Source organism: Arachidicoccus sp. BS20 (genome assembly GCF_001659705.1).
Lineage (GTDB): Bacteria > Bacteroidota > Bacteroidia > Chitinophagales > Chitinophagaceae > Arachidicoccus.
The window spans coordinates 807400-922742 of record NZ_CP015971.1 but is presented as its reverse complement, the minus strand read 5'-3'; the positions used below and the strand labels follow the sequence as shown (position 1 = coordinate 922742).

General features: G+C 39.9%; 98 protein-coding genes, 1 other RNA gene, 1 pseudogene and 1 riboswitch (2 of these 101 only partly in view). Of the genes and pseudogenes, 54 read left to right on the top strand and 46 right to left on the bottom strand.

Going from position 1 to position 115343, the window contains the following annotated elements:
* Positions 1 to 516, top strand: partial view of a multidrug effflux MFS transporter gene (locus A9P82_RS04235; RefSeq protein ID WP_066204479.1) — the end only. It extends 711 nt beyond the left edge of the window; only the last 516 of its 1227 coding nucleotides appear in the window; the start codon falls outside the window, past its left edge; it ends in the stop codon at positions 514 to 516.
* Positions 517 to 605: 89 nt separating this feature from the next.
* Here the strand turns inward: A9P82_RS04235 and A9P82_RS04230 are convergent, their stop codons facing one another.
* Together A9P82_RS04230 and A9P82_RS04225 are read right to left on the bottom strand one after the other, a co-directional pair.
* On the bottom strand, positions 606 to 1361 hold the full coding sequence (locus tag A9P82_RS04230) for a DUF4197 domain-containing protein (RefSeq protein WP_066204476.1): 756 nt from the start codon (positions 1359 to 1361) through the stop codon (positions 606 to 608).
* A 133-nt stretch (positions 1362 to 1494) separates the two neighbouring features.
* Entirely contained in the window at positions 1495 to 3402 is a 1908-nt protein-coding gene (locus tag A9P82_RS04225; RefSeq protein WP_066204473.1) for a dipeptidyl-peptidase 5, read from the bottom strand.
* 118 nt (positions 3403 to 3520) lie between these two features.
* On the opposite strand from A9P82_RS04225, the gene A9P82_RS04220 reads away from it, so the two are divergent.
* The 8 genes from A9P82_RS04220 (at position 3521) to A9P82_RS04185 (ending at position 12986) form a co-directional block, all read left to right on the top strand.
* Positions 3521 to 4243, top strand: a complete 723-nt coding sequence (locus tag A9P82_RS04220; protein ID WP_066204471.1) for a hypothetical protein — start codon at positions 3521 to 3523, stop codon at positions 4241 to 4243.
* A 92-nt stretch (positions 4244 to 4335) separates the two neighbouring features.
* Positions 4336 to 4680 carry a hypothetical protein gene (locus A9P82_RS04215; protein ID WP_156522596.1) on the top strand — a complete coding sequence of 115 codons (345 nt, stop codon included), beginning with the start codon at positions 4336 to 4338 and terminating at the stop codon, positions 4678 to 4680.
* A 175-nt stretch (positions 4681 to 4855) separates the two neighbouring features.
* Positions 4856 to 5716 carry a FixH family protein gene (locus tag A9P82_RS04210; protein WP_082915217.1) on the top strand — a complete coding sequence of 287 codons (861 nt, stop codon included), beginning with the start codon at positions 4856 to 4858 and terminating at the stop codon, positions 5714 to 5716.
* A gap of 15 nt (positions 5717 to 5731) precedes the next feature.
* Positions 5732 to 7810 (top strand): TonB-dependent receptor, encoded by a 2079-nt coding sequence (locus A9P82_RS04205; RefSeq protein WP_082915216.1) that lies wholly within the window; start codon positions 5732 to 5734, stop codon positions 7808 to 7810.
* Positions 7811 to 7827: 17 nt separating this feature from the next.
* On the top strand, positions 7828 to 10119 hold the full coding sequence (locus tag A9P82_RS04200; protein WP_066204465.1) for a TonB-dependent receptor: 2292 nt from the start codon (positions 7828 to 7830) through the stop codon (positions 10117 to 10119).
* A gap of 65 nt (positions 10120 to 10184) precedes the next feature.
* A complete protein-coding gene (locus A9P82_RS04195) occupies positions 10185 to 11636 on the top strand; it encodes a PepSY domain-containing protein (RefSeq protein ID WP_066204463.1) in 1452 nt (483 codons plus the stop codon).
* A 16-nt stretch (positions 11637 to 11652) separates the two neighbouring features.
* Complete coding sequence (locus A9P82_RS04190) at positions 11653 to 11961, top strand: YHS domain-containing protein (RefSeq protein WP_066204462.1); 309 nt, start codon at positions 11653 to 11655, stop codon at positions 11959 to 11961.
* Between the two features lie 62 nt (positions 11962 to 12023).
* Entirely contained in the window at positions 12024 to 12986 is a 963-nt protein-coding gene (locus A9P82_RS04185) for a bifunctional helix-turn-helix transcriptional regulator/GNAT family N-acetyltransferase (protein ID WP_197492235.1), read from the top strand.
* A gap of 17 nt (positions 12987 to 13003) precedes the next feature.
* On the opposite strand, the gene A9P82_RS04180 is transcribed toward A9P82_RS04185, so the two are convergent.
* From A9P82_RS04180 to A9P82_RS04165, 4 genes are all read right to left on the bottom strand, one after another.
* Positions 13004 to 14050 carry an ABC transporter permease gene (locus tag A9P82_RS04180; RefSeq protein WP_066204457.1) on the bottom strand — a complete coding sequence of 349 codons (1047 nt, stop codon included), beginning with the start codon at positions 14048 to 14050 and terminating at the stop codon, positions 13004 to 13006.
* Between the two features lie 3 nt (positions 14051 to 14053).
* Complete coding sequence (gene gmk / locus A9P82_RS04175) at positions 14054 to 14617, bottom strand: guanylate kinase (protein ID WP_066204456.1); 564 nt, start codon at positions 14615 to 14617, stop codon at positions 14054 to 14056.
* 83 nt (positions 14618 to 14700) lie between these two features.
* Entirely contained in the window at positions 14701 to 15288 is a 588-nt protein-coding gene (locus tag A9P82_RS04170; RefSeq protein ID WP_066204455.1) for a nitroreductase family protein, read from the bottom strand.
* Positions 15289 to 15426: 138 nt separating this feature from the next.
* Positions 15427 to 17832: an outer membrane beta-barrel protein gene (locus tag A9P82_RS04165; RefSeq protein ID WP_066204453.1), complete on the bottom strand. Its 2406-nt coding sequence runs from the start codon at positions 17830 to 17832 to the stop codon at positions 15427 to 15429.
* A gap of 256 nt (positions 17833 to 18088) precedes the next feature.
* On the opposite strand from A9P82_RS04165, the gene A9P82_RS04160 reads away from it, so the two are divergent.
* Positions 18089 to 20671: a TonB-dependent receptor gene (locus A9P82_RS04160; RefSeq protein ID WP_066209579.1), complete on the top strand. Its 2583-nt coding sequence runs from the start codon at positions 18089 to 18091 to the stop codon at positions 20669 to 20671.
* A gap of 72 nt (positions 20672 to 20743) precedes the next feature.
* On the top strand, positions 20744 to 22285 hold the full coding sequence (locus A9P82_RS04155; RefSeq protein ID WP_066204451.1) for a PepSY-associated TM helix domain-containing protein: 1542 nt from the start codon (positions 20744 to 20746) through the stop codon (positions 22283 to 22285).
* Between the two features lie 23 nt (positions 22286 to 22308).
* Here the strand turns inward: A9P82_RS04155 and A9P82_RS04150 are convergent, their stop codons facing one another.
* Together A9P82_RS04150 and A9P82_RS04145 are read right to left on the bottom strand one after the other, a co-directional pair.
* Positions 22309 to 22854 carry a DUF1697 domain-containing protein gene (locus A9P82_RS04150; RefSeq protein ID WP_066204448.1) on the bottom strand — a complete coding sequence of 182 codons (546 nt, stop codon included), beginning with the start codon at positions 22852 to 22854 and terminating at the stop codon, positions 22309 to 22311.
* 83 nt (positions 22855 to 22937) lie between these two features.
* Positions 22938 to 24608 (bottom strand): amino acid permease, encoded by a 1671-nt coding sequence (locus tag A9P82_RS04145; protein WP_066204446.1) that lies wholly within the window; start codon positions 24606 to 24608, stop codon positions 22938 to 22940.
* A 203-nt stretch (positions 24609 to 24811) separates the two neighbouring features.
* On the opposite strand from A9P82_RS04145, the gene A9P82_RS04140 reads away from it, so the two are divergent.
* The gene (locus A9P82_RS04140; protein WP_066204444.1) at positions 24812 to 26056 is read left to right on the top strand and encodes a dicarboxylate/amino acid:cation symporter; all 1245 of its coding nucleotides are present in this window, start codon (positions 24812 to 24814) and stop codon (positions 26054 to 26056) included.
* Between the two features lie 264 nt (positions 26057 to 26320).
* On the top strand, positions 26321 to 28807 hold the full coding sequence (priA, locus tag A9P82_RS04135; protein ID WP_066204442.1) for a replication restart helicase PriA: 2487 nt from the start codon (positions 26321 to 26323) through the stop codon (positions 28805 to 28807).
* Positions 28808 to 28830: 23 nt separating this feature from the next.
* On the opposite strand, the gene A9P82_RS04130 is transcribed toward priA, so the two are convergent.
* Positions 28831 to 29202, bottom strand: coding sequence for a hypothetical protein (locus tag A9P82_RS04130; protein ID WP_156522595.1), 372 nt, complete (start codon positions 29200 to 29202; stop codon positions 28831 to 28833).
* Between the two features lie 86 nt (positions 29203 to 29288).
* Here A9P82_RS04130 and A9P82_RS04125 point away from each other — a divergent pair, with 86 nt between their 5' ends.
* Positions 29289 to 29678: a hypothetical protein gene (locus tag A9P82_RS04125; protein ID WP_082915215.1), complete on the top strand. Its 390-nt coding sequence runs from the start codon at positions 29289 to 29291 to the stop codon at positions 29676 to 29678.
* A gap of 32 nt (positions 29679 to 29710) precedes the next feature.
* Here the strand turns inward: A9P82_RS04125 and aat are convergent, their stop codons facing one another.
* The 4 genes from aat to ribD all read right to left on the bottom strand — a co-directional run bounded on the left by aat (position 29711) and on the right by ribD (position 32608).
* Positions 29711 to 30355 carry a leucyl/phenylalanyl-tRNA--protein transferase gene (gene aat, locus A9P82_RS04120; protein WP_066209574.1) on the bottom strand — a complete coding sequence of 215 codons (645 nt, stop codon included), beginning with the start codon at positions 30353 to 30355 and terminating at the stop codon, positions 29711 to 29713.
* 23 nt (positions 30356 to 30378) lie between these two features.
* Positions 30379 to 30693 (bottom strand): ATP-dependent Clp protease adaptor ClpS, encoded by a 315-nt coding sequence (locus A9P82_RS04115; protein ID WP_066204438.1) that lies wholly within the window; start codon positions 30691 to 30693, stop codon positions 30379 to 30381.
* A 117-nt stretch (positions 30694 to 30810) separates the two neighbouring features.
* Positions 30811 to 31416, bottom strand: a complete 606-nt coding sequence (locus tag A9P82_RS04110; protein WP_066204437.1) for an IMPACT family protein — start codon at positions 31414 to 31416, stop codon at positions 30811 to 30813.
* 142 nt (positions 31417 to 31558) lie between these two features.
* Positions 31559 to 32608, bottom strand: a complete 1050-nt coding sequence (gene ribD, locus A9P82_RS04105) for a bifunctional diaminohydroxyphosphoribosylaminopyrimidine deaminase/5-amino-6-(5-phosphoribosylamino)uracil reductase RibD (RefSeq protein ID WP_231891203.1) — start codon at positions 32606 to 32608, stop codon at positions 31559 to 31561.
* Positions 32609 to 32785: 177 nt separating this feature from the next.
* Here ribD and A9P82_RS04100 point away from each other — a divergent pair, with 177 nt between their 5' ends.
* From A9P82_RS04100 to A9P82_RS04085, 4 genes are all read left to right on the top strand, one after another.
* Positions 32786 to 33130: a hypothetical protein gene (locus tag A9P82_RS04100; RefSeq protein ID WP_066204436.1), complete on the top strand. Its 345-nt coding sequence runs from the start codon at positions 32786 to 32788 to the stop codon at positions 33128 to 33130.
* 27 nt (positions 33131 to 33157) lie between these two features.
* A complete protein-coding gene (locus tag A9P82_RS04095) occupies positions 33158 to 33580 on the top strand; it encodes an SH3 domain-containing protein (protein WP_066204434.1) in 423 nt (140 codons plus the stop codon).
* 149 nt (positions 33581 to 33729) lie between these two features.
* Positions 33730 to 34902: an MFS transporter gene (locus A9P82_RS04090; protein WP_066204432.1), complete on the top strand. Its 1173-nt coding sequence runs from the start codon at positions 33730 to 33732 to the stop codon at positions 34900 to 34902.
* Positions 34903 to 35108: 206 nt separating this feature from the next.
* The gene (locus A9P82_RS04085) at positions 35109 to 36524 is read left to right on the top strand and encodes an aldehyde dehydrogenase family protein (RefSeq protein WP_066204431.1); all 1416 of its coding nucleotides are present in this window, start codon (positions 35109 to 35111) and stop codon (positions 36522 to 36524) included.
* A 51-nt stretch (positions 36525 to 36575) separates the two neighbouring features.
* Here A9P82_RS04085 and A9P82_RS04080 read toward each other — a convergent pair whose 3' ends face one another.
* On the bottom strand, positions 36576 to 36941 hold the full coding sequence (locus A9P82_RS04080) for a winged helix-turn-helix transcriptional regulator (protein WP_066204429.1): 366 nt from the start codon (positions 36939 to 36941) through the stop codon (positions 36576 to 36578).
* Positions 36942 to 37017: 76 nt separating this feature from the next.
* Here A9P82_RS04080 and A9P82_RS04075 point away from each other — a divergent pair, with 76 nt between their 5' ends.
* From A9P82_RS04075 to A9P82_RS04055, 5 genes are read left to right on the top strand one after another with little or no spacing between them, the layout of a single operon-like run.
* The gene (locus A9P82_RS04075; protein ID WP_066204426.1) at positions 37018 to 37848 is read left to right on the top strand and encodes an SDR family oxidoreductase; all 831 of its coding nucleotides are present in this window, start codon (positions 37018 to 37020) and stop codon (positions 37846 to 37848) included.
* A 54-nt stretch (positions 37849 to 37902) separates the two neighbouring features.
* Positions 37903 to 38859, top strand: a complete 957-nt coding sequence (locus A9P82_RS04070; protein WP_082915214.1) for an alpha/beta hydrolase — start codon at positions 37903 to 37905, stop codon at positions 38857 to 38859.
* Positions 38860 to 38879: 20 nt separating this feature from the next.
* The gene (locus tag A9P82_RS04065; RefSeq protein ID WP_066204425.1) at positions 38880 to 39713 is read left to right on the top strand and encodes an SDR family oxidoreductase; all 834 of its coding nucleotides are present in this window, start codon (positions 38880 to 38882) and stop codon (positions 39711 to 39713) included.
* Positions 39714 to 39753: 40 nt separating this feature from the next.
* Positions 39754 to 40254, top strand: coding sequence for a nuclear transport factor 2 family protein (locus tag A9P82_RS04060; RefSeq protein WP_197492234.1), 501 nt, complete (start codon positions 39754 to 39756; stop codon positions 40252 to 40254).
* Between the two features lie 12 nt (positions 40255 to 40266).
* Positions 40267 to 41067 carry a helix-turn-helix domain-containing protein gene (locus A9P82_RS04055; protein WP_066204423.1) on the top strand — a complete coding sequence of 267 codons (801 nt, stop codon included), beginning with the start codon at positions 40267 to 40269 and terminating at the stop codon, positions 41065 to 41067.
* A 48-nt stretch (positions 41068 to 41115) separates the two neighbouring features.
* Here A9P82_RS04055 and A9P82_RS04050 read toward each other — a convergent pair whose 3' ends face one another.
* From A9P82_RS04050 to A9P82_RS04035, 4 genes are all read right to left on the bottom strand, one after another.
* Positions 41116 to 42030, bottom strand: coding sequence for a helix-turn-helix domain-containing protein (locus A9P82_RS04050; RefSeq protein ID WP_066204421.1), 915 nt, complete (start codon positions 42028 to 42030; stop codon positions 41116 to 41118).
* A 64-nt stretch (positions 42031 to 42094) separates the two neighbouring features.
* Positions 42095 to 42892 carry an SDR family oxidoreductase gene (locus A9P82_RS04045; protein ID WP_066204416.1) on the bottom strand — a complete coding sequence of 266 codons (798 nt, stop codon included), beginning with the start codon at positions 42890 to 42892 and terminating at the stop codon, positions 42095 to 42097.
* Between the two features lie 104 nt (positions 42893 to 42996).
* A complete protein-coding gene (locus tag A9P82_RS04040) occupies positions 42997 to 43914 on the bottom strand; it encodes a helix-turn-helix domain-containing protein (RefSeq protein WP_066204415.1) in 918 nt (305 codons plus the stop codon).
* 136 nt (positions 43915 to 44050) lie between these two features.
* Positions 44051 to 45049, bottom strand: a complete 999-nt coding sequence (locus A9P82_RS04035) for an SDR family oxidoreductase (RefSeq protein ID WP_231891202.1) — start codon at positions 45047 to 45049, stop codon at positions 44051 to 44053.
* Positions 45050 to 45083: 34 nt separating this feature from the next.
* Here A9P82_RS04035 and A9P82_RS04030 point away from each other — a divergent pair, with 34 nt between their 5' ends.
* The 3 genes from A9P82_RS04030 (at position 45084) to A9P82_RS04020 (ending at position 47379) form a co-directional block, all read left to right on the top strand.
* Positions 45084 to 46007 carry a helix-turn-helix domain-containing protein gene (locus tag A9P82_RS04030; RefSeq protein ID WP_156522594.1) on the top strand — a complete coding sequence of 308 codons (924 nt, stop codon included), beginning with the start codon at positions 45084 to 45086 and terminating at the stop codon, positions 46005 to 46007.
* A gap of 97 nt (positions 46008 to 46104) precedes the next feature.
* Positions 46105 to 46482, top strand: coding sequence for a GxxExxY protein (locus tag A9P82_RS04025; protein ID WP_066204413.1), 378 nt, complete (start codon positions 46105 to 46107; stop codon positions 46480 to 46482).
* 135 nt (positions 46483 to 46617) lie between these two features.
* Complete coding sequence (locus A9P82_RS04020) at positions 46618 to 47379, top strand: SDR family NAD(P)-dependent oxidoreductase (protein ID WP_066204411.1); 762 nt, start codon at positions 46618 to 46620, stop codon at positions 47377 to 47379.
* An 81-nt stretch (positions 47380 to 47460) separates the two neighbouring features.
* On the opposite strand, the gene A9P82_RS04015 is transcribed toward A9P82_RS04020, so the two are convergent.
* The 6 genes from A9P82_RS04015 to porV all read right to left on the bottom strand — a co-directional run bounded on the left by A9P82_RS04015 (position 47461) and on the right by porV (position 53291).
* Positions 47461 to 48435 (bottom strand): deoxyhypusine synthase family protein, encoded by a 975-nt coding sequence (locus A9P82_RS04015; protein ID WP_066204407.1) that lies wholly within the window; start codon positions 48433 to 48435, stop codon positions 47461 to 47463.
* A 92-nt stretch (positions 48436 to 48527) separates the two neighbouring features.
* The gene (locus tag A9P82_RS04010) at positions 48528 to 50066 is read right to left on the bottom strand and encodes a murein hydrolase activator EnvC family protein (protein WP_066204406.1); all 1539 of its coding nucleotides are present in this window, start codon (positions 50064 to 50066) and stop codon (positions 48528 to 48530) included.
* 49 nt (positions 50067 to 50115) lie between these two features.
* Complete coding sequence (locus tag A9P82_RS04005) at positions 50116 to 50958, bottom strand: DUF4292 domain-containing protein (protein WP_066204404.1); 843 nt, start codon at positions 50956 to 50958, stop codon at positions 50116 to 50118.
* Positions 50959 to 51061: 103 nt separating this feature from the next.
* Positions 51062 to 51505, bottom strand: a complete 444-nt coding sequence (gene dut, locus A9P82_RS04000; protein ID WP_066204402.1) for a dUTP diphosphatase — start codon at positions 51503 to 51505, stop codon at positions 51062 to 51064.
* Positions 51506 to 51596: 91 nt separating this feature from the next.
* A complete protein-coding gene (gene ispF, locus A9P82_RS03995; RefSeq protein WP_066204401.1) occupies positions 51597 to 52076 on the bottom strand; it encodes a 2-C-methyl-D-erythritol 2,4-cyclodiphosphate synthase in 480 nt (159 codons plus the stop codon).
* 63 nt (positions 52077 to 52139) lie between these two features.
* Positions 52140 to 53291 carry a type IX secretion system outer membrane channel protein PorV gene (porV, locus tag A9P82_RS03990; protein ID WP_066204400.1) on the bottom strand — a complete coding sequence of 384 codons (1152 nt, stop codon included), beginning with the start codon at positions 53289 to 53291 and terminating at the stop codon, positions 52140 to 52142.
* A 148-nt stretch (positions 53292 to 53439) separates the two neighbouring features.
* Between porV and A9P82_RS03985 the strand changes: the two genes are divergently transcribed.
* From A9P82_RS03985 to A9P82_RS03970, 4 genes are all read left to right on the top strand, one after another.
* Positions 53440 to 54483: a quinone-dependent dihydroorotate dehydrogenase gene (locus A9P82_RS03985; protein WP_066204398.1), complete on the top strand. Its 1044-nt coding sequence runs from the start codon at positions 53440 to 53442 to the stop codon at positions 54481 to 54483.
* A 69-nt stretch (positions 54484 to 54552) separates the two neighbouring features.
* Positions 54553 to 55746 carry a carbamoyl phosphate synthase preATP-grasp domain-containing protein gene (locus A9P82_RS03980; protein WP_082915213.1) on the top strand — a complete coding sequence of 398 codons (1194 nt, stop codon included), beginning with the start codon at positions 54553 to 54555 and terminating at the stop codon, positions 55744 to 55746.
* 449 nt (positions 55747 to 56195) lie between these two features.
* Complete coding sequence (locus A9P82_RS03975) at positions 56196 to 58976, top strand: outer membrane beta-barrel family protein (RefSeq protein ID WP_066204397.1); 2781 nt, start codon at positions 56196 to 56198, stop codon at positions 58974 to 58976.
* A 23-nt stretch (positions 58977 to 58999) separates the two neighbouring features.
* Positions 59000 to 59794, top strand: a complete 795-nt coding sequence (locus tag A9P82_RS03970; protein WP_066204396.1) for a GLPGLI family protein — start codon at positions 59000 to 59002, stop codon at positions 59792 to 59794.
* A 3-nt stretch (positions 59795 to 59797) separates the two neighbouring features.
* Here A9P82_RS03970 and A9P82_RS03965 read toward each other — a convergent pair whose 3' ends face one another.
* A complete protein-coding gene (locus tag A9P82_RS03965; RefSeq protein ID WP_082915212.1) occupies positions 59798 to 61666 on the bottom strand; it encodes a BamA/TamA family outer membrane protein in 1869 nt (622 codons plus the stop codon).
* Positions 61667 to 62077: 411 nt separating this feature from the next.
* Between A9P82_RS03965 and A9P82_RS03960 the strand changes: the two genes are divergently transcribed.
* A complete protein-coding gene (locus A9P82_RS03960; protein ID WP_066204394.1) occupies positions 62078 to 62803 on the top strand; it encodes a hypothetical protein in 726 nt (241 codons plus the stop codon).
* A 498-nt stretch (positions 62804 to 63301) separates the two neighbouring features.
* Here A9P82_RS03960 and A9P82_RS03955 read toward each other — a convergent pair whose 3' ends face one another.
* On the bottom strand, positions 63302 to 64384 hold the full coding sequence (locus tag A9P82_RS03955; protein ID WP_066204392.1) for an Mrp/NBP35 family ATP-binding protein: 1083 nt from the start codon (positions 64382 to 64384) through the stop codon (positions 63302 to 63304).
* Between the two features lie 154 nt (positions 64385 to 64538).
* On the opposite strand from A9P82_RS03955, the gene A9P82_RS03950 reads away from it, so the two are divergent.
* On the top strand, positions 64539 to 65165 hold the full coding sequence (locus A9P82_RS03950) for a carboxypeptidase-like regulatory domain-containing protein (RefSeq protein WP_082915211.1): 627 nt from the start codon (positions 64539 to 64541) through the stop codon (positions 65163 to 65165).
* 58 nt (positions 65166 to 65223) lie between these two features.
* Here A9P82_RS03950 and A9P82_RS03945 read toward each other — a convergent pair whose 3' ends face one another.
* Positions 65224 to 66213 (bottom strand): aspartate-semialdehyde dehydrogenase, encoded by a 990-nt coding sequence (locus A9P82_RS03945; protein WP_066204388.1) that lies wholly within the window; start codon positions 66211 to 66213, stop codon positions 65224 to 65226.
* Positions 66214 to 66601: 388 nt separating this feature from the next.
* On the opposite strand from A9P82_RS03945, the gene A9P82_RS03940 reads away from it, so the two are divergent.
* From A9P82_RS03940 to A9P82_RS03915, 6 genes are all read left to right on the top strand, one after another.
* Positions 66602 to 67258 (top strand): tetratricopeptide repeat protein, encoded by a 657-nt coding sequence (locus tag A9P82_RS03940; RefSeq protein WP_066204386.1) that lies wholly within the window; start codon positions 66602 to 66604, stop codon positions 67256 to 67258.
* Positions 67259 to 67595: 337 nt separating this feature from the next.
* Entirely contained in the window at positions 67596 to 68453 is an 858-nt protein-coding gene (locus A9P82_RS03935) for a sigma-70 family RNA polymerase sigma factor (RefSeq protein WP_066204385.1), read from the top strand.
* 105 nt (positions 68454 to 68558) lie between these two features.
* Positions 68559 to 69482 (top strand): aspartate carbamoyltransferase catalytic subunit, encoded by a 924-nt coding sequence (locus tag A9P82_RS03930; RefSeq protein WP_066204384.1) that lies wholly within the window; start codon positions 68559 to 68561, stop codon positions 69480 to 69482.
* 81 nt (positions 69483 to 69563) lie between these two features.
* Positions 69564 to 70034, top strand: coding sequence for a pantetheine-phosphate adenylyltransferase (gene coaD, locus A9P82_RS03925; RefSeq protein WP_066204383.1), 471 nt, complete (start codon positions 69564 to 69566; stop codon positions 70032 to 70034).
* 8 nt (positions 70035 to 70042) lie between these two features.
* Positions 70043 to 70241, top strand: a riboswitch (cobalamin riboswitch).
* Positions 70242 to 70349: 108 nt separating this feature from the next.
* A complete protein-coding gene (locus A9P82_RS03920; RefSeq protein ID WP_066204382.1) occupies positions 70350 to 72329 on the top strand; it encodes a TonB-dependent receptor in 1980 nt (659 codons plus the stop codon).
* 46 nt (positions 72330 to 72375) lie between these two features.
* Positions 72376 to 73470: a DUF5074 domain-containing protein gene (locus A9P82_RS03915; RefSeq protein WP_156522593.1), complete on the top strand. Its 1095-nt coding sequence runs from the start codon at positions 72376 to 72378 to the stop codon at positions 73468 to 73470.
* 41 nt (positions 73471 to 73511) lie between these two features.
* Here A9P82_RS03915 and A9P82_RS03910 read toward each other — a convergent pair whose 3' ends face one another.
* Positions 73512 to 74225, bottom strand: a complete 714-nt coding sequence (locus A9P82_RS03910) for a C40 family peptidase (RefSeq protein WP_082915210.1) — start codon at positions 74223 to 74225, stop codon at positions 73512 to 73514.
* A 315-nt stretch (positions 74226 to 74540) separates the two neighbouring features.
* Here A9P82_RS03910 and gltB point away from each other — a divergent pair, with 315 nt between their 5' ends.
* The 4 genes from gltB to A9P82_RS03890 all read left to right on the top strand — a co-directional run bounded on the left by gltB (position 74541) and on the right by A9P82_RS03890 (position 82457).
* A complete protein-coding gene (gene gltB, locus A9P82_RS03905) occupies positions 74541 to 79067 on the top strand; it encodes a glutamate synthase large subunit (protein WP_066204377.1) in 4527 nt (1508 codons plus the stop codon).
* A 41-nt stretch (positions 79068 to 79108) separates the two neighbouring features.
* Positions 79109 to 79456 carry a hypothetical protein gene (locus A9P82_RS03900; protein ID WP_066204375.1) on the top strand — a complete coding sequence of 116 codons (348 nt, stop codon included), beginning with the start codon at positions 79109 to 79111 and terminating at the stop codon, positions 79454 to 79456.
* Between the two features lie 37 nt (positions 79457 to 79493).
* Positions 79494 to 80996, top strand: a complete 1503-nt coding sequence (locus A9P82_RS03895; protein WP_066204373.1) for a glutamate synthase subunit beta — start codon at positions 79494 to 79496, stop codon at positions 80994 to 80996.
* A gap of 111 nt (positions 80997 to 81107) precedes the next feature.
* Positions 81108 to 82457, top strand: coding sequence for a M20/M25/M40 family metallo-hydrolase (locus A9P82_RS03890; protein WP_066204370.1), 1350 nt, complete (start codon positions 81108 to 81110; stop codon positions 82455 to 82457).
* Positions 82458 to 82461: 4 nt separating this feature from the next.
* On the opposite strand, the gene A9P82_RS03885 is transcribed toward A9P82_RS03890, so the two are convergent.
* On the bottom strand, positions 82462 to 83850 hold the full coding sequence (locus A9P82_RS03885) for a sialate O-acetylesterase (protein WP_066204368.1): 1389 nt from the start codon (positions 83848 to 83850) through the stop codon (positions 82462 to 82464).
* A gap of 94 nt (positions 83851 to 83944) precedes the next feature.
* Positions 83945 to 85828, bottom strand: coding sequence for a 30S ribosomal protein S1 (gene rpsA / locus A9P82_RS03880; RefSeq protein WP_066204366.1), 1884 nt, complete (start codon positions 85826 to 85828; stop codon positions 83945 to 83947).
* Between the two features lie 201 nt (positions 85829 to 86029).
* Between rpsA and A9P82_RS03870 the strand changes: the two genes are divergently transcribed.
* From A9P82_RS03870 to ssrA, 3 genes are all read left to right on the top strand, one after another.
* Complete coding sequence (locus A9P82_RS03870) at positions 86030 to 87943, top strand: CocE/NonD family hydrolase (RefSeq protein ID WP_231891201.1); 1914 nt, start codon at positions 86030 to 86032, stop codon at positions 87941 to 87943.
* 45 nt (positions 87944 to 87988) lie between these two features.
* Positions 87989 to 89113: a CofH family radical SAM protein gene (locus A9P82_RS03865; protein ID WP_066204358.1), complete on the top strand. Its 1125-nt coding sequence runs from the start codon at positions 87989 to 87991 to the stop codon at positions 89111 to 89113.
* A gap of 97 nt (positions 89114 to 89210) precedes the next feature.
* Positions 89211 to 89588, top strand: a transfer-messenger RNA (tmRNA) gene (gene ssrA, locus A9P82_RS03860).
* Between the two features lie 27 nt (positions 89589 to 89615).
* Here the strand turns inward: ssrA and A9P82_RS03855 are convergent.
* From A9P82_RS03855 to A9P82_RS03845, 3 genes are all read right to left on the bottom strand, one after another.
* Complete coding sequence (locus tag A9P82_RS03855) at positions 89616 to 90953, bottom strand: hypothetical protein (RefSeq protein ID WP_066204356.1); 1338 nt, start codon at positions 90951 to 90953, stop codon at positions 89616 to 89618.
* Positions 90954 to 91094: 141 nt separating this feature from the next.
* Positions 91095 to 92210, bottom strand: coding sequence for a M42 family metallopeptidase (locus A9P82_RS03850; protein ID WP_066204354.1), 1116 nt, complete (start codon positions 92208 to 92210; stop codon positions 91095 to 91097).
* 50 nt (positions 92211 to 92260) lie between these two features.
* Positions 92261 to 93220, bottom strand: coding sequence for a UbiA prenyltransferase family protein (locus A9P82_RS03845; RefSeq protein ID WP_066204350.1), 960 nt, complete (start codon positions 93218 to 93220; stop codon positions 92261 to 92263).
* Here A9P82_RS03845 and A9P82_RS03840 point away from each other — a divergent pair.
* The 5 genes from A9P82_RS03840 to A9P82_RS03820 all read left to right on the top strand — a co-directional run bounded on the left by A9P82_RS03840 (position 93200) and on the right by A9P82_RS03820 (position 100277).
* Positions 93200 to 94312: a LuxE/PaaK family acyltransferase gene (locus tag A9P82_RS03840; RefSeq protein WP_082915208.1), complete on the top strand. Its 1113-nt coding sequence runs from the start codon at positions 93200 to 93202 to the stop codon at positions 94310 to 94312. The two genes, A9P82_RS03845 and A9P82_RS03840, sit on opposite strands and share 21 nt — an antisense overlap.
* 108 nt (positions 94313 to 94420) lie before the next feature.
* The gene (locus A9P82_RS03835; protein WP_066204344.1) at positions 94421 to 95083 is read left to right on the top strand and encodes a porin family protein; all 663 of its coding nucleotides are present in this window, start codon (positions 94421 to 94423) and stop codon (positions 95081 to 95083) included.
* A gap of 119 nt (positions 95084 to 95202) precedes the next feature.
* Positions 95203 to 98022, top strand: a complete 2820-nt coding sequence (gene uvrA / locus A9P82_RS03830; RefSeq protein WP_066204342.1) for an excinuclease ABC subunit UvrA — start codon at positions 95203 to 95205, stop codon at positions 98020 to 98022.
* A 243-nt stretch (positions 98023 to 98265) separates the two neighbouring features.
* Entirely contained in the window at positions 98266 to 98784 is a 519-nt protein-coding gene (locus A9P82_RS03825) for a thioredoxin family protein (protein WP_066204340.1), read from the top strand.
* An 89-nt stretch (positions 98785 to 98873) separates the two neighbouring features.
* Positions 98874 to 100277: an MBL fold metallo-hydrolase gene (locus A9P82_RS03820; RefSeq protein ID WP_066204338.1), complete on the top strand. Its 1404-nt coding sequence runs from the start codon at positions 98874 to 98876 to the stop codon at positions 100275 to 100277.
* 100 nt (positions 100278 to 100377) lie between these two features.
* Here the strand turns inward: A9P82_RS03820 and A9P82_RS03815 are convergent, their stop codons facing one another.
* The 5 genes from A9P82_RS03815 to A9P82_RS03795 form a co-directional block, all read right to left on the bottom strand.
* Entirely contained in the window at positions 100378 to 100938 is a 561-nt protein-coding gene (locus A9P82_RS03815; RefSeq protein ID WP_066209556.1) for a cysteine hydrolase family protein, read from the bottom strand.
* A gap of 149 nt (positions 100939 to 101087) precedes the next feature.
* On the bottom strand, positions 101088 to 102359 hold the full coding sequence (locus A9P82_RS03810; RefSeq protein WP_066204336.1) for an MFS transporter: 1272 nt from the start codon (positions 102357 to 102359) through the stop codon (positions 101088 to 101090).
* Positions 102360 to 102369: 10 nt separating this feature from the next.
* Positions 102370 to 102684: a hypothetical protein gene (locus A9P82_RS03805; RefSeq protein WP_066204332.1), complete on the bottom strand. Its 315-nt coding sequence runs from the start codon at positions 102682 to 102684 to the stop codon at positions 102370 to 102372.
* Positions 102685 to 102755: 71 nt separating this feature from the next.
* A complete protein-coding gene (locus A9P82_RS03800; RefSeq protein WP_066204330.1) occupies positions 102756 to 103373 on the bottom strand; it encodes a TetR/AcrR family transcriptional regulator in 618 nt (205 codons plus the stop codon).
* A gap of 74 nt (positions 103374 to 103447) precedes the next feature.
* Complete coding sequence (locus A9P82_RS03795) at positions 103448 to 103825, bottom strand: hypothetical protein (protein ID WP_066204328.1); 378 nt, start codon at positions 103823 to 103825, stop codon at positions 103448 to 103450.
* Between the two features lie 168 nt (positions 103826 to 103993).
* On the opposite strand from A9P82_RS03795, the gene A9P82_RS03790 reads away from it, so the two are divergent.
* Positions 103994 to 104398: a single-stranded DNA-binding protein gene (locus tag A9P82_RS03790; protein WP_066204325.1), complete on the top strand. Its 405-nt coding sequence runs from the start codon at positions 103994 to 103996 to the stop codon at positions 104396 to 104398.
* Between the two features lie 53 nt (positions 104399 to 104451).
* Here A9P82_RS03790 and A9P82_RS03785 read toward each other — a convergent pair whose 3' ends face one another.
* The gene (locus tag A9P82_RS03785; RefSeq protein ID WP_066204323.1) at positions 104452 to 105444 is read right to left on the bottom strand and encodes an aldo/keto reductase; all 993 of its coding nucleotides are present in this window, start codon (positions 105442 to 105444) and stop codon (positions 104452 to 104454) included.
* 134 nt (positions 105445 to 105578) lie between these two features.
* Positions 105579 to 106424 (bottom strand): aldo/keto reductase, encoded by an 846-nt coding sequence (locus A9P82_RS03780; RefSeq protein WP_066204319.1) that lies wholly within the window; start codon positions 106422 to 106424, stop codon positions 105579 to 105581.
* A gap of 181 nt (positions 106425 to 106605) precedes the next feature.
* Here A9P82_RS03780 and A9P82_RS03775 point away from each other — a divergent pair, with 181 nt between their 5' ends.
* Positions 106606 to 107472 carry a helix-turn-helix domain-containing protein gene (locus tag A9P82_RS03775; protein WP_066204318.1) on the top strand — a complete coding sequence of 289 codons (867 nt, stop codon included), beginning with the start codon at positions 106606 to 106608 and terminating at the stop codon, positions 107470 to 107472.
* Between the two features lie 101 nt (positions 107473 to 107573).
* The gene (locus tag A9P82_RS03770) at positions 107574 to 108293 is read left to right on the top strand and encodes an FAD-binding oxidoreductase (protein ID WP_066204317.1); all 720 of its coding nucleotides are present in this window, start codon (positions 107574 to 107576) and stop codon (positions 108291 to 108293) included.
* 99 nt (positions 108294 to 108392) lie between these two features.
* Here the strand turns inward: A9P82_RS03770 and A9P82_RS15835 are convergent.
* The 3 genes and pseudogenes from A9P82_RS15835 to A9P82_RS03755 form a co-directional block, all read right to left on the bottom strand.
* Positions 108393 to 108689 (bottom strand): annotated as a pseudogene (locus A9P82_RS15835) (helix-turn-helix domain-containing protein); the annotation flags it as partial.
* A 618-nt stretch (positions 108690 to 109307) separates the two neighbouring features.
* Positions 109308 to 110141: an oxidoreductase gene (locus A9P82_RS03760; protein WP_066204314.1), complete on the bottom strand. Its 834-nt coding sequence runs from the start codon at positions 110139 to 110141 to the stop codon at positions 109308 to 109310.
* 90 nt (positions 110142 to 110231) lie between these two features.
* Positions 110232 to 110975: a glucose 1-dehydrogenase gene (locus A9P82_RS03755; protein ID WP_066204312.1), complete on the bottom strand. Its 744-nt coding sequence runs from the start codon at positions 110973 to 110975 to the stop codon at positions 110232 to 110234.
* Between the two features lie 79 nt (positions 110976 to 111054).
* Here A9P82_RS03755 and A9P82_RS03750 point away from each other — a divergent pair, with 79 nt between their 5' ends.
* Entirely contained in the window at positions 111055 to 111441 is a 387-nt protein-coding gene (locus A9P82_RS03750) for a winged helix-turn-helix transcriptional regulator (RefSeq protein ID WP_066204309.1), read from the top strand.
* 87 nt (positions 111442 to 111528) lie between these two features.
* On the opposite strand, the gene A9P82_RS03745 is transcribed toward A9P82_RS03750, so the two are convergent.
* The 3 genes from A9P82_RS03745 to A9P82_RS03735 form a co-directional block, all read right to left on the bottom strand.
* Entirely contained in the window at positions 111529 to 112323 is a 795-nt protein-coding gene (locus tag A9P82_RS03745; RefSeq protein WP_066204307.1) for an SDR family NAD(P)-dependent oxidoreductase, read from the bottom strand.
* A 137-nt stretch (positions 112324 to 112460) separates the two neighbouring features.
* Positions 112461 to 114944: a hypothetical protein gene (locus tag A9P82_RS03740; RefSeq protein WP_066204305.1), complete on the bottom strand. Its 2484-nt coding sequence runs from the start codon at positions 114942 to 114944 to the stop codon at positions 112461 to 112463.
* Positions 114907 to 115343 carry the final stretch of a hypothetical protein gene (locus A9P82_RS03735; protein WP_156522592.1) on the bottom strand. The gene runs 712 nt beyond the window's last position, so the window shows 437 of its 1149 coding nt (coding positions 713-1149); its start codon lies beyond the right edge, outside the window; it ends in the stop codon at positions 114907 to 114909. Before A9P82_RS03735 ends, A9P82_RS03740 begins: the two co-directional genes overlap by 38 nt.

The following is a 115343-nucleotide window of genomic DNA, read 5'->3' as shown; positions in this document are numbered from 1 at the left end:
TTTATGAAGATATATCATTTAAGCAAAACCGGCTATGGCTGGGCATTTGCGGGGTTGTCGGTTGCTTTTATCGGTTCGAGCCAGGTAAATAGTTGGATGCTGAAATGGTTTCACAGTAAGCAGATTGTTGTGGTTTCATTAATTTGTCAAGCTATTTTTACGATTGTTTTTTTAGTATTTGCAATCAATGGTTGGTTGAATTTGGGATTGTTCATTACATTCATTGCGCTATTCCTGATTTGCCTGGGACTAATCAATCCAAATGCCGCGGCACTTACCATTGCGCCTTTCAGCAAAAACGCGGGCAGCGCATCGGCATTAATGGGCGCGCTGCAAATGGGATTAGGAACTGTTGCTTCCATTGTTGTAAGCCTGTTCGCGGAAGAGTCCATTTTGCCGATTCCCTTGATTATGGCTTGCGCATCTGTAATCAGTTTGGCATGTCTGTTCATCGGGCTAAGATTTATCAAAGAAGAAGTTGAGGATTCCGGCGAAGGTGTTTTTGCAGGACACTGATAAAGGCGGAGAAACTGCAAATATGAAATAAAAACGGTACACCCAAGATGTACCGTTTTCTATGATTAAATCACGATAGTTTCGGCGGGTTATTTTCCGCCTCCAAAAACCGATTTTAAAATACTGGTTGTTTGTGCGGCAGGGTTGGTTCTTATATCTTTTTCTTGTTTGCCAATCTGGTCGAACAGCGCATCTACAGCTTTTCCTGCTACATAGTTCGACAAATCGGGATTTGCTTTTTTCACAAGTGGGATAGCATTGTATTTACTTACAACCTGTGAATATGCCGATATACTTCCGTTTTTATCCAGCTCTGCCTGAATGGAAGGCGTGAAGGCTTTGACCAGCGTATCATGTGTTTTGTTTCTGAAGTAGTTGGTTATTGAATTGTCTCCGCCATTGACAAGCCCGATAGCATCTGTTAATGTCATTTGTTTAATGGCATCCGTAAAAATAGGTTTTGCAAATGCCACCGCCGATTCAGCCGCACGATTCATCCTGTATTCCGCAGAATCGGCAACGCTTCCCATATTCAGTTTCCGGAGCACGCCATCGGCTGTATGCAAGGGTTCGGGCAATAAAATTTTATAAGCACTCTGCCAAAAAGCGTTTGGCTTGTTAAGCGCGGTAACGCTGTTTATCAGGCTTGTGGATAATAAATCTTTTACGCCGGAACCTGCTTGCGATTCGGTCAGGTTGCTGTTGCCGGCAGATGTTTTACTTTTAGAGGATGAAGTAACTTTTTGTCCGGCAGATTTTAATAAAGAGCCTATGCTCTGTGCGTCAGATGTTTGAACGATTGCAATTCCTAATAGGCATGACGATAATAAAATAATCTTTTTCATCTGTTTATATTTTAATTGTTTTTAATGGTCAGATGGAATGCCTTGAAATAATTATCGTTTTGGGTATTACGATGGCTTATGGGCATTTCATGTATGTGTTTTTCTATTGTTTTTAATAATTTATGTTTATATACTACAATGTTTCTTTCAGCCAACTGAAAAATTCCCTTTGCCATGTCAAAGCGTTTTGCGGTTTCAGCACCCAATGGTTTTCGTCGGGGAAATATAATAGCTTGCTTTTAATGCCTTTGAGTTGCGCTGCTTTGAATGCGCTCAATCCTTGTTCTTCCGGCACGCGGTAATCAATGCCGCCTTGCACAATCATAATCGGTGTGTTCCATTTATCTACAAAATTACTTGGCGATTGCTCAAAAGAATGTTGTGCAACTTTGTTCGATTTGTCCCAGTAATTGCCGCCTTTTTCCCAATTCTCAAACCACATTTCATCGGTTGTTCCATACATACTTCTGAAATCGAAAATGCCGTCATGTGCGATGAACGTTTTAAAGCGCCCATCATGTTTTCCTTCCAATTCATAAACAGAATATCCGCCGAAACTCGCGCCAATACAGCCTCTGCGCGAAGTGTCCACAAAAGGCTCTTTGGAAAAATCGTCAATCGCATCGAGATAATCCTGAATTACATGACCGCCCCAGTCTTTGCTCACAGCTTCGTTCCATTTTGTACCAAAGCCCGGCATTCCGCGACGCGAAGGAATAACAACAACGTATCCTTGCGAAGCAATCAACTGGAAATTCCAACGGAAAGAATAAAACTGTGTTGTGGGCGATTGCGGTCCACCCTGACAATATAACAATGTCGGATATTTTTTATGCGGGTCAAAGTTTGGTGGATAAACAATCCATTCGAGCATCTTGTGATTGTCGGAAGTCGTGATAAATTTTCTTTCCGATTTTACCGATGCAATATTTTTATACGCTTCATCATTTACGTGCGTGAGTTGTGTGAGAGCGCCGGTTTTAATATTCAGTTTATAAATTTCCGCAGCGTGAGAAATATCTTCTTTTGATACAATCAAATCATCGCCGACTTGCGCTACGATTGAGCTTATATCAAAATCGCCCTTTGAGATTTGCGTAATGCGCGGAAGCATTTTTGTTAAGCCAATATCATTCACGCTGAACACTTGTAAAGTGCCGTCAACCGGCGCGACGAAGAACAACGTTTTATCATCATTTCCCCAAATAAAAGATTCAACATTTATTTGGTCATTGAAGCCTGTGAGATTTACAGTTGCACCTTTTGTGGATACAACCAAATCGTTTTTGTCGGCTTCATAACCATCTGTTTTCATTTGCAGCCAAGCCATTTTTACTTGCTTGTTGAAGGCGGGCGCAACATCGTAACCTTTGTTGCTTTCAGTTAAATTTTTTGTTTCGCCTGAGGCAATGTCATATTCGAAAATATCGGTGTTGGTGCTGATAGCATAATCCGTCCCGAATTTTTTCTTAGTAACGTAAATAATTTTTTTACTGTCCGGCGACCAGATAAAATCCTCATCGCCGCCGTAAGGTTGTTGCGGACAAAAGTATGGTTCGCCTTGCATAATGTCTTTCTTTTCGCCTGTATTACCGTTTTCGTAAGGTGCAAAAAATACGTGGCTGAAACTTCCGTCAAACCATTTGTCCCAATGACGGTAATTCAAAGAAGTATAAATTTTTGCGGAAGACTGAGCCAAATCTGCATATTTGTCTTTTCCCAAAACTGTATCAAGTTTTACTTCTTCACTGCTGAGAATATATTTTCTGTCGGGAGAAATTCTGTTGTTGTCCAAAACATCATCTGTCTTCTCAAGCTCAGTGGCGTCGCCGCCTTCCAACGAAATTGAATATATTTTTGAATCCATTTTATTTTCCGAAATATTCGGTGTGGACACTTTGTATATCAGAGATTTTTTGTCTTTTGAAATGCCGAGTGCGCTTACGCGTCCCAGTTTTAATAATGTTTCCGGTGTAAGATTTTGTTGAGCGTTTGCTTGTAGCATAGTGAATGCGGCTATGGTAAATAATAGTTTTTTCATCCGTCAATTGATTTGAAACAAATGTAAAACAATGACGTAAATAATGTATTTTTAACAATCACAAATTGTAGGATAAAAAATTAGTAGCAATATTTGTAGTTAATTCAAACATCTTTATTTGAAATCCTGTTTATTCATTATCATCTTTTGTTGTATTGCTTGCGGCATTCGTGCGCAGGTGGTCGTACATGGTCATGTGTACGGCGGCGTTAATAAAAATTCGCCTATTGATTCCATTCAGGTAAGCACATCGTCGGGCAACGTTACCTACACCGATATTCATGGTATTTATATGATTGCAGCCAAGCAGGCGAATGATACATTGCATATATCGTTTCAGGGAAGAGAAATAATCCGTTACCCGGTTTCCTTCATTACCAATACCGATAAGTTTGATATTTATTTGAACAATCCCGGGTTTTACGACAGCACGTATGCCAATGAACTGCCGCAGGTGCAGGTGCGTGCGAGAAACTATCACAACGATTCTTTGCTGAACAGGGAAAAGTATGCAGGCGTTTTTGATTATACCAAACCGAAGTTTAACCCGATGTCTCCTATAACTTCAGTTGTAAATTTGTTCAATAAGCCCTATCAGCACCGGCAGCAGCGTTACAGGAAGTTTGCAGAGACAAGTGAGAAAGCCGGTTATGTGAATTCGCGTTGGACGCGTAGTCTGGTAGCAAAATATACAGGCATTCAGGATGATGATGAATTGACAAAGTTTATGAAAGCGTATGAGCCTACTTATGACACGTTGGTTATTATGAATGAATTAGACCTTGACCAATACATTGTCGATAGCTACAAAAAATACAAAGAGAAGCAAGAGAAAAAATAATTGTTTTATTCTTTGAATCGTAAGTCTCACGCACTACCTTTGCAGCACGAAACTTTTCGGCATTGCTTAAAAATACAGTTGCAATATTTCTTATGCTGACATTCTTCTGTCAGGCGTTCAACAGGGTTGTGGTGTATGCGACTTTTTATGCCAATCAAAATTATATAGAACATAACCTCTGCGAAAACCGCGATAAGCCTTGGATGCATTGTAATGGTCATTGCCAGCTGAATAAAAAATTAGCAGATGACGATAAGCAAAATACGCAAAGCCCTGCACAAAGAGCTGCCAATGAAATGAGCGTATTGTTTTTTGCTCCCGTTGTGTTTCAGCCGGTAATTTTTTATGAAAAAAAGGCTACTCCTTTAAACGGATATTATACACCTATTGCTCCGCAAACCTTTACTACGTCCGCATTTCATCCACCTGCTGTATAAATAAATTTCAGCATTTTATTATTACACTTTTTCTGAATGAATAAGCGGGTTCGTGTGTGCAAAACAGCGCAGTTTAATCACGCTTTATTATTCTCCTTTATTGAAAATGATAGGTAAGCCTCTTGCATCATAATTGATGTAGGAAAGGACATACCTGTAACAAAATTTATTTATCATGTTAAAGTATATTAAGGTCTTAATATTCTCTGTTATTGTATTGTCTTTTGCCGCTTGTTCCAAGAGTGATGTTACGGATAATTCAAAGCCGACAGACCCAGCTGCGGATTATAGTAAAATGGCAAGCTATGTATTATCGGGTACATCCATTCGGGTGGACGTTTATCGGCAATATGATTCATTATTTGTCGGCTATAATCCTCTGTATTTCAAACTTACGGATACGGCTTCCGGGCAATTGGTCAACAATGCTTCCCTCATGCTAAATCCCACTATGAATATGGGTGCGATGATGCATGGTTGCCCGATAGACCAGCCTGAATATATCGACAGTCTCCGCTTGTATAAAGCGGGCATTTCATTCCTGATGAGTTCCGATGCAGCGATGGATATGAATGAAAGTATGGATATGAGCGTGGGGTGGACGCTCCCGACAAACATAAGTCTGAATGGAAATACATATAAGGATACTTTGCCTGTTACAGTAAAAGATATGGGAGTAGGCAAAGAGTTTATACAGTCGACATTGGGCAGCGACGGCAATACTTATTATTTGGTACTGGTACATCCGTGGCAAAAAGAGCAAGCCGTGGGAATGAACGATTTGGAAGTTGCGGTTTACAGGAAAGACGGCATGTTTGATTTTCCTGCAGTGGACGGCTTAACGCTTTCTTTTGTTCCTACCATGCCTTCCATGGGACACAGCTCGCCCAATAATATAGCTCCAGTAAGCATCGGCAACGGCCATTACAAAGGTAAAGTAAATTTTACTATGACAGGAGACTGGCAACTTGATTTTACCATTAAGAACGGAAGCAATACGCTTGCCAATGGTGTAGATATCGATTTGTTTTTTTAAGTCAATCCCGATGTTATGTTTAAGAAATTAATAGCGGCAATTTGTATCTTATTGCCGATGTGTTTAGCTGCACAACAAGTTAAAAAGAACGATACAATTCAGGGTGGCTTTCTCCAAACGGTAATCATCAATAATAGCGGTAAGAATGCCAACTTTCACGGTATGCGCTACGATGGACAGGCAAGAACGGAACGTTTGCTGGAAAACATTCCGGGCGTTAGTCTCATCAGCCGGGGCAATTTTGCGCAGGAGCCTGTGTTGCGTGGCATGAGCAACGGGCAAATCAATATTACCATTGACGGTATGCACATATTCGGCGCTTGTACCGACCGCATGGACCCCATAACGTCTTACATAGAACCAAATAATATGAAAGCGGTACAGGTTTCGGGCGGACCCGAATTTGGCGCCGGGGGAGCCACCATTGGCGGTAGTATGAACTTTAATTTGCGCAATGCACAAACAGATACGGTTCATTCGTGGAAAGGCGCTGTGGGAACGGGTTTTGAAACTAATGCTTCCGCCCGCCAGTTTTTGAGCAATCTGCAATACAGTAGCCGACGCCTTGCATTTTCAGTTGATGGCATATACAGAAAAGCCGGTAATTATAGCCCCGGCGGAAATAAGACCAAAAATATTGAACGGTACGGTAAATGGACGGCGGCGAACGGATTTTCTGTAGATAAGAAAGGTAGGATAAACTTTTCCCAGTACGAAAAATGGAATCTTCATGCCAATGCGTTGTACAGGCTTAGCAGGCACCAATCATTAAGTGCGGACTATTTACAGGACGAGGGAACAAATATCGGTTATCCTGCATTGACGATGGATGTTGCTTTTGCACGAACCAAGATGGCGAGCATTACACATGAATACCGCAACAACGATAAGGCTTTATATTATTGGCAAACCAAAGTTTATTATAACGATGTAAACCATGCCATGGACGATACTAAACGTCCGAAGGAAGAAGTATCCATGCACATGGATATGCCCGGACATTCCAAAACAGGCGGCGCATATTCGCAAATGTATTGGCAAATATCGGCAAATCAGTTAGTGCGCATAAAAGCCGAAGCGTATTACAATCGCTGGCATGCGAGCATGACGATGTATCCGAACGACGGCGGCAATATTATGTACATGCTTACTATTCCCGATGCACAGCGAACAGTTGTTGGAGTTGATGCTGTAGATGAGATACATATAGGAGATGGCTGGCAACTAATGCCCGGCATTCACGGAGAATACAACCGTTCTTCTATTTATTCTGCAGAAGGAAAAGCAACCCTCACATCTATTTATACAGGTAATCCCGATAGAACAACAGGATTATACAACGCCTATCTTCAGTTGAATTATCATGCTGTATCGCCATTTAGTTTCGGTATAAAATTGGCACGGGGCATGCGTGCGCCAACCTTGAAGGAAGCGTATGCTTTTTATTTATTTGACAGAGTTGACGGCTACGACTACCTGGGAAATCCGACTATTAAGAAAGAGGAATCCTATAACACTGAGTTTAGTATCGGTTATGCCGAAAGAGGGTTTACAGCAACTTTGAAAGGCTTCGGGTATTTCTTTCATAATTATATCGCAGGCTTTGTGCAGTCAGGGTTTTCGCCGATGACTTCAGGTGCGAACGGTGTGAAACAATACGGTAATATTTCATCCGCACATATTATTGGGGCAACGCTGCTTGCAGACTGGAACATCTCTAAAAGAATCTTATTTAACAGCAATACTACCTGGCAGAAAGGCAGGGATAAGAATAAAAATTATCTGCCGATGATGCCGCCATTGAAATCGGCAAATACATTCCGCTACAACACGCATGGTTGGCGGCTTTTTGTAGAAGGGATTGGGGCGGCAGCGCAAAACAAAGTAAGTAGTTTCTATGGCGAAACACACACGCCGGGCTTTTTAATAGCAGATGCCGGTGCGGATAAAACCATTGATTTTAACGGGCAGCAAATCATTCTTGGATTGACGTGCAACAATATTTTCAACAAATATTATTACGAGCATTTAGACGTAATCAAATTGCCGCGCGAAGGAAGGAATTTTATCATGCACGTTACTTATAATTTTTAAAATCCAATAATTTATTTATGCGATATAAATCTTTTTTATTGTTTCTTCTTTTGTTACCGGCTTCAATATTATTTGCACAAACTTCCGTTACAGGAAAAATATACGATGCCGTAAGCAAAGAAGCCGTCGGCGGCGTCACAGTTTCAGACAATACACATTCCGTAATGTCCGATGCTTCGGGTAAATTTAGTATTCGTACAAAAGATACTGCTCTGAAAATAAGCTGTACGGGCTATGCAACTACAATAATTAAACTCGCTGAAATGCGTGCAGATATTGCGTTACAACCTGTAACTAATAAATTAGGCGAAGTAGTTGTAAGCGCCAATCGTACGGTTGAAAAAAGAACCGAAGCGCCTATTGCCATTTCGGTTATCGGTAAGCAAACTATTGAAGATACAAAGGCGCAGCGACTGGACTTTTTACTGAATAAAGTAAGCGGCGTAAACATGGTTAACCTCGGCAATGAGCAGCACGAGATGAGCATTCGCCAGCCGATGACAACGAATAATCTTTTCCTGTACCTCGAAGACGGTATTCCGTTGCGTACGTCAGCCGTATTTAATCATAATGCGTTGATTGAAATGAATATGACCGCTGCAAAAAGCATTGAAGTTATCAAGGGTCCATCGTCTGCCTTATACGGCGCGGAGGCTATTGCAGGAACGGTAAATCTTATAACGCAGGCGCCGCCTGCATTTGCGAGCGGTTATGTAAGTGCGCAAATGAATAATCACGGCTATAAAAGAGCCGATGCGCAGGTTGGTTTTACACAGGGAAAAATCGGTTTTATCGCAAGCGGTTATTATGCCAATCAGAACAACGGAATTATTCAGTACAGCGATTTTCATAAATCGGCAAGCACGTACCGGCTGGATTATCACATTGACAGTAACACCACTTGGACAAACAGTGTAACGTATGTAGATTATTTCAGCGATATGTACGGCTCGCTGGACAGCGCGCATTTTGCGCAAAAAAATTATGCTGCACAAAAATTTTTCACATACAGAAAAGTATATGCTTTCAGAGGGCGTTCAACAATTTCGCATAAGTGGAACGACCACAGCACAACTACGGCAACATTTATGTACCGCAACAATTCCGTGATTCAAAACCCTGCATATCAAATTGCATCGTACCACGTTGGCGGTGTTACTGCAAATCCTGTTTCCAACGATACGGCAACAGGCAATATTAATGATAATGCTTTTCATTCTTACGGTTTGTTTTTGCAGCATGTGCAACAGTTTAAATTTCTGAAAAGCAAGCTGATTGTGGGTTCCGTCGCAGAAGTATCGCCACAGCAGTTTAATGAGAATTTTATCTGGGTAAAAAAAGAAAACGGGAATTATGTGAGTTATACAAATCCCGATTCTTTGCTGGCAAATTTTAAAACGCTCGTTACCAATGCAGCCGCTTACGCCGATTATGATTTTACGGTGGCAAGAGGATTGAGAATTTCCACAGCCTTGCGTTACGATGCATTTGAATATTCGTTTGTGAATTTTCTCACAGGTTCAAAGGTTACGGGCGGTCCGTCGAGTGTAACCAATTATCACAAGCTCGCGCCTAAAGTCGGGTTTACTTACAATATAAACGGCATCGGTTTTTACGGCAATTTCAGTCAGGGTTATGTGCCACCGCAAATCACGGATGTGTTTGGTAAAGTAAACAGCACTTATTTAAAACCGCAAAATTTTACCAACTATGAAATAGGCGGATGGCTTTCATTAATACAAAATAAAATCTACATAGACTGGAGCGCGTATCTGATGAACGGCAAAGATGAAATCATTTCCGTAAGAATGCCCGACGGTACTTCGCAATCGCAAAACGCAGGACAGACACGGCACAAAGGCTTGGAGTACGGCATCACTTATACGCCGACAAGCGATTGGATGTTGCGTTTTTCAGGCACAAGCGCCAAACACAGTTTTGTGAATTACGTTGCAAGCGGCGTTGATTATAATGGCGAACAAATGAGTACCGCGCCCAACTTTTTCGGTAATGCGGAAGTGGAGTATAAGCCGCATTATGTAAAGGGTTTCCGCATTGGTGCGGAATGGCAGCACGTAGGAAAATATTTTGAAGATAATTTAAACACGCATACATACAACGGTTACAATGTGCTGAACCTGAGAGTTGGTTATTCGCGCAAACATTACGAAGTATGGATAAATGCGTTGAATGTGTTGAACGAATATTACTCCGTAATATCAACGTATAGCGCAAGTTCAGGCTACAATTATCAGTTGGGCGACCCGCGTGCATTTACGTTTGGTGTGTCTTATAAATTCGGAAAATAAACTATAAACCTAACCACAGAGCGCGCAAAAATCTCTGTGTTCTCTGTGGTTAAAAACAATTTACTATGCTCCGCAAAAATATTTATAACCGACATAGAAAGCTTAGTATCATCATTGCGTTTCCTGTATTACTTTGGGCAATAAGCGGTTTTATTCATCCGATTATGACGAATATAAGACCGCGCATTGCGACACAGCAATCGCCGCAAATAATCATTGACTCAAATTCTTTGAAACTTCCGTTGGACGTGGTTTTGAAAGAAAATAGTATTGATAGTTTTTTCAATTGCAGAATAATAGAACTGGGCAATCAATTTTATTATCAGGTAAAAAAAAGTGCAGATGAAATACCAAATTATTTTTCTGCAACAGACGGAAAAGAATTGGAAAACGGCGACGAATTGTATGCTGAATATTTGGCAAACCATTTTGTCTCAAAAGAGAAATTAAATGTGCAGGCAATAAATTTTGTAACAGGTTTTACGAGCGATTACAATCGTATCAATAAGCTGTTGCCTGTTTATCGTGTACGTTTTAAACGCGATGATGGAATCACTGTTTATGTGGATACGCAACAAAGCCGTTTTTCTTATGCCACAAACAGTATGAGAAGTTTTTTAACGCGGGTATTTACATTACTGCATACATGGAGTTGGCTTGGCAATCTGACATTGTTGAAAGTAATAATAATGACATTGTTGATGTTGCTGACATTTGTAAACAGTATCATCGGCATCTATATTTTCTTTACGACAAAATCAAGAAATCCTAACGGCAATGAAACGCTGAAACGAAGGCGTAATCATCGTTTTACGGCTATATTTGCTTCTTTATTTACATTGTTGTTTTCGTTCAGCGGCGGTGTGCATATTCTTTCGCAGTTGCAAAAGGATGATGCAGGGAAACTCATTTTATCACAAAATATTTTGCAAAGTGAAAGCAATGTTGATTTTGCAAAAGTTCAGCAATTAATCCATCAAGCGGTTCATGATTTTTCTTTCGTAAAAATGAACGGACAATTATATCTGCGTGCTGTGGTTTTAAATAAAGATAAAAACAACGGAAAAGATTTGATGAAGCAGATGCGTGTGGATGAACCGAAAATATTTTTCGTCAATTTATCTGACTATACTTTGTTGCAAAACGGCGAAGAATTATATGCAGATTATCTGGCAAATACTTATTTGAAAAATAATATGAAACCTTCCGAAACCATTGCTATTACATCATTTGACGATGATTATGATTTTGCGGATAAAGTATTGCCCGTGTGGAGAGTAAAATGTGGCAATCAAACCGTGTTTGTGGAAACATCCACGGCAAAGCTGAGGAAGAAAATTAATCCGGTCGGCAAGTTTGATGATTATTCGTTCGCATTTTTTCATAAGCATGAGTTTATGATGTTCGCAGGCAAAACTGCAAAAGACATCAGCACGATGTTCTGGGTGGCGGCTCAAATCGTAATGATTGTTTTCGGGTTAATTTTGTATTTCAAAAGGAAAAAGAAATCTTCTTAATCAAAATAAATTACAAATGAAAAAGTTAGTTTCAATCGTGGCAATCTCTGCAAGCCTTGTGATTGCTGCATCTTGCAACAATTCATCTTCAACAAAAATAGAAGATGTTGCAGCCACAAAAAAGGCAATGCCGGCGAAAAAGGATTCGGCAAAATATACATTAAGTATGGTGGACAATAAAAAAGATTTTGTATGCAGGATGCCTTTAACTGCGGGCATTGGCGATACGGTTCATTACAAAGGAAAAGTGTATGGCTTTTGCTCCAAAGGTTGCAAAGAATCCTTTTTGGAAGACCCTGAAAGCTATTTGAAGGAGAAATTGTAGTATTTGCTGATAAGGTACCTTATTAATTATTTTAAATTTTTGTTCTTATATAATAGTTGCTTTTGGCAACTATTATGTATCTTTGTGGCATGAGAGAAAAAATTAAGCAAATCAGACTTTTTAACCGCTTTTATACAGCACACTTAGGAATATTAAATCATCATATATTAGAAAGCGAATATTCTTTATCTGAGGTACGCGTGTTATATGAAATTGGCGAGCGGTGTTCAATCACGGCGCAGGAATTAGGTGATTTATTAAAGTTGGATAAAGGTTATCTAAGTCGAATAGTGAAGTTATTCATAAAGAATAAAATTATTATAAAGTCTTCTTCAAAGGAGGATAGGCGCGTTCATAACATTAAGCTGACAGCCACAGGAGAAAAGCTGTTGAAAAGTTTACAAGATAAATCGGACAAACAAGTTAATAATTTTATTGGCAAATTATCATTCGAAGAGAGTGAAATGTTGGTGGGTTCAATGAAGACAATCAAGAGTATGCTGTCCGACAATTACGATAATAAATTGCTTGCTCAGAATGTTGTTTACAGAGATATATTAATGCCAGGAGATATTGGCTATCTTATTTATCTGCATGGAAAATTATATGCGCAAGAATCAGGTTACTCGCAGGAATTTGAAGGCTATGTAGTCAAGACTTTTTACGATTTTCTCGAACATTATTCTTCCGATAAAGATAAGGTTTGGCTTGCGGTATACAATGGTCAAATAGTAGGTTGTATAGCTATTTTGGGTAAATCAATCAAGCTTGCGCAGTTAAGATGGTTCTTGGTTCATCCGGTTTTTAGAGGAACGGGCATCGGAAGCAAATTGTTGGATACAGCTTTATCTTATTGCAAAACAAGGAAATATAAAAGCGTGTATTTATTAACGACAGACGTGCAGCAAAGGGCAATAAGTATGTACAAAAAGGCGGGATTTGTTCCTGTGGAATCAATCGAAGTCCATCAATGGGGGAAAGTGTTGCATGAAGAAAAATACGAATTAAAATTAGGCACAGCCTAATTTTCTTTTACCAAACGTTATTTAATCCTTATCCTCGGGTCAATGATGCCATAAAGCACATCGGCAAGAATATTTACGGCTACAAAAAATGCCGCAGTAATCAGTACGCTGCCCATTACAACGGGGAAGTCAAGATTATCCAAAGCATCAACAGTTGTCTTGCCGATGCCTTTCCAGTTGAAAATATATTCGACAAAAAATGCACCTGCAAGCAGCTCGGCAAACCAGCCTGTAACTGCAGTCATTACAGGGTTCAGCGCGTTTGGCAATGCGTGTTTCCACACAACGGCATTTTTACTCAGACCTTTTGCAAAAGCCGTGCGTATGTAATCTTTGTTCAGCACATCGAGCATAGTGCTTCGTGTAAGTTGCACAATAATTGCCAACGGACGAATGCCTAAAGTAATTGCCGGAAGAATTAAATTTTGCAGCGCTAAATGTTTCCCGTTAATCGCATCGTATTCGTACAGGCTGCCTGTCATGTACAAGCCGGTATATTTATGCAGCACAAAGCCAAACAAATAAGCAACGATAATTCCGATGAAAAATGAAGGAGCTGAAATGCCCAACACGCTTGCAAAAACAGAAGAAGTATCAAGCCAAGTTCCTTTTTTGATTGCCGATAGAATTCCCAAAGGAATACCCAAAACAATCGCAACAACAATTGCTGCAAACGCAAGTATAATTGTTCCCGGAAGCGCGTCCATCAATACTTCGGACACTTGTTGTTTTGTCTGATAAGAGCGGCGCAGGTAAGGAATTTTAATACCGATTTTTTCTTTACCGCCAATAAAAAAGCCTTTTAATTGTTTATCATTAATTTCCTGTTGCGTGTTGACGGAAACAGGAGAGACGTCGTTTAGATACAATACAAATTGCTTCCATTTTGGTTGGTCGAGCGCGAGTTCTTTGCGTACATTTTGAATGGTTGCGCTATCGCCGCTTTGTCCGAGAACCAATCGCGCCGGGTCGCCGAAACCTTGAAATAAAAAAAACACAAGCACCACTACGCCTATTAAAACGAGTATGCCGTAAGCAATTCTTTTTATAAGGAAGTTCAGCATTTATTACTTTTTTAAAAACGATTGAATGGTTTCTTCTGTTTCCATACAAGCTCGTTTCAATTCATCATTCACGATAATTTTGTCAAAATGGTTTTTGAACGATAATTCGTATGATGCTTTATTAATGCGGGTTTCGATGCTTTCTTTTGTATCTGTATTCCGGCTTTCCAGTCTTTGGCGCAGCGCATCAATTGATGGCGGCTCAATGAAAATGGAAAGGCAATTACTGCCAAATTGCTTCTGCACATGAATTGCGCCTTTCACATCAATGTCGAGCATAGGAGTTTTACCTTCGTGCCAGATTCTTTCGAGTTCAGATTTTAATGTGCCGTAATATTTCCCTTCATACACCATTTCCCATTCGATGAATTTATTTTGTTCAATCTTTTCCTGAAATTCTTCGGCAGACATAAAATAATAATCTACACCATTTTGCTCTTTGCCGCGCGGTGCACGTGTCGCAGCGGAAATTGAAAATGCAAGGTTTGGATGTTTGCTTAGCAAATAATGCGCTATGGAACTTTTACCTGCGCCCGATGGCGCTGTGATGATGATGAGTTTGTTCATTATTTATTACACGAATTTATTTAAACAATAGAACGCAAATTGTTTATGACGATTATGATAATCCATCCAAGCACTCGTTCTGATTAACTTCTATACCACATTACTTTTTCTTCCATTGAAACCAGTCTCTTGCCCGCAGGTTTCGGTTGGTCGGTGTAGCCAAGATACAAAATTCCGAGCATCGTATCTTCTTCGCGTAAGTTCAGATATTGTTTCATCGAAGGTTTTAAAATTTGTCCTCCGGTACTCCACAATGCAGCAATATCAAGACTTTCAGCGCCCAATAAAATATTTTGTACGGCGCAGGCTGTTGCACAAATTTCTTCCAGTTCCGGAATATTCGGGTTTTCGCCGCGCTTTGAAAATACAGCGATAATATGCGAAACTGAATCGCCTTGTGTTTTTAATTTATCATACGTTGCTTGTATGAATTTTTCTTCAGGTGTGTTTTGTTTATAGAGATTTGCATGGTCTTCGCAAAAGCGTTTTACGCCGTCGCCATGCATTACAACGAAGCGCCAGGGTTCTGTGAAAGCGTGCGTGGGCGCCCAGTTTGCGAGATTTAATAATTGTTCGATTACTGCATTATCAATTTTCTTTCCGTTAAAAATTTGCGGTTTTGTACTGCGCCTTTCGGTAATTGTTTTTGAGATGATTTCAAAATTTGTCATGTGTCTTTTTGAGTATTTACGGCTGCAAAGATAATGACAACGAATCTCTTCACGTCATTATAACATTTAACCACATAGAAACATAGAAGGCAGTCCCATTTCCTGCAAATCATTAAATCCTTTAAATCATGGTTCAGACTATTTCAGCCTGCTTTGTTCGTCTGCGTTGCTGCTTTCGATTTTGTGTGATTTGAAAGTTTTTCCCAAATCGAAATTGTACACAATGCCGAGCGTAAATTTTTGCCATTGGTTTTGATTTCGGAAACGTAAATTGAAATCGGTGTAATAAAATGTGCCGCTTACGTTTTCGTTTTTCCCGCCGAAAATATCGTCGGCAGAGGCTTTCACTGTTAAGCGTTGATTGAGAAATTTCTTCTGCAAAGCAATACTCGTTCTGGTTATATGATTGATGACGGCATTGCCTTCAATAATTTTATTTAGATAAAACGTGTGCCAGCTTGCGGTAAAATCTTTTCCTAAATTAAACTGTGCGGTTGTTGAAAGTGTGATTAAATTTTCAGAGATATTATAAGCGTCCGGCGCATTCAAATGTTGATAATCATATTCCGCATAATTACCCATTGTCCACCATTTTGTAATCTTTACGGGAATGTATGCATTCAACATCCATTTGGTTGAGGTGCCTGCATTTTGAGGTTGTTGCGTCATTTGGTTGGGACTTCCCGCTACAGGATGAATACCGTTTGTGATTACATCCGTTGCGTGGAAATAATTGGCGACAAATGTGTATTTATTTTTTAAAGTATAATCCAGTTCATACGAATTATCGTATTCCGGCTGCAAATATGGATTGCCGCGACCTGTGGTATAATTATCGACATACACAACGTGCGGATTCAAATCGTCAAACGACGGACGGCTCAAACGGCGCGTGTAAATAAAGGTCAGACTTTCATCGCCCGCTTTGTTCAACGTTCTTCTCAAAAATACGGACGGAAACAAACCGAAATAATTCTTTCCGTTTTTTGCGTAAGAAGTATCGTGCAGCTCGCCGGTGTAATTGGTATTCTCGCCGCGCAAACCAGCCTGCACATCTGTGTTCAAAATTCTTCCCTGATATTTTATATATCCGGCAATAATGTGTTCTTTATAATCGTAAATAAAATTTTGCGGAATATTGTCCAGCCATTCACTTCCATACGGACTTTGATATTGGAACGCAGCTTCATTGTCGATGCTTGTGGCACTTAGTTTTGCGCCAAAACTCAAGCTGTTTGCGGTGTTGAATACTTTTAGATATTTAGCGTCAGCGGTAAAGATATTTGCTGTGGACGGCGTAAAATTCCGGTAAGCTGTGTCGGTCGAAACACCGTTTGCAATGGTTGTATTGGTAACGTTGTTGTTTACTTTATTTGAGTTATGCGTATAATCGGAGAGGAGCGTAAACGCAGAGCCGAGTGTATCGGTTTTTATGTGATAATTCAAACCGACATCATTGTATTTCCCGGTAAAACTATTCGGAAACAATCCTTTGGAAACGCTGTTGTTATCGGGGTTTTCGGGATAATTTACATTGCTTTCTGCTTTGAAATTTTCTTTATGATTGTTGAAAGTGCCTGTGTAATCAATCGCCAGATATTGCTTACCTGTAATGTCGTAAGTTAAGCCTGTGCGAATGCTGTTGCTTGCATCGTATTTAATCGCGTTGTCGGTCGCCGTGTAAATTCCATTGTTGGTAAAGCTGCGTTCCTGCGATAAATCCTGATAAAATTTTTCATGGTCATAATCATAATTTGCAAACAATCCCACTTTGCCGCTTTTGAAATTCAGTTGCACACCATCGCTCGTTCCCGGGTATCTTTTGCCTTGAATAAAATTGCCGTAAACACTGCCGTTCAAGCCCGCTTGCGTTTGGCGTTTTAAAATAATATTAATGATGCCGCCCGCGCCTTCGGCTTCATATTCTGCCGGCGGATGTGCCATTAATTCAATCGATTTTATATTGTCGCTGCGCAATGAATTAAGATAATTTACAAGTCCTTGTCCGGAAAGTTGCAGCATTTTTCCGTTTACCATAATCTTTGAAATGGCAACGCCGTTCAGCATAATTTGATTGTTGAAAATTACAACTCCGGGCGCAAGACCAATGGTTTCCATAGAAGATTTCCCTGTTGCCAACGGATTATTTTCCACATTCATTACCAACCGGTCAATCTTTCTTTCAATCACAGGTTTTTGTGCGGAAACGGTTACGTCGTGTAAATTATTTTCCGATTTTTTCATCGTCAGATTAATCTCTTGCGATGCATCGTTTACGACAATCGTATCTCTTGTTTCTGCGTAACCTACTGCAGTTGTACGCAAAATAAATTTGCCTTTTTCTTGTATTTCCAAAACATAATTCCCCGATGAATCGGCAATTTTCGCAGAAACAGCTTTGTGTAACGAGTCGTTTTTTAACAACGCAACAAAAGCATACGCAACAGGTTTTCCGGTAGTGCCTGTGATTTTTCCTTTGACAACGTTTTGTGAAAAGGTAGTTGATGTAAACAGCGTAAAACCGAATAGCAATAGATATTTCATGTGACAGATGATGATTTATATAAAAGACGCAAATCAGGAAAAAATGTTACAGTTTTTTTCAAATCTCAATTCTTTCTTGCGCAAATATTCATTTTGTACCTAATAGCAAAAAGCGCTTTTCGGTAAACGGTTGTATTTGTTATATGAATGGTAAAAAATAAAAATTCCCGATTTCGTAAATGGTTTTTCCCGATTTCGTAAATGCTTTTATTTGAATCGTTTCAATTTTGCCGGCGAATTAACACATCAAAGTATTATGAAACATTTTACACGTTTATCTCTATTTACATTTATTTTATTCTTGTGCCGCACTGTTGCGTTTGCCGATGATAATCACGGCGGTATGGTTAAAGGAAAAATTACTACGTCAGACGGAAAGCCTGCTGCATATATTTCGGTAAGTATTGAACAAGCCAAGCGCGGAAGCATAACGGATGATGACGGAAATTACAGTATTAAAAATATTCCTGCCGGACATTGGACGCTAAAAGTAAATGCCGTAGGCGTTGCACCCATTGAAAAAGTAATAGATATTGTGGAAGGAGAAACGTTAAATGCGGATTTTGTAATTAGTGAGACGGCGCAGCAATTGCAGGAAGTGATAGTGAATGCAAACAGAAATAAAGCAGCTTCACAGTCGAGTGATTATGTTGCAAAGCTGCCATTGAGTTCTACGGAAAATTCACAGGTATATACGGTAATTCCAAAAGAATTATTGGCACGGCAATTAACGTTCAATGTATCCGATGCGTTGAAAAATGCAGCAGGTGTTACCCAACTTTGGGAAGCAGTTGGTCGTGCAGGCATTGGCGGCGCTTATTATTCACTGCGCGGATTTGGAACACAGGTTAAAGCGAGAAATGGTATGGTTTCTAATGCAAATACGGAAATTGATGCAAGCAGCATTGAAAACGTAGAAGTGATTAAAGGACCATCGGCAACATTGTTCGGAAACAATATTACTTCTTACGGCGGATTAATAAATGTTGTAACTAAAAAACCTTATAAAACATTTGGCGGCGAACTTACGTATGCCGGCGGGTCATACGGATTGAACCGTCTTAGCTTTGATGTGAATACGCCTTTGGACCAAGATGGAGATGTACTTTTCAGAATAAATGGTTCTTATAACAAACAAAATACTTTTCAGGATTTCGGGTTTAACAAAAGATATTTTGTAGCGCCGAGTTTATCTTATAAAGTGAACGACAAACTTTCCTTTAATTTTGATGCACAAATCATGTCTGCGACCAACGCAGGCGGTTCTACCATTACTTATTTCCTTCCTCCGAGCCAGTTAAAATCTACTATTGAAGGCTTGTTGCTAAGCGGCATAAAAGACCAAAGTGTTGTAGATCAAATTATGGCTGCTTATCCTAAAAATATGGAGGAAGCTTACGGAACAGACAGAGCCGATAAACTGAATCTTGATTATAAGCGCGCGTTTTATACCAATGATATTAAAAACACGATGTCCGAAGCTGATTTTTACGGACAAATGAATTACAAAATTTCAAGCGATTGGACTTCACAAACAAATGTGTCCATCAATACCAATAGTTCCGAAGGTTATATGCCGTTCTTTTATTTGATTCCGAATCTCGTTCCAAATATTCTTACAAGCGCGGCGGCAGGCGCGCCAAGCTTCGGGCAAGGTGGAGCAGATTATTTAGCTCGTATGGTTTGGAAACCCGTAGGAAGCCAAACTATTGCTGAAGCACAACAAAACTTTATAGGCGATTTCCAGATTGGCTCGTTGAGAAACCGTTTCGTGGGTGGCATTGATTATTACATGAACAATTATAACATGAACTATATCAATCCTACGGGAAATATTTTTGGTATTCCTTATCAGGATGCGTTTGATGTAGTTCCTACAACAGGAAGCATTCCTAATTATCTCAATTTTAATGGTGCGAAAGTAGATTCTTTATTTGCAGTAAGCCAGTTGAGCAGTAGTAATTACCCTGCAAAAACGTATAGTTATAGTGCTTATGCAAATGATGTGCTAAACGTTACAGACAGGTTGCTGGTTTCCGCAGGTTTAAGAGTAGACAGGTTTGAAAACAAAGGAACTTATGATGCTACTACGGCAAGTTATTATGGCAAATTCGGGCAAACGGCTTTCTCCCCAAAATTCGGATTGATATACCAGATTGTGAAAGAGCAAGTGTCTTTGTTCGGTAATTATCAAAATGGGTTTACTAATCAAACAGGCACAGATTTTAATGGAAAAACATTTAAACCCGAACAGGCAAATCAATGGGAAGGTGGTGTGAAATTGGACGCAGCGCATGGAAGAATTTCCGGTACAGTAAGCTATTATGATATTAAAGTAAAGGATATTGTACGTGCAGACCCGGATCATGCTAACTTTTCCATACAAAATGGAACGCAGCAAAGCAAAGGATTTGAGGCAAATATAACTGCTGCGCCCGTAAACGGATTAAATGTTATTGCCGGGTACGCTTATAACAACAGTAAATATATCAACTCGTCGGACGATGTAAACGGCTTACGTCCTGTAACCGCAGGCGCAAAAAATATGGCTAATTTTTGGGTATCGTATTTAGTGCCAAAAGGTGTCATAAGAAATGTAGGTATTGGTTTTGGAGGAAACTATGTAGGAGATTCTTACACTGTAAACAGCCGTACCGACGGGCAGTTTATTCTTCCTGCATATACTGTTTTAAATGCAACAGTTTTCTATGACGAGCCTAAGTTTTCCATTTCTGCAAAATTGAATAATCTTACAAATAAGCATTACTGGATTGGTTATACGACTATGAATCCGCAAATGCTGCGTCAGTTTGTAGGAAGTATTTCGTTTAAGTTTTAATAAAAGTTGTAATAAAAATCAACAGGCTTCGGACTTGAAAAAGTGCCGAAGCCATTGCATTAAAAAAGGGTTATGTTCAAAAAAATCAAATTGCGGAAACTGACTTGGGCAAAGCACCAGCAAAGGTGGTTTGGCAAATGGCATTTGTATCTCGGCATTATTGCGGGTGCAATTGTAGCTATTGTTGGCATTACGGGAAGCATTTTGGTTTTTCGTGATAAGATAGACAGGACGCTGAATCCGCAATTGTTTGAAGTATTGGCGAAGCAGCACAAAATGTCCATCGGCGAAGCGGCGGAGATTTTCCAAAAGAAATATCCGCAATATCCAATCAGTTATATTTCCGGCGAAGATACGAGCGCAACGGCATCGTATCAGGCGTATTGTTACAAAACACAGGAGAACGTTTTTATTAATCCTTACGATGGAAGCCTTTGCGGGAAACGCTTGTACGAAAGCGCTTTTATAAATATTGTGATGGATATTCATAGAACTTTGCTGATACCTGTTGTGGGTCAATACATTGTTTGTGTGGCTGCATTATGCTTATTTATTCTTACGGTTTCCGGATTAAGATTGTGGGTTCCTGCAAAATGGAAACAGCTAAAAACCGTGCTGACCGTGAATTTTAAAGCGAGCGCTAAAAGACAAAACTACGACTGGCACAATGTTCTCGGATTTTATTCTGCGCCTGTTGTAACTTTTCTAACACTCACGGGAATTGGCATTACGCTGTATGCGTTTTTGTTGCCCACGTTTTATGCAATGAACGGACAATCGCCAAAAGAGGCTACTAAGCCTTTCGGTTCAAAATCGGTGTATGCAGCTCATGCCGTAAAAATTTCTCCAGCGAACATGGTTACAATAGGAGAGAAGGATATTGCAGACGCTCGTGTTCAGGGAATGTCGCTGCCGCTCGACTCGACGGGAACTTATGTTTTATATATGAACACAGGTAAAAAGCTACCGCGTTCAGGGAAGCTGGAGTTACTTACTTATGATCAATATTCCGGCAAGATTTTGTTTGACAGCCGTAAAGATATTTCGCAAGCAGGGAATGCTTTTTTCAATTGGCTCACACCATTGCATTATGGCAGCTTTGGCGGACTGCCAACGCAAATACTGGCTTTGATTTGCGGACTGATTCCTGCAGCATTGTTTGTTACAGGTTTTATTATTTGGCTGCCGCGATATAGAAAACAAAAGAAAAACAAGGTGCTGAATAAAGAGGAGAACTTGCCAAGAATGCTGCGCAAAAAAGACATATTGCCAACCTCTCTTTCGCTGAAGCAATACATCTTTAAAAATTGTAAAAACGGGCTGAAATATGCGTTATGGTTTGCATTCATTAGTGCGGTTATGGGTATGTTGTATGGGCTGTTGTCGGGCATTGTGTTGCAGCCTGCTGTATTTATTATCGTGTATTCGGCAGTATTGGTTTTGTTGAATTTTATTGTTGCGTTCTGTGTGTTATTCGTTTCGATAATTGTGCTGGCTCCGTTTAAGAAAAATATTCGCTTTGCGATAAGATATTTTCTGTTGTCATTTGCATTTCTGGTTGTTTATGGAATTTTGTATTTATTGCTGATGAAAACGGGCTTAAAAGTATTTTGACCATAAACCGGTGGTCGGTAAATCTATAACATCTCTGCCATGTTGATTAATTCATTGACCGTTTTCCAGTTGCGTGTAGTTGCTTTTAATTTGAGTTTATTTTCCCAGAAAGTATTTGTCAGTTTTGTATTTCCGTAGCCATTTGGGCAGTATAAATAAATTGCATTATCTGTTACGATGAACTCGTCGCTCTGCCAGCTATTTTCTTTGATTTTTTCAACAGCAGAATCATCCGGCTTGCCGGATAAAAATGTTACGTGCAAGTGTTCGATTGCTTTAGACTTGTCATTTGTGAACGGATTTTTTTGAGCAATCGTTTTCCATTCGTTTATTTCTTTTACCAAAACGGGAATATCGAAGCTGAATTGTTTTTTAATTAAATCAATAATCTTTGTTTCAAGTTTTTTGGTCGTTTCTTTTTTATTTTGAAAAACGATGTTGCCGCTTTGTATATATGTTTTCACATTACTAAAACCCACATCTGCAAAGTGTTTGCGAAGCGCATCCATCTTTACGATGTTCTTTCCGCTTACATTGATACCGCGCAGAACAGCAATATATGTTTCCATGATTTTTTTTCTTAAAGGTAAAAATCAAAAGGGACTGTCTAAAACACTGGACAATCCCTTTTGATAAAATAAGTATAGTTGGACTAACGTAATTTGCTCCCTTTGACAGCATAATACCCATAATATATAGCATGGAATATAATCATCAGTAAGGCAAAAACCAATAAGGCTTTATCGCCGCCTTCATTGTCGGATAAGTGATGTGAAACCGCAAGTACTGCCAGCAAAACCGATAAGATAATACCGCAAACTGCAGTAATTCTGAAACTTTTTCCCGTTGAACTTGCTTCATCATTCTGTGCAAGATTACTGTTTCTGATGCCTCGAGAGAGATAAATGTCTAAGCCAATCATCATCCAGGCTACGAGGCGTATCCATGTATCAAGCGGCAAGGTCGCCATCATGCCAAAGCACGTAACGATGCCTAAAACGGGCACAACCGGAACCCACGGTGTTTTGAAAGCACGAGGCGCATTAGGTTGAGATTTGCGCAATACCATTACGCCAATACACACAAGAATGAATGCGAATAGCGTTCCGATGCTTGTCATTTCGCCTACGACATTACCCGGAATAAACGCTGCAAACAAACTGACAAACACCATAAACAGTAAATTGGATTTTGCAGGAGTACGATATTTTGGGTGTACTTTAGAGAATACCGAAGGTAGCAATCCGTCTTTACTCATGGAATAGAATACGCGGCTTTGACCTAACAGCATTACTAATATTACTGAAGAATAACCCAATAAAATAGCTATGATAATAAATCTGTTCAGCCATGGATAAGCAGGAGTAATTATGCCGGCAGCGTTTTTATATCCCATATTATCGATTGCAGTTGCAACAGGTGCAAGGTGGTCGGAGCCGTTGCCTTGTGCGAATAAATGATAATTTGCCACACCTGTCATTACATAAGCAAACAATATATATAATACTGTACAAATAAGCAATGAACCCATAATGCCGATTGGCATTGCTTTTTTCGGATTTTTTGTTTCTTGCGCTGCGGTAGATACTGCGTCAAACCCTATATACGCAAAAAACACAATTGCCGCTGCTCTAAATACGCCTGACCAGCCAAAAGAACCAAATGAGCCTGTATTCTCCGGAATTAAAGGATGCAGATTTTCGGGACGAATAAATTTGAAGCCGACAATAATAAAAATGGCGACGATGGCTAACTTTAAAATCACGATAATATTGTTTACCAATGCCGATTCGCTGGTTCCTTTTATCAGCACCAAAGACATGAGCACTACGATAAATACTGCCGGTAGATTAATAATTCCCCCATGCTCAAATGGCGTTTTTAATAAATAATCCGGCAGGGAGCATCCCCATGAGTTTAATAATTTGTTCAGATATCCACTCCAACTGGAAGCAACGGTTGCAGCGCCCACGGCATATTCCAATACCAAATCCCAACCGATTATCCAAGCAATAAATTCGCCCATCGTTGCATAAGAGTATGTGTAAGCACTACCCGCAACAGGAATCATTGATGCAAATTCTGCATAGCACAAACCGGCAAATGCACATCCAACGGCTGCTATAATAAATGATATCATAATGCCCGGACCGGCATTGTTTCCTGCCGCTACTCCGGTAATGGAAAATAAACCGGCTCCGATAATAGCACCGATTCCTAATGCCACCAAAGCGCTTGATGAAAGCGTTTTCTTTAAACCGTGTTCCGAATCAGATGATTCTGCGAGTAATGATTCAATGGACTTTTTTACAAATAAACTCATAAGAATAAATTAATTCAAGAATAATGATAATTATAATATTAAAGTCGGAAAATTAGGAATTTATTTTAACAAATTACGAAAATTCGCGCTGTAAATGTGATGTTATGGATTATTGTAATGTTTTTCTTATCCGAATTTATAGTTGTTTGGCTTTGAATCTTATCCTATTATAATTCCTAAATAAATTTTACTTTCGGCTTTATATGAAAACTTCAAAAAACAAACTTACGTTGTATATCTTTATTGCTATGCTCATTGGTGCGCTGGTGGGATATTTGGTTTTCCTGTACTTGCCCAAAGAAAAAATTCCGTCGTTTACTACTTATGCTAATGTGCTTACAGTTGTTTTTCTTCGTCTGATACAAATGGTTATATCGCCTCTGGTTTTTTGTACGCTTACGGTAGGCATTGCCAAGCTTGGCGATTTAAAGGCTGTCGGCAGGGTAGGCGGCAAGGCAATGCTTTGGTTTGTATCCGCATCGGTCGTGAGCCTGTTTGTTGGATTGCTCATTGTGAATATAACACAGCCGGGCACGGGCATCCATATCAATAATGTAAATTCCGATGATGCTAAAAGCATCATTTCACACACACAGGAATTTTCGGCAACAGGCTTTATCAACCATCTTGTGCCGAAAAGCGTTATTGAAGCAATGGCAAGTAATGAGATATTGCAAATTGTGGTGTTTGCGATATTTCTCGGTGTGGCGCTGGCTTCACTTGGCGAAAGGGCAAATCCGGTAATCAAAATTATCGATACATTTTCTCATGCCATTTTGAAAATGGTTAATTATGTCATGTACTTTGCGCCGCTCGGCGTATTAGGTTCTATTGCCGCGACAATGGCTGTGAACGGACCTTCCGTGTTTCTTTTTTATGCACGTTACCTGTTTTGGTTTTTACTTGCCGTACTGATTCTTTGGTTGATTTTGATGACAGTTGGGTTTATTGTTTTAAGAAAAAGGTTATTTGATTTGCTTAAATTGATTATCCAGCCTATGATAGTTGCTTTCAGTACTACGAGCAGCGAAGCAGTTTTTCCCGTGCTTACGGAAAAACTGGAAAAATTTGGTTGTAATGAAAAGATTGTTTCATTTGTACTGCCTTTGGGTTATTCATTCAATCTTGACGGCAGCATGATAAATATGACGTTTGCGAGCCTTGCCATTGCGCAGGCGTATCATATTCATATTGACCTTCCAACGCAAATAACCATGTTGTTTGTACTGATGCTTACGAGCAAAGGCATTGCAGGCGTTCCGCGCGCCGCATTGGTGGTAGTTGCGGCAACTTGTTCTATGTTTCATATTCCACCCGAAGGCATCGCTTTGATTTTACCGATTGACCATTTTTGCGATATGCTTCGCACGATGACGAATGTCGTAGGTAATGCATTTTCAACGGCTTCGGTAAGCAAGTGGGAAAAGGAATTGAAAACAGAAAATTAAGAATGAAAAATAACCACATAGATACATAGTTATATGTAGTCGAAACAAAAAGAATACTTCAAAAACTTTGTGTAGCTCCGTGAAATCTCCTTGTAACTCTGTGATATAGCTATTTTTCAAAGTCGCACAGAGATTTTCATCGAAGATGGAAATTCTATGGTTTTTTCCATCATGTAAAAACACTACAAATTTCCACTCTTAATAAATTGTCTATGTATCTATATGGTTTAATATTCTCCTTGTTTAATTTATCTTCGCTCAACCATGATGCAGGAAGCAGATAATTTATTTACGAAAACGAAGGAACCGCAACATTTTGCAGAAATAATTATTCCTTTATTTCTTCCGCAGAATTATACATGGTCGATTCCCGCCGAATTAATTGAGAAAGCAAAAACTGGGATTCGTGTAGAAGTTTCGCTGCGCAATAAGAAATACAGCGGCATTATAAAACGTATTTTTAACGAAGAGCCGCAAGGCTTTCAGCCGAAACCGATACTCAATATTCTGGACGACGAACCTTTGGTTTTTCTTACTCAATTAAAATTGTGGCAATGGATGTCGCAATATTATTTATGTACTGAAGGCGATGTGATGCAAGCCGCCGTTCCGTCAAATTTTAAGTTGTCAAGCGAGAGCGTGTTGATTTGGAATGATGCTTTCGACGAAGATTATGCACACTTCGACGAAGAAGAATATTTGGTTACAGAGGCTTTGCATTTGCGTAAAGAGCTTCGCTTGTCCGAAGTGCAGCAATTGTTGGATGCTTCGCACGTTTACCCTATCATCAAAAAATTAGTTGATAAACAGGTTTGTTTTGTGTGGGAAGAATTGCAGCCGAAATATACCGAGAAAAAAGAAACATTTGTGTCGCTTCATCCTGTGTATAAAAATGAAAAAGAATTAGAAAAATTATTTAACGACTGGAACGGTGCGCCTAAGCAAATGGAACTCTTGCTTGCATTTTTACACTTGCAAAAAACCGAAGGCGATGTTGTTCAAAAAGAGTTGTTGAAAAAATCAGGTGCAACTGTTGCACAGTTAAAAGCATTAATCAACAAAAAAATCTTATCGGCTGAAAAGCGTGCCATTACAAGGTTACAGAGCTTTCCGAAAGAAGTAAATATTGATTTTAATTTGTCTGCTGCACAAGAAAAATCGTTCAGCGAAATAAAAAATATTTTCTTACAAAAAGACGTTTGCCTGTTGCACGGCGTTACGGCAAGCGGCAAAACTCAGATTTATATTCGCCTGATTGAAGAGCAAATCCGTGCAGGAAAACAAGTCTTGTATATGCTGCCGGAAATTGCTTTGACGGCGCAGATTATTCGTCGCTTGCAACAGCATTTTGGTGGACATATTGCTATTTATCATTCTAAATTCAATCCTAACGAGCGCGTTGAAATCTGGAATAAAATCAAGAACGACGAAGTGAAAATTGTGCTGGGCGCACGCTCTGCGCTATTGCTCCCGTTCAAAGATTTGGGATTGATAATTGTGGATGAAGAACACGATGCATCCTACAAACAGCAAGAGCCTGCGCCACGCTATAATGCCCGCGACACGGCAGTTTTCTACGCTTCGCTGTTTGGCAATGCAAAGGTATTACTTGGTAGTGCAACGCCTTCGATAGAAACATTTTTTAATTGTAAAAACGATAAATTCGGATTGGTTACATTGAGCGAGCGATACGAAAATGTTGCTATGCCGGAAATTCTTTTGGAAAACCTGAATGCTGTTCCGAGAGAAAATAATCAGCATATTTTATCGCCTGCTTTAAGAACTTTGATAGAAGATTCTTTGAAAGAAAAAAAGCAAGTTATCTTATTTCAAAATCGTCGCGGATACGCGCCGTATCAGGTTTGTAAAGTTTGCGGATGGATTCCGCAATGTAGCCATTGCGCAGTTTCGCTTACGTACCACAAAGGGAAAAATAAATTGAGTTGTCATTATTGCGGCACGGATTATCCTGTCGTAAATACCTGCGTTGCTTGCGGAAGTCATGAATTTATACAAAAGAAATTCGGCACGGAACAGATTGAAGAAATTGTTGCGGAAGCTTTTCCTACTGCAAAAGTTGCACGTATGGATTACGACAGCGTGAGAGGAAAGCACGGGCATGAAACGCTGATTAAAATTTTTGAACAGCAGAAGATAGATATTCTCATTGGTACGCAAATGGTGGTAAAAGGTCTGGACTTTGAACACGTGAACTTGGTCGGAATACTTGATGCAGACGGACTTTTACACTTTCCCGATTTTCGAGTGAATGAGCGCGCTTTTCAACTGATGGAACAAGTAAGCGGTCGTGCAGGGCGCAAAGACGGCAAAGGAAAAGTATTGGTACAGGTTTCGGATATTCATCATCCTGTGTTGCAATTTGTACAGTCGCATAACTATGCCGGCTTTTATGATTATGAATTGGCAAGTCGAAGGCAATTTGCTTATCCTCCCTATTCGAGGTTGATACAAGTGGTGTTTAAACACAAGCAAAAACATATTGCCGAAGAAGCTGCAATCATTATGACACGTGCATTACAGAAGAATCAACAGATGAATGTTTCCGGTCCCGCAGAGCCTTTAATTGATAAAATAAGAAATTTATATTTATGGGAATTGCTGATAAAATTACCGCGCGATGCAAAGACTATTCAGCAATGTAAGCAACAAATTCTTCAACAAATTGCAATATTGCAATCCAATAAACGCTACGCAAGTGTGATGATTTTGCCGGATATTGACCCGTTGTAGAATTTATTGCGACATAGTTTGAATTACTGATTTTCAAACGCAGTATCATTGTAAAGGCGTTCGACAAATTTTTCAAAAGTGTTTCCCAATGAAATAAAGTCATTGTCGTTAGCAATGAATGGAAGAAGTCCAAATTGGTAAGGAAAATTTCGTTTATCAATTACAAACATTTCGACATTTCCATTTGTGCCAATATAAATTGCCCAAGGAAAAAACTTTGCACAAATGTTTTGAGCACTTTCAAAAAATTGGTCAACCGACGCAATTGTGCCCGTTAATGTCCATTTACCAATTAATTTATTGAGTAATGAATCGGACTGAGTTGCCGATTGAGCTTTTACTGCTACAGGGAAAATAAAAACCAATAGAATAATCGATTTCAAAAGTAGTTGCATAATTATTTGTCTTTTAATTACGTCCGAAAATACTGAAGTTTCGTTTAAATTACTTTCTATATTTGCCCACATCAAACGCATATCAAATGAAATATTCGCAAACACTCGGAATTATATTCGCTATCTTATTAGTCGTTGCAAGCTATTTGTCCTGGGCGTATGTACCAAGCCAGAATTTATTACTTTCAGGTATGGATACAACAGGTACGACGTTCGGCAAACCGGGCTATGGACATATATTCTTTGCTGTTCTTTCAATAGTTTTTTTTGCAATACCGAAATTATGGAGCAAGCGCGCGAATATTTTTGTTGCCGCAATGAACCTTGCCTGGGCGGTGCGCAATTTTATTCTAATGTCCACTTGCATGGCTGGCGATTGCCCCGAAAGAAGAGCCGGGATTTATTTGGTGCTGGCATCTTCAGTATTGTTGATGATAATGACTTTTTTGCCGAAGATTGAATTAAAAGAGGAATGATAGTTATTAAATCAATAGTCGTTAGGTCATTATTAAATATATTCTTTCAACAATCGCTGAAACTCTCTTCTGTCAATCATCTCAGCGCCGAGACTTTCTAAGTGTTGCGTGTACACCTGGCAATCTATTAACTGAATATCTTTTATTTTTAGTTGCTCAACTAATTTTATAAAAGCAAACTTACTCGCATTACTTTCCGTGCTGAACATACTCTCGCCGAAAAAAACTTTGCCCAACAAAACGCCGTACAATCCGCCGACAAGCTGGTTGTTTTTCCAAGCTTCGCCGCTTATTGCAAATCCTTTTTTGTGCAGATTGATATATGCATTGCGTACTTCTTGTGTAATCCATGTGCCGTCTTGGTCGTGGCGTTTTACCTGTTGGCAGTTTGTAATTACTTCTTCAAAGTTTTTGTTGAATGTAAATTGAAAAATATTTTTCCGCAAAATGCTTTGCATGCTTTTGCTCACTTTCAGTTTTTCGGGAAGCAGTACAAAGCGCGGATTGGGCGACCACCAAAGCGGCACTTCATCTTCAAACCAGGGGAAAATTCCATTGCGGTAAGCAAGTAATAATCGTTCTTCCGACAAGTCGCCGCCAATGGCTAAAAGCCCGTCGCTTAATGCTTCTTCAACAGGTGGAAACCAAAGTTTACCGGATAAAATATGCAGCTCCAAAGCGGAATGTTTTTGTGCAGAAATCAATAAACCACAGACTCAATTGTTGCGTTGATGCCCCTGTCCAAAATAGCGTCGCACATGGGTTTCAGCGTTTCATAGTCGCCGTTTTTAACGGCATATTTTCCTTTGGTGTGGATAATGTAAGCGCATTGCTCGGCTTGCTCCTGCGTGTGCTTACACACTTCCACCAATGTTTCAATAACCCATTCAAATGTGTTCACTTCATCGTTCCAAAGCACAAGATACATGGGCGCATCCGAGATAAGCACAACGTCCGATTCTTCCGACTGGTGCGGCTTTGTTGCCGATGTAAAAATATGTTCAACGATATTCATAACCCAAAGGTAAAATAATTTGGGAATTGTGAAACGGTTTCACACAAAGTAACAATGAAAATGAAGAGCGCAACGTAGTTCACTTTTTTAATCTTTGTGTCGTTGTGTGAAAATATTTTATATGCTAAACTCAACGCCTTGCATATCTTTAAAAATATGTTTCGCTTCTTCCATATTATCCAACGGAATATCTGCAATTATTTTGCAAAATAATTGTTGTTCTTGTTCTATGATTTGCGCATTAAAATTTTTCAGCCAACGCATTACATCGTTCATGCGCGTATAATCAAACTCTAATGTAAAGCGTTTTATCACAGGCTTTTTGATAATCGGCGTAAGCTGCAAAGCCAATGCCGACGCGGTTTTGTACGCATTAATCAATCCCGGAACACCAAGCAATGTTCCGCCGAAATATCGCACCACAACAATTGCTGTATTGATTAATTCTTTACTGTCCAATTGTCCGAGAATCGGTTTGCCTGCGCTGCCCGAAGGCTCGCCATCGTCGCCGCTACGGAAATTGTTGCCATCGTTTCCCAAACGATACGCGAAACAAAAATGCACCGCTTTCGGATGTTCTTTTTTCAGCTCAGCCAAGCGATTCTTGAAAACCTGCACATCGTTCATAGGAAAAGCATAAGCGAGAAATTTGCTGCCTCTGTCTTTGAACTCCGCAACGGCTTCCTGTTGTATGGTTTTGTAAAAATTATTTTGTGTCGTCATTTTTTAAATTATTGTTGAGATTTCTCACTCGTGCCTCGTTCGAAATGACGATGCTATCTTTGTTTTTATTATAAATTACGATGATTTGCAAAGCAATTAAAACGCTGGCACCGTCATTCCGAGCGTAGCGAGGAATCTCATCCTATATTTCGTTTATGAAATAATAATCTATCCTGTCATTCAAAATATATTCTGTCTTGAAATGTGCGTAGTTGTTGAGTTTCGGCGCATCCAATCCATTATTAATTATTAATTGTTCATTATTAATTATTCTACATTCATCCCAAAGTTGCACATCAATAAACGATTGTAACAGCTTGCTTCCGCCTTCGATTAAAATACTTTGAATGCCGAATGAATAACATTGCTGCATGATTTGTTGCAATATATTTTCTGAAAAATCTATCTTACAAAAATGAAGATGATGATGTTTTTCTTCTTTGATTTGATTGAAGATAATCGTATGTGCTTCGTTATTGAAAATGTTCAAATCGTTAGGCAGTTCAAGATTCTTATCGACAACGATTCTTGTCGGATTTTTTCCATGCCACAGACGATTGTTCAGTGATGGATTATCATTCAACGCCGTATTTTTTCCAACCATAATCGCCGCTTCCTCACTACGCCAGCGATGCACCAAACGATTGGTTATTTCATTGCTGATGAATAATCTTTCGTCGCTATTTTCATAAGCGATTTTTCCGGTCGCTGTTTGCGCCCACTTCAAAATAATGTACGGGCGTTGCTTCGTGTGGAAAGTAAAAAATCGTTTATTAAATGCGTTACATTCATTTTGCCAATCGCCCAAAACTACTTCCACGCCTGCATTTCGGAGCTTGTCGATGCCGCTTCCGTTTACTTTTGCAAAACTATCTACACAGCCTATAACTACTTTTTTAATTTTATGACGAATAATTAAGTCGGAACAAGGCGGCGTTTTTCCGAAGTGCGAACAAGGCTCAAGCGAGACATACATTGTAGAATTTTCAATCAAATGTTTATCGCTTTCTTTCACGCTTGCAAGGCAGTTTACTTCGGCATGTGGCTCGCCGTATTTTTTGTGCCAGCCTTCGCCGATAATTTTATTTTCATACACCAATACTGCGCCAACCATTGGATTGGGCGCAACAAAACCGCTTCCGTTTTTTGCTAATTGTAAACAGCGTTGTATGTATTCGTAATCGCCTGACATGCTTGCAAAAATAGTTTAGAACTTGCTTGGATGAGTTTTTATTTTGTCATAGATGGATAAATATATTTGTGTATTTGTGGCTGCCTTTATTATTAAATAACACAATAAAATTTTCACTTATGTAAAAATAACTCTACCTTAGACAAAATTATTTTACAACCTATAAAACCTTTAAAGATGATTGCGAAAAAGTTATTGCCGAGCTTAATTATTGCCGGCACAACGTTGATGGCATTGCCCGCTTGCAAGCATAAGCCTGCGAATACAGATACTCAAATGACGGCGGATACTTCTGCGGTATCAGCGGCACCTGCGCCTACTGTTACCACGTCTCCGGATGACGCGCTTACTACAGCCGTGAAAGATGCGGTAAAAGATTTTCCGACAGTTACGGCAACGGTAAACGACGGCGTAATTACGGCTACCGGCGAATTGGAAAAAAGCAAAATCATTGTACTGAAACAAGCATTGGATGCACTCCACCCGAAGAAAGTGGACTTGTCGGGCATCAAAGCAAAATAATTACCTAACCTTAAAATTTGAAAAACAATGTCAGCTTTACAGGACAAATACAAAGCATTGCTTGACGCGGCAAATGCAGACGGCGTTACCGGCTTGCAGGTTGCAGAAGCCGATGGGGTATTGCACATCGACGGAACGGCGCCCAGCGCAGATGTGAAAAATAAATTATGGGATGTTTACGGACAAATAGACCCGAACTTCGCCACAGGCGACGTGGTATTGAATGTAAATGTTGCTACAGCTGTTGAAGGCGCAAAAGTAAAAGTAGTAACACAGGAGACGGATTTGAACATTCGCAAAGGTCCGGGAACAGACCAGCCGATTGTAGGCAAAGCCGCTAAAGATGAAATTGTTACTTTAGTAGGAAAAGCCAACGACCAATGGTGGCTCATTCGCACCGATGCAGGCGAAGAAGGATATAGCTATGCGCAATATCTTTCGCCGCTTTAAATTAATATTTTGCATTTTATAGACAGGGTTTTGAAGTGAAAACTTTGAAGCCCTTTTTTTGTTTGATTTTTGCTATTTTTTGTTTGATAAAAAATAAAAGCCCTCACAAATAATCGGGAACTTTGCATTCGAATTTTTTATAAAAACAAATGAAAGAATCCAACGGAATTACCAAATCACAAATCGCAGTATTGTCCATAGCGGCAGGCGTTTGCGTTGCCAATATTTATTATAACCAGCCCATACTTTCCGACATACAAAAAGAGTTGCACTTGCAGGAAAAACAAGTCGGCAATCTGCCCGTGTTGTCGCAGGCAGGTTACGGATTAGGCTTGTTGTTGCTCACGCCGTTGGGCGATAAAATCGAACGGAAGAAATTAATCATCATTATGCAATTGTTGCTGATAGCGGTGCTTTGCGGACTTACGTTCACGCACAGTTTAATTGGTTTGTATGTAATGAGTTTTTTGATAGGCTGCATCGCAACGGCAACACAGGTTATTCTGCCGATGGCGGCTGCAATGGCAACGAAAGACAAAGGCAAAATTGTAGGCATTGTTTTTACGGGCGTACTGGTGGGCATTTTGGGCGCAAGAATTTTCAGCGGATACATTGCTGATTGGTTTTCATGGCGGTATGTGTTTGGTATTTCTGCGTGTATGTTGGTGGTTACGACTTTGATGGTTGCCTTTATGTTGCCGAAAGTTAAACCGACGTATAAAGGGCATTACGGGCAATTGCTTTCATCAACACTAATACAACTGAAACGCTTCTCTTTGCTGCGCCGCATCTCGCTTTTAGGCGTTTTTACATTCGGGACGTTTTGTTCTTTCTGGACAACGTTGACGTTTCATCTAAGTGGCGCGCCGTTTAATTATAAGTCGGATACTATCGGGCTGTTCGGTGTGCTGGCAATCGGCGGAGCATTGGTTGCGCCTTTGTTCGGAAAGCTGGCAGATAAATCAAACCCTGCAAAAAATCAGTTGCTTTCCGTTGCCATAATTATTATAAGCGTTTTACTGATTCAAATTTTTCCTTACTCGCTTACGGCGTTTATCATTACCACTTTTTTGATGGACGTGGGTGTACAGGCAACGCAGGTAACCAATCTCGCACAGGTTTATACGCTGGACGAATCGGCACATAGCCGCATCAACACGATGTATATGACGCTGATGTTTATCGGCGGTGCTTTCGGTACGTGGATTGGTGTGAAATGCTGGACTATCGGCGGCTGGAGCTTGGTCAGCTGGCAACTGCTGCTGTGGGCTTGCATTGCGATGTTGATTGCTTTTGTGGGATATAGCAAGTCAATAAAATAGTTTATTATTTCACAGAGCTACACGGAGAATACACAGAGTTACACAAAGGGAAAACTCTGAGTGGCTCTGTGAAAAACTCTGCGTAACTCTGTGACATAGCTTCTTACCATAGAATGAACGTTTCAGCAAATCAACTTTGAACGTTTTAACAAACCACACTTTCTTTTTATCGCCTGAACTTTGCGGTTGAAAAAATTATTCAGGCAATGAAAAAAATACATCAGATTTACATCAACGGCGAATTCTTAACGCCGCACGGAACGGAAACATTTGACCTCATTAATCCCACGACCAATCAGAAAATCGGCGAAGTTGTTTTGGGCGATGAAGAAGATACCAAAGCCGCGATAGCTGCGGCAAAAGAAGCTTTCAAAACATTTTCCAAAACCACGAAAGAAGAACGTATTGCTTACCTTGAAAAGCTGCACGCAGCCGTGAGCAAACGAGAAAATGATTTGGTAAAAGTAATGGTGGAAGAATACGGCGGCACTTTGCAGTTCTGCAAAATGAGCGCACAGAATGCCATTACCGCTTTTCCCACAATGATTGAAACGCTGAGGAATTTCAACTTTGAAAAAACAGTGGGGCATTCAAAAGTTCGGTTGGAATCGTTGGGCGTTGTAGGCATCATCACGCCTTGGAATGCAAGCAACGGTTTTATTTGCAGCAAGCTCGCAACGGCTATTGCCGCAGGCTGTACGGCAGTTATTAAGCCGAGTGAAATGAGCGCGCAGCAAACACAACTGATTATGAAATGCTTTCACGAAGCAGGCTTACCGAAAGGTGTTTTCAATATCGTGAACGGATTGGGAAATGTAGTAGGTGCGGAAATAACCCGTCATAAAGACATTGCAAAAATCTCGTTTACGGGTTCAACAGTTACGGGCAAAACGATTGCCAAAGGCGCGATTGATACCATGAAACGCGTAACGCTGGAACTTGGCGGAAAATCGCCCAACATTATTTTGGACGATGCCAATCTTTCGGAAGCTATACCTTTGGCGGTTTTCGGCGCCTATATGAATAACGGACAGGCTTGCATTGCACCCACTCGTTTGCTTGTTCCCGAAAATAAACTGGACGAAGTAAATATTTTGGCGAAAGCTGCGGCACAAAATATAAAGGTGGGAAATCCTGCAAATGAAGACACAAATGTTGGTCCGATGGTCAGCCAGAAACAATTTGAGCGTGTGCAGAATTATATCAAAATCGGACAGGAAGAAGGTGCAACTTTGTTGGTGGGCGGCGAAGGAAAACCCGAAGGTTTGGAAGATGGAAACTTTGTGAAAGCAACCATCTTCACGAATGTGCGCAACGATATGCGCATTGCGCAGGAAGAAATTTTCGGACCTGTTTTATCCATCATTCCATACAAAAATGAAGCCGATGCCATTGCTATTGCCAACGATACCACTTATGGCTTAGCGGCTTACATCAGCTCTTCCAATAAAGAACGTGCAGAAAAAGTTGCCGCACAGATTGATGCAGGCAGAATTTGTATCAATAAATTTACGCACGACCCGCAAGCGCCTTTCGGCGGATTTAAGCAAAGCGGTATCGGGCGTGAGTTTGGGGTTTATGGATTGGAAGCATATTTAGAACCGAAAGCTATTTTGGAATAAGAAATTTTCAATGTTTGCGCCGAGTAATAATCAAAGAAAGGGAACATCACTTTAAGAATTTTTAGCTCGTCGGCTATTCGCTTTAATCTTTTCCCGATGTTGTTTTCCCCATTTCTCCATTGATTCCAAAACTTCGGTAACACTGTAGCAATATTTCGTGAGCTTGTATTCTATTCGTGCGGGATAATCGTCATAGACAGTTCGGGAAATCAATAAGTTTTCTTCCAGATGCTTTAGCTCTTTTGATAAAACACGATTGGTGATTTTGGGAATGGATTGCAGAATTTCATTGAATCGGTTATGACCGTGATAAATAGATATGATAATCGGCAGCTTCCATTTACCGCCAATTACAAAATGTGTGTCTTGTACATAGCTGATTTTATCCTGAAAATTCCGTTTCTCTTTTTGCTTCATTTAAGTAACCTTTTGTATACAGGTATCAAATATATATCATTCATCAAATAATTTTGCAGTTAAATCAGAATATAAAATGAACAATCAGCAAAAACAAGTTTGGTTTATTACAGGAGCTTCGAAAGGTTTTGGCTTAGCACTTACAAAACAATTATTGGAACTGGGACATAAAGTTGCAGCAACTTCACGTAACAAAGAAAGCATTGAAGAACAAATCGGTTCAAGTCCAAACCTATTGGCATTGACGGTTGATATTACCAATGATAATGAAGTTAAATCCGCCATTGAAGAAACGGTAAAAACATTCGGAAAAATAGACGTTGCCGTGAACAACGCAGGTTATATGCTTTTGGGCGCTTTGGAAGAGGTTTCCGATAAAGAATTCCGCCAGTCGGCAAGCGTAAATATATTCGCGTTTCAAAATGTAATCCGCCATGCAATGCCTTATTTCCGTAAACAGCAAAGCGGGCATTTCTTCAATTTCGCTTCGTCAGCGGGTTATTCCGCCGATGCCTGTGCAGGAAGTTACAACGCCGTAAAGCACGCTGTTATCGGCTTTTCTGAAGCATTGGCTTTGGAAGCTAATCCTTTTAATGTAAAAGTAACCATCGTTGCGCCAGGTCTTTTCAGGACAAATTTCTTAGGGGAATTTCCGATAGCCCAAAACAAAATTGAAGGCTATCCTACGCAATCATTGGTTGATGCAATGAATCTATATAACGGAAAACAACCTGGGAATCCCGATAAGCTGGTAAAAATATTAATAGATATCGCAGGCAAAGAAGATGCGCCAATACATTTGGTAATGGGCAAAGACGCTTATCAAAGAGCGGCTGATTATTACAAAACACAATTAGAAAAATTGGAACAATTAAAAGAGTTGAGTTGTTCAACGGACTTTGAATAAAATACGGAATCTGAATATCTGTCCGATTTTCCTCATCATTTAAAAGCAAACATTATGAACATACATCAAAATGTGCTGACTGTTGATTACACACAGTTGCACGAAGGAAAAAACAGGGTTTACTTTATGAGTCAGGGCTACAAGCTGGCAGGCGACTTATATTTACCTAATGATTTTGACAGCAATAAAAAATATCCGACAGTTATATATACACGCGTTGGTACGCAGGTAAAGGAACAAACAGGCGCTGTTTACGGAAAAAAACTTGCCGCTAAAGGCTATGTGTTTTTTGTTTTTGACCCGAAAAATTTCGGCGACAGCGAAGGCGAAATCAGGAACTACGAGTCGATGCACAATATGATTCCAAATACGACCGATGCCATCAGTTTTCTAAGGACATTGAAGTTTGTGGACAGGGAAAAGTTTTACGGGCTGGGTGCTTGCGCAGGTGCACCGTACATCTGCAACGTAGCCATCGGCGATATTCGTATCAAAGCCGTTGCCACACTTGTCGGCAATTTTGATGCAGCCGCGAGTTTGTTCGGCGCTTATCCGAAAGAATCGCTGGACAAAATGCTGGAAGCTGCAGCAGAAGGGAAACAACGTTACTACGAAACGGGGGAATACGACACCGCGCCTACATTTGGCGGCATGCCTTTACCGCCGCCCGAAAATGCTTCCAAAGCAATGAAAGATGCTTACGGATATTATTTCCTCAGAGCAGGGCACGACAAATGCCCAAACTATACGCCGAATTATCCGACTGTTGGAATGCCCGTTGACCCTGCAAGGGTATTTATGAATCAGGCAAAATATTTTACCACACCGTTCTTGGTGATTGCAGGTAGTGAAGCATTCACACATGATATGGACAGACAGGTGTATGAAATGGCTGCGGGCGAAAAAGAATGGTTTGTGGTAGAAGGCGCGTCGCACATGGATTTGTATGATATTGACCAATACCTTGACCCTGCACTGGATAAGGTGGATGAGTTTTTCAAAAAATACTAATCAAATTCATACTGATAAAAATGAGTAATCAAAAAGTGTGGTTTATCACAGGCGCTTCAAAAGGCTTAGGCTTAACAGTTGTAAAATTATTATTGAGCAATGGCGATAAAGTTGCCGCTACTTCGCGCAACGCAAAGGATATTGAACAACAAATAGGTAAGCAGGAAAATCTGTTGGCATTAACAACAAATCTTGCTGATAATACAAGTGTTCACGAAGCAATCGCACAAACGATAAATAAATTTGGAAAGATTGACGTTGTGCTGAACAACGCAGGCTATTCTCTTTACGGAAGCGTGGAGTCTTTGTCGGACGAAGAATTTCGCCAAATTATGGACATTAATTTTTTCGGAACGGTAAATGTTATCCGCAACGCGATGCCGCATTTAAGAAAGCAACAATCGGGTCATATTATCAACATTTCGTCTGTTGCAGGTTACAAAGGTTACGGCAACTCGCCTGCATATGCTTCAACAAAATTCGCTGTCATCGGGCTTTCCGAAGCATTGGCGGAAGAAGTAAAACCTTTTAATATAAACGTTACGGTAGTCGCTCCTGGATTTTTCAGAACGGATTTTTTGAATAAAGGCGCAAACCTCGTTTGCAAAAATCCGCTTCCCGAATACAATATGGAAACCTTGCTGAATTGGCTGAACAATATGAACGGCAAACAACAAGGCGACCCTGAAAAACTGGCGAAAACACTGATTGATATTACCGATATGGAAAATCCGCCTCTACATCTTTTGATGGGTGGAGACGCGTATCAAATCGTAACGGAAAAACGCAAATCGGATTCGGAAGAGTTTGAAACATGGAAGGAGCTGACATTTGCAACCAATATTGAAGAATGATTTGAAAATCTGCACGACAATTATCCTAAAAAATTATAGTATGACTAAAACACTTTTATTCATCATCTTTGCGGCGTTACCGTTTCTCAATGCCTGCAAACAAAACACTTCGTCAATGGAAGACAGAATAGCCATTCAGGATTTAGTCAATGCGTATGCACATTATGCCGATAATCGCGAAGCGAAAAAACAGTCCGAATTGTTCACGGAAAATGCGGTTGTAAAAGTTTATTACGGTAAAGATAGCGCGCCGCAATTTCAGCAAGGGCGCGAAGTATTGGAGAAGGCTTTCGGCGTATTGAAACAATATGAAATAACGACACACTTCAACGGGCAAAGCACTGCTGTAATCAACGGCGACAGCGCTTTTGGCGAAGCGTATTGCTTGGCACATCATATAAAAACTGAATATGGTAAAAGAACGCTTTTGATTATGAGTATCCGTTATCACGACAAGTACGTGAAGCAAAACGGCAAGTGGCTGTTTTCCGAAAGAGATTTGTTTATTGACTGGACAGACAAAAGAATTTTACAATCGTAATTTCGCACCGAAATGTTTAATACAACAAACATATTTCCCGTTAATTATTCCTGTCATTTTTCCGAGTTCAGGGACGGCGAACAGTTCGTGCAAGTGCACAGCTTCGGTATGATTTTGCAGGGAACAATGGAACTGAACGACGGTGAAAAAAGTACGAAAATCAAAGAAGGCGAATTGTACTCTGCAAGAAAAAACCACTTGCTGAAATTTGTAAAATACCCGCCTGCAAACGGCGAGTTCAAATCAATGTCCATTTACTTTGATGAAAACTTGTTGCGCGATTTCTCAAAAGAATACGGCTGCAAAGCTGATGAACAAAGCGTTTCGGAAGCATTCATCAAAATTACGAAAACTAAACCGTTGACTAATTTTATGCGGTCGATGCTCGGTTATGAAGACTTTCCCGATAACGAATCCACGAAGAATCTGTTGCGTTTAAAACAAAAAGAAGCGTTGCTTTTGTTGCTGCAATATGATGCTTCGCTGAAAAATATTTTGTTTGATTTCAGCGAGCCGCACAAGATAGATTTGGAAGCATTCATGCAAAAGAACTTTCATTTTAACGTTCGGTTAGAAAGATTTGCTTATCTCACGGGACGTAGCCTTTCCACATTCAAGCGCGACTTTGAAAATATTTTTCATCAAACGCCAAGCCGTTGGCTGTTGCAAAGGCGCTTAAAAGAAGCGTATTATCTTATCAAAGAAAAAGGTAAAATGGCTTCGGATATTTATCTTGATTTGGGCTTTGAAGATTTATCACATTTTTCCTACACTTTCAAAAAGCAATTTGGCGTTGCGCCATCAATGGTGTGAAATTGAAAGCCCCGGAAACACAAATGGAAAATATTTTGTGTCCAATTGCTAATCAAATGAAGCCCGGAATTCCAAGGGCGACATTTCGGTTTTCTTTTTGAATAATTTATTGAAAGACTGAGGATATTCAAAACCTAATTGATAAGCAATTTCGGCAACAGATAAATTGGTGGACGAAAGATATTCTTTAGCTTTTTCAATCATCTTCTCATGGATATGTGTTTGCGCGCTTTGTCCTGTGAGCGACCGCAGCATATCGCTTAAATAATGTGCCGAAACATTCAGTTTGCCTGCCAAAAAATCGACTGTTGGCAGACCGTTTTTTAGCGTTTCGTCATTATCGAAATAATCATTTAGCAGGTATTCCATTTTGGAAAGCAAATCATTATTTATGGCTTTTCGTGTGATGAATTGGCGTTCATAGAAGCGGTTGCTGTATTGCAATAGCAAGTCAATCTGAGATAGAATAATATCCTGTGTATGACGGTCGATATGTTGGTATTCGGCTTCTATTTTTTGAAAAATCTCAATGATATTTTGTTCTTCTTTTTCTGACAGATGTAGCGCTTCGTTGAGTTCATAGGAGAAGAAGCCGTAGCTCTTGATAGTTGTCGCCAATGAATTTTTATACAGAAAATCGGGATGAATCATCAGCATATAACCTTGTCCGCATTTCTGATTGATTTGATTTACTTCTTCTACAACAATAGTTTGTACTTGCTTTGGCGCTATAAAATTCATTGTGCCTTTATCGAAATCGTAATACTGCTGTCCATATTTTATTTTTGCGGTTACATTGCTTTTTAATGAAATGGAGTAAAATTCGGTTGAGATTTTTTCCCAAATATCGCTTTCTGTAAGCAGCTGTATATCCGAAACTTTAATTACGCTTACTAATGGGTGTAGCGGTTGAGGCAATGATAAAAGCCTGTGAAATTCTGATATGGAAGGAATGATATACATTTTGTTTTTCTCGTACAAAGTTAAAAAAGCAACCGTCTAAAAAGACAGTTACTTTTTTTAACTATTATGAAAATTGTTGCCCGATTTCTTTTCTGAATGCTTCGTTGCCAATTTCTTTGCGGCGCGCATACATTGCATTGGCATCTACGCCGGCCATATAACGCACTTGGTCTTTACCGTCGGTTGCCGCTTCATAAACTACCTCGGCAATTTGTTCCGGTGTGGAAGCCATTTTAAACGCTTCTTCAAATGCATTAAACATTTTGTCTTCAATATCCTTATATTCAGGGAGTGAGTTCATATCAAGTGAACGCCCGGCAAAATCAGTTAGAATACCACCCGGAGCAACGGTTTTAATTCCAATACCGAATTTTCCTAATTCAAACGACATACTTTCACTCCAACCTTCCAACGCAAATTTGGTAGCGTGATAAACAGAACTTATCGGGAAACCCCAAATTCCGCCAATAGAAGTGGTTGTAATAAATAAACCGTTTTTCTTTTCTCTGAAATAGGGAATAAAGGATCGTGTTACGCGCAAAACGCCTAAAACATTGGTGTTGAATTGTCGTTGAATTTTATCATCGCTAATTGCTTCTAATGCACCCATAAGCCCATAACCTGCGTTGTTAAAAACCACATCGACCCCTAAGTCAATAGCTTTTTGTGCAGTTGTTTTAATTTGTTCGGGATTGGTAACGTCAAGCGGTAACAGGGTAATGTTTTCTAATTGGTTGAGTTCTGTTTCCTTATCCGGATTTCGCATGGTTGCGATTACATTCCAACCTTTGTTTTGAAATAATTTCGCGGTAGCTTTTCCGAGTCCTGTTGAAGCACCGGTAATAAAAATTGTCTTTTGCATTGTTTAATTTTTTAAAATTTTATGATGCAAAATTCTGTCAAGTTTAAAAGTCGGATGTTTCCAAAATGTATTTAATTGTGTTCAAAATGGAGATTGTCCAATTGCTAATCAAATGAAGCCCGGAATTCCAAGGGACTTTGACGTGTTTTTGTTTTAAATAACTTGCTGAATGATTGTGTATGTTCAAATCCTAATTCGTAAGCAATTTCGCTGACAGATAAATCGGTGGTCGAAAGTTTTTCTTTTGCTTTTTCTATCAGTTTGTTGTGGATGTGCTGCTGTGTGCTTTGTCCTGTCAGTGTTTTAAGTAATCCACTTAAATAATTGGGCGATACATTTAAAGTTTCGGCAATCGATAGAACGCTTGGTAATCCATTTTTTATTAAATCATCGTTGTCAAAATAATTACCTAACAGTTCTTCCAAACGGTCTAAAATTTTATGATTTGAAATTTTTCTTGTGATGAATTGACGCTGATAAAATCTTTCCGAATAATTGAATAAAGTTTCTATTTGTGAAATGATAATGCCTTGGCTGAATTTATCGATATTGCTGTGATATTCCTGCTGAATGTTTTGAATAATGTTGTTGATAGTAGCTTCTTCTTTATCTGAAAGCCACAAAGCTTCGTTCACGGAATAATCAAAAAACTCGTATTGCCTGATAGTTTTTGCCAGCGGCGTATTCCACAAAAAATCGGGATGAATGAGCAATACCCAGCCCGAATGTTGCATAACTGTATTTGGATTGATTTCAATGCTGAAAACCTGATGCGGTGCCATAAAAAACATAACGCCTGCATTGAAATCATATTCCTGCTGCCCATATTTGAATTTGCCGGTAGCCTTGCTTCTTTTTATGGAAATGGAATAAAAATCCAGTGTTACGCTGAATGCCTGAGGCGGAATTTTTATGTCTTTCATATTTACCACGCTGATGAGCGGATGTTCCGGCTTCGGCAAGCTGCGCAACTCGTGAAACTCGCTGATGGTTTTTACTCTGTATGGCTTTGTACCGGACATAAGATAATAGAAATTTTATAAAAAGTTGTATCGAAAACTACTACGAAGAAAACACAAAGCTACGCAAAGTCTTTATGCAACTCTGTGTGAAAATTTTGTGTTTTCCTTCGGTATAACTAAAAACTACGTTTTATTATTAATCTTTAAAATAATTCTCTCGCATATCCTCCAAAAGCCCGATGTGCGTTGGCTGCCAGCCCAACTGTTCCTGTGTTTTGAAACTCGTAGCAATACTTTCCATAGTTATAAAACGACTCATCCAGTCAAAATGCTTTGTCATTTCTTCGCCCGAAACAGATTTTACAGGCAGGTCCAATGTTTCGCCAATTAGTTCCGCGATTTGTTTCAGCTCAATTCCTGTATCGCCAACAGCATTATACAACGTGCCCTTTGCAGCTTTTTCCACCGCTAACCGAAAGAGTTTTGCAGCATCCAAACGATGTACCGACGACCAATGATTCTTGCCTTCTTCGGGATAAGCGGAGATGCCGTTTTTGCGAGCTTGCAGAATAATGAACGGAACAAAACCTTTGTCGCCTTTATCATGAACGGACGGCGGCAAACGAACTACTGACGCATTTATGCCATTTTCTGCCAAAGCCAGCGCCGCATTTTCTGAAATGCGTGGAGAATTTTGTGTGGTACTTTCTTCAGTAACAAGTCCATTGATGAGCGGCAAGCCCAGCATTCCCGAAGTTACAACGATTGGTTTATTTGTTCCCATCAATATTTCGCCCATTGTGTTAATAGCTGTTTTATCCATTTCGGCGGCTTTCAGATATTGCGTAAAATCGTGAAAGAAAGCTGTGTGAATAACGCCGTCTGCCTGCGAGGCGGCTTGTTTTAAAACAGCTAAATCTTCCAATGTGCCCAGCGCGACTTCTGCGCCTGCATCGCTGATTTTTTTTGCCGATGCTTCAGAACGCGCTAATCCGATTACCTGATGTCCTGCGCTTAATAATTCTTTTACAACTGCAGAACCAATGAATCCTGATGCTCCTGTTACAAATACTTTCATAATTTCTGTTTTTGTTGATGCAAAGGTTTGTAATAAACTGAAAACAGATGTAGCCGAATCTACTATTGTTGTAGCCAAAAGTAAGGGTGGTGTTTGGGTATTTAATAATTGTTTCAAATTTTGTATATTTGATTTTTGCAAACCGGATAATATGACAGAGATAGCAACGCTTCGCAGTTTTTATAAAGAAATGGGCTTCGTTAAAGACAATGAACTTAATTCCATTTTGCCAAATAATAAGGACCTTGGACACTTTAATGTTTTTAGCATCAGCAATATGATGAAGAAAGTAAAAGAAACTAAAACTATGCCGTACAACCGACGTGCATATTACAAAATCAGTTTCATCAACGGACACAATATTGCGGAATACGCCGATAAGACCATTGAAATAAAAAAGCACGCATTATTATTTGCATCGCCCAAAGTGCCGTATAATTATATTCCGCAGGACGAAAAACAATCCGGTTATTTCTGCATTTTCACGCATGAGTTTTTGACACAGTCAAAGAGCGGAATTTTGCTGGATGAATTACCGATTTTCAAACCCGGTGGTTATCCTGTTTTTCAATTGAGCAGCGTGCAGGTAAAAGAACTGAAAGCCTTGTACGAAAAGATGTACAATGAATTGCAATCGGATTATGCATACAAATATGATTTGCTGCGCAACTATGTTTTGGAGCTGATTCATTACGGACAAAAATTGCAACCGCTCGAAACAACCGACGTTTCGCATAATGCTTCCGTGCGCATCGCAGGTTTGTTTGTTGAGTTGTTGGAACGGCAATTTCCTATCACTTCGCCGCAGCAACAATTGGAATTAAGAACTGCAAAAGATTATGCCGACAGACTGGCGATTCATGTCAATCATCTCAATAAAGTTTTGAAAGAAAACACGGGCAAAACCACGACAGATTTTATCAACGGTCGCATTGCGCAGGAAGCTAAAATTTTATTGAAACAAACCGATTGGAATGTTTCGGAAATAGCGTATTCATTGGGCTTTGATGAAGTGGCACATTTTTCCAATTTCTTTAAAAGACAGGCAGGCGTTTCGCCGTTGGGTTTTAGATAGTTTTCCCGCAGAATACGCAGACTTTTTTCGCTGATTTTCGCAGATTGATTTCAGCAAACTTCTGCAAAGTCTATTAACTTAGCCATAAAATACCCTTATGACAGAAAATGAAATTTCATACAAAATCAGAGGTTGTATCTTTAAAGTATATCACAATTTAGGCGCAGGCTTGTTAGAATCGACTTACGAAGCTGCATTGAAATATGAATTGATAAACGAAGGCTTAAATGTTCTTTCACAAGTGCCGTCGCCGATGATTTATGAAACGATAAATGTAGATATTGGTTATCGTTTAGACTTGCTTGTTGAAAATAAAGTTATTGTAGAACTGAAATCAGTTGAAGTCTTGCTCGATGTGTATCATAAACAATTAATCACTTATCTGAAATTATCGGGATTTAAACTCGGGTTGCTTGTAAATTTTAATACAGATGATATTTCAAAAAGCATTTTCAGAAAAGTGAATGGATTATAAGTCTGCGAAAACCAGCGAGAAAGTCTGCGTATTCTGCGGGAAATAAATTATTTGAATTTTGCAAATAATGGATTGATGCTTGCAAATAACAAACCGCAAATTCATCTCAACTTTGCAGTATAAAAATTTCAGAATATGAGTACACAAAAAATCGCATTAGTTACGGGCGGAAGCCGTGGATTGGGAAGAGATATGGCAATCAATCTTGCCAAAAAAGGCATTGACGTTGTATTGACTTACAACAGCAACAAAACCGAAGCGGACAAAGTGGTGGCAACCATTCAATCGCTCGGGCAAAAAGCAATCGCGTTTCAATTAGACGCCGGCAATGTAAAATCTTTCGATGCTTTTTTGAAAGATGTAACCGACCATTTAAAAGAAAAAACAGGCAGTCCGAATTTTGATTTCTTAATCAACAATGCAGGCACAGCGTTGTATGCGCTTGTCAACGATACTACGGAAGCGCAGGTGGATGAAGCATTCAATATTCATTACAAAGGCGTGTTTTTCCTCACGCAGAAAGCTTTGCCATACATCAACGAAGGCGGCGGAATTGTCAATATTTCATCAGGATTGGCACGTTTCAGCTTTGCAGGTTCGTCTGTTTATGCGTCCATGAAATCAGCGGTTGAAACACTTACGAGATATTTGGCGAAAGAATTAGGTTCTCGAAAAATCCGTGCAAATGTAGTTGCGCCGGGCGCGATTGAAACAGATTTCGGCGGCGGTCATGTTCGCGACAACAAAGAAATCAATGACCACGTTGCAAGTATTACAGCTTTGGGACGTGTAGGTTTGCCGGATGATATCGGCGGCGTAGTTGCATTCCTTTGCACAGAAGATGCAAAATGGATTAACGGTCAGCGTATTGAAGTTTCGGGCGGAATGATGTTGTAGCAGGAGTGTAGCTGAATTAAAAAAGTGTCGTTTGGTATATTGTTCCCAAACGACACTTTCGTCTATTGACAAATAGAAAATTTATTGTCCCAAAATCCACGCAAAAATTAACGGAGCAACGATGGTTGCATCGCTCTCAACGATAAATTTAGGCGTATGGATATCGAGCTTGCCCCAAGTGATTTTTTCATTAGGAACTGCACCTGAATACGAGCCATAAGATGTAGTACTGTCGCTTATTTGACAGAAATAGCTCCAGAAAGGAACATCGTGCCATTCCAAATCCTGATACATCATCGGCACTACGCAAATAGGAAAATCGCCTGCAATGCCGCCGCCGATTTGGAAGAAACCAACGCCTTTGCCACCACTGTTTGCACGGTACCATTCGGTTAAATAAATCATGTATTCAATACCGCTTTTCACGGTGCTCGCCTGCAATTCTTTTTTAATTACATAGCTGGCAAAAATGTTTCCGGTAGTACTGTCTTCCCATCCCGGAACGATAATCGGAATGTTCTTTTCGGCTGCTGCCAAAATCCAACTGTCTTTCGGGTCTATTTCATAGTATTGTTCCAAATCGCCGCTCAATACAACTTTGTACAAAAACTCATGCGGAAAATATCTTTCCCCTTTGGCTTCCGCATCTTTCCATACTTTGACCAAATGCTTCTGCAAACGACGAAATGCTTCTTCTTCGGGAATGCAAGTGTCGGTTACGCGGTTGTAGTGGTTTTCTAATAAATCCCATTCTTCTTGCGGCGTTAAGTCGCGGTAATGCGGTACGCGCTTGTAATGTGAATGCGCTACGAGGTTCATCACGTCTTCTTCTAAGTTGGCACCTGTACAACTGATGATAGCAATTTTATCCTGACGAATCATTTCGGCGAGAGAAATGCCAAGTTCTGCCGTACTCATGGCACCGGCAAGCGAAACAAGCATTTTTCCGCCGTCGGTTAAGTGCGCTTCGTAGCCTTTGGCTGCGTCTATCAATGCAGCGGCGTTGAAGTGCCTGTAATGGTGTTCGATAAATTGTGAAATAGGACCTTTACTCATTTTATATTGATTTATATTTAGTTTTAATGATGAAAAGTTAAATAAATGTTTTTTCGGAAAACAATCAGCAAAGTTATTTAATTGATACGTTTTTATTTGCCGCCGAGCCACGACGAAGGGTTTAGGGAATTTCCTTTACTATCCGTAACCATGAAGAACATATTGTATGAACTTCCGTCGAAGTTCATTTTCCCGATAATAGTTCCTGCATCTACATTGTCTCCGCGATTAACATTGCAGCTGCTGAGATTACTGTATGTTGTAAAATATTTTCCATGACGGATAATGACAGAATAACCGTCATCAGAAACTACGGCGGTAACAGTACCGGATGCAACCGATTTTACTGCACCGCTTCCGCCATTGGCGGAAATTTCTATACCGTCGTTTTCTTCTTTAAGACCTGTACCGGGAATTACCTGTACACCGTAGTTGTCGGAAATAAATCCGCCGCTAACGGGCCAAGGTAGATGCCCTCTGTTTTTTTCAAAATCTAACGATTGTGTCAATGATTCTTCAGTAGATTCAAGTACATTGTATGACCGGTTTTGCCTTTCATCGGCAAGGTTTGTATTGGCAGCATTGGATGGATTGGTTTGTGGAGCGGCATCTTTTGTTTGTTCCTCTGCCGGGCGTTGCTTAATAACAGGTGTTGCAACTTTTGCAACAGTTTCATTTGAAGGTTGTTCTGCTTCATCTTTATTTTTCTGAACCGGTGGTTTATCAGTTGCTGTTTTGCCTGCCTGTGCATTGCTGTTGGCTTTATTTGGCTGTTGGGCAATAGTAACTTCCTGCTGCTTTGCTGCAAGCGCTTTTTGCTGTGCGGCAATGCGGGCGCGTTCTTCCTCTGCTTTGCGTGCGGCTTCTGCCCGTGCCAGGCGCTCTCTTTCCTTGCGTTCAGCTTCGGCTATTTCTCTGCGGATAACAGCTTGCAATACTTGTTGCAGTTTTTTTCTTTTAACGGCATTTGCTGCAATTTCTTTTTGCAAGTCTCCTTCTTTGCCTTTCAGTAAGTTTAAGGCACTGTCTTTATCATTTTTATCGCTTTGTAATTCGTTTAGTTGTGAACCTTGCAGTGCGAGTGTATTGTTCTTTTCGGTTTTAGTATTTTTCAGCTTGGTAATATTTTTCTTTAATATTTGCTGTGCCTGCACTATGCTTGCTGCCTGAGATTCGCGGAATTGCCTGTAACTTTTTAAGTAAGCAATTCTTCTGAAAGCATCATTGAAGGAACCTGCGGAAAACAGGAAACTGATGTAGTTGTAATTGTTTCTGTTTTTATATGCAAAAACAATGCTTTCAGCATACTTGCTTTTAAGCGTGTCTAACTGTTTGCTGCGTACTTCGATTTCCTGATTACACTTTTTGATAGTATCGTCCAAATCGCCGAGCTCATTATTGATGGATACAATCAATGATTGGCGCGCTTCAATTTTCCGTTGAAGAAGATTCAATTCTTTAAGTGATAATGTTTTGTTCTTGCGTACATTGGACAAAGATGCATTCAGGTCGTCAAGTTCCTGTTGCAACTGCTTTTGCTGTTGTTGAATATCGGCTCTTGTCTGTTGCCCGTAGCTTTGTGCAATAGCAAAGAACACAATGAACGCAGAAACAAACAATTTTTTATACATCGTGGAGAAACTTTAGTGTTTTGTAATTCAGGCTTAAAAATAAGTAAAATTATTTTTCCGTATAACTACTTGGAATGCTGAATGGAAAATCAATATCCGTACCCAATTTAAACTGTTTGAATTGCAGCTTGACATTGACAGATGTTTTGTTCGATAAAATCATATCGCGTGTTTGCGAAAACCATTTGCCTTTGCTGCTGTCAATTGCCTGATGATTGCTGTATGTAATATCGCAAATCCGGTTGTATGTTTCTGTGGAATCCTGTAAGCGGCTGTGTTTTAATATAAGTTTTTTATTCTTGTCGATAAGTGTTATAAGGTTGTTCAGATTGTTTTCGCGGATAGAGATAAACCATCTGTTGTGCGGATGTTTGTATGATGTAATGTCGCCTTTTGTAAAAACCGGATTGCCCAAAATAATATTTTGTATGTCATTGAATGCCAACGGTACTTTTAGTATTTCCTGCAAATAAGAAATATTGCGGCGCAAAATGGTATGATGCAGCTTGTCCATTAATATCAGACTGTCTTGGGTAATTTTTGCACGAAAACCTTCAATGCCTAAAGGTCCTGTGAGTGAAACCCAAATAATGCTGTCTTCTTGTATGCGGATATTCGCATTAGCGCTTTGACTATTGTCGCCGCTATTGTAGTCCACTTTTGCTTTAGCTGAAAAAGTATGAAAACTGCTTATCTTTTCGCTGTCCAATTGAGCTAATGTGAGGCGAAGCGAATCCAGTTCGGCTGTTTGCGTGTTAGGAGTAACTATAACGATTTTAGAAGTGTCTTTCTTTTCTATTTGCTTTTGTACTTTTTCGGCTTTTTTTACGGCTTTGCATGAAAATGCAACCAATACAGAAATTGCAGCAAAAACGAATAAGGTTTGTTTCATCCGTATATGTTTGTTTTTTAATAGTCGGATGGAACGCGCATTATATAATTGCTTGTTTTATAAGTGCTATGCGCGTTTCATTGATAATAAAAGTAGATTATAATTATTGTTTTCCGGTATGGCCAAAACCGCCCGCGCCTCTTACGGTTTCGTTCAGCGTTTCTGCAAGATGCCATTTTACCTGAACGATATTTTGTATGACCATTTGTGCGATGCGGTCGCCGGGAGTGATGCGTTGATTTTCGTTGGAAAGATTAACCAATATTACTTTAATTTCGCCTCTGTAATCTGCATCGATTGTGCCGGGCGTGTTTAAGCAGGTCAGTCCTTGCTTGATTGCCAAGCCGCTTCGAGGACGAATCTGCGCTTCGTAACCCACAGGAAGTTCAATAAAAAGTCCGGTAGGAACTAATGTTCTTTCCAAAGGTTGCAGCACAATTTCATTTTCAATGTTAGCGCGTAAGTCCATACCCGACGAGCCTTCCGTCGCATATTGCGGCAACGGAAATGCCGATTGATTGATGATGTTGACGGTTAATATTTCCATACGATTTTTATAAAATATCAGAAAGTGCGAAAATAGTTTTTTAATGCTGAATAATCTGCGATGGTGGATTTCTTTATCAGAATGAAAACAATTATTCTCTATTCAACAAAACGACTGCTTGCGCAAACAAACCTTCTTCTCTGCCTACAAATCCCAATTGCTCTGTGGTTGTGGCTTTAATAGAAACATCGTCAGTTGTGATTTCCAAAATGGAAGCAATTGCTTCACACATTTGTTTTACATAAGGTTTTATTTTAGGTGCTTGCAGACAAAGTGTCGCGTCAAGATTGATGACTTTGTAGCCTTTTGTTTTAATTAGCTCAAAACTTCTTCTCAGTAAAATTTTGCTGTCGATGTTTTTAAATTCGTTGGATGTGTCGGGAAAATGCGTGCCAATATCGCCCAAGGCCAATGCTCCCAAGAGCGCATCGCAAATAGCGTGCAGCAATACATCCGCGTCGCTGTGTCCGAGCGCTCCTTTTGTGTGCGGAATTTTTACGCCGCCGAGCCACAAATCCCTGCCTTCGACTAACTGATGAAAATCTATTCCTTGTCCTATTCTTATACTCATATTTCAAATAAAAAAAGCGAAGATAATTCTTCGCTTTTTAAAACCGATATTTCGGGAATCCGATTAATAATTTTTTTGCGAACCCAAGTCGAATACCAGGCTGAAACGCAGTGTATTGGAAAGCGGATTTCTGTTGGTGCTGCTTCCGGAAGGAGCGAGGTAAGCAAAATTAAAGTTCATTACCTGGTATTTAATTCCAACACCTGCCGTGAAGTAATTGCGGTCGCCTGCGCCTTTAGACTCTGCATGATAGCCTGCGCGCACAAAGAATAAATCATTGTAAGAATATTCGCCGCCGAGGGATTCCTGATAGGCGCTATTGCTAAATGATTTTCCCCAACTGCTCACAACGCCAGTGCTGTAATAATCTGCAAGCTGTTGTTGGTCAACTTCATCAGTTCCAACATTATCCGGCGCTTTCGGTACAAGTAAATGATTTAAGTCGAGTGCGAAAGTCAGTTTATTTTCATCATCCAGAACAAAGTGATATGCGCCGCCCAAACCTAAGTTGGCAGGAATAAATTGTTTAGAATCAGCATCATTGGTATAGCTGATTTTTGTGCCGAGATTAGACAAAGTTAAACCTGCTGTAAAGCCTTCGCCTACATCATCCAAACCATTATAATAGCCTGAGAGGTCGGCTGCAAAAGCATGTCCCACTTTATATACAACATCGCCTTCGCTTGAACTGATATTTCCCGTTCCTAAATTTGAATTGATAAAACGCCCCGTAATACCTACGCCAAATTTATCACTCACTTTGCGTGAATAACCAAGTTCTATGGAAAATTCTTTTGGAGTTGAACTTCCCTGTAAAGCACCAGATTCATCAGTTAATTGAATTTGTCCTAAATTAAAATAACGAACACCTCCTGTAATTGCCTGGTTTTCATCAGGTTTGTAAAATCCGCCAAGTGTTATTAAATAAACATCGCTGGCAATATCTTGTAACCATGGAGTGTATGTAAATCCGATTTGCCCGTTGGATTTGGCAAACGGTGTTTTTGCATTATTCCAAAAGGTTGCATTCGCATCAGGCGAAATTGCGATTCCTGCATCGCCCATTGCGCCGCTGCGTGCATCGGGAGAGATGCGTAAAAATGGAGTTGCTGTTGTTACGATGTTTACTTTTTCGGTTGTTTGTGCGGAAGCCGCTTTGCCTAAAACAATACTTATTGCTGCAAGTGCTGCCGCTTTTTTCCATTGAAGAATCATGTAGTTTAAATTTGATTTTAAGTGCAAATGAACAATCTTTAGTTCCTTAGAAACGAAAATAATATTTGATTATTACATTCTCCCTAAACTTTTTTCAAAAAGACGGATGTGAGCAAAACTTCTCCTAAATGCCAGTTATATTTGCATTATGATTTATCCATTGCTGCGCGATATTCTGTTTACGCTTTCGCCGGAGAAAGCGCACTATTTTTCAATGAATAGTTTGAAAAAAATTTGTAACCTTCCTGCCGGAAGAAATGTTGTAAGTAAAATGTTTGCTTATGAAAATCCCGCTTTGGAAAAAGAAGTATTCGGATTAAAATTTAAAAATCCCGTAGGGCTGGGAGCAGGTTTTGATAAGAATGCTTTGTATTTACAGGAAATAAAAGCATTGGGATTTGGATTTACTGAAATTGGAACGGTAACGCCGCGTCCTCAGGCGGGGAACGAACTGCCAAGATTGTTTCGTTTACCTAAAGATAAAGCATTAGTTAACCGTATGGGTTTCAATAATAACGGAGTATCAGTTATAAAAAAACAGTTGGAAAGCTGGCGCAACGATTTGACCGCTTCCGCGAACTTTATTGTTGGAGGAAACATCGGGAAGAATAAAATAACGCTCAATGAAAATGCGTGGAAGGATTATGCTATATGTTTCAATGAGTTACATGAGTTAGTGGATTATTTTACAGTCAATGTAAGTTCGCCAAATACACCGGGTTTGCGCGAATTGCAGCAGAAAGACAGCTTGATGAAAATATTTTCCGAGTTGGAAAATATCAATCAAAGAAGGAAAATTCAAAAACCAATTCTACTGAAAATTGCCCCTGATTTAACTAAAGAACAATTGGAAGATATTGTATCTATTTCATTAGAAATCAATTTAAAAGGATTGATATTAACTAATACAACTATTGAAAGGAATGAACTGAAAACTCCGCTAGCCGAAATAGAAAAAATAGGTGCAGGCGGTTTGAGTGGAAAGCCATTGAAGGAAAAATCGACCGATGTTTTACAGTATTTATCTTCACGATTGGACAATAAAATTCCATTGATTGCAAGCGGCGGCATTTTTACCGGCGAAGATGCTAAAGAAAAAATAAGCGCCGGAGCCGATTTGTTGCAAGTATGGACAGGATTTATTTATGAAGGTCCGGGTATTGCCGGAAAAATTTGCAAAAGCCTGTTATAATAAAAAACTTTTTTCAAATATACTTTCGGCTTTAAGGTACAATGATTAACTTTGCACAATTCCAAAAAAATGAACGATATTATCTCCTCTAACGAATCTATTCCTTCCGGTAAAAAGAAAATTATAGTTTTAGGCAGCGGTCCTAACAGAATCGGTCAGGGCATTGAATTTGACTATTGTTGTGTACACGGCTTAATGGCGATTAAAGAATGCGGCTATGAGGCAATTATGGTCAATTGTAATCCCGAAACCGTTTCAACCGATTTTGATATTGCCGATAAATTGTATTTCGAGCCCGTTTTCTGGGAGCATCTTTGGGAAATTATTGAACTGGAAAAACCCGAAGGTGTAATTGTGCAGTTGGGCGGGCAAACTGCGTTGAAGCTTGCTAAACGTTTGCATGAAAAAGGTATAAAAATCATCGGGACTTCATTTGATAATATGGATATTGCTGAGGACCGCGGGCGTTTCAGCGATTTGCTGAAAGAACTAAATATACCTTATCCTCAATACGGAACGGCATTTAATGCCGATGAAGCGCTGGAAGTAGCTAACCAGGTTGGTTATCCGGTGCTGGTACGTCCAAGTTATGTATTAGGCGGACAACGAATGAGAATCGTTATTAACGATACCGAATTGGAGAGCGCGGTGGTAAGTTTGCTGAAGCATATTCCGGACAATAAAATTTTGATTGACCATTTTCTCGATAGGTGCCAGGAAGCAGAAGTGGACGCTATTTTCGACGGAGAAGATTTTCACGTAATGGGTGTGATGGAACACATTGAACCTGCGGGAATCCATAGCGGAGACAGCAACGCGGTATTGCCGGCGTTCAATCTTTCGCCGCTGGAAGTAACCACAATGGAGCATTACGCAGAGAAGATTGCACGTGCTTTAGACATTCGCGGGTTAATCAATATTCAGTTTGCTATCAAAGACGGAAAGGTCTTTGTGATTGAAGCAAATCCTCGGGCAAGTCGTACAACTCCTTTTATAGCAAAGGCTTATGGTGTTCCATTTTTGAATATTGCCACAAAAGTGATGTTGGGAGAGAAGAAGCTGAAAGATTTTACCATAGAAAAAAAGTTGAGTGGATTTGCAATAAAAGAGCCGGTTTTTAGTTTTAATAAGTTTCCGGGTGTAAATAAAGAGCTTGGACCTGAAATGAAAAGTACCGGAGAAGCCATACGTTTTATTAAGGACCTGCGCGACCCATATTTCAGGAATTTGTATAAAGAAAGAAGTATGCATTTAAGTAAATAAATTTCCCTTTTTTTCGGAAAAAGTATTTATCTTTGCAGCCCCAATAAGAAATTTAGAAATATGCAGAATATTATTTTTTTTCTTTTGGCACAGTATTTGAAATTATAATAAACAAGAGCAGTTTAAATTTTTCTCATAAGCAGTTAGTTTTGGTTGCGGCCCCTATTTCCATAGGGGCTTATTTTTTGCCTTGATTCAATTGACAGAAATTTTTTAATACTCTCCATAAAAAAGTTCATTTCTTTTTATGGAATCTTCCCGGTTTTTGCATCTTATTAGTTTAGAGTCGCTTAATTAATGAAAAAATAAAAACAGAACGATTTTTACCATTCATCAATTTATTTATGCGGTATGCCACGTTTAACTTTTTGTTATAACTAAGTTTTTATATTATTGTTTAAATTTTTAGTTTATAAACTTTTTCTTTGTTAATTATAATCTGCTCGTAAATGAAGAAATTTATATTGCTCGACTGTATATTATTTTTGTGTTTATACTATGCAAATGCGCAAAGTTCAATTCACGGGAAAGTGATAGACACTACTTCCGGACAAAATCTTACCAATGCCGCAGCCTGCCTGATAGAAGCAAAAGATTCGATGCTGTATAAATTTACCCGCATAAAGCAAGACGGCTCGTTCAATATTAATAATGTTGATACAGGAAAATATATATTACTCGTTTCTTACCCGGAGTTTGCAGATTTCGTTAGTACCATTACTGTTGCAGATAGCAGTAAGAATGTTGATTTAGGTACAATTAATATGATACAGATGGAACATTTGCTGAAAGACGTGATTGTAAAACAGCAACTTGGTGCTATAAGAATCAAAGGAGATACGACTGAGTTCGTTGCTGACAGTTTTAAAACACAACCCAATGCGACCGTTGAGGATTTATTGAAAAAACTTCCGGGAATCCAGGTGGACAAAGACGGGAAAATAACGGCGCAGGGGCAAACGGTTCCAAAGGTTTTGGTGGATGGAGAAGAATTTTTTGGCGATGACCCTACGCTTGTTACAAAAAATCTTCGTGCGGATATGGTGGACAGAGTACAGGTATATGACAAGCAAAGCGACCAGTCTGCATTTACGGGAATTGATGATGGCAATAAAACAAAGACGATTAACATTAAGCTGAAAGAAGATAAAAAGAACGGTTACTTCGGAAAAGTATCCGGCGGCCTGGGAACAGACAATTATAAGGAAACGCAGGATATGTTCAACTATTTCAAAGGCAAGAGAAAAATAGCAGCATATCTTACTATGGCGAATACCGGAAAAACAGGCTTGGGTTTTGAAGATGAAATGAAATATGGTTCTTCCGGCGACAATATGCAGGTTTTAGATGGTGGAGGAATCGTGGTTTTCGGAGGTGGGAATAATAACGACCCTTTGAGTTCGGTAGAAGGATGGGACGGAAATTACGATGGAAACGGCATTCCAAATGCAAAAACGGGCGGTGTCCATTTCGATAATAAATGGAATGATGATAAGCAGGGCATTAACCTGAATTATAAAATAGGAAGCATTAGTGAAAAAGGCAATGGGCAAACATTGTCGCAGGAAAATTTACCTACGGGAGTTCTATTTGACAGCTCTGCCAATAATTTTTATAAAGAAGTATTTCGTCAAAAATTAGATGCCATTTATAATTTGCAATTCGATTCGTCCTCTTCTTTAAAATTGACTGCCGGTGGTTCTTTGGCGCATTTGAAGTCGGATACGTATAGTGCAAACCAAACCACAAGAGCGGACGGTTCTTTGGTAAACGACGGTTGGAATAATACAACCGGTTCGGGAAATGCGCAGGCATTCAACGGCAGCCTTTTGTGGCGGAAAAAGTTTAAGAAAAAAGGTAGAACCATCAGTCTGAATTTCAATGAATATCTGAAAAACTCGGACAATTCCGGCTTTATGAATAGCTATAATTACTTTTATGATAATGATAGTACATCGTCTGTTGACCAGAGAAAAACAAATAAAAATAAAACCAATTCCACGACCGGGAAACTGGCATATACCGAGCCGTTAACCAAATGGCTTTCTTTGGTCGCCAATTACAGTATTGATATTGAAAATACAAATTCCGATTTACGTTCCTACAACAGAAACACGGACAGTGCATACAGTTTGCTTGACAGTACATACAGCAATCATTATATTTACAACCAACTGACTAATAGCGGCGGCGTTGCATTTGCGTACAACAGAGGAAAACTGAATTTTAACGTAGGAACAAATGTAGGCTCTTCACAGTATCATCAAACCAATACATTTACAGATGAGAAACTCAACAGAAGTTTTATCAACTGGGCGCCGAATGCATATCTCCGTTACAAAGTTGCTACGCAATCCAATTTAAGTTTCAATTATCGTGGTTCCACCCGGCAACCATCTGCCGAGCAGATACAGCCTGTACTGAATAATGCGGATGTATTGAATATTTATATCGGAAACCCCTATCTCAAGCCGTCTTTCAGTAATTCACTGTCTCTGAATTACAATATGTTCAAAGTGATTTCTCAGCAGAATATCTGGGGATATATTAGTTATAATTTTACAACAAATCCAATTGTAGAAAATGTGACTACCGATACTGCAACAGGCAAAAGCGTTCATAATTATTTCAATATAAATACGCCTACAAGGAATTATTATTCTTATGTGGATTATGGGCGGAAAATAAAAAAGTGGGATATAAACTATGATGTAAGTGTCAGATACAACGGATATAAATCGATAAATTATATCAATGATGCTTCAAATACTATAACGAGCAATTCATACTCGCTTGGTTTACGGTTAGGCAAATACAAAGAGAATAAATTAGACGTCAGCCTGAGCGGTAATGCAAAATATACGACCAACAATGCCACTCTACAAAATCAAATCAACAATAATTATTGGACATTGGAATTTAGCCCGAATATAGATGTCTTTCTTCCTGCGAAGTTCCAGATTCATACAGAAGGAACATATACCTGGAATCAAAAAACAGAAACGCTTCCGGCTTACAGCCAGTTTATTTGGAACGCATGGATTGGCAAGAAATTTTTTAAGAAAGAAAATTTATTGATAAATATTTCGGCAAACGATATTTTGAATCAAAATAACAGTTATACACGCGACCAATACACGCAAAGTTTCCATACGACCATTAAAAGATATTTCATGTTGTCTGTAGTTTGGAACTTCTCAAAAATGGGCGGCGTAGCAACGACCAAATAGATTAATCTGTTAAAAAATATTTTATGCAACGCAAAATTCAATACACGGTTTTTATCATAGCGCTTTTCCTGGCATTTCGCGTTACTGCGCAGAATGCCTTATTTCTCAATCATGGAAATATCGTTTTTGAGAAAAAAGTAAATACTTATGCCCTGCAAAAAGAGCGTATGTCGAAGAATGAAGCAGATAATGCCGGGTGGGACGATGCAATACTTGATGCATCCAAAAAGAATAATAACGGTTTTACGGTAACGCACGCCAATCTTGCGTTCAAAGACGACAAAACGCTTTATACGCCTATTGAAGAGAGTAACCCGAATACAAGCGATTTTTATTTTATCGATATGTCATCGGGGAAGCAGGGAAATATTGTATATTCCGATTTTGATAAAGACCAATCAATAGCGCAGAAAACAGTTTATGGAGACCAGTTTTTAATTACTGACAGCACGCGCAAAATACGGTGGAAAATAACCGATGAACTTCGCGATATTGCAGGCTTCCATTGCCGTCGAGCCAATGCCGTTATTATGGATTCGGTGTATGTTGTAGCTTTTTATACCAATCAAATTCCCACGAGCGGCGGACCGGAATCTTTCAGCGGTTTGCCGGGCATGATAATGCTGTTAGCTTTGCCGCACCAGCACATAGAATGGACTGCAACCAAAGTAACGCTCAATCCGGCTGTAACCGATGCAACGCTTACGCCGCCCAAAAAGGGAAAAGCGGTAAATCAAAAAGAATTTATTGATAAGCTTAAGGGCAGCCTGAAGGATTGGAACAATCTAAATTCGATTTTGCAAAACGCAAGTTTTTAATCTTTAGAAAATATCATTGCTCACATCGCCGTTATACTCAAGCAATGCCGGCGGACTTACGTAGCTTGAGTTGTAGCGGAATCGAAGATTGGTACTGATGCCGATTTTGAACCGGTTTTCTCCCGCAATTTTTCTTGGTAGAAATACACCTTTTAATTCTATCGTTCCAAATACAAGGTTTTCGTTTCTTACCCTCAAACCGCCGCCGATGCTATAATAGAAGGGCGAATGGTCAATACTTTTTTGCGTTGCTTTTAAATAAGATAAATCGCCGGTTAGGAAAGGCGCATAAGCAAAACCAAATACTTTTCCAGGACCGAAAAATATTGTTTGGCTCCGCAATGTTAAACGTTGATTTCCCTGCACAGAATCCTGGCGAAAATTTTCCAGTCCGAAAGCATTGTTGATGCGCAGCGGCTCGGCAGCAAAAGTGCTAAATTGCCCGGTATAGCTTAGTCTCATAAACTGCCTTATCTTAACATTGTTCCAAAGCAACAGACGGCTGTAAAAAGATGAGCCAAGCAAAACTGTGGCATCTTGTAAACCGCCTTTGAAATATCCGCCCGTTCTTAAAAAAAATTGCGCGATGTCGCCTTTATTGGAATAAAGATAGCGATTGGCGTCAACACCTACATAAGGTCTTGATAAGTCTTTTAGCTTATACCATCCGCTTGTAAAGGAAATATTGAAGCCGTATGGAATATCTTCCGTAGTTCCAAAGCCGAGTACATAATTGGTCTTATAAAATTGTTGTTTAAATAGTGTGAATTGCGCCAGCAATGCCTGCCGTCCATTCAGCATTTCGACATAGCGGTCATAAAACTGCTGCGGAGATTGCAGAAAATCGTAATTGTAATAGCGTAAGCTGATAACTTTCCGCAACGGAATTTTGGTACTATACCTGCTTTTAACTGCACCTATGTTGTAGCCGAATGTGGCATCGAACATTTTGTAGTGATATTTGTAAAAAGTGGAATCATCCACAGAAAAAGTTCCGTAGTTGGGTTCCGATTCTACATCACTTAAATGCAGCGACCAGTAATAGCTTGCATATTGCGAAAATAGCGGTCGGTCGGCATTGATATAGAAGCCGTGCTCATTTTGCTGGTGTGTGTAAATATTATGTCCAACATCGGTATATTCAACACCGAGGCTTGTGAAAGAATTGAACAAATTGTATTTTGTATATTTTAAATCGGTTCCGACATTGGGTTTCCGGTTTTTATCGTTAACAATAGCTCCGGAGATGGATTGCCCCAATCCTAAAAAATTAACATCGGACACCGAGATATATTGCTTGGTTGTGCTCAGGTCATGAATTTCTCCTGTGAGGCTAAAGAGGTCTTTTGTTATAACGAGCAAGTCCACAGAATCTGAATTTGCAGCGACAGGTCGTACCAATATGCGGGCATCTCTTATAAAGTTCAGCGAGCGCAGGTAGCGTTCATTATCGGCAATGGTATTGGCATTAAGCGGCATTCCTTCATGCACAAACATATTGTTGCGGATAACCCAGGACCGCGAGCGTGTGTGCAAGTGGTTCAGAATGTTGGTGCCGAAATAATTGATGCTGGTGGCTGTATCGGCAAAGCTTCTGTCAAAATCAAATTGCCGATAGGTAATATGCCTGATAATTTTTCCCTGGTAAGGTTGGTAATATGTGGCAATGCGCGTGTTATATGCCGTGCGTGCATCAATAGTATCGATAGATGCATGGTGCGTAATGCTCTTCATGCCTTTTTGTATCCATTTGTTGAAGAAAGTTTTTTTGTGCCCGGGCAATGAATCGGCTTTGTTCTGCGCCGATGCTGAAACGCAAAGCAAAACACAGCAAGTGCCGAACAGAAAGCATATTTTCAATGTTAATTGCACAACTGAAAATAAATAAACATTTTCAATTAGCTCATAATGGTTTGCAAATATTTTCTGCCATTGTGTGTTCTGACTTACTGTGTGGAAAGAACATTATTGTGTTGTTATTGAGGTTGCCGAGTTTACGTCTGCCGACGGGAGCGAGCGGAAGTCTTCTTATACAGTCTTATGTATTACGGAAATAATGTAAGCAGTTCAAACTGACATGAATGTATGTGAGAAGTGTATTGCTTTCCGCGTTAGCCATAATAAGTAATAATAAATGAAGTATTTGTACTTCCTGTGCCCGGCATGCAGCAGGTATGTGCCAAAAATGGATGCATTTAATGTGCATTTGATGCGGAGATAATACGCACTTGATATGCTATAATTTTTAATTTATTAACTTTATAAGATAAAAACGTTCTATGAATGGCAAGACAATATAAGCTGCAAACCTTTACCGGTAAGGTGGGTAATGAAATTTATTACATACGTAATGGCAAGCTGTGCAAGAGAAGCTGCGCTAAGAATTACCGAATGTCAAAAGAGAGCAGAAAGGCAAGCACCGAGTTTGGAAGAGCCAGCAGCCTTAGCGCGAAACTAAGGAAAGCATTGTTGCCGTATTTCCTGCCGGCATTTGACCGGATGCTGCACAGCCGGCTTACCGCGCGCCTGCGGGCGGTAAGCCTAAGCGGACCAACAAATATGAATGGCAAAAGAAATGTAACAGATGGAAATATTGCTTTGCTGAACGGGCTTGAATTAAATAACCATGTACGCTTTGACCAATTGCTGTATGTAACATGCGTTACTTATATTGCGGACGATACTGTAACTATTGCAATACCGCCGATTGACCCGAACGCTCATATAAGTATGCCGAAACATGCAGCCCGTGCCATACTGAGCATTGCAGGCGTCTCTGTCAGTCTTGAAGGGCACGATGATGATGCCTTTTGCATAGATGAGATAATAATAGAAAAAGACAAGGTTTTTGCAGGTACGGAAGTCAGTTTTTATTTGCCTGACAAAGGCAAGCGGCTTGTCGCAATAATGCTGTGTATATATTTTGAACAACCATTCAGGAACACATTTCTTCGTATTGAGGACAAGCGCTACCAGGCGGGCATATTTACGGGAGCGACGATATTGTGAGCCCAAGATAAACAACCATACAGTCAACGGGATATTTTGTCAAATGAGTATGAGCATGGGGAGTGAAAATTATATTAAGATGCGAGCGGTTTACGGAAACTGAAGTCGCTGATTCCACTATAAAAATAGTTGCCTTGATTTTTTTGTAATTGCTTTAAAGAGTGTAACTTACTTACGTTAAAAGCATTGCGGATAGTGGAGAAAAATATTTATATGCAATAGTTAAGACTTAATCTGACAGTTATTAAATTTGATAACGATTAAAAACAGATTAAGATGACACAGACACAAAAGTTGATTCAACCCAAGTTGGGTTTATTGAAGTTAGCCTGCAAAATCTGCTTAAATGGAGCAGTTAAATCTTGTTGAATTTGAGCACCCTGAGTTGATGTTCACAAGTTGTATAAAGAGGTTGTGTCCTATATTTTTAGTTTCTGTTTAATCTTTATCATCTGTTAGCGATGCGACAAAGCGCATCGTTAACAATGAAATGTTCAATTACAACTTCACATGAATTATTTTCTCTGCATTCTGCAATTCGATTTGTTTTGCCGTTGCCGCTGCGAAATTTTTTAACGCCTGTTTGGTAATATCGTCATCGCCTAACATAGCCGGAACCCCCTTGTCGCCGCCTTCACGAATGCTTTGCACCAATGGAATTTGTCCTAAAAAATTCAATTCGTATTCGCTGGCAAGTCGCTTGCCGCCTTCTTTTCCGAATATGTAATATTTATTTTCCGGCAATTCGGCAGGCGTGAAGTAAGCCATATTTTCCACCAAGCCGATAATAGGAACATTCAGTTGAGCCTGAGCAAACATAGCAATGCCTTTTTTGGCATCGGCAAGCGCAACGTCCTGCGGCGTGGTAACAATTACAACGCCTGTTACGGGAACAAGCTGCATCAGCGTTAAATGAATATCGCCTGTGCCGGGCGGCATATCAATGATTAAATAATCCAATTCATCCCAAAACACGTCGGTTACAAATTGACGGATGGCGCTGCTGACCATTGGTCCGCGCCATACTACGGCTTGCCGTTCGTCCACCAGCAAACCGATGCTCATCAGTTTGATACCGTATTTTTCCAAAGGCAAAATTTTCCCTTTGCCATCCACATCAATCATACGGGGTCTTTCGCCACGCACGCCGAACATAATGGGCGCGCTTGGTCCGTAGATATCGGCGTCCATCAATCCCACGGTTGCGCCGTTTTGGGAAAGTGCGAGTGCAAGGTTTGCCGATATGGTGCTTTTGCCCACGCCGCCTTTACCGCTCACAACGGCAATAATGTTTTTTACTTTTGGCAACACTGCCGGAGCACTTGTTCTGCCGGATGATGTTTTTGATGTAAAGGTTACATGCACCTGCACATCATCGCCAAACGATTTTTTAATAGCTTCTTCGCACTGCGCATTAATGCTGTCTTTATATGGCGCGGAAGTCATAGGTATTGCAATCGTAAATGAAACATTTTTATCTTGAATTTTTATATCGGAAACCATTGCGAGGGAAACGATGTCTTTTTTCAAATCCGGGTTGATTACGTTGCTTAACGCTTGTAAAATATCAGGTACAGTCATCACACATATTTTTGTTAAAAGAAAAAATCAGGTTGCAAAAATACTTCATCATTGGGTTACTTTGTTTTAATTTGAACATCAATTCTAAAAGAAACAGTAAAACCGGCTTACGAAAAAATTAAATAATTTTGCTAAAACATTTGTATCGGATATAATGAAGCGGATACTATATATATTATTGATAAGTTTTGTAGCTTCAATATTGTTTGTACACAAAACCTACGCTCAAAATAAAGTGATTGAGTTGTACGGCATTGTGCGCGGCAGCGATAGTTCGGGCGTATTGCCGGGCGCAAGTATTTTTATTAAAAACACACACCGGGGAACGATAGCCAATGATGTAGGTATTTTTTCTATTGCGGCTTCGCCGGGCGATAAAGTGGAGATTTCTTTTGTAGGGTACAAAAGTGTAACTGTTGATATTCCGAAAAACATGAAAGACGACCGCCTGATGTTGGCGCCCGTTTTGCAGGAAGATACCAGTTATCTTCCAACGGCAGTAGTAACACCTTTGCCCTTACCGGCAATTTTCAGAATTATCTTTTTAAAAACGAGAGTGCCAGATGACCATTATGCCGTCGCATTGGAAAATTTGAATATCAAGCATCTGATGCAGCAAATAAAATATTATCGTCCTTCAGGACCGGGTTCTATAAATTTATTGCATCAGCAACAAAATATTCAGAGTGGTTCTCAAAAAGGATTGCTGCCTTCGACAGGTATTTTAAACCCATTGTCGTGGTACGATTTTGTGAAGTCGCTGAAGGAAGGCGGAGATTAATTGAAGAAAAAACGAAAGATTTAATTCAGCCCACTATTAAGACCGCGGGCTGTTTTTTCTATAACAATCCTTTCTTTAGCAAATATTCCGCAATCTGCACGGCGTTGGTGGCAGCGCCTTTGCGCAGATTGTCGCTCACGACCCAAAGGTTTAAAGTATTGGGTTGTGTATCGTCTCTTCTTAATCTTCCTACAAAAACTTCGTCTTTTTCGTGAGCGTTAAGCGGCATGGGATAAATATTCTCATTGATGTTGTCTTCTACAATCACACCTTCGGCTTTGGACAAAATATCTTTCACTTCATCCAAATCAAAGTCGTTTGCAAACTCTACATTCACGCTCTCGCTGTGTCCGCCGATTACCGGAATGCGTACAGTTGTAGCCGTTACGCGAATAGAATCATCCCGCAGAATTTTCTTGGTTTCGTTTACCATTTTCATTTCTTCTTTGGTGTAGCCATTATCGGTAAACACATCGATTTGCGGAATTACATTCAGGTCGATAGGATAGGGGTAAGCCATTGTTCCGTCGATATGTTTACGTTCGTTGAACAATTGGTCAACGGCTTTTTTGCCTGTTCCCGTAACGCTTTGATAGGTGCTTACAACAATGCGGTTGATTTTATATTTTTTGTGCAATGGATTTAAAGCAACTACCATTTGAATAGTAGAACAGTTGGGATTTGCGATAATTTTATCTTCTGCGGTAAGCGCATCGGCATTGATTTCCGGAACGACTAATTTTTTAGTAGCGTCCATTCGCCATGCCGAAGAATTGTCGATAACCGTAATGCCGGCTTGGGCAAACTTTGGCGCCCATTCCAGTGAAGTAGTACCGCCCGCGGAAAATAACGCCACGTTTGGTTTTGCATCAATTGCTTCCTGCATACCGATTACCTTATATTTTTCCCCTTTAAATTCAACTTCTTTTCCAACGCTCTTTTCGGAAGCGACGGGCAATAATTCAGTAACGGGAAAATTTCTTTCGGCTAACACCTGCAACATTTTTGTTCCTACAAGTCCTGTGGCGCCCACTACGGCTACTTTCATTTGTATATTTTTTTTGATGAATGAATGTATAAAAAAACCTTCCCGTTTCGAGGAAGGTTCTTTATATTTTTATTTTAAGCACATACAAAGTTCAGCCTTCCTTATGAGATGGTTTAATCTTCTTTGTATGTTTCTTTATGTTGCTCATTTTTAACGAGTGCAAAAATATAGCAGTACATTTTAAAATGCAAAATTTATTTTAAGAAGCTAAGCGAAGATTTAGGAAGATTCGTTGGATTATAAGGATTTCTTAGTGGTTTCTTTTGGAATTATTTCATAAAATAAATGGGAAGGCAAAATAATATTCGTATCAATCTCTTAAATCTGTCCAAATCTTCGTTCAGACATTCATAAAACCTCTTATCTTTGCCGCTCTTAAAAAAGAAGAATGAAATTTTACAACTTTATAATTAAGTATCGTTTTTGGTTAAGCCTGCTGCTTGCTGTTATAGCTATTGTGCTGAATATCACAGGTGTCGCGGGTTTTTGGGCAATGTTCCCTTTGTATTTCATTGCTTTCATTGGTTTGCTGTCGCATTTCTTAATCGGTCCTATGCGCCTGATTCAAAAGCCGATGGAAGATGGTAATATTGAAGAAGTGCAAAAAATTATGAGCACGATTTGGTTTCCCAATTTGCTCATCAAGCCTGTTCGCTCCACATATTATACATTGAAAGGAAATATTGCAATGATGAATAAGGATTTTGACGAGGCGGAAAAGCATCTGAAAAAATCTTCATCTATTGGATCGGCAGTGCCGGAAGCTGACGGTGCAAACAAATTACAACTCGGCATGATGGCAATGCAGCGCGGCGATATGAAAGCGGCGGAAGGGTATTTGCGTGCGGCTTTAAAAATAGGGATTCCTGATAACGAAAGTAAAGCCGTTGCCAATTTGGGGATGTGCCAGATTATGATGAACAGGCGTGAATTTCGTGCGGCAAAAGATTTTTTCCGCCGGGCGCAGGCTTGTAAACCTACAACGCCCGAAGTGGTAAGCCAAATCAAAGAAATTCAGAAATACATTTCCCGCGTTCCGGGTTAGTAGAAAAATATTTTGTAAAAACAAAAAGCGTCGCCTAATAGCGGCGCTTTTTGTTTTTATATAATGAAATGAATTGTTAATTGAATGTTTTTTGGCGAAGTAAAACATCATAAATTTTTATTACAAATGTAACTTTGCCCAATTAATTCAGTCAAATACTGATTGAAAATGAAAGGATACGAAATATTAAACGTGGAATAGTTGCCATAATATACAAAAAAGTTGTACCTTTGCGCGCTGTTTTAGATAAAATTTATTCGTAATTTCAGTTTTTAGGATTAGATTTGATAATAAATAGTTTGTTTTTTCGTTTATCAACCAATAAAAAGCCATTATTATGAGGCAGCTAAAAATTGCCACGCAGATTACCAATCGTGATTCACAGGCAGTAGAAAAGTATCTTCAGGAGATTTCAAAGATTTCGATGATTACACCGGAAGAGGAAACTACGCTCGCGCAAAAAATCAAGATGGGCGATCAAAGGGCTTTGGACAAGTTGGTGCAATCCAACTTACGTTTTGTGGTATCTGTGGCTAAGCAGTACCAACATCAGGGTTTATCACTTAGCGATTTAATCAACGAGGGTAACCTCGGCTTAATCAAAGCCGCACAGCGGTTCGACGAAACCAAAGGTTTCAAATTCATTTCTTACGCCGTATGGTGGATTCGCCAATCCATTTTACAAGCGTTGGCAGAGCAGGGCAGATTAGTCCGCTTGCCGCAAAACAAAATTGGCACCTACAACAAGGCGAATAAAGCTTATATGGCTTTTGAGCAGGAGCATGAACGCGAACCAAGCACGGAAGAGCTTGCAAGCATTCTCGAAATGAGCGAAACAGAGATCAACAACATTTTCCAAAGCAACACGCGCCACACATCTTTGGACGCGCCTGTTCACGAAGCGGAAGACGTAGCGATGGGCGATTTGCTCGAAGGTAGTGATGACACGGACGATGATGTGATGAAAGATTCTTTGCGCGAAGAAATTCGTCGTGTGTTGAAATCTTTGAGTCCGCGCGAAGCCGAAATCGTGAATGCGTATTTTGGTCTTGAAGGCGAAAATGGAATTACCATTGAGCAGATAGGACAGAAGTACGATTTGACGAAAGAACGTATTCGCCAGATTAAAGAAAGAGCTATCAAACGCTTGCAGAAAGCACGTTACAGCGGTTCGCTGAAATCTTATTTAGGTTAATTTGAATAAGGAAAAGTTTGAAAAACCATTCGTGAAAACGGATGGTTTTTTAATGTGAATAAGTCAGAATTGTTTTTATAAAAAATCTCCTAACTTTGCTTTTTAATGACACTCTCAACAAAACACTTGTTAGGCATTAAAGACCTTACGAAAGAAGACATTAGCCTCATTCTTTCAACTGCCAATCAATTCAAAGAAGTATTGCAACGCCCCGTAAAAAAAGTTCCTTCGTTGCGCGATGTTACCGTTGTCAATCTGTTTTTTGAAAATTCCACGCGCACTCGAATGTCGTTTGAGCTTGCGGAGAAAAGGCTTTCGGCAGACACGCTCAATTTTTCCGCATCCGCATCGTCGGTGAAAAAAGGCGAAACTTTGCTCGATACCGTGAACAACATCCTGAGCATGAAAGTAGATATGGTGGTAATGCGTCACAGTGCAAGCGGTGCGCCGCATTTTTTAGCAAAACATATTGATGCGGCTATTATCAACGCAGGCGACGGCATCAACGAACATCCTACGCAGGCTTTGCTTGATGCGTTTTCGATGAAAGAAAAATTCGGAACGCTTGAAGGATTAAAAGTTGCGATTATCGGAGATGTGATGCATAGCCGCGTAGCTTTGAGTAATATTTATCTTTTAAAGAAAATGGGAGCAGAGATTGTGGTTTGTGGTCCACCAACTTTGATTCCGAAATATTTGCAGGAAGCGCTGGATGTCCACATCGAATATAAAGTAAAAGATGCACTCGATTGGTGCGATGTGGCGAATGTGCTGCGCATTCAATTGGAACGGCAAAATCAACCACTATTTTCTTCGTTGAGAGAATATAATCTGGCTTACGGCATCAACCGGAAACTGTTGGATTCTTTGAAAAAAGAAATCGTCATTATGCATCCGGGTCCGATTAACCGCGGCGTGGAACTCGACAGCGATGTTGCCGACGGCGAATTTTCCATTATTTTAAATCAGGTAGAAAACGGCGTTGCCGTGAGGATGGCTGCATTGTATTTGTTGTCGGGGAAAGTCTGAACCTTGATTTGAAAGATTGAAAAGATTGTTGGGATTGAACACACAACAATTATTAATTTTTAATTACTAATTTTTAATTAAATGCGCATCGCTTTATTTCCCGGAACCTTCGACCCGATTACTTTGGGACACGTGGATATTGTAAACCGCTCATTGAATCTATTCGATAAAATAATTATCGGCATAGGCACGAATGCCAGCAAAATTCCTATGTATTCTGATGAGCAACGCCTGCAATGGATTAAAGAGATTTATAAAAATGATAATCGCGTGGAAGCCGCTGTTTATGAGGGTTTGACAGTTGATTTTTGTAAAAAAACAGGTGCGCAGTATATTCTTCGCGGCATTCGTTTTGTGAGTGATTTTGAATATGAAAAAACCATTGCTGATATGAACCGCAGTTTGGATAATTCCATTGAAACTATTTTCCTTACTTGTTTGCCGCAATATTCTTCTGTTGCATCAACACTTGTGCGAGATGTTATCCGTAATGGCGGCGATGCGAGTTCTTTCTTACCCGATGTTGTGAAGAATAGTATTTATCACAAATAATTTCTTTTATCTTCGCGCTCGATTAAGGTTTTTGTTTACACAAAATTAAAAGGGAAGATTGGTGTAAATTCCAACGCTATCCCCGTAGCCGTAACAAGCAGTTTTTATAAAACAAGTTGTTGAAGATTACCACTGTTTCGTTGTAAGAAATGGGAAGGTTTCAACAATGCTTCAAGCCGGAAGACCTGCCTTTATCACATATTATTTCATTGGCTTTCGGGACGAAAAGTTGAAGAACGAATTTTGACGTGCAACTATTTTGCTGTGTCTTGTTCAGCTTTGCTATTTTCTTCTCGAAGCCGCTATTTATAAGGCGTGCGGCAGATTTTACCTTTTATATTTTTATTGATTTCATCGTGCGTTTTTGCACAGGAAGATACCGCGCATCATTTAAGAGAAGTGGAAGTAAAAGGCAAAATAATTCCACTATCAACAAAATCAATCACACCTGTACAAACGCTGCAACAAAATGATTTACAAAACATCAACGGTTCAACTGTTGCCGATGCAGTCAAATATTTTTCGGGTGTTCAGGTAAAAGATTACGGCGGAATCGGTGGACTGAAAACTATATCTGTTCGCAGTTTGGGCGCGAATCACACAGGTGTGAGCTATGATGGAATTATGCTGAACGATGCACAAAACGGGCAGATTGATTTGGGAAAAATTTCGTTGGATAATGTTGAACAAATCAGTTTGTATAATGCACAACCGACAAATATTTTGCAACCTGCACGTGCATTTTCATATGCATCTGTTTTGGAATTGAAAACGATAAAACCATTATATAATGATTCGGAAAAAATAAAACTAAATGCTTCATTAAACACGGGTTCTTTTGGTTTAATCAATCCTGCTGCAACTATTCATTACAAGTTCAACAATAAACTCGCGAGTTCGCTGAATGCCGCGTGGGAAAAGGCAAACGGCGAATATAACTTCACTTATAAAAACGGTTCTGTTACGGAAAAGGGCAGAAGAACAAATGCGGATATTCACGATTTTCATGCAGCTTATAATTTGCAATATGCCATTAATGACAGCAATATTGTGAATGTTGATGCGTATTATTATCATTCGCAAAGAGGCTTGCCCGGCGCTATTATTTTATACAGCGGACAAGGAACACAACGCCAATGGGACGATAATTTTTTCGCGCAGGCTTTTTGGAAAAAAAAGTTATCAGCGCGAAGCGAATTATTGCTCAATGGAAAATATAATTACACTTATACCGATTACTTGGACACGGCTTATCAAAACGCGCAACATAGATTGGAAATGATTTTCTACCAACGCGAATTTTATGTGAGCGGTGCATACTCTTTTCAACTTTTTTCTTTTATGAAAGCAGCGTATGCAACCGATTTTTTTATTGATAATTTGCACAGCAACCAACAAGACTTTGCAACACCTACGAGATATACTTTGCTAAATAATGTAAACGTAAAATTTTCATTTGAGCAATTGCAAATTGCCGGGAACTTATTAAGTACAACAGTAAACAACAAAGTAGAACATCGCTCAAAACCCGCTAATTATCACCATTTCAGCCCGACGGTAGAATTTATTTATCAGCCATCGAAAAATGTTCCATTAAGGTTAAGAGCGTTTTATAAAGACATTTTCCGAATACCTACTTTCAACGATTTGTATTACACACAAGTAGGAAACACCAATCTGAAACCGGAATATACCAAGCAGTATAATTTGGGAATTACGTGGCGACAAAACTTTAATAATTTTATACAATCAATATTATTCATTGCTGATGGATATAATAATCGTATCAACGATATGATACTTGCCATGCCGCGTCAAAACATTTCGCAATGGAGTATGCAGAATGTAGGCAAGGCTTTTATTAAAGGTTTGGATTTAACGGCAAAGTTGAATTTTGAACCGATTGAAGAATGGCATTTCTCTTTCGATGCGAACTATACGCTACAACAATCATTGAACAATGACCCGGCATCGCCGGAGTATAAACACAAGATTCCTTATACGCCGAAGCATTTTGCTTCGTTCAATTTGTCGGCAGATTATAAAGCATTTTCATTTGCATGGAATGCGCTGTTTTCGGGCAATAGATACGATGCAGTGTACAATAGCGCCGATGCGCTTTTGCCCAAATGGAACGCGCAGGATGTAACGCTTTCATACAAATTCATTAATAAGAAATCTGCTTGGAAATTGACTTTGGAACTGAATAATTTATTCAATCAACAATATCAGATAGTAAGTTATTATCCCATGCCGGGAAGAAATTTCAAGATTGGTATTAACTGGAACATTTAAAATTTTTTATACAAATCATTATTCAAAAATAAAAAACAGAACAAAGATGAAACACACAAAACACTTATGTACATTGGCTTTGGGTGCAACCTTGTTGATTGTAGGTTGTAGTAAAAACGATTCGCCGTCTACGCCGGACAAAACGTACAAATCATTAAATGACGGATTGTATGTATTGAATGAAGGATCAGGACATAATAATACATACATTACTTATTATGATTCTATCACAAAAGATACAACTACAGACATTTATTCTAATGTGAATAGTACTCAATTGGGAAATTTTGGTAATGACGAATTGATTTATGGAAATAAATTGTATGTAGTTATAAATGGTTCAAATTATGTAAGTGTAATGGATAAAAGAACTGCAAAATTGCTCGCGCAGATAAATGCAGCCGATGGAGATAGCTGGCAGCCAAGAAACCTTGCTACTTATAATGGCGAAATATTAGTATCTGCATGGGATGGAACTGTTTCGGTAATTGACACGTCGTCTTTGACAATTACCAATACAATTAAAGCCGGAACAAATCTTGAAACAATGACTGTTGTAGGAAACACATTGTATGTAGCCAGTTCCGGTGGAGCAACTTATCCGCAATTGGACAGTACTGTTTCTATTGTTGATTTAAACACAATGAAAGAAACAAAAAGGCTTAAAGTAGGTATCAATCCTCAAAAGGTTGTAGCCGATTTCAAAGGCAACGTTTATGTTTTAGTATGGGGCTATTCCGACTATTCAAATCCTTCTAACCCTAAAGTAATAGCACCCTCAAAGATTTATAAAATAGATGCAACCACTCAAACAGTAACTGATTCATCGTCTGTCATAACCACCGCTGATAAAATGGCTATTTATAACGATGTACTTTATTTGGATGGTTCAGGAAATCAACCTGTATTTACATTAAATACAAATAACCTGCACGATAATTTCGTCAATTTCATAACAGATGGTACAACGCTGATGTATCCTTATGGTATCAATGTCGATGAAAGCAATGGAAATGTTTATGTAACAGATGCAAAAGACGGACAAAGTCCAGGGGAAGTGTATTGCTTTGATAAAACCGGAAAGATGACATTTACATTTTGGGCAAATATTTTTCCCGATAAAGTTGTGTTTTTAAGATAAAAAATACATAAAAGCGCGTGAAGAAAAAACTTTATGCGCTTTTATTTATCCGAATCATCATTGTCTGTCTCATCCGAAACCCTTCCTGCACCTCTATATGTTTTCTGCCAATAATCATCATTCAGGTCGCTAATCATTACGCCGCTGGACGATGCGTGTACAAATTTATTGTTCTGCAAATACACGCCCACGTGCGTAATGCGCGCGCCTCTTGAAGTATGAAAAAATACAAGGTCGCCTTCCCGCAAATCATTTTTAGCAATACGTTTACTGTGTTCATATTGTTCTTCCGAAGTGCGAGGTACTTGCTCATCGTATATATCTTTCAGCAGCATTTTTGCGAAAGCAGAACAGTCAATACCGTCTTTGCTGTTTCCGCCATACAGATACGGAATACCGTACCAGCTATCAATTTCTTCCATCAGCGGAACATTGGTAATAGTCGTTGGCGGTACGTTGAGAATAGTTGCATATTTCGCCTGTAACGAAGCCGCATCATTGTCAGGCGAAATGCTATTTGACGTAGTCGTAGCTTTATGATTTTCCACATAACCATAGCTTTTAGATTTTGTAGCCGTTTTTTCGCCCGGCGAAACATCGATGCTGTTGAGAAAATGCGGCGGATTGCTGTGCCGACGGTTGTTATTGTCTGCGGAAATATTTTTAGTCGAGCTGCACGAAAACAGCAGAATTGACAAAGAGAAAAAAAGAACGAGGGATAATTTATGAATAGATGAATATTGTACTATGCTCATTGTATGTATGATATTTTTACGAAACCGTATTCTGTTTTGCAAGGTAAAAAAATGATGAATGAAGATGAACTTTTAAACCAAATAATTTTGTTTTCAAATATTCAATTTGTGTGCCATTTAGTTTTTTATTTTGAAATTTATTTTATGAAATAACTAATTTGTTATATTTTATTTAATTAAATTGAAAATAACGTTTATTAGTTTAATGGTTTTGCACAATCATTTGCAGATTATCCATTTAATTTTCAGATTTATTTGTAATTTCATCCGCTATTTACGAACGAAAAATATTTATTCAACATTCGATTTGTGATTATGGTTCAGACAGAAGAACAGCAAGGATTGTACAGCAGCGCGTTTGAGCACGATGCGTGCGGCGTGGGCTTTGTAGCCAATATCAAAGGACGAAAGTCGCACCAGAATATTGCCGATGCATTGACGGTTTTGGAAAATATGGAACATCGCGGCGCGAGCGGTTTTGAACAGAATACCGGCGACGGCGCGGGCATTATGCTCCAGATTCCGCACGAATTTTTCTTTGAAGAATGTTTAAAGCTCGGCGTGCATCTGCCAAGTTTTGGCAGGTATGCAACAGGCGTTTTGTTTTTCCCGAATGAAATCCGCCTGCGCGAAGAATGCCGCGAAATTTTTCATCGTGCGGCAGAACGTTTGGGCTTGGAAATCATTACATACAGGAAAGTTCCGGTTGATACAACTAATATCGGTTCTGTGGCTTTGTCTGTTGAACCGGAAATGGAGCACGTATTCATTGCGTGTCCCGACCATATCACGAATGTGGATGAATTTGAGCGCAAATTGTTTGTGCTGCGCAATTACGCAACGCATACCATCAGCAATACCGTGAAGAAGAGCGCGGTGGATTTTTATATTGCATCGCTATCAACTAAAACTGTAGTTTATAAAGGGCAGTTAACGAGTGCGCAGGTGCGTGAGTATTTCCCCGATTTGCGCAACAGGCGCGTGGTGTCTGCGTTTGCGCTGGTACATTCGCGTTTTGCCACCAATACTTTTCCTTCGTGGAGGCTGGCGCAGCCTTTCCGTTTTCTTGCGCACAATGGCGAAATCAATACATTGCAAGGCAATCTCAATTGGCTCAAAACAAGCGAGGGCGATTTTGTAAGCGAATATTTTACCGATGAAGAAATCGATATGATTTTGCCGGTTGTTCCCGGCGAGCAATCGGATTCTGCTTGTCTTGACAATATTGCGGAACTTTTGTATCACACAGGTCGTTCGCTGCCGCACGTAATGATGATGCTGGTTCCCGAAGCGTGGGACAATAACGATTTGATGGACCCTGTGAAGAAAGCATTTTACGAGTATCACGCTTGCCTCATGGAGCCTTGGGACGGACCTGCAACCATTTCTTTTACCGACGGAAAAATCATCGGCGCCACGCTTGATAGAAACGGTTTGCGTCCGTCGCGTTTTTGCCTTACGAATGATGACCGCGTAATTATGGCTTCGGAAACAGGCGCACTGCCTGTTGCGCCCGAAAACATTATTCACAACGGAAGATTGCAGCCGGGCAAAATGTTTATCGTGGACATGGAGCAGGGAAGAATTATTTCCGATGAAGAAGTGAAACAAAAAATCTGTTCGCAAAAGCCTTACGGCGAATGGCTGAATAAATATAAAATCAAGCTGGAAGAATTATCCGAACCGCGCATCATGTTTACGCACTTGGAAGATGCACAGGTGTTTAAATATCAAAAAGCGTTCGGCTATTCTCAGGAAGATATTACAAACATTATTGCACCAATGGCGGTGGATGCAAAAGAGCCGCTTGGCGCGATGGGCATGGACACGCCGTTGGCTGTGTTGAGCAACCAGCCGCAACATTTGTCGTCGTATTTCAAGCAGTTGTTTGCACAAGTTACCAACCCGCCGATTGACCCGATTCGTGAAAGGATGGTTATGTCTTTGGCAACCTATCTTGGTGCATCCGGAAATATTTTAAGAGAAGAACCGGAATATTGCCACACCGTAGGATTGAAACATCCGATTTTGAACAATAAAGATTTGGAAAAATTGCGCTCGATTGATACCGGCAATTTTCAGGCAAAAACATTGCAAACCTACTTCGTTGCCGACGGCAAACACGGCTCGCTGCAAGCCGGCATTGAAAGGCTTTGCCGCTACGCCGCCGATGCCGTTAAAGACGGTTTTCAGGTGCTGGTGTTGAGCGACCGCGCCATTGACAGCGGGCACGCAGCTATTCCGTCGTTGCTGGCTGTTTCTGCAGTGCATCATCATTTAATCAGGAAAAAATTGCGCGGCAAAGTGGCGTTGGTTGTGGAAGCCGGCGACATTTGGGAAGTGCATCATTTTGCCTGTCTCATCGGTTTTGGCGCTACTGCGATTAATCCTTATTTAGCTTTATCGACTATTCGTTCCTTAAAACTGACAGGAAAAATCCAATCGGATGAGTCCGTTGATAAACTGAAAAATAATTATATCAAAGCTGTGTGTAACGGCTTGCTGAAAGTCTTTTCCAAGATGGGCATTTCAACCTTGCAATCTTACCAAGGCGCGCAAATCTTTGAAATCATCGGGTTGAACAAAACGGTAGTTGATAGATATTTCACGGGCGCAACTTCGCGCATCGAAGGTTTGGGCTTGGACGAAATTGCAAAAGAAGCATTGTATAAGCACCGGTTTGCGTTCAGCAAATCAACCATTCCGGTGGACAGGTTGCCCGAAGGCGGTATTTATCAATGGCTGCGTAAGGGCGAAGTGCATTTGTTCAATCCGCAAACCATTCATTTGTTGCAGTATTCAACAAGAATGAATGATTATGCTATTTATAAAAAATACGCGAAGCTCATTAACGAGCAAGGCGAAAAAGCAGTTACGTTAAGAAGTTTATTTGCATTAAAACCCAATCGCCCCTCCATTTCGATTGATGAAGTGGAAGCGGCGGAAAACATTTACAAGCGTTTCGCCACCGGCGCCATGAGCTTTGGTTCTATTTCCTGGGAAGCGCATACTACGCTTGCCATTGCGATGAACAGACTTGGTGCGAAAAGCAATACCGGCGAAGGCGGCGAAGACCCGATTCGCTACAAACCTTTGCCGAACGGCGATTCCATGCGTTCGGCAATTAAACAAGTCGCGTCTGCAAGGTTCGGCGTTACGAGTCATTATCTCACGGAAGCGGATGAATTACAAATAAAAATGGCACAGGGCGCGAAGCCTGGCGAAGGCGGACAGTTGCCCGGACATAAGGTGGACGAATGGATCGGGCGCACGCGGCATTCCACGCCCGGCGTGGGTCTGATATCGCCGCCGCCGCACCACGATATTTATTCGATTGAAGATTTGGCGCAATTAATTTATGATTTAAAAAATGCCAACCGCGCTGCACGCATCAATGTAAAATTGGTTTCCAAAGCAGGAGTCGGTACGATTGCCGCAGGCGTGGCAAAAGCCAAAGCCGATGTGATTTTGGTTTCAGGCTGGGACGGCGGCACAGGCGCTTCGCCGATGAGTTCTATTAGACACGCGGGCTTGCCTTGGGAGCTTGGCGTAGCAGAAACGCACCAAACTTTGGTTAAAAATAAATTGCGCAGCAGAGTTGTGTTACAAGCCGACGGGCAAATGAAAACAGGCTTGGACATTGCGGTTGCGGCTTTGCTTGGCGCGGAAGAATGGGGCGTAGCAACGGCTGCGCTGATTGTGGAAGGCTGTATTATGATGCGCAAATGTCATCTCAATACTTGTCCCGTTGGTGTGGCTACGCAAAATGAAACATTGCGTAAACGCTTCACGGGCGACCCTGACCATGTGGTAAATTTCTTCAAATTTTTAGTGCAGGATTTGCGCGAAATAATGGCGGAGCTTGGCTTCCGTACGGTGGATGAAATGATTGGACAAGTGGATTGTTTGGTAAAGAAAGAAAATATTACGCATTGGAAATTTTCCAAACTCGACCTTTCGCCCATCTTATACAAAGAGCCTGCGGAAGAAGGCGTTGGCTTGTATCACAGCGAGCAGCAAGACCATTTGCTGGACAATGTGTTGGATTGGAAATTGTTGGAAGTTGCCCGGCCTGCATTGGAAAATCAAGTACGCATTTCTGCAACATTTGACATCAGAAATACAGACAGAACGGTGGGCACAATTTTGTCCAACGAGATTACCAAAATTTATAAAGACGCAGGTTTGCCCGAAGATACCATTCATCTGAAATTCAACGGCAGCGCGGGACAGAGCTTTGCGGCATTCAATACAAAAGGTGTTACGCTCGAACTCGAAGGGGATGCCAACGATTATTTCGGGAAAGGTTTGAGCGGAGCGAAACTCGTGGTTTATCCTTCAAAGAAATCAACATTTGTTGCAGAAGAAAACATCATTGTCGGCAATACGGCGTTCATCGGTGCGACTTCGGGCGAGGCATACATTCGCGGTAAAGCGGGCGAAAGATTCTGTGTAAGAAATTCGGGGGCAAAGGTAGTTGTCGAAGGCGTTGGCGACCACGGCTGCGAATACATGACGGGTGGAATTGCTGTAATACTCGGCAATACAGGCCGTAACTTCGGCGCGGGCATGAGTGGTGGCATGGCGTTTGTGTATGACGTAAACAATTCATTCAAACAAAATTTCAACGATGAAATGGCTGACCTTGAAACATTGGATGAAGAAGATTTGAACACGTTGAAAGATATGCTCGAAAAACATTTTGCTTACACCGAAAGCAATGTGGCGAAATTCATTTTAAGCGATTGGGATAGTCAGCTGAAGAGTTTTATTAAAGTAATGCCGAGAGATTATAAGAAAGCTTTGGAAGAGCAGAGGGAGAAAGTGAAAATTAAAAAGTAAGAAATAGAAAATTCATTTAATTTACTTAGTAAAACTATGATATGATTATTTGGTCAGGCTACGGTTTTTTAGTTTTTGTTATCGTGTTTATAGATTCTCTAATCGCAAATTTCATTAGCGATTCCATTACAAAAGATGAGAATTTTTATAGCGAAAATTTAATTCCTTTAGGCGTTTCTTTTTTGTTCTCAGCTTTAGTAATTATGCTATTCTCAAAATATTTCGATAAGAGAAAAAGTGAAGGTAAAGGAACTCGCGTATTCGATAAAGTGACAATTGCGAAAGGCAACCGGAATAGACTTTTTTTTATTCCTTTTCAATATTGGAGTTATATAATGACTTGCTTGGGATTAGGTGTGATTTTATATCAACTGATAAAAAAACAGTAAAAACCACAAATCATACATCTTAAATCATAAATCAAAGATGGGTAAAACAACAGGATTTTTAGAATTTACCAGAGAGCTTCCGAAGAAAAAGAGCGTGGAAGAGCGTGTGAAAGATTACAAGGAATTTGAATCGTTGTATTCGGATAAAATGTTGAATGAGCAGGCTGCGCGCTGCATGAACTGCGGCGTTCCGTTTTGCCACAGCGGTTGTCCGTTGGGTAATGTGATTCCTGAATTTAACGATGCCGTTTATCGCAAGGATTGGAAAGAGGCTTATGAAGTACTTTCATCTACCAATAATTTCCCTGAGTTTACGGGAAGAATTTGTCCTGCGCCTTGCGAAAGCGCATGTGTGCTGGGTATCAACCAACCTCCGGTTGCGATTGAAGAAATTGAAAAACACATCATCGAAAAAGCGTTTGATTTAGGCTTGGTAAAACCGCGCACGGCAATCGTTCGCACAGGAAAAAAAGTTGCCGTGATTGGTTCGGGACCTGCGGGATTGGCAGCGGCTGCGCAACTCAACGAAGCCGGGCATTCCGTTACCGTTTTTGAACGAGACGATGCTGCGGGCGGATTGCTGCGCTATGGCATTCCCGATTTTAAACTGGAAAAAAATGTAATTGACAGAAGGATTGCATTGATGGAACAAGAAGGTATTGTATTTAAGTACAATGCCAACGTAGGCGTGAATGTGAAGATGAATGATATTCTGCGCGAGTTCAATGCGGTCGTGCTTTGCGGCGGCGCCAATGAGCCGATTGATTTGCCTTTGCGCGGCAGAGAATTGAAAGGCGTTCATTTTGCAATGCCTTATCTTAAGCAACAAAATAAACGCAACGCATCCAAAGACCCGTTGGCGTTGCCGAAGATTGAAAGCAATGTTGCGGAGGAAGAAATTATTGCGACAAACAAAAACGTTATTATCATCGGCGGCGGCGACACAGGAAGCGATTGCGTAGGAACGGCAAATCGCCAAAATGCAAAATCTATTCGTCTTTTTGCGCGCGCGCCGTTGCCGCCTGAAGACAGAGATGAATACAATCCTTGGCCGCTTTACCCGATGGTTTTAAGAACATCCTCTTCACACGAAGAAGGTGTGGAAAGACATTGGGCAATCGGTACGAAAGAATTTCTGGGCGACGAAAACGGAAATTTACGCGCCATCAAAGTGGTAGATTTGGAATGGAAAATCGAAAAAGGGAAACGCATACAATATTACGAAGTGCCGGGCACGGAACGCGAACTGCCATGCGAATTGGCATTGCTCGCCATCGGTTTTGCGCATCCGGAACATAACGGCTTGCTGGAAGATTTAGGCGTTGAACTCGATACCAAAGGAAACGTGCGTGCGACAGAACAAAGCTATCGTACCAATATCACGAAAATATTTGCCTGCGGCGATATGCGCCGCGGTCAGTCGCTCGTGGTTTGGGCTATCAGCGAAGGACGCGAATGCGCAAGGCGGGTGGATGAGTTTTTAATGGGTGCGTCTTTATTGGAAAGCAAGGATGAGAATATGGTAATTGCGAATGGATAGGATTTTTGAGAAGTCCTAAAGCTGAATTATTGTGAATGAGCCAAGATATTTTTGCACAACCAAAGCAACAATTATTTGGCTCATTTTCATTTAACTATAAAAACTATGCGAATGAAAAAGTTTTCTTTTTTATTGTTCTGTGTTGCATTTTGCAATTGTCTCTTTGCACAAACCATTATTCAGCACGATGCAGAAATTGAACAAATGGTTCAACAGGTAAATGCAGATTCTTTGCAATCTTATATCAAATCGTTGGTGGCTTTCGGTACGCGAAGCACATTGAGTAATCAAACGAGTGCAACCAAAGGCATTGGCGCGGCACGCAATTGGGTGCTTGGAAAATTCAATTCGTTTGCCAAACAATCAGGAGGCAGATTGAGCGCATACATTGATACATTTACCGTGCCATCGGACGGGAAACGTATCAACAGAAATGTAGTGTTGGGCAATGTAATGGCTGTATTGAAAGGTACGGATACTGCTGACCGGCGCATTTTTATTATCAGCGGGCATTTAGACAGTCGCCGTACAGATGTCATGGACAGCACCAATGATGCACCGGGTGCAAACGACGACGGAAGCGGGAGTGCAGCTGTTATCGAATGTGCGAGAATTATGAGTAAGCACCGGTTTCCGGCGACGATAATTTTTGTTACTGTAAGCGGCGAAGAACAAGGTCTGTTCGGTTCGCATCATTTAGCAGAACGTGCAAAAAAGGAAAACTGGAATGTAGAGGCTATGCTGAACAATGATATTGTCGGCAGCAATAACAGCAACGAAACAAATATCATCAACAACACGCAAGTGCGTGTTTTCAGCGAAGGTATTCCGGCAAATGCATCTGAAAGAGAAATCAGAATAATACGGCAGCTCGGTTTGGAAAATGACAGCAAGTCGAGAGAACTTGCGCGTTATGTGAAAGAAACAGGCGAGCGTTATGTGGACAATCTTGAAGTCAAATTAATTTACAGAATCGACCGTTTTTTGCGTAGCGGCGACCATGTTCCTTTTCTTGATAATGGTTTTACGGCTGTGCGCATCACGGAAATGAATGAAAATTTTAACCATCAGCATCAGGATGTGAGAAAAGAAAATGGGATTCAATACGGAGATTTAACGGAGTTTGTGGATTTTGACTACCTGCGAAAAAATACGGCGTTGAATTTGTGCAACCTTGCAAATCTTGCAAAGGCTCCGTCTGTTCCTACAGATGTTTCGGTAGAAGTACGAAAATTGACCAACAGCACATTACTCTCGTGGAAAGCGCCGAAAACCGGCAATGTAAAAGGTTATTATGTACTGATGCGAGAAACCTCGAGTGCGGTGTGGCAAAAGAAAATCTTCACAACAAGCACATCTATTGAATTGCCATATTCAAAAGACAATTATTTCTTTGCCGTGCAAAGCGTGAACGAATCGGGCAATGAAAGTCTGCCTGTCGTGCCGATGCCGGGACGTTAATTTCTTATTCTATTTTGATAAAGAAAGGCGCGACCGGCATATTATTTCCTTTGGAAAAAATATTGCCCATCCGTGTATTGTCAAATCCGTATTTTACAGTTTTCGGTTTTGCAATATTTTTATTGTAAACGATAATGGTGTTTCCTGCTAATTTTGTTTCGGCAGGATAAAATACGCTGTCCGCTCCGGCAATATACATGTTTCTTATCGTTTTGTCTTTGCAATACACGCCTTGTTCTGCATTGTTTAGTTGTATCACTATTTTATTTTTATCCAAATGATAAGATTCGTACATAGGAGAGAAATTGTGAAAATTCGCAAGATGATATGTTTTATTCAATGCAATTTCCGCGAGCCTGTAACCGACTTCGTGCTTGTAATGCGGATGAATGTCAGAAGTGTCTTCTGCTAAATCGGAAGTAATGACCATTCCTGTGTTCGGCAATTGAAGTGCATCTGTTTGTGCTTGTCTTATGTAAGCCGCTCCATCTTTTGTTCCGTAAGAAAAAGGTGCAATTTGCACAAAATAAAAAGGTAATTCATAATGCCAGGACCTGCGCCATGACAGAATCAGATCTTTAAACAATTCCGAATAAGATTGATAAGTATCCACATTCGATTCGCCCTGATACCAGATGGCTCCTGCTATTTTAAAATTTTTCAGTGGATAAATCATCGCATTATAAGCAAAGCCGGAAGACGTAGTCCAACTATCGGAGGGTTTCAGTTTTTGCTGCCATTTTTTTAGGAATGGATTTTTATTAATCACATTTTTCGGTGTCCATACTTCCGCAGGCGTTCCGCCCCAGTTGGAAGAAATCAGTCCGATGGGAACATTCAGATTTTTATCTAACTTCTTTCCAAAGAAATATGCGACCGCGCTAAAATTTTTCAATGTATTGGAATCGCAGTTTAACCAATTTCCGCCGCAATTGTCCTGTGGATATTGCGCTGTTGTTCGAGGAACTTTGAAGAAATGCAACTGCAACTGATTACAGGTAGGAAAATCTGCTGCAATGTCCGGAGAATTGCGCCAGTTGTAGGTAAATTCCATGTTAGATTGTCCTGAGCAAATCCAAACTTCGCCAAGCCAGACATTATGTAAAACAATGGTATTGTAATCTTTAAATGTAATAGAATAAGGTCCGCCTGCTTTTGGCGTGTGAAGTTGGACATTCCATTTTCCGTTACCATCTGTTATGGTTTTTACGGTGTCTTTTGTCCATGAAGGTTGTATGGAAATTTTTTCTGCCGGGTCACCCCAACCCCAAAGATTTACCTCTGAATTTTGTTGTAAAACCATTCCATCGGATAAGATATTTGGCAGTCTTATTTGGGCTTTAGTTTGATAAACGAAAAATATAGTTGCTAAAACAATGAAGTACTTTTTCATATAAAAATCTTTGAAGGGTAAATGTACAACCTTGCAACAAAAAATGCCCCGCAAAATTTGCGAGGCATTTTTGTGTTATGAGAAGATGTAATTATTATTTATCTTCTTCTGATTTCAATTTAGCTTTAATATCTGCCAAAGCGCCGAGGTCGCCCAAAGTTGTTTTTTCAACTTTGCTTTGAATAGCTTTTACAGCTTTCTTAGTACTTTCTGCTTCTGCTTTAGCTTCTTTCTTAGCTACTTCTTTTACTTCAGCTTCTGCCTGTTCCCACACGCGGGCATGACTCAATACAATGCGTTTTTCGTTTCTGTCAAATTCGATTACAACGAATTCCGCAGTATCGTCAACATTCAGGCTTGTGCCGTCTTGTTTAGCTAAATGACGATTAGGAACAAAACCTTCAATTCCGTAAGGCAATTGTACCAAAGCGCCTTTTTCATCTTTGCGGGTAACAGTTGCTTCCAGCTTAGTGCCTACTGCAAATGTATCTTCCAAAGCATTCCAGGGGTCTTCTTCCAATTGTTTGTGTCCCAACTGCAATTTGCGGTTTTCTTTGTCGATAGACAAAATGATGGTGTCGATTTCATCGCCCACTTTCACATATTCGGATGGATGGTTGAAACGTTTCAACCAGCTCAAATCGCTGATGTGAATCATACCGCCGATGCCCGGTTCAAGTTCAACAAACACGCCGTACGGAGTGATGTTTTTAACCAAACCTTTGTGTTTGCTTTCTTCAGGGAATTTATCTTCGATTGTGCTCCACGGGTCTTCTGTCAATTGTTTGATAGAAAGGCTCATTTTGCGCGCATCTTTATCAAGTGTTACCACTTTAGCTTCGTATTCGTCGCCGAGCTTGAAAAATTCTTTTGCATTGATAGGCGTGTTAGCCCAAGTGATTTCACTCACGTGAACCAAACCTTCAACACCCGGAAGAATTTCCAGGAATGCACCGTAATCTTCGATATTAACCACTTTGCCTTTTACAACTGCACCTTCAACAATTGTTTCAGGCAACACATCCCAAGGATGCGGAGTCAATTGTTTCAAGCCAAGGCTGATACGTTTTTTGTCGTCGTCGAAATCCAATACAACCACTTGAATTTTCTGGTCTAATTTCAACACCTCTGCCGGGTGGGAAATTCTGCCCCAGGAAATATCTGTGATGTACAACAAACCATCCAATCCGCCCAAGTCCATGAACGCGCCGAAGTCTGTAATGTTTTTTACAGTTCCTTCCAACACCTGTCCTTTTTCCAATTGGCTGATGATTTGCGCGCGTTGTGCTTCTATATCGCTTTCGATAAGCGCTTTGTGCGATACAACGGCATTCTTGATAGTTTCGTTTACCTTCACTACTTTGAATTCCATTGTTTTGCCTACGAATTGGTCGTAGTCAGTAACAGGCTTCACGTCGATTTGAGAACCCGGCAAGAAAGTTTCCATGCCAAAGATATCTACAATCAAGCCGCCTTTTGTTTTGCTGGTAACCAAACCTGTAACAATTTCGCCTGTTTTGTTTACTTCCACAATGCGTTCCCAAGCGCGGTGCGTACGTGCAGATTTACGGCTAAGGTGAAGATTACCCTGGCGGTCTTCTTTTTCTACCACCATTACTTCTACTTCGTCGCCGATTTTTGTGCCGGGTAAGTCACGGAATTCGTTCAGAGAAATTAAGCCGTCGCTTTTGAAGCCAATGTTTACTACAGCATCGGTTTTGGTAAGACCAACGATAGTGCCGTTTACCAGTTCGCCGTCTTCAATTTGCACGAAAGTGTTTTCGTACACTTTGTCGAATTTTTCTTTTTCTTCTTTGGAATAATGAGAAACATTGCGTTTGTCAATAGACCAATCGAAATCGTCGTGTGCTGTTTCAGCAATTTCAGGAACATTTGTTGTCGCTGTTGTAGCTTCGGTTTCAACCGTTGCCGCTACTTCCTGTTCAGCGTTTTGATTAACAATATTGTTTTCACTCATCTTAAAATTCCCGAAGGGTTTTTATTTCGGGGTTGCAAAGATAAGCATTTTTCAGCATTTATGAGGATTTCAAAAGAATTTGAAGGCAGAGACTTTTTTTTGAAAAATGATGTAAAATGAAATGTATTTGTCAAATGTGTTTTCTTTTTACCTAACAATATTTCATAACAATTCCTATCTTTAGCTGCTTCTAAATTTTTTATGATGAGAAAAGTTATCATTTTCCCTGTATTCTTATTCCTGTTGTTCAGTAGTATTTATGCACAGCGACGCCAGCGAACCTTACCGTTTGACACTTCCTTTGTACGCACGCATTATACCAAACACGAATACATGATTCCGATGCGCGACGGTGTTAAGTTGTTTACGGCAGTTTACACACCAAAGGACACTGCAAAATCTTATCCGTTTATGATGGAAAGAACCTGTTATTCCGTTGCGCCTTACGGCGAAGATAAATATCCTTATTCGCTTGGACCATCGCCGGATTTCACTACCGAAGGGTTTATTTTTGTTTATCAGGATGTACGCGGAAAGCATCACAGCGAAGGTAACTGGACGGAGATTACCCCTTTTATAGAAAATAAAAAGGGCGCGCAACATGATGAAGCTTCCGACACGTATGACGCTGTTGATTGGTTAATAAAAAATATTCCGCACAACAACGGGAAAGTAGGCGTGTGGGGAATTTCTTATCCCGGATTTTTTGCCACGAACGCTGCGTTGGCGGGGCATCCCGCAATTAAAGCCGTATCGCCGCAAGCGCCCGTAACCAATTGGTTTTTAGGAGATGATACGCATCATAACGGCGCCCTGTTTTTGATGGACGAATTTGATTTTGATTATTGGTTTGCCAATTCGACCAATGGTCCGAATAAGGATAAAATGCCGCCGTTGAATGCGAAGTTCAGCGATAATTATCAGTTCTATCTCAATATGAAAACTGTTCCCCGTGCGAATGAATTATACTATCATCATCTGGTTCCGTTTTGGGATACAATTTTAATGCATCCGAACTACGATGAATGGTGGCAGGCGCGCGACATCAGAAGATTTATGAGCAATGTAAAACCTGCAACGCTGGTGGTCGGCGGCTTTTACGATGCGGAAGACCAATGGGGCGCAATGAATACTTACGAAAGCATCGAGCATAAAAATGCAAATAATCAAAACACTTTGATTATGGGTCCCTGGTATCACGGTGGCTGGGCGAGCGGAAATATGGACCATTTGGGCGATATTCCTTTTGGCTTTAATACAAGTAAATGGTTTCAGAAAAATATTCAGTTCCCTTTCTTTATGCACTATCTGAAAGATGCTCCTTTGCCGCATCTGCCCGAAGCATTGTTGTACGATGTGGGCTTAAATCAATGGGACAGTTTTTCAGAATGGGCATCGAAAGATATCGTTCCCGCGAAGTTGTATTTCAACGAAAATAATGCCGTTACTTTTACGCCGCCTACGGCAACCAATTCTTATGACGAATATATTTCCGACCCGAATAAACCCGTTCCGTATCAAGGCGGCATCAAAGCAGACAGAGGTGTTACTTATATGGATGACGACCAACGCTTTGCTTCGCAACGTCCCGATGTGCTTGCGTTTGAAACGCCTGTGCTTGACAGCGACGTAACGCTTGCGGGCGAAGTGGCTGCGAATTTATATGTATCTGTCTCGGGAACAGATGCAGATTTTATTGTAAAGCTGATTGACGTTTCGCCTGACACAGCGAGCAATTACAGAATCGATAATAAAATTGTTCCCGCAGGCGGATACCAGGCGTTGGTACGCGCGGAAGTGATGCGCGGCAAATTCCGCAACAGCTTTTCAAAGCCCGAACCTTTTGTGCCGAACAAACCGACTTTGGTAAAATTCCATGTGCCGGATGTTTTATACACTTTTAAGAAAGGGCATAAAATAATGTTGCAAGTGCAAAGCTCGTGGTTTCCTTTGCTGGATATGAACCCGCAAGTATTTGAAGATATTTACAAAGCAAAGCCCGAAGACTTTAAAAAAGCAACAATCCGTTTGTATCATCAGAAAGATTTGCCGTCGAATATTCAGTTGGGCATTTTGCCGAAAGATAAGCAGCATATGTTTGAGGTTAGTAACTGATAATGTATTTTTAATTCGTAAATTTGCAAACTATAAATTTGTGAAATGGATTTAGCGGAACTATATAAACGTGCCTTAGACTTTGAATTTCTTTCTGTGGAAGAAGGTATGTATTTGTATCACAATGCAGCCTTGACGGACTTAATGTTTATCGCAGACGAACTGCGTAAAAAGCAAGTGCCGCACGGAAAAGTTACGTGGCAGATTGACCGCAATGTAAACACGACAAATGTGTGTGTGGCGAATTGTAAGTTCTGTAATTTCTTCCGTATTCCCGGTCATAAAGATGCATACATTACAGGCATGGATACCTACCGCAAGAAGATTGTTGAGATGATGAAATTCGGCGGCGACCAATTGTTGCTGCAAGGTGGTCATCATCCCGAATTGGGTTTGCAGTTTTATGTGGACACTTTCAGCGCTATTAAAAATGAATTTCCGAATATTAAATTAAATGCGCTCGGTCCGCCGGAAGTAGCGCATATTTGCAAGCTCGAAGGTATGAGTCATCGCGACGTGCTGATTGCATTGAAAGGGGCAGGTTTGGATACGTTGCCGGGCGCTGGCGCAGAGATTTTGGTGGACAGGGTTCGCCGTTTAATCAGCAAAGGAAAATGCGGCTCTGATGAATGGCTTGACATTATGCGAGAAGCGCATCAATTGAATATAACGACCAGCGCAACCATGATGTTCGGTCATGTGGAAACGATTGAAGAGCGTTTTATTCATTTGGTAAAACTTCGCGAAGTGCAGGCTGCAAAGCCGGAAAATGCAAAAGGCTTTTTGGCATTTATTACCTGGACTTTTCAGGATGTAGATACTTTGCTCACGCGCATTCGAGGTGTGCATAATCTCACAACGGCAGATGAGTATATCCGCATGATTGCATTGAGCAGAATTATGTTGCCGAATATTAAAAATATTCAGGCGAGTTGGTTGACTGTCGGTAAACAAACAGCGCAGGTTTGTTTGCACGCAGGCGCGAATGATTTCGGCAGCATTATGATTGAAGAAAACGTAGTAAGCGCGGCAGGTGCGCCGCACAGGTTTACATACAAAACCATTCAAAGCGCCATTCGAGAAGCAGGTTTTGAACCGCAGTTGCGTAACCAACAATATGAATGGCGTGAAATTCCCGAAGCGATTCAGGAGCAGGTGATTGATTATTGATTTTGGAGTTATTGGTTTATATGTTAATTGAATATTGAGATATTGCTTATTGAATATTTCTAAAAAGCTCTTTGATAAAAACATTTTACAAAATATTGGGGCTGTATTGGTTTTGACAGCATCAGTAGCGGTAAGTGTAAGCATGCAGCGCGTTGTGTAATTAGCGCTTTAATCTGAATACTCAAAATTCAAATGGCAACACTCAGTTTGCTATGGCTGCCTAATTAGTTAATTAGACATCCGTTCGGGCCGCGTTGAGCAGGTTGGTCTGCTGCCAAGCTCCGCCGCCGACTCAAATCAAAATGCAGATTGCTGCAACCTCAGGCTGTGCCGGTTGCAAAAGATTTATTCAGCTAAGTGAAAGATTGGTTGGTTTATTTCCTGTCTTTCGCCGACAAATAATAATAAACTAAGCATGTAGAAAGCTTATGGCAACGATGTTTGGACGCGAGTTCGACTCTCGCCAGCTCCACAACTAATTATTAGTCTTATAGCTGTATTATTAGTTTGTAATACTAATTTCATAGTTTTTAATTAGTTCTTCTATTTCTTCAGGCGTTACATTTCTTGGCTGATTATTTAAGTTAATAACAATCAATAAACCCATTGTGGAAGATGTTCGCAAAAATGTATTAACCAATTTTAATTGGTCGCTTTGCTGCAAATAACCGCTCTGCGGATTCCAGGTTTCAGCCGTTGCAAGACAGCCGTCTGTCGGGGTTAAAGGGTAGAAAGTTCTGCCGGCAAAAAACTTTGCATCCAGCGTACTGCCGTGAACAATAATATATCGACGACCGATTTTTCCTGCATAAAAACTTTCCTGCATGGGCAAATAATTTTGCCACGACGGCGGCAATAATCTTTTATAATTATCCAACTGGCTTGCAGTCGGGTCGTATGTAATACCGCGATAAAAAACAGAATCGTTTTGAAACGGAATAACGGATTGTAAATTCGGTGTCGGACCGATTAAATGGTCTATTGACGAACCAATGCCGGCAATTCGATAAACGCCTTGCGGCGTATTTCCGTTTGTGATAAAATAAGGCATTCCGCTGCCCGAACGCGCGAGCTGTTTTATGGTAATCAATTTTCCGGAACTGTCTTTGGCAAAACTCCCGTCCTCGTACTGAACAATGCAAATGCCCGAGTAATCGCGGTTCCAGCGCTGAAAGCTGTAAATGACTTTTTGCCCGAACAATCTTTGATAGTTGAATAATTCCCTCAGTGAAGGCGTTGCGCTATGTTCATCTTTCACATGGTTTAACAGATATTTTCTCAGTTCCGCAAGAATGGGAATGGACTGATATTGCGCAAATTGAATGTCCATTTGATGCAAAATTCTTCGTACAAATTCCGCCGATGAGTCGTTGCGGAAATTGTATAATGCTTCCATTGCAAACAGCTTCGGATTTTTTTCATAAGGAAGAACTGCCGCAACTTTCTGATTGTACAATGTTGGATAAATGCCATAAATGCCCATTAGCAAAGTTTCACGCGTGTATTCATCTGACTGAAAATACCAGTCAAACATTTTTTCAAAACCGCGTTTCGTATAAGGAGTATCAATCAAAAACTGAATTGCCGACAATGTTGCATCCTGGAACCTGTCTTCGGTATATTGATTTAATGGTCCTGTATAAGTTTCTTTAATGGTTTTATTGTACAAATAATTTTCAAACTTTTCCCTTCTTGTTCCCAAGGTAAACGGCGATTGTATTGTACGAATATCGTATTGATAAATGCTGTCTTGTTGCTTTGGTATGCTATCCTGCGCATCCGCTGAAATGCCAATGCAGCAAAGGATTAAGAGAATGTAAGATACTTTTTTTAAGGTCATTTTATGTAAAGAGAAATGATTGGACAGCTTGAAAAATCTCTGTGCAACGTTGTGTTTTCTTCGTGTAGCCCTATTGCAAATTATTACACAGAGCTACACGAAGTCTGCACAGAAACACATAGAGAATGCGCTGAATAAATTTTATTCGAAATAACTGAAACTCGTTTCAGGCGTAATTGTTTTCAACGTATCGTACATCAGTTGAATCGTGTTTTTAATATCGTCTTTATGCAGCATTTCAACTGTTGTGTGCATATAACGCAAAGGAATAGAAATCAATGCCGACGGGCATCCGTCGTTCGCGTAGGCAAAACTGTCTGTATCCGTTCCCGTGCTGCGGCTTGTAGCGCGAAGCTGCACATCAATCTTCGATTTCTTTGCAACGTCTTGTATTAAATTCAGCAATTTATTTTGCACTGCAGGACCGTAGGTTAGTGCGGGACCTTTGCCGCAAGCCGTGTCGCCTTCGATGTTTTTGTTGATGAAAGGCGTTTGTGTATCATGTGTTACATCTGTGATAATTGCTACGTTCGGTTTGATTCTTCGTGCAATCATTTCCGCGCCGCGCAAACCAATTTCTTCCTGTACCGCATTTACAATATACAAACCGAAAGGTAATTTCACATCGTTCTCTTTCAGCAATCGCGCCACTTGCGCAATCATAAATCCGCCGATACGATTGTCAAATGCACGACCTATATAATAACCATTTGCCAATTCTTCAAAACCATCTTCATACGTTACAACCGCACCTACGTGAATGCCTAAATCTTCCACTTCTTTTTTACTTCTTGCACCGCAATCGAGAAATAAATTGTCGGGTTTCGGTGTAGGTTCTTTTTGGTCAGGATTGTGTCTTGTGTGAATGGCGGGCCAACCGAAAACGGCTTTTACGGCGCCTTTTTTCCCGTGAATCCACACACGCTTTGCAGGTGCAATCTGGTGGTCAACACCGCCGTTTCTTCTTAAATAAATAAAGCCTTGCTCATTGATGTAATTTACAAACCAACTGATTTCATCGGCGTGCGCTTCTATCACAACTTTAAACGGATGTTCAGGATTTATTACGCCGACTGCTGTGCCATAAGCATCTGTAAAATGTGTATCAATAAAGGGTTTCAGGTATTCGAGCCACAATTTTTGCCCGCTTGTTTCAAAGCCTACCGGCGATGCGTTGTTGATGTATGTTTTTAAAAATTCTAACGATTTGTCGTCTAAGATTTGTTTTTTAGATTCTTTCTTTTTTGTCTTTGCCATGAGGTTTTTTTATTTGGAATCAAAAGTAAAAATTAAAAAATAAAAACAAGTTATTTAATCCACAGACTCGCAGCAATTCCACACGCAGCTTTTACGAGCATCAGTCCGTCAATTACAATTAAATAATACAAAATAGGTTTGCGATGGTGCATGGAATAAGCGACGCTTAATAAGCAAATAAAAGGAATAGTATTAATTGCAATACTAAAAAAACTAAAATGCATTACGCTTGTGAAAAACCAAAACGACATCAAGCCCATTAACGCAAGCGGCAACAAAATTGTGAAAATTGTTCTGCGCAAACCTACGCGCACCACAAATGTTTTTAGTTGCTTATTATAATCGTCGGCATAGTCTTTAATGTCGAACATGATGCAAAGAACAGAAATAAACATCAGGTTTTTGATAAATAACCATACGCCGCTTATCGTAATCAGATAATGCCGGTTAATTTGCCATTTATAAAACATAATGGGATAAATGGTAACCGCGCCTGCCCAAACGAAACCTATCAAAAAAGGTTTTGCCCAGCCGCTTTTGCGAAGATTGATTTTGATAAAAGGAAAATAATCGCTGCCGTAATAAAACAGCGCAACCAAAGGTACAATCAGCAATGCGAGCCATTCGTCCCAGTGCAAACTGAAAATTTCGTGAAACTCTACCACGCATAAATACAATGCAGAGCCGAGCATAATAAGCGTATAAATTATTTGCGTAATAGTTATTGTCAAATAATTATTGATATACCACTGCGTGCGTTTATTGTAATAAGGATTTGTATTTCCGGCAGTTTTGGGCAAAGCATTTTTGCGCAATGCTCCCGATAAATTTATTTCGCCCAGATATGCGTAAGAATAATAAACAATGGTGCCTGTAATCAGAAACAAATAATATACCGGCGTATTCAGCGGAATGCCTTGTTGTAATGACGCCTCAACAGACAATGCAACAGTACAAAGCGCGTAAAAATAATTGCCGAAAAAAATGAAATGAATGAATTTGTTGCGCAAGAAAATGATGTTTTTAATGATGTAAAAATATTCAATAATCTTTTATCGTGTCAGAAGATATTTCCGCCTGCGTGGGAATATCAAATTCACTTAATTTTGCCTTTCATTTTTCAAAGTGTGGATAAAACTTTTATCAAAAATATTTTTTCAGGTTCGCACATTCAACTGTCGCAGATATTGGAAATTTTTCGTTTTCAATATCTGAACAACGAGGTGTATCGCGCCTGGTGCGATTGTCTGAAAATCGATATTGACAAAGTGGATGCGGTTGAAAACATTCCTTTTTTGCCAATTTCTTTTTTCAAAACACATAAAGTTGTATGTGGAAATTTTGAACCGGAATTGGTTTTTGAAAGCAGCGGCACCACGCAAACGGTTAACAGCAAACATTTTATAAAAAATGAAAACCTGTATAAAGAAAGTTTCATAAAATGCTTTGAGCTGTTTTACGGAAATATTGATGAATACTGCATTGTAGGGCTTCTGCCTAATTATTTGGAGCGAGGAAATTCGTCTTTGGTAAAAATGGTGGATGAATTAATTAAGCTGTCCAATCATGCTGACAGCGGATTTTATTTGTACGAATTTGACAAATTACATTTGCTCTTGCAGAATTTGGAAAATAAAAAACAAAAGACGTTGCTGTTTGGCGTTACATTTGCGCTGCTCGATTTTGCGGAGCAATTTCCCATGCAATTAAAAAATACAATTGTAATGGACACAGGTGGTATGAAAGGTCGTAAAAAAGAAATGACGCGCGATGAAGTGCATGGTTTTTTGAAACAAAATTTAGGCGTAAAAGCAATTCATTCGGAATATGGTATGACGGAATTACTGAGTCAGGCTTATTCCAAAGGCGACGGAAAATATGTTTGCCCGCCGTGGATGAAAGTGTTGCTGCGCGACGAAAACGACCCATTGCTCGTGCGGCAAAAAGGCAAAGGTCTAATCAATATAATTGACCTTGCAAACATTTACAGTTGCTCATTCATTGCAACGGACGATGTGGGTAGTATCGAAGAAAATTATTTTGAAATCTGGGGCAGGCTGGACAACAGCGATTTGCGCGGATGCAGTTTGCTTGCAGTTTAACGTTTTGTTTGAAAAACTTTTTTCCGTTATTTTAAACTTAAAACATTCGTTTAATTCTAATGATATAATTGTTTGGTTTATATTTACATTACTAAAAATAACAAGAAGATGAAAAAATTAATAATCGGTTTATTTGCGCTCGCAACCACTACCGCTTTTGGACAGTATCGTCGTGGAAACAGTATTGTGATTCAACCGCAGGTAGGTATTTTTGGCGGGTTGTCTGTTGCCAATCAATATGTTCATGTTCCTTATGACGGCGATTATTCCGATAATGCTTTGGCAGGCGGCATTGCGGGCATACAGTTGGCTTTGCCGGTCAGCTACGGTTGGTATATTCAGCCGGAAGTTTCGTATAGCAATATGGGAACACAGTTTTACCAATCAGACGATGCATATCAAGGAAATGTGAACTTGCACATGAACTATCTGAATGTTCCGGTTTTATTCAAGTATAGCGAACCGTTTACGGGATTAGGTGTTTTCTTCGGTCCGCAATACAGCTATTTGTTAAGTGCGCATCAGAATGCTACCGGTTCTCAGAAACATGAATATGAAAGCGAAGATGTGAAGGATTATTATCACAACAGCGATTTTTCCGGTGTAGTAGGTTTGGAATATTATTTCCCCAACAACGGAATGCCGGGCGCAAAATTCGGGTTAAGCGTTCGTTACCAGTTCGGTTTCGTAAATGTAAATAATGGAGCTATAGACTACGGTACGACAATTCATAATAATGCTTTTTTCCTGACGGCAGGAATAAGGTTTTAAAGAGAGAACACAATTTATTTTTAAAGCTCGCTTTCACGGCGGGCTTTTTCTTTTTTGGCAATTAATTCTTCAAAAAGCTATTGTTTTGAAAATTGTGTGAAGTAATTTTATCTTCTATTATGGCTAAGAATCTATCTCAAAAAAATGCGGTGCAGGACAATGATATTTTCGTAAAAGGCGCACGCACGCACAATCTTAAAAATGTTGATGTAAAATTTCCGCGCAATAAATTCATTGTGGTTACAGGCGTTTCCGGCAGCGGAAAATCTTCGCTTACGATTGACACTTTGTTTGCCGAAGGACAACGTCGCTATGCGGAAAGCCTGAATGCTTATGTGCGTCAATTTATGGCGCGAATGAACAAGCCCGATGTTGATTTTATCAAAGGACTTTGTCCCGCGATTGCGATTGAGCAAAAGGTTACCACGCGCACGCCGCGCAGCACCGTCGGCAGTATGACGGAAATTTACGATTATCTGCGTTTGTTGTATGCAAGAATCGGTAAAACTATTTCGCCAATTAGTGGGAGAGAAGTGAAAAAAGATGATGTGGACGATGTATTAAAAAGCATTGATAAAACATCGCTCGGCGCTAAGATTTATATTCTTTCAAAATTTAAGCAACACAGCAACCGCGACACAGAAGAAGAACTTCAAATACTGATGCAGAAAGGCTTTGCGAGAATTTTATTTTTTCCGAAAAAGAAAAATGAAACACTTGAACTGGAACAAATCGAAGATGTATTGTCGATTGATAAAAATGAATTGAAGAAGAAATTTTCTTTGAATGATGTTTATCTTTTGGTTGACAGAATGATTAAAAAAGATTTTTCGGAAGAAGATTTTCATCGCTTAACGGATTCGATTTCAACAGCATTTTACGAAGGCGAAGGCGAAATGCAATTGCTTATTGACGAGAAAGATTTAATTCCTTTCAACAATAAATTTGAGTTGGACGGAATGGTGTTTGAAGAGCCTGTGCCGAATTTGTTTTCATTCAATAATCCTTTCGGCGCGTGCCCAACCTGCGAAGGTTTCGGGCAAGTGTTGGGCATTGATAAAGAGCTCGTCATTCCCGATAAAAGATTGAGTGTCTTTGAAGGCGCGGTTGCACCGTGGAAAGGAGAGAAGATGGTTTGGTGGAAAGAGCAGTTCATTAAGAAGGCGCATCTCTTCAAATTTCCTATTCATAAGCCTTATAGCGAATTGACACCCGAACAAATCAAGGTTTTATGGAAAGGCAACAGCGATGTTTATGGCATTGATGATTTCTTTAAAGACGTGCAGCAGAATTTATATAAAGTTCAGTATCGCGTATTGCAAAGCCGCTATCGCGGACGAACGGATTGTCCCGATTGCGATGGTTATCGTTTGCGCCCCGAAGCGTTGTATGTGAAAATCGGAAGCAAACATATCGGCGAACTTTGCCGTATGCCCGTGAAAGATTTAAAACTTTGGTTCGATGAATTGAAATTATCAAAGCACGAAAATGAAATTGCAAAAAGATTGTTGATAGAAATTCATCAACGCTTGCAAACCTTGCTGGACGTAGGTTTGGGCTATTTGACTTTGGATAGATTGGCAAATTCGTTAAGCGGCGGCGAAAGCCAAAGAATACAATTAACGAGAAGTTTAGGTAGTAATTTAACAGATTCGTTATACATTCTCGACGAGCCTTCCATCGGTTTGCATTCGCGCGATACGGACAGGTTAATCAAAGTATTGAAGCAATTAAAATCGCTCAACAATACAGTCGTTGTAGTTGAACACGATGAAATGATGATGCGCGAAGCTGACCATATTATCGATATGGGACCTTTGGCTTCACACCTCGGCGGCGAGGTAATTGCAGAAGGAAATTATGATGCCATTATCAAAAATCCGGAAAGTCTTACAGGAAAATATCTGACAGGCGAATACAAAATCGAACCGCCGAAAACCACGAGAAAATTTCGTTCAAGCATTATCATTGAAGGCGCTACGCAAAACAATCTGAAGAACATTGATGTAACTTTTCCATTGAACGTAATGTGTGTGGTAACGGGTGTTTCTGGCAGCGGCAAGACGACTTTGGTAAAACAAATTCTTTATCCTGCGTTAATGAAAATGAAACAAGGCACGACTGAAAAAGTGGGTGCGCACAAAGCGCTTACGGGCAATATTGACGAGATTCAACAAATAGAAATCATTGACCAAAACCCGATAGGAAAATCATCGCGGAGTAATCCCGTTACTTACATTAAAGCGTATGACGAAATCAGGAATTTATTTGCAAAACAGCACTTGGCAAAAATTCGCGGCTATCAACCGAAACACTTTTCGTTCAATGTGGATGGCGGTCGCTGCGATGCGTGCAAAGGCGAAGGCGAACAAACTATAGAGATGCAATTTCTTGCGGATGTTCACTTGACTTGTGAAGTGTGCAAAGGCAAACGTTTCAAGGAAGAAGTATTGGAAGTTCAGTACAAAAATAAAAGTGTGTACGATGTTTTGGAAATGAGTGTGGACGAAGCGATTGAATTTTTTAAAGATGAAAAACAATTGGCGAAAGCGCTGCAACCCTTGCAGGACGTTGGTTTGGGCTACATCAAGCTCGGTCAGTCATCCGACACGTTGAGCGGCGGCGAAGCGCAGCGCGTGAAGCTCGCAAGTTTTTTGGGCAAAGGAAAAGGCAACGGAAATATTTTATTCATCTTTGATGAACCTACGACGGGATTGCATTTTCATGATATTAAAAAACTGCTTGCATCGTTCAATGCATTGATAGAACAAGGACATTCACTAATCATTATTGAACATAATACCGATGTGATTAAGTCCGCAGATTGGGTCATTGATTTAGGTCCCGAAGCGGGCGACGGTGGCGGAAGCCTTGTGTTTGCGGGCGTTCCGAAGGATTTGAAAAAGGTAAAAGAGAGTTTTACCGGGAAATATGTCTGAACCGTGATTTGTGGGACATGTATGATTATATAGAAGTGCGAAGTTCAGCGTGTTCATATTTTTCAAAGTTGATAATAATTGGAACAGTAATTAGACCTTTGATTCAATCAACAATTACTTCTTATTTTTAATCTCTTTTAAAAATTAATTTATGAAATGAGCCATAAGAATTTCGCATACACAAAGCGATGATTATTTTAGCTCATTCCATCTGACAATTAAAAAACAATAAAAAATAAACAGATGAAAAAGATGTTTTTATTCGCAGTCGCTATCACTGCGTTTTCTTTTGCTAAGGCGAATACAAATGCCGACACTACGGCAAAAGTTCATTTATATAATCCGAAGGCAAATGCCGAAGCGGATATTGCGAAAGCTGTTGCACAGGCGAAGCGCGAACATAAAAACGTCTTCATTCAGCTTGGCGGCAATTGGTGTCCGTGGTGTTTGGAGTTTAATCGTTTTGTAACAACGGACAGCGAATTGGATTCCACGCTGCACACTAATTATGTAGTTTATCATCTGAATTATAGCCCTGAAAATAAAAATGCAAAAACACTGGAACGATTGCAATTTCCCAACAGATTTGGTTTCCCTTGTTTTATTATTTTAGATGAAAACGGAAAGGAAATTCATATTCAGGATAGTGCCTATCTTGAAAAAGGCAGTAGCTATGATAAAGACAAAGTGTTTCATTTTTTTTACAGGTGGACTCCGAAAGCCTTGCAGGCAAGCACCTATAAGAAAGTGCTGGGCTTATAAAATTTAATGTATTGATGTACATTTATTTACTTGATAATCATTCAGTTTTTATTTTACCTTACGAACATTAATTTATATAAACAACATCTATGAACATCACATTTCACGGCGCGGCGCGCACAGTTACAGGTTCTAAACACTTAATCAAATTAAAAAACGGCAAACAAATTTTACTCGATTGCGGTTTGTTTCAGGGATTGGGAAAGGAAACGGATTCGCTTAATCAACAACTTGGTTTCGATGCTTCGCAGGTAACGTATATGCTGCTTTCGCACGCGCATATCGACCATACCGGATTAATCCCGAAGTTGGTAAAAGAGGGATTTAGCGGCAACATCTATTGTACAAGCGGCACAAAAGATTTGACGGAGGTTTTGCTTGAAGATTCAGGAAAAATTCAGGTGGATGACGTAGCATATTTGAATAAAAGAAGAGCGAGACAACATTTGCCGCCGCTCGCACCTTTGTATGATTTGGATGATGTGGCAAAGGCACTTCCTCGCTTGACAAAGGTCGATTACAACACATGGACAAAAATTGATGAAGATATTGAAGTCATGTATGCCGATGCCGGGCATATTATCGGTAGTGCGTCGGTGCATATGCGCATTACGGAAGATGGAAAAACGCAGCAAATATCTTTCAGCGGCGATGTCGGGCGTTACAGAGATATTATTTTGAAATCGCCGGAGTCCTTTCCGCAAGCAGATTTTGTGATTATTGAAAGCACATATGGCAACAGTCTGCATGAAGATGTATTTAATTCTCCGGAACAATTGTTGGGTTTTGTACAAAAGACTTGTGTGGAGAAAAAAGGTAAGCTGATAATTCCCGCGTTCAGCGTTGGGCGTACGCAAGAGTTATTGTATTTTTTGAATCAATTGTACAATGAGCATCAACTGCCGAATGTGCCTGTGTATGTAGACAGCCCGTTGAGCTATGAAGCTACGCAGGTTGTAAAAAATCATCCGGAAGCATTTAATCCGCGTCTTAAAAAACTATTGGAAACCGATGAAGACCCGTTTGGTTTTCAGGGTGTTCATTTTATCGAAAATGTTGATGAGAGTAAGGCTTTGAATACCGACCACCGACCGATGATTATTATTTCAGCAAGCGGTATGGCTGATGCCGGTCGCGTGCAACATCATATTTTAAACAATATTGGCAACAATCAAAATACCATTTTATTGGTGGGGTATTGCGAGCCGAATTCCCTTGGCGGAAGACTGATGCGCGGTGCAAAAGAAGTACGCATTTTCGGCGATGAATATAAGGTGCTTGCAGATATTGGCGTGATGCGGAGCATGAGTGCGCACGGCGATTATGATGATTTATCTCAGTTCCTTGCTTGCCAAAATCCTGCGGAAGTCAAACGATTATTTATTGTTCACGGCGAATATGATGTGCAGCAAGAGTTTCAACGCAGGTTGCTGAAAAAAGGTTTTAAAGATGTGCAGGTGCCTGATTTGCACGAGACATTTCCCTTGGAATAACATTTAAATTTTAAAGCAGCATGAATTTGTATGTTGCCTCTTTGTTTGAGCCAAGCGCAAACAAAGAGGCAATCTTTTTTGTATAACTAAACAATGGGAATTAATGCAGGTTGCTCCAGTCTTGTACATTAATCACATTTGCCTGTCTTGGAAAAATTTTTGTTGTTAATACGCGGTGTACTTCTTCATCGCCGTCCGCGCAGCAGTCGGCAATTACAGTCAGTTGATAATCTTTATCCGCCGCTTCGCGCAACGTTGATAAAACCACACCGCTTGTTGAAATGCCCGTCAGTACAAGGTGTTGTACATTTTGTCCGCGCAGCACAATTTCTAAATCGCTTCCTGCAAACGCGCTGATGCGGCGTTTTGTAACAATAATGTCGCTTTCCTGCGGCGCAACATCCGGATGAATTTTTATCCATTCGTTCATGTCGGCATTTGCCATTCTTTGTTTGACTTCGGAAAAGCCTTTGTTGTTCGCACTAATTTCGGGCATTCCCTGACGAAAACCGACAACTACATAAATAACCGGAATGTGTTGTTGCCGCGCACTTTCAATCGCTTTTGTAACATTTGCAAGAATACTTGTTGAATCGGGGAGCATCCCGACGATAGGCAATTGCATATCCATTACGAGCAATGCTTTGTTTGTCTGTTCCATTTTTTTGTTTTTTATAATTGATTGGTTTAAAATATTTTTCATTAAAGATGAAATACTTTATGTTGCCTATTTTCCACTTCACTTTATTTATATAAAAAGCTATTGTGTCTATGTGCTTTGAGTAGTTGTAAAATTTTTGTTGATGATATTCAAATACTTTCCAGCATTTCTTCTTCAGCTTCAATATTTGCTTGCAATGTTGCGGCGTTCTGTCTTTTCTTTTTCAAAATTTTTGCGAAAAAGAGCGCAACAGTAATCCCGATAATTCCTTGAGCAAGTATTGTGTTCGGCGCGCCTATGTGTTCGGAAATTGCGCCAACGACAAGACTTCCGAGCGGTAGCATACCAAAGATTGCAGTCAGTAAAATGCTGATGGCTCTTCCTCTCATTTCGGGAGAAGATTCAGACTGAACAATGATATTGCAGGTTGTGAATTGCGCCACGCCGCCAAATCCTGTAATTGTGGCGAATAACATAGCTAAAGGAAAATTGGTTGTGTGAGAAAAACAAATCAATCCGGCACTAAGAATAATTGTGCTGAGTACCAATACTAATCTTAGTGGAGCATCTTTCTTAAACGATGCTAAAAGAATGGTGCCTGCTACTGCGCCAATGCCGATGAAACTTGAAATATAGCCGAAAGTCGCGGCGTTGCCTTTGAAAATTTCTTTTGCGAAAACAGGGATAAGCGTATCGTAAGGCAATACCAATAAACCTGTGATACTGAGCATTACAATCACTAAACCGATGGATGATTCCTGCGTCAAATAATCAAATCCGTCTTTTAATTCCTTGAACACATTTTTTTTCGGACGCGTAGGTTTTATATTTTTGGGCACTTTCATAAACGCGATAGAAAGCATAACGCCGCCGAAACTTGCAGCGTTTATAAGGAAGCAAATTCCTGCTCCGAATTTTTCCAGTATAATTCCCGACAGCGCAGGACCAAGCAACTTTGCGAGACTTGCCATTGAAGCGCTTAGCGAAAGCGCGCTTGGCAAATCGGCTTCATCGGTTACTACTTCATTAATCATGGATTGTCTTGCCGGAATGTCGTAGGCATTGATAATGCCGAGAACCACGCTAAGCGCTAATATTTCCCAAACTACATAATGTTTCGTCATTACCAAAACGGCAAGTAATGTTGCCTGAATCATAGATGTAATTTGTGTGATATTGACAATCTTGTAACGGTTGTACCTATCTGCCGCAACGCCGCCGAAGGCAGAAAACAGAAACGATGGAAACTGCTCCGCAAACACACTGAGACCGAGCATGAAAGGCGAATGTGTGATGCTGTAAACCACCCACACGACTGCTGTCCGCTGCATCCATGTACCGAATTGCGATACCGAACGCCCGATAAAATAGAAAGTGTAATTTCTGCTTCGAAATGCTCTGAATGTACTGATTTTGCTCATCTTCACTTTTTTAATCTTTTGGCTTTTCTTTGCTTGCAAAATGTTTGGCTAACCATAAACTAATAGATGCAATACCTGCAAAAAATATAATTAATGAAAGATAATTGCTACACGAAACTTTAGCCGCTTTAAATAGGAAAAAGCCGCCAATCAAATTAAATAAACTCCATGCAATATTTACGACAGGCGACGAAAGTCCCTTGCCCGGCGGTTTTGCAAACGGTGTAGGGAAGGAGTTGCCTGAGATTCCATTTACAAAATGTGGAACGAAGTTGGCGAGAAAAACTCCTGCGAAGAATGTGCTTAGATAATTGTACCATTCCATAATTCTATTTTTTTTATAATTATTACGTTTTGACAAAAAATGTAAAAATGTCAAATTTTATTCAAAAAAATTTATTCTTTCAGCCATTTCGCTGCCATAGCTGTTAAAATATCAACAGTTGTATTTAACTTGCTGAAATCGTTGTCGTGGCTCATTTCGCGTTTGATGCCCCGAATGCCGCTTTGAATGATGAAAGTAAATGTATCCTGCTCTTTAGGTTTTAGTGCGCGAACCTCGCCACTTTTAGCACTTGCAGATAAAACTTTTTTTAATAACGATGCTTCCTGTTTCATCAAAAGTTTGTGAATGGTTATCATTGCGGTTGCGTGTTTTGATATTTCATCGGCATCCATGCCTGTTTCTAAAGCTACAAATAATGCTTTCCTGTCTTCGGAAGTTTTGATTTTACTCAGGCAGAAAGCACGTATTTTATCTTCAATGGAATCAACGGTGTTTACGACAGCAGAGATTTCATTAATCACTTCACGCACGAGCGCTTCCATTACGGCTTCAAAAATTTCGTCTTTGTTTTTGTAATAATAATAAAGCGAACTTCTTGTTTTGCCGATAACTTTTGACACATCATCCATCGTTACTTTTTTGATGCCGTGCTTCAAATACAGTTGCAGAGCAGCTTGAAGAATCTGTTCCGGCAAAATATCTTCTTGTGTAGTTTGTATAGATGACATGATGAATGATTAATTAATTTCTGTACAAAGATAATGAATTTGACAAATTATCAAATTTTGTCAAATTGTTAAATTTATACTTCCGTTTTTCTTTTTACTATCAAAATCCATTCGCCATTATCCAATGGCAGATAACCATACTCGTAATTGAAGAAATAAATTTGTCCTTTTTGATTTTGGTATTGATGCGTGTGGTATTTAAAATTGAATCCTTGTGCAAGTAGCTTATCGCGTTGCACCTTTTTCATTTCTTCGTTATCAGGTATTACATCTTCCAGTATGCGGCGGTTTTTGCGCAAAATATTGTTGAGATTGCGCACATAATTATTCTTGTCGCTGTTCTGCTGATTATTGTAAGTATTACGGCAATAATCGTCGCAAAACTTTTTATCCGTGCGACCTCTCAATGGTTTGCCACAAGCAAGGCAGGTTTTAATGGCAGCGTTTTCCATAGGCTAAAGATACAAATTATCCGATTACAAACGGTTACAATCAATTACATTCGTTCATAAGCGATTAAAAACCGATTGGGGTTTTTTGCTTGCTTCATCTTTGCAGCGATGATGACGATAAATGTTTTCATCGCAAGTATTTTATTTCATTTTTAAAAATTTAAAGTTATGAGCACATTAAGAAACAGAGTTCAACTGATTGGACACTTGGGAGCAGATCCTGAAGTGAAAACCATTGAAAGCGGCGCAAAATTGGCACACATTCGTTTAGCCACTACCGAAAATTACCGTACGCAAAGCGGCGAATGGAAGGAAGAAACGACGTGGCACAACGTGGTGGCGTGGGAAAATCTTGCGGAAAGAATGCAACTGAATTTGCAAAAAGGCAGTTATGTAATGATTGAAGGCAAACTGGTAAATCGCAGCTATACGGATGCTTCGGGACAGAAAAAATATATTTCCGAAGTACGCGCAATGAGCATGATAAAATTGGATAAAAAAATTTCTAATAATGCTTCGCCTGAAGCTGCTGGAATATTACAAACGGCAGATGATGATAGTCTGCCGTTTTGAATTTTGAATGAAAAGTCCGTTTCTTTTACAATATTAGGGAACGGACTTATTTTTTAGTTGTTCACCATCTTCATTTGGTCTTCGCGGTAACGTGCGCCCACATTCGGATATTTTTTCAGAATTTCTTCAATCGCGTTCAAATCGTCTTTTGATAATTCAACGTTCACGGATTCAGAATTTTCAATCAGATATTTTTGTTTCTTCGTTCCGGGAATCGGAATAATATTATCGCCTTGTGCCAATACCCAAGCCAATGCAAGTTGTGCAGCAGAAACATTCTTGCTTGTTGCAAATTCTTTAAACGCTTGTGCCAGCGAAAGATTATTTTCCAAATGCTCGCCACTGAATCGGGGAGTGGTTTTGCGAAAATCATTATCCTTTAAATTCGTATCAAATCCGTCGTTCGTAATCAAACCTCTTGACAACGGACTGAACGGAACGAGCGAAATATTCAGTTCGCGCAATGTTGGTAAAATCTCTTTTTCAACATCTCTTGTCAATAAAGAATATTCGCTTTGCAGAGCCGCAATCGGATGAACGGCATTCGCCTTGCGAATAGATGCAACGGATGCTTCGCTCAACCCGAGAAAACGCACTTTACCTTCTTTGACCAAATCTGCCATTGCGCCAACCGTTTCTTCAACCGGCACATTCGGGTCCACGCGATGCGCGTAATACAAATCAATCGTATCGATTTTCAAACGCTTTAAACTCGCTTCTGCGGCTTCTCTAACGTGTTTTGGCGAACCGTCAAAAGCGCTTTGCATTTTACCGCCGCCGAGCTGCATATTGGTAAAACCGAACTTTGTGGCGATAAAAATTTTATCACGATTCGGTACTAAAACTTTTGAAACCAGTTCTTCATTTTTGCCGTTGGCATAAATATCTGCCGTGTCCCAAAAGTTGATGCCCAAGTCCAATGCTTTGTGCAACGTGGCGATAGATTCATCATCATTCGGTTCGCCGTAAGCGTGATTCATGCCCATGCAACCCAAACCGATGGCGGAAATTTCAACACCTGTATTACCAAGTTTTCTGTATTTCATAATTGAGATTTTTTATAGTTATTTGTTTCACAGAGTTACGCGGAGTAAGCACAGCGGTTCACAGAGTTTTTGTAAATTATTTTCTCTGTGCCACTCTGTGTAAAATCTCAGTGTTTCTCTGTGTTACAGCCATTTTATTTAGATAATTGTTCAAACTCTTCGTCAGTCAAAACGATATCTGCCGCTTTGAGATTGTCCTGCAAATGATGCAACGATTTTGTTCCCGGAATCAACAAGATATTAGCCGCGCGTTTCAACAGCCAAGCCAATGCAATCTGCGAAACGGTTGCATTATGCGCTTCTGCAATGTGCGTGATTTTGTCCTTCAATTTATCTGGACCGGAAGCCAACGGGAACCAAGGAATGAATGCAATATTGTTCTGTTCGGTATAATCAACAATGCTTTCCCATTTTCTTTCAGAAAGATTGTACAAGTTTTGAACCGAAGCAATCGGAACGATTTTTTGCGCTTTTTCTATTTCTTCAATACCCACTTCTGATAAACCGACATGCTTTATTTTTCCTGCTTTTACCGCATCTGCAACGGGTTTCAGGGTTTCTTCAATCGGGAAATTCGGGTCAACGCGATGCAGTTGCCAAAGCTGAATTTGCTTTAGTTGTAAACGTTGTAAACTGTCTTCAATTGCTTGCGCAATGTATTCGGGATTGCCGTTGGGAACCCAAACATTCGGACCGGGGCGCGTTAATCCACCTTTGGTTGCAATCACGATTTTATCGTAATCGTTTTTCAACGCATCGTGAAACAATACTTCATTCGTATGCGGACCGTAAGAATCTGCCGTGTCCAGAAAGTTTACGCCGCCTGCAACTGCCGCCTGCAAAACTTTAATGGCATTTTCCCTGTCGGGCGCATCGCCGAAAACGCCTTCGCCTGTTAATTGCATACCGCCGTAGCCCAAACGGTTTATTTCCAAATCGCCGCCTAACTTGTAAGTAAGCTGAACCTTGTTCGTACTCATAGTTGTATATTTTTAAGATTGTGAATAATTCAAATGACAGTGCAAAGGTCAGCCTTTTCGGGAAAAGAAATTTGCCCCGATTCAAACAAAAAATTATAAAAATCAAACAATGATTATTTTTGAATAATGTAGATGAAATTGAATTAACATTCGGATAACTTTGCAAAGCCTGTTCTTAATCATGCAGAAAAACATTCCCACATATACTTTAAACAATATTTCAAAGCACGGATTGGTTGTCGAACGTATTACAAAACGTTTTGAAGACCCGATTGAAAACCCTGTTACCAAAGGCATTCACAGGGACAGTCATTATATTTTTATGTTTGTACAATCGTGCGAAGCAAAAATGATGGTGGATTTCAAAACATTTAAACTTAGTAATGCGGGTGTTTTTTGTGTGCTGCCGGGACAAGTGCATCAGAGTCTCGGTATTGAAAATATTTCCGGTTGGTTCGTTGCTGCGAACGTTGATTTTATTCCCGATTATGTGCGTACCGTTTTTGAAGAATCGCTTGTTGCGATAAAGCCTGTTTCTATCAACAAGGAATGGTCAGACAAATTGCAGGCTTGCGTCAAACTTTTACATACAAGTTATTCGGATGAATTAATGACAACCAAAGAAGGTGTCGCCATTGTTCAGTCTTTGCTTAACGCTTATACGGGAATGTTCGCGTCGATTTATGCGCAGACAATCAACCGAGAAAAAACAAAAGAAAGCCGTGCCATGCAATTGACGAGGCAGTTCAGGATTCTTGCAAGGCAAAAATATAAAACCTTAAAAAGTCCATCACGGTACGCCGAAGCATTAAACATTTCTTCTGTGTATTTAACCGAAATCGTAAAAGATGCTACGGGAAAATCCGTAAGCTATTGGATTCAGCAGGAAATATTAACCGAAGCGAAGCGATTGCTTTTTTACACAGACATGACAGTAAAGGAAATAGCTTGTGAACTTGGCTATGAAGACCATGCTTATTTCTCACGTTTGTTTTCCAAATTATCCGGTCAATCCGCTTTAGCTTTCAGGAAGAGAAGCCGCAAGTAATTCTTACAGACCGGAGAATACCTTGAATTGTCCAATCATTCCCTCGAAACAGCTATCTTTCAATTTATGCTTTGTCGCTTCCTTTGTAAAAAATATTGACTATGCCGAGTATGCCCAAATGGATGAACAACGCAGTGGAAAATTTGTTGTCATCCAAGTTCAGAGATGTGTCCGTGACGGAAACGGAATATATTTCCGAAAACATAAAAAGAGTAAAGTTTTCGGGCAATCTGCACGGATTGGAATATGCTCCGGGCTATGCCGTTTCTTTTCGTGTGAATGATACGGATTATCGCAATTATACACCGTATAATTTTAATAAAGTAACTGGATGCTTTGAGATTTTGTTTCATATTCACGGCGGCGGTCCGGGCAGCGAATTTGCGGATGCGCTTGATGTACACGATGTAATGAAAATGCTCATCCCGCGCGGAAGGGAATCATTCACATTTAGGAACAGATACAAATATCATTATGTAATTGGCGATGAAACGGTGTTAGGATTGGCGTTAGAATTAAAGCAGGAAGCCGGAAAATACAGCTATGAATTCAACGGCGTATTTGAGTTGGATAACCATGAAGTGCCGGAAATACTGGAGCTATACGGAAGCCATGTTCCTAAAAATGAACCGCATAAGATAACGGAGCAAATTATGTGCGATATTTTTGACGGCGTAATTCGCAAAGACAAAACAGCGTTTTATGTATCGGGCAACGGTACAACTTTGCAATATGTGAGAAAAGAATTGAAGCAATTGGGCGTTCTGAGTAATCAAATTTTTGCGCAGGCTTATTGGATTAAAGGAAAGAAAGGATTGTAGAAACTATAAAAATCAAACAACGCAGTTTTTTTTAATAGCCGCGTAGTTATCATATCATAATTTAAAATCAGTATTTTAATTAAACGACTGCCGAAATTCCATCGGCGAAATATCGGTTTTCTTCTTGAATAGTTTGTTGAATGATTGCGGATATTCAAAGCCTAATTGATATGCAATTTCTCGAACGGACAAATTGGTTGTTGTCAACAATTCTTTTGCTTTTTCGATGAGCCTGTTATGAATATGCTGTTGTGTGGTTTGTCCTGTGATAGTGCGCAACATATCACTGAGATAATTCGGAGAAACATGCAGCTGTTCAGAAATGTACTGAACGCTCGGTAAGCCATTTTCTGAAAGATTTTTGTTGCTGAAAAAAGTCGTCAACAGATTTTCCATACGAATTAAAATATCATCATTCGCAGGTTTTCTTGTAATAAACTGACGATTATAAAATCGGTTGCTGTACTGCAAAAGCAATTCAATCTGTGCAATCATTACGTCCTGACTGAAGCGGTCTATGTTGGATTGGTATTCGGTTTCAATATTCTTCATAATGTTTTCCACGATTGCCTCTTCCTGCTCGGAAAGATGCAACGCTTCATTCACTTCATACGAAAAGAAGCCGTAATCTTTTATGGTTTTCGCCAATGGATAACCTGCCAGAAAATCGGCATGAACAACCAGCCAGTAGCCGGATAATTTTAGTCCTTCAACGATGTCGGTGGTAACGACCTGCATGGGCGAAAAGAATGTCATTACTCCCTCGTCAAAATCATAATACTGTTGTCCGTACCTCATTTTACCCTCAAAATTCTTTTTAATGGCAATGCAGTAAAAGTTATAGGAAACGCTACGCAGACTTTCATCATCAAAGCATTTTGTTTCCTCTAAATTGATGACGCTTACCAACGGATGTTTGGGCTTAGGCAAAGCCAATGCTCTGTGCAATTCGGATATGGAATTAAAAATATGCGGTTTGTTACCTGCCTTTTTCATTGATGCAAAAATAAAAAATCAATCAAAATTGGTGGATAGAGTTAGGTGTTTCCACTTTTCAAATTCGTGCATCTCTTTTTCCCGATGCTCTTTTATCAACTCGTAAGTATCAGTGCCTAACAACAGGTGTAAAGGAGGATTTTCTAATGCAACGATTTCGGTAAGTATCTTCACTAATTTTTCAGGGTCGCCTTGTTGTTGCCCGCTGAAACTTGTCCAGAATTCTTCTGCTTTGTCCAGCCCATAAGCTGCAATCCTTTTTTTTGCAAATTGCATAGAACCTTTGTCCATAAAATTAGTTCTGAACTGTCCCGGCGCAACTACTGTAACTTTTATGCCGAAAGCATTTACTTCCTGTGCCAACGCTTCGGAAACGCCTATTACGGCAAACTTTGAAGCATTGTAACTTGCAGCATTGGCAAAGCCTATATAACCTGCATTGGAAGCAATGTTGATGATATGTCCCGATTGCTGTTGCCGTAAATAAGGCATTGCATTACGAATAACGTTTACTGTTCCGAAAAGATTTACGTCCACCGTTTGACGAAATTCTTTGTCTGTCATTTCTTCGATGCTGCCAACCAATGAGTAGCCTGCATTATTTACAAGTACGTCCAATCTCCCGAATTTTTCAATGCTTTGCCGGATGGCATTCTTAACTTCTTCATCGGAAGTAATGTCCACTTTCAAAGGAAAAAAATTGTCTTGATTTTCCGATACAGATTTTCTTAAATCATCAATATTTCTCGAAGTTGCTACAACTTTATTTCCCTGCGATAAGGCTAATTTAGTAAGTGCAAGCCCAAACCCTTTTGACGATCCTGTGATAAACCATACTTTTTTATTGCTCATGTTTTGTGTTTTATGAATGCAAAATTCAATAAAAGTCAGTAGTTGATATTATCCAAATCCCGGAAATAAGTGTCCAAAATTTTCAGGAGGCTACAACGTCATACCGCCGTCAACAATAATTTCTGCGCCTGTAATAAAATTCGCACTATCGCCGCACAAGTAAGCAACCAATTTTGCAACGTCTCCTGCATCGCCCATTTTCTTTAAGGGAATTGCGCCAATCAATCTTTCCTGAATACTTTTTAAAGTAGTTTCGTCCAAGCCTGATTTGCTCATGATTTCCGTTTTGTGCGGACCGGGACTTACCAAGTTTACCCTGATTTTTCTTGGTGCTAATTCAGCTGCCGCCGTTTTTGCAATGGAATTCAATGCCGCTTTGCTTGCCTGATAAACGGAACTATTCGGCTTATAGGTTGAAGCAACAATAGATGATAATACAACCACAGAAGCGCCGTCATTCAGGAGCGGAATAAATTTACTCAATGTAAAATACGCACCTCTGAAATTGATATTCATTACGCTGTCAAAATTTTCCACGCTCATGTTTTCGATAGGCATTAAACTGCCTGTGATACCTGCATTGATGAAGAGAATATCTATTTTCCCGAATTGATTTTTTATTGCTTCAAACAATAAATCCGTGTCTTGCAGATTGGCTTGGTCTGCAACAAACGGAATCGCACCCATTTCTTGCGCTGCTTTTTCAACAGCATCTTTGCGCCTTCCTGTGATAATCGTTTTTGCACCTTGTGCAATCAATTCTTTTGCCGTTGCATACCCAATGCCGCTGTTACCGCCCGTAACCAAAGCAATTTTTTCGTGTAATGTGTTCATGATTTTTTGTTTTTAATGAATACAAAATTAGAAGCGAATTGGTATAACTTTGTAACCGGTATAACGGAGTATATCAAAAATGAAACAAAAAAATATAGCAGCTAAAGCAAGCGAAATATTGTCGAACCCGAGAAATCAGGCAGATGAAGTGAGGGCTTTGCAGGACACGATTTACGTTATCGGCGGTAAGTGGAAATTGCCCATTATTAACTCGTTGTGCAACGGCAACAGGCGTTTCCGAGAAATAGAAAGAAGTATTCCCGGCATTACTACACGAATGCTTTCGCGTGAGCTGAAAGAGATGGAGCTGAACCAATTGGTCAAGCGCACCGTTGATGAAAACACCAATTCGGTGGAATATACAGTTACAAGTTATTGCCGCTCATTCGGCGCCATCATTCTTGAAATGATTAAATGGGGCAAAGAGCATCGCAGGAAAATAAAAAGGGAATTGCCTAAAAACTGAAACTCTTTTAAAACTGTACTTTAAATTTTCATTGAAGTAAGAAGAGTCGTCGTAAAGAAACGGCGACTCTTTTGGAAGCTATAATTATCAAACAGCTGTTTTTACCAAACCGCCGTCGGCACGCAAGGCTGCGCCGTTGGTTGCAGACGATAAAGGACTTACAAGATAAGTAACCATATTTGCAATTTCTTCGGGTTGTAAAAAACGTTTGATGATAGAAGTTGGGCGCATGGTTTGGAAAAATTCGGACTCCATTTCTTTTTCAGTTTTGTTGTTTTGCTTTGCCAATGCTTCTACAAAACCGGTTACACCTTCGGACAAAGTTGGTCCCGGTAAAACTGAATTGACGGTTACGTTTGTTCCTTTGGTAAGCTCAGCAAGCCCGCGTGCCACGGCGAGTTGAGCCGTTTTGCTTACACCGTAATGAATCATTTCTTCGGGAATTTGCAATGCCGATTCGCTTGAAATAAAAATAATCCTTCCCCAATTTTTCTGCAACATTTTATCGAAATAAGCTCTCGACAAACGCACGCCGCTCAACACATTTATCTCGAAAAATTTAAACCAATCAGCATCTGTAATTTCTGCGAATGGCTTGGGCTCGAATACTGCAACATTGTTTACCAATATATCCACTTCGGGAAGTTGCGCAATTAATTGGTCGATTTGTTTTACATCGGAAAAATCGGCAACAATGCCTTGCACATTTTCATTGTTTGTTTCTTGTTCGATTTGCTGAACTGCACTTTTTACACGGCTTTCAGTTCTTCCGTTAATAAAAACATTTGCGCCTTCTTTTGCCAAAGATTTTGCAATGGCAAAACCAATGCCTGCGGTTGAACCTGTAATTAATGCAGTTTTTCCTTTTAATTGAAGTTCCATGATGGAGATAATTTTTTATAATTTAAGTAAATGATTTTGAAGTGTAAAGTTCGGTAAATGCTTTGTCTGAAACAACACCATAGCAAGCAACCGGCTGTGAATGTTTTGCCAATGAAACAGGCAATTGAGCTAATGCCTTACTTATTTTTTAAACTTCCTTTTATATCGGGGCAATCTGTAAGTGCCAGTTTATATGTTTCTGTATTGCCGTATTGTTTTTTCAATATTAGTAAGTAAGGCGAAATATATTTGTAATTATAATCATGGTCGATATCGTATTTTACATCATTGTATTTTTGCATTGCTTTGTCGCATAGGGAGAGCATTAATAATATAGAGGCTTTTTGTTCGGGCTTCTTTGTAAGCGCCAGAGCATTTTTATATTGTGAAATTGCTTGTGCGCAACCATAATAATTCTTCATATAATCCTCATTTTTGGAACAAAAACCGTTATTAAACCAATCCGGTTTTAGTGAAATGCCAGACGACCAGCCGTAGCTCGTCATCATCCAATGAAAACCAATATAACTCATATTATATTCTGCGTTGCCCAACAGGCAATATAACTGCGACTTCTTTTCATTATCTTTTTCATTTTTTATTTGTTCTAAAAGATTGACGATATCTTGCGTTATATATCGCTTGCTAACAAGAGGATAATCTGGTTGATAATCTTTTATCCAGGGTGTGAGTGAGGCTAAATTTGTAACAGATGTTTTAGGTAAAAAGTCTTTGTAAGCGTAAGTCTTTTCCCAAAAGTTTGCATTCATTTCTTTGAACACTTTTAGTGCTTCGGCAAACTTTTGCTGCCTTAACAAAATCGTTCCTTTTAAATCTTTATAAAAATCGTCCGATGCCCAGTTTTGTGTTGTAATGTATTTTTCAAAATTACTTTTGTTCTTTTTGTGTTTTAAGGATAGTAAAGAATCTATTGTTGCGGGATTGGCTGTTCTGTCAAAGTAGGCAATGGAAGTATAATTGTCATTGCTTGTATCGGGATTATTTTCATCATAATAATAATTCCAGTTGCCGCTGCCGTCATTCGCATTAGTAATAACACCGGCTTTGTTGTACAGTAATCCTGCGGTAACAATATCGCTTTTATTTTGATATTGCCTGCTTAAAAGCAAGAGCAATTCCGAAAGGTCGTCGTTTCTTTCTGCTTCGGGATTATCATCGTCATAAGCAAAATTGCCGCTTTCATAGTCGTCGTATTTTTCATTTACAAAAACGGGATTGATGGCAATTAATGACTGTATATTTTTATATAAAATATTTTTTATTGAATCTTTTCTTATGTCGTAAATGTTGGATAGTGCGATTGTGTATTCAATCAATTTTTGTGTAGCGTATAAAGTATCGCGGATGTTTTTGATTTGATTGATTTTTTGCAAAGCGAGAGAATAATTTTCACTCATGTTATACAAATGGGCAAGCGCTATGTTTAAATAATTTTTACCGACTTTATTGCTATTCATTTGCTCTAAAAATGAGCAGAATGTTTTCAGATACGCCTTGTCTTTAACCAGATTTTTTTCTGCGAAATAAGAATACGGTTTTTGATAAGGATAATGCTGACCGTAATAATCGTTATCTGCCTTAGCATTAAAATGAAGCATTTCGGGCGACCAAAGCCAGTTTTCCAACTTGTTTATTTCACGGCTTATCAAAAAAGGTAAATACTTGCTTTCCGGTTCAAGCGAATATACTTTTTGAATAGCATTCAAATCCCTTCCCGGATCGTTGATGACGCGCATGGTATAAATTAACGCCAAGAGATGTTTGTCGGAAGTCCGTTGTTCCAGCGTATCCAGGTCGGTTGCGGAAATCTGATGATAGCAGAACAATTTTTTTTCTTCGGAATTATCAAATGTTTTTAAAAGGTAAGTGGTTCGTTGCGTGCTGTCGAGAATCATGGCATAGTACAATTGTGACCAGCCGAGAATTACAGAATTGCTTTTACATAAATATTTTTGGTACAGCATTGCCACCGAATCTGTGCCCTTCAAAGCCTCATCTTTAGTGAGATAATAAAATGCTTTCTCCGCCTGAAAAGCATAGCGTTCGCGCAAGAAAGAGGATGATGTAGAACGCATTTGCCTGCTTGCTTCTACGGCAACGTATTTCAGCGTATTGTCATAAACATTGTTGCTGTCGTTCCAAGGGTCCATATTGCCAAATTGCGTAAACTCGCTTTGCTTGGAAAGCATCATATAGTCCAACGCTTTTTTATTTTGTTTTTTGGTCAGCCATTTAATGAATGTATTGCCCGAAAATTCTTTCCAGTTGCCCGTGTTGTATGCGTATTCAAAATCGTTCGGTGTGGTTTGGTATTGTATTTCATAAATATCTTTTTCGATTGCTTCATTATTGGTAAATATGCGCCATTCCTCACAGTTACGTTTATAATCCAGGTTGTCCGGGTCGGGAATATTTGAGTTTAAAAATCTTTCGGAATAATAAAAAGGTTCCAAGCCACTTTGCCCGTCAATGGTTGAGCGGAACAATGCAAACCTGTCTTCATCAAGATACAATGAAGGTCCGCAAGCCCAAAGACTGTAAACCAGTCCCATGAAGAGCGCGCTAAAAAACAGTATAAATTTTTTGAATGGTATTTTCATATTCTTTTACCCGTTTATAATCCCAGTCAAAAAAAGTGATGTGTTGTGCATTGGGGAATTTATTATGAAGTAATGTTGCTGCCGTGATGAGTTCTTCTTTGTCGGGAAATTCTTCGCGTAAAATGTCGCCCTCACGCAAATAGTTATTATCTATTACAAAATCTTTATTCATTTGAAAACGGTGCGGTACAATACTGTCAAAATTATGCCTGATAATATTTTCGTTTAATTGCGATTGATAAATTAAACCTTTTACCTGATTGTCTCTGAACCAAACATACCAACCAAATATGGGCAATGCAATGTCTAATGGCAGTTTGTAATGTTTCGCATTCAGATATGCTTTTAGTTCATGCAAATCGAAAATAGAATTTTTTGTTTCCGGGTTATTGATAGCGC

What these genes read in the sequence shown, in the direction of transcription:
- uvrA (WP_066204342.1), top strand. Translation starts at nt 95,203, where the DNA reads ATGGCTAAGAATCTATCTCAAAAAAATGCGGTGCAGGACAATGATATT.
- A9P82_RS03795 (WP_066204328.1), bottom strand. Translation starts at nt 103,825, where the DNA reads ATGGAAAACGCTGCCATTAAAACCTGCCTTGCTTGTGGCAAACCATTG.
- priA (WP_066204442.1), top strand. Translation starts at nt 26,321, where the DNA reads ATGATGCAGGAAGCAGATAATTTATTTACGAAAACGAAGGAACCGCAA.
- A9P82_RS04015 (WP_066204407.1), bottom strand. Translation starts at nt 48,435, where the DNA reads ATGAGTAAAGGTCCTATTTCACAATTTATCGAACACCATTACAGGCAC.
- A9P82_RS04155 (WP_066204451.1), top strand. Translation starts at nt 20,744, where the DNA reads ATGTTCAAAAAAATCAAATTGCGGAAACTGACTTGGGCAAAGCACCAG.
- A9P82_RS04140 (WP_066204444.1), top strand. Translation starts at nt 24,812, where the DNA reads ATGAAAACTTCAAAAAACAAACTTACGTTGTATATCTTTATTGCTATG.
- A9P82_RS04040 (WP_066204415.1), bottom strand. Translation starts at nt 43,914, where the DNA reads ATGTCCGGTACAAAGCCATACAGAGTAAAAACCATCAGCGAGTTTCAC.
- A9P82_RS04145 (WP_066204446.1), bottom strand. Translation starts at nt 24,608, where the DNA reads ATGAGTTTATTTGTAAAAAAGTCCATTGAATCATTACTCGCAGAATCA.
- A9P82_RS04170 (WP_066204455.1), bottom strand. Translation starts at nt 15,288, where the DNA reads ATGACAAATTTTGAAATCATCTCAAAAACAATTACCGAAAGGCGCAGT.
- A9P82_RS04125 (WP_082915215.1), top strand. Translation starts at nt 29,289, where the DNA reads ATGAAATATTCGCAAACACTCGGAATTATATTCGCTATCTTATTAGTC.
- A9P82_RS03870 (WP_231891201.1), top strand. Translation starts at nt 86,030, where the DNA reads ATGATGAGAAAAGTTATCATTTTCCCTGTATTCTTATTCCTGTTGTTC.
- A9P82_RS03865 (WP_066204358.1), top strand. Translation starts at nt 87,989, where the DNA reads ATGGATTTAGCGGAACTATATAAACGTGCCTTAGACTTTGAATTTCTT.
- A9P82_RS03755 (WP_066204312.1), bottom strand. Translation starts at nt 110,975, where the DNA reads ATGAACACATTACACGAAAAAATTGCTTTGGTTACGGGCGGTAACAGC.
- A9P82_RS04075 (WP_066204426.1), top strand. Translation starts at nt 37,018, where the DNA reads ATGAACAATCAGCAAAAACAAGTTTGGTTTATTACAGGAGCTTCGAAA.
- A9P82_RS04025 (WP_066204413.1), top strand. Translation starts at nt 46,105, where the DNA reads ATGACAGAAAATGAAATTTCATACAAAATCAGAGGTTGTATCTTTAAA.
- A9P82_RS04085 (WP_066204431.1), top strand. Translation starts at nt 35,109, where the DNA reads ATGAAAAAAATACATCAGATTTACATCAACGGCGAATTCTTAACGCCG.
- A9P82_RS03760 (WP_066204314.1), bottom strand. Translation starts at nt 110,141, where the DNA reads ATGAGCAATAAAAAAGTATGGTTTATCACAGGATCGTCAAAAGGGTTT.
- A9P82_RS04060 (WP_197492234.1), top strand. Translation starts at nt 39,754, where the DNA reads ATGACTAAAACACTTTTATTCATCATCTTTGCGGCGTTACCGTTTCTC.
- A9P82_RS03890 (WP_066204370.1), top strand. Translation starts at nt 81,108, where the DNA reads ATGAAAAAGTTTTCTTTTTTATTGTTCTGTGTTGCATTTTGCAATTGT.
- A9P82_RS04030 (WP_156522594.1), top strand. Translation starts at nt 45,084, where the DNA reads ATGACAGAGATAGCAACGCTTCGCAGTTTTTATAAAGAAATGGGCTTC.
- A9P82_RS03850 (WP_066204354.1), bottom strand. Translation starts at nt 92,210, where the DNA reads ATGGCAAAGACAAAAAAGAAAGAATCTAAAAAACAAATCTTAGACGAC.
- A9P82_RS04165 (WP_066204453.1), bottom strand. Translation starts at nt 17,832, where the DNA reads ATGAAATATCTATTGCTATTCGGTTTTACGCTGTTTACATCAACTACC.
- gmk (WP_066204456.1), bottom strand. Translation starts at nt 14,617, where the DNA reads ATGAACAAACTCATCATCATCACAGCGCCATCGGGCGCAGGTAAAAGT.
- A9P82_RS04210 (WP_082915217.1), top strand. Translation starts at nt 4,856, where the DNA reads ATGTTAAAGTATATTAAGGTCTTAATATTCTCTGTTATTGTATTGTCT.
- A9P82_RS03775 (WP_066204318.1), top strand. Translation starts at nt 106,606, where the DNA reads ATGCAGAAAAACATTCCCACATATACTTTAAACAATATTTCAAAGCAC.
- A9P82_RS03825 (WP_066204340.1), top strand. Translation starts at nt 98,266, where the DNA reads ATGAAAAAGATGTTTTTATTCGCAGTCGCTATCACTGCGTTTTCTTTT.
- A9P82_RS04065 (WP_066204425.1), top strand. Translation starts at nt 38,880, where the DNA reads ATGAGTAATCAAAAAGTGTGGTTTATCACAGGCGCTTCAAAAGGCTTA.
- A9P82_RS03780 (WP_066204319.1), bottom strand. Translation starts at nt 106,424, where the DNA reads ATGAGTACGAACAAGGTTCAGCTTACTTACAAGTTAGGCGGCGATTTG.
- A9P82_RS04020 (WP_066204411.1), top strand. Translation starts at nt 46,618, where the DNA reads ATGAGTACACAAAAAATCGCATTAGTTACGGGCGGAAGCCGTGGATTG.
- A9P82_RS04045 (WP_066204416.1), bottom strand. Translation starts at nt 42,892, where the DNA reads ATGCAAAAGACAATTTTTATTACCGGTGCTTCAACAGGACTCGGAAAA.
- A9P82_RS03930 (WP_066204384.1), top strand. Translation starts at nt 68,559, where the DNA reads ATGACACTCTCAACAAAACACTTGTTAGGCATTAAAGACCTTACGAAA.
- A9P82_RS03975 (WP_066204397.1), top strand. Translation starts at nt 56,196, where the DNA reads ATGAAGAAATTTATATTGCTCGACTGTATATTATTTTTGTGTTTATAC.
- A9P82_RS04110 (WP_066204437.1), bottom strand. Translation starts at nt 31,416, where the DNA reads ATGACGACACAAAATAATTTTTACAAAACCATACAACAGGAAGCCGTT.
- coaD (WP_066204383.1), top strand. Translation starts at nt 69,564, where the DNA reads ATGCGCATCGCTTTATTTCCCGGAACCTTCGACCCGATTACTTTGGGA.
- A9P82_RS04205 (WP_082915216.1), top strand. Translation starts at nt 5,732, where the DNA reads ATGTTTAAGAAATTAATAGCGGCAATTTGTATCTTATTGCCGATGTGT.
- A9P82_RS03980 (WP_082915213.1), top strand. Translation starts at nt 54,553, where the DNA reads ATGAACGATATTATCTCCTCTAACGAATCTATTCCTTCCGGTAAAAAG.
- A9P82_RS03770 (WP_066204317.1), top strand. Translation starts at nt 107,574, where the DNA reads ATGCCGAGTATGCCCAAATGGATGAACAACGCAGTGGAAAATTTGTTG.
- gltB (WP_066204377.1), top strand. Translation starts at nt 74,541, where the DNA reads ATGGTTCAGACAGAAGAACAGCAAGGATTGTACAGCAGCGCGTTTGAG.
- A9P82_RS04050 (WP_066204421.1), bottom strand. Translation starts at nt 42,030, where the DNA reads ATGTATATCATTCCTTCCATATCAGAATTTCACAGGCTTTTATCATTG.
- A9P82_RS03970 (WP_066204396.1), top strand. Translation starts at nt 59,000, where the DNA reads ATGCAACGCAAAATTCAATACACGGTTTTTATCATAGCGCTTTTCCTG.
- A9P82_RS03820 (WP_066204338.1), top strand. Translation starts at nt 98,874, where the DNA reads ATGAACATCACATTTCACGGCGCGGCGCGCACAGTTACAGGTTCTAAA.
- A9P82_RS03740 (WP_066204305.1), bottom strand. Translation starts at nt 114,944, where the DNA reads ATGAAAATACCATTCAAAAAATTTATACTGTTTTTTAGCGCGCTCTTC.
- A9P82_RS04215 (WP_156522596.1), top strand. Translation starts at nt 4,336, where the DNA reads ATGCTGACATTCTTCTGTCAGGCGTTCAACAGGGTTGTGGTGTATGCG.
- A9P82_RS03855 (WP_066204356.1), bottom strand. Translation starts at nt 90,953, where the DNA reads ATGACCTTAAAAAAAGTATCTTACATTCTCTTAATCCTTTGCTGCATT.
- A9P82_RS04080 (WP_066204429.1), bottom strand. Translation starts at nt 36,941, where the DNA reads ATGAAGCAAAAAGAGAAACGGAATTTTCAGGATAAAATCAGCTATGTA.
- A9P82_RS03945 (WP_066204388.1), bottom strand. Translation starts at nt 66,213, where the DNA reads ATGAAAGTAGCCGTAGTGGGCGCCACAGGACTTGTAGGAACAAAAATG.
- A9P82_RS03805 (WP_066204332.1), bottom strand. Translation starts at nt 102,684, where the DNA reads ATGGAATGGTACAATTATCTAAGCACATTCTTCGCAGGAGTTTTTCTC.
- A9P82_RS04150 (WP_066204448.1), bottom strand. Translation starts at nt 22,854, where the DNA reads ATGGAAACATATATTGCTGTTCTGCGCGGTATCAATGTAAGCGGAAAG.
- dut (WP_066204402.1), bottom strand. Translation starts at nt 51,505, where the DNA reads ATGGAAATATTAACCGTCAACATCATCAATCAATCGGCATTTCCGTTG.
- A9P82_RS03935 (WP_066204385.1), top strand. Translation starts at nt 67,596, where the DNA reads ATGAGGCAGCTAAAAATTGCCACGCAGATTACCAATCGTGATTCACAG.
- A9P82_RS04200 (WP_066204465.1), top strand. Translation starts at nt 7,828, where the DNA reads ATGCGATATAAATCTTTTTTATTGTTTCTTCTTTTGTTACCGGCTTCA.
- A9P82_RS03835 (WP_066204344.1), top strand. Translation starts at nt 94,421, where the DNA reads ATGAAAAAATTAATAATCGGTTTATTTGCGCTCGCAACCACTACCGCT.
- A9P82_RS04010 (WP_066204406.1), bottom strand. Translation starts at nt 50,066, where the DNA reads ATGTATAAAAAATTGTTTGTTTCTGCGTTCATTGTGTTCTTTGCTATT.
- A9P82_RS03815 (WP_066209556.1), bottom strand. Translation starts at nt 100,938, where the DNA reads ATGGAACAGACAAACAAAGCATTGCTCGTAATGGATATGCAATTGCCT.
- A9P82_RS03785 (WP_066204323.1), bottom strand. Translation starts at nt 105,444, where the DNA reads ATGAAATACAGAAAACTTGGTAATACAGGTGTTGAAATTTCCGCCATC.
- A9P82_RS03745 (WP_066204307.1), bottom strand. Translation starts at nt 112,323, where the DNA reads ATGGAACTTCAATTAAAAGGAAAAACTGCATTAATTACAGGTTCAACC.
- A9P82_RS04115 (WP_066204438.1), bottom strand. Translation starts at nt 30,693, where the DNA reads ATGAATATCGTTGAACATATTTTTACATCGGCAACAAAGCCGCACCAG.
- porV (WP_066204400.1), bottom strand. Translation starts at nt 53,291, where the DNA reads ATGATTCTTCAATGGAAAAAAGCGGCAGCACTTGCAGCAATAAGTATT.
- A9P82_RS04160 (WP_066209579.1), top strand. Translation starts at nt 18,089, where the DNA reads ATGAAACATTTTACACGTTTATCTCTATTTACATTTATTTTATTCTTG.
- A9P82_RS03910 (WP_082915210.1), bottom strand. Translation starts at nt 74,225, where the DNA reads ATGAGCATAGTACAATATTCATCTATTCATAAATTATCCCTCGTTCTT.
- A9P82_RS04090 (WP_066204432.1), top strand. Translation starts at nt 33,730, where the DNA reads ATGAAAGAATCCAACGGAATTACCAAATCACAAATCGCAGTATTGTCC.
- A9P82_RS03900 (WP_066204375.1), top strand. Translation starts at nt 79,109, where the DNA reads ATGATTATTTGGTCAGGCTACGGTTTTTTAGTTTTTGTTATCGTGTTT.
- A9P82_RS03885 (WP_066204368.1), bottom strand. Translation starts at nt 83,850, where the DNA reads ATGAAAAAGTACTTCATTGTTTTAGCAACTATATTTTTCGTTTATCAA.
- A9P82_RS04095 (WP_066204434.1), top strand. Translation starts at nt 33,158, where the DNA reads ATGTCAGCTTTACAGGACAAATACAAAGCATTGCTTGACGCGGCAAAT.
- A9P82_RS04190 (WP_066204462.1), top strand. Translation starts at nt 11,653, where the DNA reads ATGAAAAAGTTAGTTTCAATCGTGGCAATCTCTGCAAGCCTTGTGATT.
- A9P82_RS03800 (WP_066204330.1), bottom strand. Translation starts at nt 103,373, where the DNA reads ATGTCATCTATACAAACTACACAAGAAGATATTTTGCCGGAACAGATT.
- A9P82_RS03750 (WP_066204309.1), top strand. Translation starts at nt 111,055, where the DNA reads ATGAAACAAAAAAATATAGCAGCTAAAGCAAGCGAAATATTGTCGAAC.
- A9P82_RS03790 (WP_066204325.1), top strand. Translation starts at nt 103,994, where the DNA reads ATGAGCACATTAAGAAACAGAGTTCAACTGATTGGACACTTGGGAGCA.
- A9P82_RS04130 (WP_156522595.1), bottom strand. Translation starts at nt 29,202, where the DNA reads ATGCAACTACTTTTGAAATCGATTATTCTATTGGTTTTTATTTTCCCT.
- A9P82_RS04225 (WP_066204473.1), bottom strand. Translation starts at nt 3,402, where the DNA reads ATGAAAAAACTATTATTTACCATAGCCGCATTCACTATGCTACAAGCA.
- A9P82_RS04055 (WP_066204423.1), top strand. Translation starts at nt 40,267, where the DNA reads ATGTTTAATACAACAAACATATTTCCCGTTAATTATTCCTGTCATTTT.
- A9P82_RS04070 (WP_082915214.1), top strand. Translation starts at nt 37,903, where the DNA reads ATGAACATACATCAAAATGTGCTGACTGTTGATTACACACAGTTGCAC.
- ispF (WP_066204401.1), bottom strand. Translation starts at nt 52,076, where the DNA reads ATGAGTATAAGAATAGGACAAGGAATAGATTTTCATCAGTTAGTCGAA.
- A9P82_RS03810 (WP_066204336.1), bottom strand. Translation starts at nt 102,359, where the DNA reads ATGAGCAAAATCAGTACATTCAGAGCATTTCGAAGCAGAAATTACACT.
- A9P82_RS03940 (WP_066204386.1), top strand. Translation starts at nt 66,602, where the DNA reads ATGAAATTTTACAACTTTATAATTAAGTATCGTTTTTGGTTAAGCCTG.
- A9P82_RS03985 (WP_066204398.1), top strand. Translation starts at nt 53,440, where the DNA reads ATGATTTATCCATTGCTGCGCGATATTCTGTTTACGCTTTCGCCGGAG.
- A9P82_RS03915 (WP_156522593.1), top strand. Translation starts at nt 72,376, where the DNA reads ATGAAACACACAAAACACTTATGTACATTGGCTTTGGGTGCAACCTTG.
- rpsA (WP_066204366.1), bottom strand. Translation starts at nt 85,828, where the DNA reads ATGAGTGAAAACAATATTGTTAATCAAAACGCTGAACAGGAAGTAGCG.
- A9P82_RS04180 (WP_066204457.1), bottom strand. Translation starts at nt 14,050, where the DNA reads ATGCTGAACTTCCTTATAAAAAGAATTGCTTACGGCATACTCGTTTTA.
- A9P82_RS04100 (WP_066204436.1), top strand. Translation starts at nt 32,786, where the DNA reads ATGATTGCGAAAAAGTTATTGCCGAGCTTAATTATTGCCGGCACAACG.
- A9P82_RS03840 (WP_082915208.1), top strand. Translation starts at nt 93,200, where the DNA reads ATGAATGAATTTGTTGCGCAAGAAAATGATGTTTTTAATGATGTAAAA.
- A9P82_RS03950 (WP_082915211.1), top strand. Translation starts at nt 64,539, where the DNA reads ATGAAGCGGATACTATATATATTATTGATAAGTTTTGTAGCTTCAATA.
- A9P82_RS04195 (WP_066204463.1), top strand. Translation starts at nt 10,185, where the DNA reads ATGCTCCGCAAAAATATTTATAACCGACATAGAAAGCTTAGTATCATC.
- A9P82_RS03960 (WP_066204394.1), top strand. Translation starts at nt 62,078, where the DNA reads ATGGCAAGACAATATAAGCTGCAAACCTTTACCGGTAAGGTGGGTAAT.
- A9P82_RS04005 (WP_066204404.1), bottom strand. Translation starts at nt 50,958, where the DNA reads ATGAAACAAACCTTATTCGTTTTTGCTGCAATTTCTGTATTGGTTGCA.
- ribD (WP_231891203.1), bottom strand. Translation starts at nt 32,608, where the DNA reads ATGTCAGGCGATTACGAATACATACAACGCTGTTTACAATTAGCAAAA.
- A9P82_RS03955 (WP_066204392.1), bottom strand. Translation starts at nt 64,384, where the DNA reads ATGACTGTACCTGATATTTTACAAGCGTTAAGCAACGTAATCAACCCG.
- A9P82_RS03895 (WP_066204373.1), top strand. Translation starts at nt 79,494, where the DNA reads ATGGGTAAAACAACAGGATTTTTAGAATTTACCAGAGAGCTTCCGAAG.
- A9P82_RS04230 (WP_066204476.1), bottom strand. Translation starts at nt 1,361, where the DNA reads ATGAAAAAGATTATTTTATTATCGTCATGCCTATTAGGAATTGCAATC.